Raw genomic sequence first — 89,116 nt, forward strand, 5'->3', positions numbered from 1 at the left:
GTTATTAAGTAAGTACTAGTTTAGCAATGCCCGTTTACATTGTCAACAGATTTTTTGCCACCAGCCCCAGCTTTTTGCGTTTTTGGGGCTGACCTTGGGCCGTAAGCCATGAGCCATGGGCCTTTGTGCATGTTTTGCTTATGGGTCTTAAGCCTATGGCTGGTTTTGTATAGCCGCTGGCTAAGCAGCAAAGGATATTGATAAAACGAGGAGGTGAATCGTATGTATGACATGGATGACTCACGCCCAGACATGTTGGAAACGGGTATCCGCGGCTGGGTATCACCTGATGAATCAGAGGAAGAAATAGGCCTTGATTTTTACCAAAACTGGTCTGCACACTGGTAAAATTTATAAAAATGCGACAGGGAGAAGCGACCCCCTGTCGCATTTTTATAAGCACACCTTTAACCTACACAAACTACGGCTGAAAATACCGTGTACCATAAGCAAGGGAACCCTAAGCACAGCATACACAAAAAGCCCCAGACCCATGGCTCATGGCACACAACAAATAATCCTCTCCACCCTAAGCGGATGACTTATTATGAAAACAACTTGCTGACTGAAAGATCCTCATGAATACGAATAATTGCTTCACCCATCAGCGGTGCCACAGATAATACCTTGATTTTATCAATCATTTTTTCCGGAGGTAATGGAATCGTATTGGTAATAACAACTTCTTTAATCACAGATTCTTTTAAACGCTGAATAGATGGGCCGGAAAGCACTGCATGGGTGCAGCAGACATAAATTTCTTTAGCACCCCGATCCATTAAAGCAGCCGCTCCCTTTGTAATGGTGCCGGCGGTATCAATGATATCATCAATCATAATGACGGTCTTGCCCTTAATATTACCAATCACATTGGTAACCTCAGCCACATTGGGTTCGGGGCGGCGTTTGTCGATAATCGCTAAGGGGGATCCAATACGCTCAGCTAGATCCCTGGCCCGGGTCACCCCACCAATATCCGGGGAAACCACAACCACATTTTCCCTGTCCTGGGTTTGCTGAAAATATTCTGCCAGGATAGGTACCGCAGGCAGGTGATCCACAGGAATGTCAAAGAATCCTTGAATTTGTCCCGCATGCAAATCCATGGTTATTACCCGACGGCAGCCACTGGCCGTTAAAATATTGGCCACCAGCTTAGCGGTAATGGGGTCCCTGGCCCGGGTTTTACGATCCTGCCGTGCATAACCATAGTAAGGAATTACAGCGGTGATGCGCCGGGCAGAGGCCCGGCGCAGGGCATCGACCATAATCAGTAATTCCATTAGATTTTCATTTACCGGTGTCGATGTGGGTTGAATGATAAAGGCATCGGAACCCCTGACACTCTCATCCACCTTTACGCGGATTTCTCCATCACTAAAGTGAGTCACTTCGGATGACCCCTTGGTAACGCCAAGATACTGACAAATCTCCTGGGCTAATTCTGGGTTAGCGGTTCCCGCAAAAATCTTTAATCGTTTACTATTGGAAGACATCATTTACCTCCGAGAATTCGTATAATTTAACTTTTTTTCCTTTGTTTCTTAGCCCAATCCGTGTGATTGGTTTGGCGTCCCCTGGCCACTCCCAGTGCTTCTGTTGGTACATCTTTGGTAATGGTAGAACCAGCAGCAATGACAGCATCCCGACCTACCGTAACGGGTGCCACTAAATTTGTATTACTGCCTATAAAAGCTCCATCCTCGATCACCGTTTGATACTTGTTTTTTCCGTCATAGTTGCAAGTGATGGTCCCTGCACCTACGTTTACACTTTCCCCGATGGTTGAATCACCTACGTAACTTAAATGGGGAATCTTACTGCCGCGTCCGATATGCGACTTCTTAATTTCTACAAAATCCCCCACTTTAACTTTGTCTGCTAGAACCGTACCCGGTCTTACGTAAGCATAGGGTCCTATAACCGCATCATTTCCAATTTGGCTATCCAAAAGTACCGAATATTGAATTTCATTATTGTTTCCGATCATACAATTTGTTATTTTACAGCCTGGTCCAATAACACAATGATTACCTATTTCTGTGTCCCCCCTTAAAAACGTAAAGGGAAGAATAACGGTGTCTGCCCCAACCTTTACACCAAGCTCCACGTAAGTATTCCCTGGGTCCATAATCGTAACCCCTTGAACCATTAAACCTTCCAGAATCCTTTGACGCATAACAGCTTCGGCCTGAGCCAATTGAATTCGGTCATTGATACCCTGAACCTCTTGGGCATCCTCTAAGGTTACTGCCTTGACTTTCAGTCCCTTTTTTATAAAAATTTGTACTATATCCGTAAGATAAAACTCCCCTTGGGCGTTAGCCGGGGATATTTCCTTTAATGCGCTAAACAAACCCGGTACCTTAAAACAATACACCCCGGTATTGATTTCCTTCACCGTTAACTCTTCCGGAGATGCATCTTTCTGTTCCACAATACGGGATACGTCCCCCGTTTCGGTGCGTAGGACCCTGCCATAGCCAGTGGGATTGGCCATTTCGGTTGTCAACAAGGTCGCTGCGGCCCCAGATTCACTGTGCTCCTGGGCCAGTTTAGCTAAGGTTTCCCCCCTTAATAGCGGTGTATCCCCACAAACCACCAGTAAATTACCAGGGTACTCCCTTAATTCTTGTTCAGCCTGCAGCAAAGCATGGGCTGTTCCTAATTGTTCATTTTGTATGACTACCTTGGCCTCATTACCAACAAAATCAGTAACCTGGTCAGAGCCAAACCCTACCACTACCACCGTTTTGGTTACTCCGGCTTCCGCTACAGAACTTAACACGTGGCCCAGCATAGGCCTGCCGCATAATGGATGTATTACTTTAGGCAGATTTGATTTCATTCTCGTTCCTTTGCCAGCTGCCAAGATTACCGCTGCAGGTTCCATCCCGCAACCCCCTTTTTCTTTCTTCTATAGGATATCCTATTCAGGCATGTTTTTTTCTGCCAACCGTATTCTTTCAACAAAAAAATACATTTTCCTCTCCATCAATCTAATTACACAATAAAAAGAAGATTATGAAAATAAAAAGGGGGCCTTTGCCCCCTTGAATAATCATTAAACTATATCGCCTCTTGGTACGCTTGCAACACGGCGTTTTGAATAATTTCTCTGGCAGATGAATTGATCGGATGAGCAATATCTCTAAATTCACCATCCGGGGTTTTTCTACTTGGCATAGCTACAAACAATCCGTTTTGTCCTTCAACCACTTTTACATCATGGATAACAAAAGCGTCGTCCAGTGTAACTGAAACAATGGCCTTCATTTTGCCCTCCATGAGTACTTTGCGTACTCGCACGTCAGTCACATGCAAAATTCTTCACCACCTTCCGCTGCATCAACTGCTGTTGGGCTACTAAATTCTGCAGCGAAAGTCAAAATCCTTCTTTATTCATAACTTTATTCAATAATTTAGGTCATTTTTTTGTGTTATCTTAAAATATCTAGCTCATACCCCATTTTACCCAAGGATTCGACAATTTGCGATATATGACTGGCATTCCTCGTCTCCAGAGAAATCTCCACCTCAGCTTGTTTTAACGGTACATTGGGCTTTATTCGATCATGAACGATAGAGATTACGTTCGCTCCGGAGTTTGCCAGGGCAGATAGGAGTTTTTGTAAAGAACCAGGCTTATCGGTTAGGATGGTCTTAAATCTTAGGTAGCGCCCGGCCTTTACCAGACCTCTTTCAATGATGATGGAAATAACATTTACATCGATATTGCCACCACTAATGATTACAGCAACCTTTTTACCGCTAAGATCACACTTTTTATGGAGCAATGCAGCAATTCCCACTGCCCCCGCGCCCTCCACCATTAATTTTGAACTTTCTAAAAGCATCAAAATGGCCCAGGCAATTTCCTCATCATCCACTGTAACAATCTGATCCACATATTTGCGCGCCATGTTAAAGGTAAGGTCACCGGGACGACGCACGGCAATACCATCAGCAATGGTATTCGCGGATTTTAACTCATGGACTGCACCGCTTTTAAAGGCCTCCAGCATACAAGGAGCACCAGCGGCCTCGACCCCGATGACCTGTACCTCGGGCCGCTTTTCTTTAATTGCACAGGCTACCCCTGCGATCAAGCCGCCTCCACCAATGGGTACCACAACGGCATCTAAGTCTGGCAATTCCTCTAATATCTCCAGTCCGATGGTTCCCTGACCGGCAATAACCAGCGGGTCATCAAAGGCATGTACAAAAACTGCGCCATTTTCGTGTTGAATTTCCTGGGCTTTGCGGAAGGCATCATCATAACCCTGCCCCGAAAGAACCACATCGGCCCCAAGGGCCTTGGTACTCTCTATCTTGGTTATGGGTGCTCCCTCGGGCATCACAATGGTAGCTGAAATACCTACCTGACTGGAAGCAAAGGCTACCCCCTGGGCATGATTACCGGCAGAGGCTGCCACCACTCCTTGGGCTGCTTCCTGAGCCAAGACAGAAATTTTATTATAGGCACCCCTTAATTTAAAGGAACCGGTTTTTTGTAAGTTTTCCAGTTTAATAAAGACATGGGCTCCGGTTTTCTTACTAAGGATTTCAGAAGGTTCCAACGGTGTATAGCGACTAACCCCCTGAAGCCTTTCCTTTGCTTCCAAAATATTTTGCAAAGTAACAAAATCATTATCCATATCAATTGCTCCTTATTTTGCTATAAGCTTTGCCTTAAATCATACCCCATTGCCTGACAGATTATTTCCAAATCAGCGGGTTTATCAATATCCATGCCAACCTCCGGATAGGGACAAATAATTGCCCTGCCCTTGATGTTAAGCATCTGCGAAACCTTTTCCTGGGCTTCCTGCAAGGTAAGAAGCCGTAACAATAGCTTTATCAGAAGTGGTAACCCTACCCGTCGGGCCAGGGCAATGACCCTCTTGCGCAAGTCCACTAACTCCTGCCCTATGACAAGGCATTGTTCAACAACCTGAGGATTAACCAGGAAAAGGTTCCCTCCTGTAAAAACTCCTTCTCGAAAAGTAACGTAGGTCCTTTGGGCCCGGGGAAAAGTTTTTTCCACCACTTCCCTCGGAATTAGAGGAAAATAGACATCATCCTTTAGCTCCTTACAAAGTGCTAGGAACCCAGATACAGAACCAGCTGTTAAAAGGGGGATGTCGGACGAAGCCACTAAATAGTGGCTATCCATTAGGGCATTACCCTTTTTTATATTTTCCATCATCGTCAGACCCGACTCCAGCCAAATTACATCGGCTGGCAATTCCCTTTTAATTCCGGGGGGCCCAACTACAACAATCCTACCCACCTCACGATTACTCCTTAGGGCACGGATAACGTACAGCACCATGGGAATTGAGCCAATTTTAATGAGGGCCTCATAGGGCTCTGGGCTGAGATTTTTTAATTGTCCATTATTCACACTGCCGGCCAAAACCAGCGCATCAATCATTTTTCCTTTGTGCCCCCTTAAGGGAATTAAGCATAATGTTTTCAGCACTGTAAATATGTTCCCTGGCCAAATTCTGTGCCAGTTCTACATTGCGGTCAGCAATGGCATCAACAATTTGGCGATGCTCCTCGATGGCATCTTTACTTCTGCCAGGCTGGGACAAAGACACCGTCCGTACCCTCTGAATGATTTCTCTCAAGTGAGTAATAATCGTTAGTAACCTTTCATTTCGGCCGGCCCTATACAATAATTCATGAAAATCAGTATCTGTTTCTACAATCTTGTTAATATCCTGTTTGTTCGTCTGCTCAGAGTAAGCCAATAAAGATCTTTCTAATTGCTCAATTTCTTCCTCACTGGCCCGCTCCGCAGCTAACCCTGCGGCCAGTGCTTCCAGCGATGCCCTCACCTCAAAGACATCGGTAATATCTTTGAGGGAAATCCCCGCCACATAAGCACCTTTACGGGGTATCATAACCACAAAGCCTTCCAATTCCAACTTGCGAATCGCTTCCCGCACAGGGGTCCGACTGACTCCCATCTCCTCAGCCAATTGAATCTCCATTAACCTTTCACCCGGCTCTAATTTGCCCGAGAGGATCGCTTCACGCAAGGTTTCAAATACAATTTCCCTTAATGGTTTATATGCATCAAGCTTTATTGGAGCTAATCTATTTTCACTCATTTCCCCTTCCCCCTTCTACAACCATACCCTAATCTAATATCGTGGTCATTCGTTTGAGCATAACCACTGTGTAGGCCTCGTTCGGATGGCTTTTAGCTATTAGCGATTGGCCTTTTTTCATCCCATACATGTAGCAATAACCGTACAGTCCGGCAAATGTACTTGGCCTGCAATCTCCTTCGCCTTGGCCAGGTTTTCTGTTAGACCAAAAACCGTAGGCCCGCTGCCAGACATTAATACCCCCTGGGAACCAGCTTCCCGCAGATAATTCTTAATCGTAATTAGTTCCGGGTGTAATTTTAACGTCATACTTTCTAAAACATTTGCTAACTCCCCAGCAACCTTTTCCAGGTTTCGCTCCTTGAGAGCCTCTAGCATCCTTGCCATATCCGGTCTTTTGCGCAGTTCATTCAAGCAAAGTCCTTGATATACTTCTGCTGTACTAACACCAAAGGCTGGCTTAACCAATACTACGCCAAAGGGCGGTGCCAAATCCAAGGGGGTAAGTTTTTCACCAATTCCCCGGGCAATAACCGTACCACCCATCAGGCAAAAGGGAACATCGGCACCCAACTGAGCAGCTAACTTCATTAGCTGCTCTTGACTTAGGCCTAAATCCCAAAGTGCATTAAGCCCCCTCAAGGCAGCCGCTGCATTGGTAGACCCACCAGCCAAACCAGCAGCCACTGGTATATTCTTATGCAGACGTATAATTGCCCCAGCCTCTGGGGGAGCCATTCGCTTTAGTAGATTTGCTGCCTTAAGCACCAGGTTATCTTCCTTGGTGGTTACGGAGATTCCCGACACAAAAAGGCTAATTTCTGAAGTTTGTTGCTCAATTTCTAAAACATCATGCAAAGCAATGCTTTGCATGATCATTTCAACCTCGTGATAACCATCGGGACGCCGGGCTAAAACATCCAATGTTAAATTTATTTTTCCATGTGCCTGTAGCCTTATGGCCATGTTATCTCCCCCCAAAGCAATTATACACTGCCATTCCCCAAATGAGGCGGAAATATTTTCTTCTGGCTTTGCTTTTTGGTCAGTAGACAGCCATTTTTTTATAGTATGATTTCTATTATTTGCTTTGATTAGATAAAAAATACTGAGGATATAACAGACCCTAAAACCAAAGGCCTCATATTATAGATTGATTAGAACATGAAAGGAGGTTATTAAGAAGATGTTTTATCGGGCCGGTATTGAATTGCAAATTGACCCTAAATCGCGGCGATTAAATGTCTACATTGGTGAACAGTTATCAAACACCTACCCTGTTGGTGTGGGCAAGGCCGCCACCCCTACCCCAGCCGGAGATTATCAAGTCGTTAACAAAGTCACCAATCCTGGCGGTATATTGGGCACTCGCTGGATGGGTTTAAATATCCCCGGCGGCAATTACGGAATTCATGGTACCAGTATACCCTCTTCCATCGGTGGTTTTGTTTCTTTAGGCTGCATCCGAATGTATAATAAAAATGTAGAAGAGCTTTTTCCCTTGGTTCCCATCGGTACACCGGTTCGGATTGACGTTGTTCCAGGCTACAACCAAAAAACCCAGGCAACTACCTCATCTCCCGCCAGTGGCCCACCCCTGGATCATGCTGTCTATACCGTTCAACCAGGTGATACGCTATGGAAAATTGCTCAGCAACACCATACAACCTTAGCAGAACTAATGTCCATTAACACTATTCCTAACCCCAATATGCTGGAGATAGGACAAATAATCTTTATTCCATAAAATAGATGCTTTTGCGTTTGGGTTTTCAAGGAAGGACGAACGTAAAGGATTACGGGCATCATAAACAAAGAAGTGTCGCAAAACCACTTTCGTGGGCTAGCGACACTTCTTTGTTTTAAATTTTACATTTAGGAAAGATTTTATTGACAATTGATCCGATTATTTTTTTAACAGCAAAAAGGCTCCTCCCGCCATTAAAAGGGTCCCCGCCAGGTGATACCAATTAAAGGGGATCCGCTCAAAACCAAAGATTCCTAGATGATCGATGGCTGCGGCAGTAAGAACCTGGCCAACAATAATCGCTGTGGTGGCAGAAGCAACCCCCACTACGGGCATGCTCCGGGCGACCATGTATATAATTAAGACACTCAATACTCCCCCCAGGTAGGTGTACCAGGGCGCACTTGCCCATTTACCTAAATCACAGTCCCCCAGGCGACAGACAAAAACCAAGATTCCTACAACTACCGTGCCAACGGCATGAACAATAAAGGTCGTTTCCCATAACCCCACAACCTTCCCTAAGGCCGAGTTCATCGTCCCTTGCAGGGCCATGGTAAGCCCTGATGTTGCAGCAATAATCAGTGCTATCAATTTTGCGTCCATTTGCACCTCCGGGTCGGATATTAATTAGAAAAGCTTGGCACGAGCCTTCGCTTCTCTTATACTATCATCCTTAAAATCGGATACTTTCGGATAGTATAACTGAAGCAGGCAAGTCGCCTGCTTCAGTTATTAATATACCCCCAGGGGGTTAAAATTACACTAAAATATCATGCCCTAAGGACCTTAGGGTTCCTCGCAAATAATCTGTATGAATTACCCCAGGATCAAAATCGACGGTTACGGAACCCTCCTCCAGGTTTACCTTAACTTGATCCACGCCATCAATCTGAGATAGATAGGTCTCAATCTCCTGTTTATCATGCTGGCCACCTTGTAAGCCTCCGATTTTAAAGGTTTTACTAGTATTCTGGTGATCACGAATATTTGGCCCGGTCAATGCTGTCACCTCCTGACTTATTCCTATTTTTTGCTGAAAATCGGGCCATTATTCAAAAAGTCAACCCCCGCCAGCATTTACACCGGACCGGGGGCGACAATTTAACCTTTTGCACTTTTTATGCCCCCGGGTAATAATTTATTGAAACATCAACCCTTACAACACCAGCACCGGTAGTTTTACTGCCCTTTCCTTTAAGCCCCTTGGCCCCAGCCAATAATCGTTGGGCAATCATTTGGATATTATCCTTAGGGTATTTCGCCTTTAGCAGAGCCATAGACCCGGTCACATGAGCTGCGGCCATGGAACTACCGCTTAGTCTTACATAGGTGCCCCAACGATACGTTGATAAAATGTTGCTGCCCGGGGCAAGCAAATCTACTTCCGGTCCACTGCTGCTAAAATCAGCTAATTTACCCTTCGTGTCCATGGCAGCAACACTAATGGTGTCCTTAAATGCCGCCGGATAATCAACCGTACCAGGACCCCCATCATTACCAGCCGCCGCCACAATTAAAAGACCCCGTCTACGGGCTTCCCGCGCCGCTTCCTCCAATGCCCGGCTGTACTTATCCGTACCAAAACTCATATTGGCAATATGAATATGATTCTTGATACACCAGTCAATGGCATTAATAGCATTCAGTATGGTACCGTCACCCAACTGATCCAGCACTTTCACTGCATATATTTCTGCCTCTGGTGCTACGCCGAGAATACCTTTCCCTATGTTTGATGCTGCTATGGTACCAGCCACATGCGTACCATGGCCATTATCATCATCGAAGGATGAACCGGGAGAAATAAGATTGATGCCCCCTCGGAGATTTTTTCTGAGGTTAGGATGGTTCGTATCAATCCCACTATCGATGACGGCAACCTTAACCCCTTGCCCTCTGGTCTCCTGCCAGCATACATCGGACCCAATATAATGAACGCCCCAGGGAATCACTTGCTCTGAAAATCCTTTAAAATTTATAGGTGCCCATGGTACTAAACTAATTTTAAAATTTTCTTCTACCGCCACCACTCCACCGGTGGAGAGAATTTCTTGATCCGTAACTTCTGATGGTAATGTACAAATCAGACCATTCACAGTCGGCAGAGTACGAACATTCTGTGCTCCCATCCAATTTATTAAACCCATATGGGGCTGGGTTAATTTCCCCCGGTGGAGGCGGTCTCTGAATAAGATGATTCTTACTCGGCTTGTTTTACCACCCATAACCTCATCCCCTCTTAACACCACACCCCTTACTCTTCTTTCTTCTCTTCTGGTTTGTTTTGTTTGTTGAGTCTGTTGTCTGCATTGCTCTCCGCCTGTTCAGTGCCTAGCAAGCCTTGCAGCAGACCCCCCAATGGTGCTAAAACACTGACCAAATCCACCTGATCCTTGGTAGATCTAGTAGCATTTTGACGTTCTGGTGTTTTTACGGTTGTTACGATGGAATCCAACATCACCCCAAGGCTGCCAGCAACAATATCCATTACTTTGCCTGTAACTTTAACACCTTTAATAATCTTTTTTACGGTATCCTCCACCGGCACTTCTCTTTTAGTAACCACTGGTTGGTCTGATAAACGTTCCAAAACCTGGCTCAATTTATCCAACTGATCATTTAGCTGTTGTTCAGCCTGTCGTTGCAATTCAACCCTAGAGAGAATACCGACCAGTTTATCCATGTTTCCCAGCACACCGGAAACCTGGTCCAGTTCACTGCTCCTCTGGAAATGAATATTTTCCATTCTAGAAACCAGTTCCTCTAGGTTATTAGTGAGCCGGTTGCTGGATCTTTCTCCCACTGTGATCAACTCCTTTATATACTCCCTTACGGTACCTTTATGCTGGGTGGAAAAGGGCTACACGAGGATGTAGCCCCTTCCCTCATAAAGGATACAAAACTTTTGATTTGGTAGTTTAGCACCAGCAAAAGCAGCAACAGAAGATAGCCAGAGCCAGAAACAGGTAGAGACCAAGCAAGTGGTAGGGCAAAATGCCGCAAAATACGAGTGCGATGCCAATAATGAACAGAGCCAGGAGCAGGCAGCAGCAAAGACCTAGATTTCCACCATAACCTCCACTTACCTTTTCCTTAATGCCTTCTAATACGTTGGACATCCAATATTCCTCCTTATGTTAAAATCTTTGAACGATATCCCGGGACCGTCCTTACATTAAATTATGAGAAAGGGAGACTTTGTGTTACAGAGTTTAGATACAAATTTTGCATTGCAAAGTAAAAAAGGGTAGCCCTAAGGCACCCTTTTTTGATAATATAATATTTTATTGCTTTTTTTGTCTGCTTAAAATAGTCCAGGTAAACTAGACAGATTTAATCCTGTGGCTTTGGTAACCTCTTCCTTGGCCTTTTCTTTACTTTCGTTTTGTGCTTGGTTATAGGCCTCCGTTAGCATTTGTCCGAGAACCTCCGGTTCTACAGATGAAATGCGATCTGGGTCAAACCGTACAGCAAGAATACTTTGTTGGCCATTAATTATTACCTTTACTAAACCATCCCCAGCCGTTCCTTCCACTGTCATATCTTTAAGCAGTTGTTGTAAATTTTGCAGTTGGCCAAAAACCTTGGTCATATTACCAAACACATACTCACCTCCGCTACCCTTTAAACATATTGATAAAGTTTCCTATATTAAGACCGGTCATTTTAGCCACTTCTTCCTGAACCTTATTTCTGCTGTCCTGTTGAGCTAATTTAATTCCTTCTACTACCAGGTCCTCTAACTTAGTGACATTTTCTTTCATGATTTCAGGCGAAATTTTAACACTAATTAACTGTTGACTGCCATTCATGACAACAGTAACATCGCCTTCCCCTACCATTGCTTCAACTTGTATTTGCTTTAAACCGTCCTGCATATTTTGAACTTGGGAAAGCATACCACCTAAGTTTCCAAACAACTAAAACCACCTCCCTAGAATGAAGACGATGGGGAACCAAAGCGGGAATCCCACTTTAACATGCCCCTTGGGTTCGGGCCAGTCTCTTTCCTCTGACCCTCCTTTGTTTGATTTGGTTTATCCTCAGCCTTTTCTGGTTTGACTTTGACTCCCTGCTCCGGTTTTTTTTCCAAGGGTTTTTTGGGTCCTAACATATTGGCCAACATTCCCATTAGGGCGGCTGGGTTATTGCCACCCCCGCCAAAGCCACCTAACATGCCCGCCAGGGTTGCCAACATAGCCGGGTCTAGCCCCGGTCTACCGTTAGCCTCGCCACCCTCATCTGTTCTGCCAGGGCCCCCTAACATACCCGCTAGGGCCGCAATCATACCTGGGTCAATTCCCCCCGGGGGTGCAGCTTCCCCCTGAGAATTTGCCGGCATACCGCCCAAGGCGCCGGCAATTTGATTTGCCAACTCCCCGGTACCCTTCACCCTTTGTCCTTCGGGCAAAATCTTATTCATGCAGTTAACAATACCCAGTAGGTTCATCAAGGCCAACATAATCATGGTACTGTTCTCATTTGCCCCTTGCTGGGCTTGAAAATTAAGCAGTTTAAACATCGAATCTTCTAACCCATGGCAAAGTGTTTCTGTGGCCGTCTTAAATGCAGTACTATTTGCCACATCACCCATTTCATTATTCAACTTTCCCCCCCCTTTGTAAAAAATCAATGGCATTCCTATCCATGCCGAGCCAAACAAAAACTACCATTATAATATATGAGCCAAAAATAAAGAAGTGACTTCCTAAGCGACAATCACACCCTGGTATAAACAGGTAAGCCGCCCAAGGGTTGGGCGGCTTCTGCAATGTAGTATCTAAGCACCACGAATGGTTAAAGTAGCATCGTCGATTCTGACAAAGGATCCGGTGTCTCCTGGTTCCCTGGTAAATACGATGGATACGTTACCGGACACAGCACCTTCCGGCGCAGCATTGGAGGTAACACATTTCCTGGTCCAGGTTCCATTAATTTCAGTCTCCTGGAAGGTAGTAACCTGGGAAGAATTGATTTCTTGACCTGCTTCATTGTAGAAGGCAATTTTAGCATCGACCCTATAGTTTTCGATGATGCCATTGGGTACAACATCTTGGATGTAGAAGCAGAATTCATACCGTAAGCCGGGACGAATCACTTCATTGGGAATACTCTGTACTAAGGAAGCTGTTTCAGCCGTTGGATTGATACAGTCAGATGTGGCAGGACCTCCTAAACCAACAGAGAATGAACCGTTACCATTTCTGCCTGGTTCACCTGGTGCTACGTTGGAAGTTTGCCATACATCTAGGATACAACCAGAGAAAGCTTCAAAGCCGGTGTTTGCCAGTACTTGCTGACCTACTAAATCCTGATCAGGCAGACAGGTTTGGATGAAGATTTGTTGATCTTCGGTAATTTTCAGAATAAAGCTAACCGTGGCTGTTTGATTAACCCTGGTCGGACGTGGCATATTAAAGGCAACGTCAACATTTACATCCTTAAAATCAATGTCAATATTGCTGGGATTCATAATCGGCAGCGGTGGGTTAAGTTTTACCGTCTTGGTAAAGGGTACATCCTCACCAACATGACGAACATCGTCCTCCCGATTGACATAGTAAACTTGCTTGTGAATCGTACCGTGAACCGTGATACTCCTTAATTCCCTCGGGCCGCACTCCTTTTCAAAGGCATGCACCGTGGCCTTGGGGCTGTGGCAGAAATTATTCATATAGCCAGGAAATTTGCTGGGGGGAATTACGTTTTGACGGAAGTTCTCCATGTCACGGGGCTGAATGATCCCACCGTAAACTGGATCTGCCTCTAAATCCCTTACCACCACATCAATATGGTCAATCTTTTTAGCCAATTCATCAAGGCAAAGAGTATTATCTACTGTTATAGAATCTGTGACATCCGCTATAACAATTGGCAGTTTAACTAAGACGCAACCGGTAAAACCGTTAGGCATTTTACTACCTCCTTATATTTAATAAAATTTTATATTTAACCCTTGGCTTCGCAAGGAATCCTAATAACCTCGCCCACAGTAAGGACATTGGGATTTGTCAGTTGTGGGTTCGCTGCTTGAATGGCCTGCACAGTAGTTCCATAACGCTGGGCCAATTTAGCTAAGGTATCTCCTCTGGCAATTGTATAGTTAAAGACTGTGCCGGGAACACAGGGTGTGGTTGGCGGTTCGGTTGTGGGTGCCACAGTCGGCCTGGGAGTAAAACCTATCACCACATCTTGTTCCACTGTTTCTGTAATTTTGACACACACTTTTAGTACTGCTTCAACAAGGATTTCACAGTCTTCATCCAGTTTTGCATTGGCCCATTCAACTTCGACATTTACGTCTGCTCTGTTACCAGGACGTGCCCCAGGTACATCAATAAAGGTCTTAAAGGTGACTTTTCGATGCAGCATATGCAAGGATTTATCCGCTTTCATTGCTGTATAAAGAACTTCAAACTCTACGGTGCCCTTAATTAATACCTTATCATGAATAATATCGATGTCCTTAATGGTGACATCCCCGACGGAAATTTCCCTTACTTTGTCAATATCAGGCTTACCATAGGGAGGTTCCTTGGAGTCCCGAACGATAACCTGCTTGCATTCCTCCGCAACCAAGCTTTCCATATCCAGTCTGGCGGTTTCTACATCTGCACCTTCAATCGCAGTAATTACATCTACTTCTCTGTCTTCCACCACACGTGCTCTTACTTTTATTACAATCATGGGAGAGAACTTACAGCCGTTTATATCGGCAAGGTCCATCTTACAAGATTCCACCATGGCATCCATGTAGACTTCCATACCCTGTTCAGCACCTTCAACCTCAATAAAGTTACTGAATTTAAAGGTCCTTTCAAAGGAGTGAACATGGTCCTTATAATACTTTTTATCTTGTTCAAAACCATGCCCGTGCTTATGTCCATGTTCATGTTTGCCGTGATCATGTTTGCCGTGATCTTTCTTTCTATCTGCTCGATATAGACATTCCATATCCACTTCGCCATCAAAGAGGATCTTGTTCCGAATAATTCTGGTATTGGTTATCTCCACATCACACATGCAGCGGATAACATCACTAATAATGAGATCCCTTTCATCGGGCAGTTCAAACTCATCATCAATTAGGATCTGCTTGGTATTGCTTCCCACCACTTGCTGCAGGTTCATTCTTTCTGTTTCACAGTTATAACCCTGGGGACATTCTGTTAAGGCGTTGACCTCCCGATCTTCAGTTACCCTAACGGTTATTTGAAGTACAGCAGCAACATCGTAGTCGCAATCCCGGGCCAGTTTTATGTTAATATCCTCGACCTCAAAGTCGATTTCAACATCCATGCCTGGCCGGGCACCCTCTACTTCAACAAAATCTGTAAAATCAAATTCTTCGGTAAAGCTATGCACAGACTGATCTTTTTTGAAAGCCGAATACATCACTTGCACCCGCAAGGTTCCCTCTACAATCACCTTATTAGGGATTACTTCAACTTTCCTTAACTTAACGATTGTGTCAATGGAAAGAATCTCTTCCATATCGGGTGTACCTGAGGGTAGCGTAAAGCTGTCTCGAATTATGGTTTGTTCTGTGTTTTCGCCAACAAGCTGTTTTACCCTAATTTGTTCTGTCCCGACGATCTGATTAGCCGGTTGGTTATTTATCTGCCGGAATTTTGGCTTGGGACTTTTCCTCATAACCATCAATCTTAGCCTCCTTTCAAGATATCTCCTTAATATATATATTGGATTGGCTGTAGAAATGTGCTGAAATTGTGGTCAATCCTTAAGAAAAAGCAAAAAAACGGGGGGAAATTTTTCCCCCCGTTTACATTTTATGGAATTGTCTGTTGTACAAGTTATTTAAGTTGTCCAATTAATTGGCTATTTTATGACCCTTAGCGCCGAGCAAATTGCTGAACCCAGATGTAGCCAGAGCCAGTATAACTTTGATATACGCCTACACCAATTTCATTGTAATTGGCATTTAAGATGTTCGCCCGGTGACCGGGGCTGTTCATCCAATCCTTCACGACCTGCTCAGGAGTTTTTTGACCCATGGCAATATTTTCCCCTGCTGCTTTGTAGCTGATACCAAATTTACGCATCATATCAAAGGGGGAGCCATAATTGGGAGATGTGTGAGAGAAATATCTGCTCTGATACATATCCTGCGCCTTTACCTGTGCAACTTTGGTTAAATCCTCTTTGGCAACCACAGGCTTTAGACCATTTTTTGCTCTTTCAGCATTAACCAAATCCACTACCTTCGTTTGAGCTTCATTCATAAAGGTAGTAGGCTCCTGGGGCACAGGTGTTGGCTCTGGTTGGGGAGCCGGCTTTGGTTCAGGTTGTGGTGCCGGTTGCGGCTCTGGTTTTGGCTCTGGTTTTGGCTCCGGTTTTGGTGCCGGTGCTGGCTGTTCCGGTTGCTGAATAGGCTCTGTAATGGGTTTATATGCTAATAGTTGAATACAAAGCTTACCAGAGCTGGTATCCGCAAAGGCCAAACCAATTCGATTGTATTTACTATTTAGGATCGAACTGCTGCCATAGTATTGAAGTTGCTTTTGGACCATCGATGCCACATCATTGCCGCGTACAGTGGTTTGTCCAAGGGTGCTATAACCACCGTTTTTGGCAATCGTTAACAGCATTGCGGAACTGGGAATTTGACCGGTTCTTTGATAATATGCCAAATTCTTGGCAGCTTGCCCGGACAGCTCTTGATCCGCCATCAGCGTTGCCAGACCACCTTTGGCGCGGGCTTCATTAACCAGTCTAACCATCTCTTGGCTATCATCGGTAGCCGCCATAGCTGACTGCGCCGTCATAACGGACATCATCATGGTTAATAGGAACAAGGTAGCCAGGAACATAGGAACTTTCTTCAAACGATACTGCATTTCTTTTCTCCTTTCCTTTTTGCCTCCGGAGTTAGCTGACGGGTTCGGGCAAGGAAATCCCTACCTTTAAAAGGATTCACCCCATAAACGGTTCCTCCGTACCCACTAAAGGGATTCGGCATCTGTAACTGGCGCTTTGCCTGTCCTAAATATACATAAATTAACCTAAATTGACAAAACCCGTAATAGCTGTTAATAATTTATTTAGTTGGTTAAAACAGGTGCACAAACAATTTTATGTAAAATAACACACTCTCCCGTGCGTATACCATATTTTTACACGGAACAAAAGCCCCGCTCTTATCGTCACGGGGCTTTCTTTCCTAGAACTCTACGTTTAGTTTATCCAAGACCACTTGAATATGATTGAAAACGGTCACCCTATCGGATCCGGCAAACAGTAAGCCAACTGCCCTATTGCCCTCTGTAAGGACTAAGGAACCACTATCTCCACCCTGGGATTTCATATCACAAATTACCTGATTGGAGAAATACGCATTACTATTGTCATCCATTTTTACTTGCATGGTGGTGCCTATGGCAGTAACTACTCCGGAGGTAATGCCCGTTGTTCTACCACTTTTAACGACCCTCATGCCGGGTTTTGCCTCTACAATCCCCTGCACTTTACCAATACCAAGTATCTCATCGGTAATCAGCTCGGGCTTGAGGGGCCGGGCAACAGCACAATCCACATGGTTTACTGCCCCTTCCCTTTTAAAGAATTTCAAATCATAATTGGGTCTAATCGTATGAACCAGCATGTTGGCAATCCTTGCTGCCCCGTTGGCTATGGGGCAGGTAGCAGGGGCCTCTCCCTTTTGGATAGGAATATACCTTAATAGTATTGCAATGCGGTCGTCCTTGGTGCCGCCATCATACTCACCTGGCTGCAATATAAGGTCTCCTGGGGCAGACCGACCGTCTTTCCCATCGGTGGCATTGGCTAAAATATGGTTATTTGAAAGAATAAGTGGCTCTCCCGTGGTACGATCGCGTACCATTGCCCCAAAGGTGCCAGCCGTTACCCGATAGTGTCCCAAACTAAATCCGGGTTGGGCGGGTCTGACATGTTTTTTTCTATCATCAGACAAAAAACGAATTTCACCAACTTCCACAACATCTGTTTCTAAACCATTAATCCTAAAGGGTACCTGTTCCTCCCTGCTTAAGCTTTCAGAACGTTCCTTTTTGGAGACAAAGATGATAATTGCCTTTTGCTCGGTTCTTTGCATGCCCACATGTTTATAGCCGACACCTACGCCTACAACATTTTTAATTCCAAGCAAACGCCATTTGGCTTTCTCCACAGTTTTCAAAAAATTTAACATAAAGGAAATCCCTCCTAAAATGTCCTAGATCATCATATGCTGGACTTTAGGAAGGGGTACTATGGTTTTAATATTCCGTTCTGGGTATGCCTAAGCGATGTTTTCCTCTGGTTTCCACCCCACCAATACCTTCAAAACCGGTAATGGTACTTTTAATAATTTCCCTTAAGGCAATGGGATCTTGAATGGAAGTATAGGCTATTTTTTCAACCACAAACACAGGATCATAGGCATGAATTAATACCCTTTTGGGGGAACTTGCAAAATTGGCACCGGCACTTAATACTACCTCATAGCAAGACTGGCAGGCACCGGCAAATATCACTAAATCATCCCGACTTTTTTCAAAGGTACGGGCAATTTTAACTGCTTCGACAAAGTATTTTGAGTTGTGGTAATTATTTACATTGCTTAAATCCTTGGCACCCTTTTTAATGCCGTCATGCCCGGTAAGTACTAAAATATCTGGGTAATGTTTTTCAAGAAGAGCCAGCACCCTTTTGGGTTGCTCCTCTTCATCAATAGCATACCCGAAGGCTGGTATAGAAAGGTTACGATAGGTGGTCATACATAAGTCTAAATAATCCTTATCTCCGTCCAGGTGGAGTACTGTACCGGGCACATCAAAACCCTCAATGTCACTGTCGTCTCCTTTTTCTGGTTGAGCAGTGCGGGTCATACATATTCCATCGGCACATCTTTTAAGTCGATCTTTTCGTTCATCCATGCGCCTTTTCATAACCCGTCCCATAACTTCTTCGTTTTTCCTTAAGGTCTGGGTCCAATATTTGGAAATGTCTTTTACATCTACTTTAATTAAGTCATCTACTAACGAACTAGCAAACAGTCGTATATCCAATCCCTTAAGGACTGCGTAATCTTTACCATCTTGCCCCTGGTAAACGCTGTTAACCTTAAAGAAAATATCATTGCCATAGGATTTACGGGCAACAATATCACCTTCTTTAATCTTTGGCACGGCCTTACCCCCTTTCTACATCATCTTATGTTGGGGGTAATAGGGTTGTTACACATCTACCAGCCGCTAACTGTGGGGTCTTTGTTAATGCATGTCACGGATTTACGACCCTTCGATGGGCCTGCACAAAAACCCATTTCCCAGGGCCAATACCAGTCCCTGGGAAATGGCCTAATAGTCCAAAAGACTGACGGCGGATGGCTATTTCGTATACCTATCCGCCACGCAGGAAGCGGCAAAGGAATCTGGTTTGATCTTGGCCGCAAAGCCGCTACCCGTTACCATTCCCACCACTTCCCGAATCAAATCCTTTGTTTCGCCCTGGGTTCCCACATCAATATGTATTTCGACAGCTAAATGTTCAAGCCCATCTTCAAGTAGGAAGTTTGTTATCTTTGCTCCCAATTCAAGGCTCCGGGTTGTTTCATAATAAATTTTTTGACGTAGGCTTTTTATTTTACTTTGTATGCTTTTATGGTAGTAATATCTGGCGCCCTTCCCTTTACGATGAACAATAACCGCAGTTACAAAACAAGTTTCATGACGAGTCTGCGAATCCGTTCCTACCACAATTTTATAAGAGGAGCAGGGAAGGTTCTTAATATAACTTAAGATATCCCCCATCATCTCACGGAAGCTCAATTTACCTTTGGAAGGGCTAGTAAAGTCCATATATTCCTCCACTGGCTACTACTTAATCGATGGCGCAAAAGGTATTTGCTAATAACGCAAAATCTTGAATCGTCAGTGTCTCTCCCCTTCTGGAGGGTTCTATTTCTATTTCACTTAGTATTTTGAGCCACGTTTCCTTATCTGCCAACCCTGATCCAGTCAGTGAATTTAGCAATGTTTTTCTTCTTTGGCCAAAGGCTGCACGAACAATCTTAAAAAACATTTCCTCACTTTGCAGACTCACGGGCGGGACTTTTCTTCTGGTTAACCGGATAACCGCAGATTCGACTTCCGGTGCTGGGTAAAATACGGTCTTAGGAACTTTAGCCACGATCTCGGGTACGGTATAATACTGCACAGCTACACTAAGGCTTCCATAATCCTTACCCCCTGGAGAAGCTTGCAAACGGTCCGCCACTTCCTTCTGCATCATAACAACCATTCGGTTCAAATTAAAACCACTGGTAAGCAAATGCATCAATAGGGGTGTCGTAATATAATAGGGGAGATTCGCCACCAAATTAAAACTTTTGGCATTGGGTCCAAAGGCACCAGCCGTGTATTCTGAGGCAATTTGGTCAAAATTTACCTTTAATGCATCCGCATGAACAACTTGGATGTTATCAAAGTCCGCCAAAGTCTCCTGCAGTATCGGCAATAGGGTTTGGTCAATCTCCACGGCAATGACCTTCCCCGCTGAGCGAGCCAAACGCCTGGTTAATACCCCAAGTCCAGGCCCAATTTCAAACACTAGATCCTCTGGGGCTAAATCCGCAGCATTGACTATTTTATCAATAATGTTAGCGTCCATGAGAAAATTTTGTCCTAAAGCCTTCCTTACCCTAAAGCCATGAGACTTAATAATTTCTTTAACCACGGATGGTGATGTTAATTCTCGCAAGGTACATTTCCTTCCTCTGTTTAGTCTATAGCTATTATACCCGTTATTTGGCAATCACAATAGGCTGTTAACTTAGCCATCAGCCAATTACGCCTGCTCTTTGCAGTCTCTCAAAGGCTGACGGCCCAAGGTTGACACATGAACTGCCCTAAAGTCCAAAAAGCTGAAGGCTAAAAAGGTCTCTCCAGCAAATGTGAGAGACCCCTTACTCCTTCTACAAAAGTTATCCTATAACAAAAACCATTTGCTACTCCAAAACATACACCCTCGTATTCCGCTTCCCCCAAGCAAGGGCTTCATTTTCTGATTCATAAAATAGGTCAATGCGATTTCCTTTGATCGCTCCTCCTGTGTCTCGGGCAATGGCTTTGCCATAGCCCTCCACGTATAATCTAGTTCCCAGGGGAATAACTGCCGGGTCAACTGCCGCTATCCCAGAACTGGGTGGTATACCTGAAGCCGTATTTTTACCAGTGTAGGTATACCCTGTTGCTAACATTTCCACTGCCCTGTTAAAACGAAGATCCTGACCACCACGGTTAACCATACTTAAAGTCCCGTATTGGGTCATACTATTTATAGGCCAGGCAATGACTTCTTTCGATTCGCAGTTTCTGGCCACCTCTATACCATTTTCATATCGAACAGCCCAAATCTCCCTTTGCAGACCTTCTTTTCCTTCCTTTACCTTTTTAACAATTCCCCGGTCCATTTGAGGGTTAGCAAGGCGTTCAGCCTGAAAGGGTATGGCCCGGTTATTATATTCTTTTTTAACATCTACACGGACTACCTCTATGTAAATGTTTTTTTCTAATTTCGTAGTTAATGCTGGTAGAACGATATCCTCCGGCTTTAATTGGATACCCTGTTCTTTCAATAACTCCTTAACATCCCTACTGCTTGTACGAACAACCTCGCTTTTACCAGCTACTTGAAGATGTACCGGTATCCCCCCGGTTACCAACTCATTTACAAAACCTTTTACCTCAACCATCATTTTAGGTATGGTTATTTTTTCTGACCATAGGGCAAAACCTAAAACCACCAAAGTCATGACAATTAAAACGGAAATACCGATCAACGCTGCTTTAGCAGCCTTTTTACTTGATTGTTTTGCTTCCAGCCCCGCTAATGTGGGACGTGGCGTTTGGGTAGGCCATTCCACTGGGCACCAATTCATAGAATCCCTCCCTTAGTGGTGCCAACCGGAACCAGAGCTCCTGGCTGACCCCTAAGTCTTATTAGGAATCTTTATTCTCCCAGTGAATGATACTTACCTCCTCAAAAATTTTTACATATTCCACGGTCTAACAACAGATAATCGCATTTTTTTAGAAAAGTGTACCCTCCGGTTTAGGCTATTATTCTACTAGATGCACTTTAATCGTACACCTACCCCAATGAATAGCTTGATCGTAGCTGTTAAAAAAAACGTCGATCCGATTGCCTTTAATGTCGCTACCTGTATCCGCAGCAACGGCATAACCGTAGTTTTCGACATATAATTTTGTTCCCAGGGGAATTACCCTGGGGTCAACTGCCACAATGCCCTCAGAGGGATAAATGCCCGTTGCCGTGCGGTTTCCCGTATGGGTGTATGCCGTGGAAACAACCGTTATTGTTTTGTTATCCTCTAGCGGCATGGAATTACTAAGGTTTCTGACGGCTCCCCCTGCCACGGATCTGGAGGTTCCACGTGAAACCATAACTTGTGGTCCATAAGCAACCAACTGTGGTTCTGGTTTTTTGACAACTTCTGTTCTTAATTGCTCCCTTTTTACTTCTTTACCATCCTGGTAGGTTATTTGAATATACTCCCGGCTCAGTCCACATCGGCCTTGTTTTATTACCCTTTGTTCCCCCGCCGGAAGGTTATAGTCCGGTTTTTTGACCACTTTATACTGGATAAGCTCCTGGTTTGTTATTTCCTCTGTATCAACCCTGGTTACATGTATAGATGCCCCATCCTTAACGGTTGAGTTTAAGGGTACCTCAACAATATCAGCTCTTCTTAAAGTTACCTGTGCTTTTTGCAATGCATCCGCTACAGTTCCCCGAAACTGTATGACGGGAATCTCTTGTTGATCCACAATAATTAGCAGGTGTTTGGCACAGCAGAAGCAATAAACCATAAAGGCTATCCCAATAATGAGTACCCCTAAGAGGAGCCGACAGGCTTCATCTTGCCATAGCTTCTTATTTATTATCCCGATAACGATACCCCCTTTAAACATTTTAGTGCCCTTAGAAATCAATATATTCCTCCGGGACCTAAAATATGTCAGTTAAAGGGAGTGTTTGGTAATTTATTCCATTTCGTTGGAAATATTCTAAACAAAAGACGGATGGCTTTTTTTCAAGGGGACACGCCCGTTTAGTCCATTTCACGAATATACTATATCAGCGGTCATGCTTGCCTATATATACCAAGCCCGGCCATAGAAATAGAAAGGAGGTTTTGATTATGCCAAACGGCACTATCTGTCAACTGGTTAAATTGCCAGTGGTAATCGGTGACATCGTGACATCTGTGACGGTAGATAATGTTACCTGTCTGGATGAACAGGCTAAAAAGATCGATCATATCGATGTGGTTGTTCGTGACTTAGAGGGAGAACCGATTTTTGGCGGTACCCCACCTGCCCATGCCAATAACCCAGAAAATTTCTACCCAGGTTATCACCCAGCCAATTGCAACAGCCCAAAGGCCACTTTCCATGTAGGTGAAGCCGTATGTGGGCCCAGAGAGCTAAAGGGTATTCGCATTCATGGCACTATTCACAAGCAAATCTATTATGTAGATAAACACGATGATGTGCGTCATTTGGGTGAGGATATATCTTTTACTAAAGTGATCGATGTTAGACCTGCCCTGATTGTTATGAACCCCAATAATATAGAAATTGATTTTCGCAATGTGGATCTCCAAGTAGACTTTGATCTGCATAAATCAAACCGCATTCAGCAAATTGCCACTATTTCTTTAGTCATTAAAGTGGTTGAGGAAACCCAACTGTTTATTTCTATTTTCCCCGATGGTTGCGACACCGCAACCCTGGGTATTCAAGATTCCTTTGAAGATTTTACCGGAAATATCCCCACTAATTGGCAGGGTGAAAATGTCGCACCAAACCCCAATGGCAGAACTGGTCAAGCGGTGGAATTAGGTTTTTGCCCAACCAGGCCCGCCAGTCTGGTCAGAAGTGTTCCTGATGTTGTTGGCGGCCAATCCTATGAGCTGGCTTTCTGGGCCAGGTCTTTGCAAAAAATGATGAACCCCTGTGCCTTTACTCTGATGGCCCAGATCATGTACTTAGATGCTTCAGGCAACCCTATTAATTCCGTTAACCAAACAATCCGATCCCAGGATCTGAGTGATACCTATCAACCATTCCGTATTTCTGGTGTGGCACCGGAGGGTACAACATCCGCTATGCTTAGCTTTGTATTTACACCGGAATCATCGAATACCTGCGCTGCTCTCATCGACGATTTAACCTTTAGCCCTGTTTAATAAATACTTAGTTGCTCATGGTAGGTTTACCAAACAACCATAACCGATAGGACTAAGCAGGCCATGGGCCATAGCCCATGGCTCATGGCCTTTTCGGCTAATGGCTATGACCGTTAGCTATTTCCCTTGGTTATTATAGGTAGATTAAACAATCGAATGGTATTTTCTGCCGCCTGTAGGGACAACTCGCTAGCACTCATGTTTCTTAGCTCTGCCACATGATCTACGGTGTGTTGAACATAGGCTGGTTCATTGCGCTTACCCCGGTGAGGTACCGGTGTTAGATAAGGGCAATCTGTTTCCACTAATAAGCGATCTAAGGGGGTCTTAACCGCTATATCCTTTAGTTTTCCGGCGTTGGCAAAGGTTACCGGGCCAGCCAGAGAAATAAATAAGCCAAGTTTCATGCATTCCTGGGCAATCTCCCAACTGGCACTGAAGCAATGCATGACTCCCCCCGCAGGGTATGGTGCTTCCTCTCGTAATATCTGCATAATATCCCCGTGAGCATCACGGTCATGAATAATAAAGGGTTTTTTTAATTCCTTTGCCAAGAGTAGTTGCCCTCGAAAAACCCTTTGTTGGATATCCCTGGGGGATAAGTCGTAATAATAATCCAGCCCCATTTCCCCAATGGCCACCACCCTGGGGTGCTCTGCCATTTCTCTAAGCTGTTCCAGATAGTTTTCCGGAGCTTCCTTGGCATCATGGGGATGAATACCCACCGCTGCAAAAATAAAAGGATAGGTCTCGGCCAATTTAATCGATCGTTTAGAAGATGCAAGATCATATCCCACATTAATTACCGCCGTTAACTTCTCTTCGCACCGGGCAATCACCTGGTCCAAATCCTCCTGAAAACGCGGGTTGTCAAGATGAGCGTGGGAATCTATGAGCATTTCGTTAACCTCCTTTTTCAGCCCTCAGCCACTTGTCGGGTCCATCATAATTCCTGTCAAATCGTGAATTGCCAATTACGCCTGCCTTTACTGGATAGGCTCCACAAAAGCCCCTGCCGACCCCTAAGAAATACCCCAAAGTCCGAAGGGCTGACGGCCAATGGCTAATAGTTAAAAATTACCATGGGGAGTGTTGTTGATAACCAACAACACCACCCATGGTAGTAACATAACCCAGTCCTATTCCAGTGTCTTCAAATCAATCCGGGGAAACAGCACTTCCCCGCGTTTGACGGTGGTTGCCGCAGGGAGTTTACCCCAACGTAGGCTCTCCCAGGTATGAAGTTCTGGTTTATCCTCAATGCCTAATTGGGGCCAAACACGGGCTGGTAGGTTTGGCATAAAGGGAGTAACCATAACCGTGGCAAAGCGCATAATTTCGGCCACATTATATAATACCGTATTTAATCTTTCGTTCTGACCATTCTTAGCCAAGGTCCAGGGAGCTGTTTCCTCAAGGTACTTGTTAGCCCTGCCGACCATCTGCCAGATGGCCGCTAAGGCGTTGGATAGCTCACTTTTCTCCATGTATTCTTCTACCATTTTGGGTGTAGCTGCGGCCAAATCAATCAGTTCAGCATCTGGCCCCTCAGGGGTGCCGGGCATCGAAAGTACACCCTGTTGGTATTTTTCCATCATCGTAGCAGATCGGGATAATAGGTTGCCATAATCATTGGCTAAATCTGTATTCATGCGTTTTACCATGGCTTCCTCCGAGTATAAACCATCGGAGCCAAAGGGAAGTTCCCTTAGGAGGAAATAGCGCACCGCATCAACCCCATATTTATCAATTAACAAGTGGGGATCCACTACATTTCCCTTGGATTTAGACATCTTTCCACTATCCAGCAGCAGCCAGCCATGCCCAATAACTTTCTTTGGCAGAGGTAAATCCAAGGCCATTAACATCATGGGCCAAATAATGGTGTGGAACCGCACAATGTCCTTCCCTACCAGGTGAATATCAGCGGGCCAAAATTTTTGGTAAAGGCTATCATTTTCCGTATGATAGCCAAGGGCAGAAATGTAATTTGTTAGGGCATCCACCCAAACATAGACCACGTGTTTGGGATCAAAGGGTACTTGAATGCCCCAGTCAAAGGTCGTTCTGGAGACACAAAGATCCTCCAAACCTTGCTTCACAAAACTAACCATTTCGTTACGACGGGATACTGGTTGAATAAAATCTGGGTTTTCCTCGATGAACTTTAACCAGCGTTCGGCATACTTTGATTGACGGAAGAAATAGCTTTCCTCCCTAACCTTTTCTACTTCCCTTTGGCAATCGGGACACTTACCCTCGGCCAACTGGTATTCAGTAAAGAATGTTTCGCAGGGGGTACAGTACCACCCTTCATATTCAGATTTATAGATGTCCCCTTGTTCATAAAGTTGTTGGAAAAACTTTTGCACCACCTTGCGGTGACGTTCGTCGGTGGTACGGATAAAGTCATCATAACTTACATCCAGCCTTTGCCACAGCCTTTTAAAACCGTCCACAATATGATCCACATATTCCTTTGGGGTTTGGTCTTTGGCTTTGGCAGCTCGTTCAATTTTTTGCCCGTGTTCATCCGAACCGGTTAAAAACCATACATCGTAGCCAGTTAGCCTCTTATAGCGAGCCATGGCATCTGCTGCAACCGTGGTATAGGCATGACCGATATGCAGATTATCGCTGGGGTAATATATGGGTGTGGTAATGTAGAAATTGCCCATTTTCATAAACATCCCTTCTTATATTATAATTAGAAAATAAAAAACCTCGCTCCCTTACAGGGGCGAGGTTATTACCCGCGGTACCACCCTAATTCACTGTCATCTAAGATGACAGCCTCCGTTGTGCACATGCACCATAAGCATTAACGTTGCTTCTCCGGCTGGCCCTAATAGGCTATCCATTCGAACCAGCAGCTCCAAGGCCATGTTCAATCGCTCTTACCCTGCGGGCTTTCACCTTACCCCGCTCTCTTTAAGGGCAGCCTCAATTTACTCATCCCTATCATTGCTTTTATATTATACAACGATTTTATAAAACAAATTTTCACATGTCAAGTTTTCCCCAAAACTTTAAATTTTATACCATAAAATTACAAAAATAAAAGTAAAATATTGACTATTTCGGTTAGTACTGGTATGATTAGTTGTAGTAAAATCTGGTATCGTGTCGATTGCATAATAGGGAGGGATAGCGGAATGAAATCCACAGGTATTGTTCGTAAAGTGGACGAGCTAGGCAGGGTGGTTATTCCCATCGAATTGCGCCGTACACTGGGCATAGACGAAAAAGACGCCCTGGAAATTTATGTGGATAACGAGAAAATTATTTTACGCAAATACGAACCCGCTTGTGTATTCTGCGGTAATGCTTCGGATGTTACCCATTACAAAGGAAAAATGGTATGTCACGAGTGTATTGTCGCCATGGGAGAAAGCGTTAATAAAGAAGTTGTATAACATCCAATAAAAACGAGAGGCCGATGCAGCCTCTCGTTTTTATTGGATGTTATTAATTCTTACATATCCTTTATTCTAAACAGTTCTTTTTCTAGGGCCTTTATCTTTTTATCATAATAACAACTGTCAACTATGTCTTTATGCTTAATATCTTTTATATCTTTATTAATTTCTTGGAGTGCAACCTCCAACTGGTTAAACCTTCTCTCATTCTCCTGTTCCATATTATCCAATCGGTTATCAATGCCGCCCAGCCTACTATCTATGGCATCTAATCGATTATCCATTTGCTCTAACTGATTATCTACAGCATCCAGTCGGTTATCTATCTGATCTAACCGATTATCTACAGCATCCAGTCGGTTGTCTATTTGATCTAACCGATTATCTACAGCATTTAGTCGATTATCTATTTGATCTAACTTGCAGTCCATATTGCCAATTTTATTTAGGATTAATTTTAAAACTTCTTCCATCAAACCCACCCCTTGGGCTTATTATAAATTAACCCCTGAATAATTGCCAGAATATTTTTTCTTATCCATCATTTGGTGTTAACAGGTAAAAAAGCTTACAGCTAGACCCCCAAGAAATACCCTTAAGCCTTATGCACCACTGCATATACTTCCCTCTTGGGTAGACCTCGCAGCTTTGCCACCTGTTTAATCGCCTCCTTCTTATCATAGCCCTGCTGCAGCAGTGATTCTATATGCTCGGCAAGGGAAATTTCAGCCCATTGATTTGTCACCTCTCCACCGAGCTCTTCCTTTGCCGCCCCACCCACAATTAAACAAACCTCCCCACGGGGGTGGTTGTTATCATAGTGTACCAGCAACTGGGAAAGCAGCCCCCTTTTAAATTCCTCATGAACCTTTGTCAGTTCCCTTGCCACCACACCGGGACGGTCTCCCAGTTCCTGCAGCATATCCTTAAGGGTATCTGTTAGACGATGGGGTGATTCATAAAAAATCATGGTTCTCTGTTCGGATTTTAGGGCCTGCAGCTGTTTACGCCTTGTTTTTCGCTGATTGGAAAGGAAGCCCTCGAAGACAAATTTATTTGTAGGAAGACCGGAGGCAACCAATGCTGCAATTCCCGCTGAGGCCCCCGGCAGTGGCACCACGATAATTTCCTGTTCCAAGACCAACCTCACCAAATCTGCCCCTGGGTCAGAAATGCCGGGCATGCCAGCATCTGAAACCAGGGCAATATTTTCACCCTGTTTTAATCGCATAATGAGTTGTTCTTCTTTTCCTTCGCTGCTATGGGAGTGATAGCTCAACAAGGGCGTGTGGATGTCAAAATGACTTAGGAGCTTCCGGGTATGGCGGGTATCCTCAGCCGCGATACAGTCCACCTCTTTGAGAATCCGCAATGCCCTCAGGGTGATATCCTCTAAATTACCAATGGGGGTTGCACAAAGATATAACGTTCCCGTTGTTTTATGTTCCATCCTGTGCATCTCCCCGGTTCATCAATGCATAACAAAAGATGCACTCTCCCTCACGGCCTTTACCAAAATACATATTGCAAATGTGAAAACCTTTATCATACAAATCCCAAAGATTCCTCGCCCCGGGTTTTTTCTGAGCATTAGCACCCTGTCCGTCTTCCAGATAGAGGCCTGCTACTTCCCGTCTTAACCGGGCGTTTTCATCTTCTAGTTCCTTCACCTCTTGTTTTAAGCGATCCACTTCGTCACATATTTGACGAAGGGACTGTTCCAGTCGATTAATCCTGCCGGGCAGGGCAGCCACAGTTGCATTCACCTCGGCCTTTTTTTATTTTCAAATCACTTAAAGGATATTCTCGAATGACCTTGCTTTCCTGTAATTCTACACTTACCGTCTTTCTAAAAATATTTACCGCAATAATCTTCCCTTCACCATCTGGGGCTAACACTTGGGTACCTATCTCAGGGTAATCTGCCTTGGCCTCTTCGTAAACATCATTTTCGTATTTTAAGCAGCACATCAGGCGACCACAGATGCCAGAAATCTTGGTGGGATTTAATGATAGGTTTTGTTCCTTGGCCATCCGAATGGATACCGGGGCAAAATCCGCCAGCCAGGAGGCACAACATAGTTCACGTCCACAACACCCCAAACCACCTACCATTTTAGCCTCATCACGGACGCCAATTTGGCGTAACTCGATGCGCGTACGGAAAACAGCGGCTAAGTCCTTTACCAACTCCCGAAAATCAATTCTACCGTCCGCGGTAAAGTAAAAAATTATTTTATTACCATCGAAGGTCTGTTCCACACTTATTAATTTCATGGGCAATTGATGCAGGGCTATCTTTTCTAAAGCAACTTCGTAAGCCTTCTGTTCTTTTTCCCTGTTTGCTGCTACCTGGTGGTCATCCTCCGGTGTAGCCTTGTGCAAAACTTGTTTTAAAGGTGCCACAACCTCTTCATCCGCCACATCCCTTGGGGCAACCACAACCTCTCCATACTCGATGCCCCTGGTGGTCTCCACCACGACATGTTCTCCCTTATTCAAGGAAATATCTACTGGATCAAAATAATATACTTTACCTGCTTTTTTAAAGCGTACTCCAACCACCCTAACTGACATAGTCATTTCCTCCATCGGAGTGTATTTTCAACAGCATTACCTCCAGGGTCATACGTGTATTGGCATTGGCCAGTATTTTTTCCTTGGCCAATTTTATTTCCTCAATTATTTGCACTAATTTCCCCGGCATATAACAATTGGCCTGGGACAAAAGATCATCCATTTTATCTTGATTATTAAGAACCTTTCTCTGACCTGTATAATGATAAACCAATAAATCCCGAAACCAAAAAAGCATAATCTCCAAGCATTCTACTGCTTCATTCCGATCCGCAGCTAATTCCTCGGCCGCCTGCAGGGCTTGATATTGACCCATTTGAGGCAGTCTCCTTAGCCACCCTAGGGCTTTGGCCCTTCGTGGCCATTGTTCCTCTCCCCCTGTAAGCTTCAGGGCACGGCCTAAACTTCCCCCTGCCAGAGGGGCCACTGCCTGGGCCTGTTCTACCGCTATCTTACCAAGGGTAACTAGCCCTTTACTAACTTCCTGATTACTCAAGGGACGAAATTGTAGTTGTTGACAGCGTGAAAGAATGGTCGGCAGTAAACCATAGGGTTGATCGCTCAGGAGAATAAAAACGGTTTGACTGCCCGGCTCTTCCAAGGTTTTTAAAAAACAGTTGGCTGCCTCCTGCGTCATGGCCTCCGCTTTCTCAATTATAAATACATGCCGGGGGGCTTGAAAGGGCTTATACTGCACCTGCCTTTGCAGTTCCCTTATTTGCTCAATTTTCAGGGTTGCCCCGGATGGCTCCAACAAATGTAAATCCGGGTGATTGCCGCTATCAATCTGGCGGCAGGCCCGGCAATTGCCACAGGCTTCCTCTTTATCTGGGACCTCACACAGCAATAAGCGGGCAAAGCCCTGGGCAACGGTGTATTTGCCAATCCCAGCCGGCCCCATAAACAAATAGGCATGGGCCACACGTTCCCTTTGCACTGAATTTTTTAACATCCTAACAATTTGTTGGTGGCCTATTATACTACTCAAACTAGACATTGAGCAACCCACCTATACGGGTACAAATAATATGATGAATTTGCTCCCTTTCCTGTCGTGCATCCACCACCAAATAAGCCTCTGGTTTGCGCTTGGCTAATTCCAGGTAACCCTCACGTACTTTATGATAAAAATTTAGGGATTGGCTCTCCAACCTATCGGCGGCCCGCTCCCTACGTGATCTGGCCAGTCCCTCCTCCGGGGCTAAATCAAGCAATACCGTTAAATTAGGCGCCAGGCCCCCACTGGCCAATTTATTAATACTCCTTAAAAAGTCTAAATCCATCCCCCTACCGTAGCCTTGATAGGCCAGGGTGGAATCGATATATCGATCACACAGAACCACGATGCCCTGCTTAAGTGTAGGTCGCATCACCTGAGCAACCAACTGGGCCCTCGCCGCAGCATACAACAAAGCTTCGGTGCGGTCCATTAGTTCTGGATAATTTGGATCTAGGAGCAGTTCACGTATTTTTTCCCCCACAGGAGTGCCCCCTGGTTCTCTGGTAACCAGGGTCTTTATTCCTTTTTGGTTAAGATATTTATTTAATAGGTTTAGCTGTGTGCTTTTACCTGAACCATCTACTCCCTCACATACAATAAATATTGAGCACACCTCCTGCTACCATTTTAACCGAAAGTAGATAACTAAGTTAATATCTTCAAAGTCATTAAAGTTGGATCCTCAGGCCCCTGAATTTTATAGCCTTGTGCCCTAATCTCTAGTAAGTACGCTAAAACTGAGGCAGTAATTTTTTCACCGGGGCCAACTACCGGTATACCCGGTGGATAAACAGCCACTGTTTCACCGCTGATCTGCCCCAAGCACTGCTCCAAAGAAGTTCTTTGACCCAGTCTCTGCCAGGCTTCCCTGGGACTTAATACCACCTCCGGTGCCGGCATAACCACCGTTTGGGGAATTGCCCGGGGCTTCCCTGACGGAAGTACGGCAATTTTACCAATCGCCTCCACTAAGCGGTGGCAATCTTCCAAGCGGGAACCCACTGAAAGGATTGCCACAATACTGGCATAATCGGCCATCTCCACAATAACGCCATATCTTTCAGCAAGAAGTTCCGCCGTCTGATAGCCAGTAAGACCAAGCTCCAGTAAGGAAATGGTTAAGCGGGTAGGATCCAAATACATAGCACCGGACAGCCCAAGCTCTTCAACACTTAACAAGCGAACCCCAGGTATACCTAGTAGTTTTTCTCTGCACCAATGGGACAGTTCCAGGGTATGACTAAGTAAGTCTTTGCCCTGCTGGGCCATTTGCCGTCTGGCCAAATCCAGGGAAGCCATTAATATATAAGAAGGACTGGTGCTTTGCAACATACGTAAAGCCTCCGCTACCAAGCCTGCTTCTATTTGCTCCCCCTTAAGATGAAGCAGCGATGACTGAGTTAGGGAGCCCCCTGTTTTATGAGTACTCTGTACGACAGCATCCGCCCCACTGCGGAGGGCATCCGGAGGGAACTCAGGATGAAATCTTAGGTGGGACCCGTGGGCCTCATCCACCAACAACGGAACACCGGCCATTTTACAAATCTTAGCAACCCCGGCAATATCACCAACTATACCATAATAAGTGGGGCTAACACCGATTACTGCTTTAACGTCCCTATGTTTTTGCAATAAATCCCGAATCTGAACTGGCTCTGGACCAACCAAACAGCCAAATCCCGGCAACACAGCCGGTTGATAGTAAATTGGCTCGGCCCCGGCTAAAACCAGACCTGATAATACGGAACGGTGGGCATTTCTGGGGATAATAATTTTACCCCCCTGTTTACAAAGAGACATAATCAGTGCAATTATGCCGCAACTTGTCCCATTAATTAAGAAATAGCTTTTATCTGCACCATATAGGTCCGCGGCCAATGCCTGAGCCTTGGCAATCACGTCCTCTGGATTGTGTAAATCATCTAGCCCCGGTATTTCTGTCAAATCCATTTGAAAAATGCCTCGGCCGGCTATGGTCTTAAATTCATTTGCTATCGCCTGCCCTCCATTATGGCCGGGTATATGCAGCTGCACAGACCTAGAGTTGACCTGTTTTTTTATTGCCTGCCAAAGAGGTGCATCCTTTTGATTCATAAACCACATACCTTTTAAAATTTCTTAACAATTCATTTTATCACATACAAATTTTATCTTCTATTTTAGTTTCTATTTAAATTACCATTTGTTTAATCTTATAGCTCGGCCAAGGCTGGGAAAAATAAAGATAATATCTTCTGGTGAAATTATATATCTTGGCACAAGCCATGGAAAGGAGACAATTATGCGGCAACAAATGTCCCCGCAGATTGACGAAAAGGCTCTGTCAAAGAAATACCGCACCAGTGTCAGTAAGTTGATCCGACTATGGAAAGTTGGTCAAAGTGATGTAGAAATTGCCACAGGTACCGGGATTGATCTTTTTACCCTGCGTGAAATAAAAAATGATATTGAATTAGCTTACAGAAAATATCGCTTAGAAAAAAAGAAAGAGGCCCTTGCCAAAAGTCAGGCCTCCTTAAAGCACCAAATTTTCTTAAGACCTCTTTTATAGGCATCGTAATTAGGATCATCCCAACTAAGGTTAGTAATCTCCTTTTCGCAATTGGTACAGATGCACCTTCCTAAAATTACAATGCCAAAATTGCTTGCTTCAATTTGAGTTTGGCACAATATACATTTTGGTGTATCTTTCATCACTAACCTCCTGCCCCTCTTTTAATCCTAGTTTAACCAAATTTTTCTATCCGAATAATAACTTTGTATTATCATTGTTCGGATAGTGCCGACCAGCAGCATAGAATTCTCTCTGATCGTGTACAAAGAAGTATTCTCTTAATCTATCGTATGCTCCTACAAAAAATTGGTGTGTTTGTAGAAAAAAATGGAGTTGCCATGAAGAGTGTCGCAAAACTGCTTTTGAGCAGTAAGCGACACTTCTCTTTTTAGTCAAACTGCAGCAAATTGCAGGGAACGACACGGGGGTCGTTCTCTGCATTGAATACATCCATCCCTTTGTGCGCCAACCCTTTTTGTGTTCTCTTTTTAGAGGTTTTTTCTTTTTTTACATGATTTTTGTTTTAATGGAAAATACTATTCCATATCTACCAAATGCTAGGGGAGACGCAAATGGGTTGGCTAAAAAAATTTAAGTATTTTATTTCCTCAAAGAATGGAAATTTTAACCTGCCAAGAGAAAATAAAATACTGGATTTGAGTAACGTTTATACCAACGACGAACTAAGTAATATACCCGTTTCATCCTCTTTAAAGCAAAATGTGGCTTTTATGAATACCCTTTTGGCCAAAAATGGTGACTTTGTAGAAAGGCCTTTTCCGCTAGGTCAAGAACCGGCTTTACAAGTGGTATTAATTTACATGGATGGTATGATTAACAAGGATGAATTGGATCGGGGTGTTATGCAACCCTTACTAGAATCCAGCCGGAAAGAAAAAACCGGCCCCGAACTGTTAAAATTACTCAATCATGGCGGACTTATTACCAGGGCAGAAATGAGACAGGTTAGCAATTTCGCTGGGGTTATCAACGGGGTTCTTACCGGAAACATCGTATTATTTGTGGCCAATTGCCCTAAAGCCTTTATTGTAGAATGCAAGGGCTATAAGATGCGTTCCATCCCTGAACCAGTGGTTGAAAATGCCGTGAGGGGCCCTCGGGAAGCTTTCATTGAAACCCTTTCCGTCAATATCAGTCTGCTGCGTAAGAGGCTGATTACACCCAATTTAGTTGTAGAAACTACAACGGTTGGCAAAATAAGCAGTACAAACATAGCCATTGTATATTTAAAAGGTATCGTATCAGAGGATTTAGTGCAAGAAGTACAAAAAAGAGTAAATAATATTGACATTGATATTGTTCTGGAAAGCAGCAACATCGAACAACTTATTCAAGATCAACCCTACTCACCTTTCCCTCAGGTAATCGTCACGGAAAGACCTGACAAAGTCATTGGCAGTCTGGCAGAGGGTCGGGTGGCCATTTTTACTGACAATACCCCCTTGGCACTAATCGTACCCGGGGAATTTATGAGTTTATTCCAATCAGCGGAGGACTATTATTACACATTTTACTTCCCTACCCTTCTCCGCTGGCTAAGGTACTTTACCTTTTTTATGGCACTGGTATTACCGGCCTTATATATTGCCATCACTAATTTTCATCAGGAGATGATTCCCACCACATTATTTATTGGTATTGCCGCAGCAAGGCAAGGGGTTCCCTTTCCTGCCTATTTTGAGGCCTTGCTGATGGAGATGGCCTTTGAAACCCTCCGGGAAGCGGGTATCCGTCTGCCAGCCCCGGTGGGGCAGGCGGTGAGTATTGTCGGTGCCCTGATTATTGGCCAGGCAGCGGTACAAGCCAATATTGTTTCACCCTTGATGGTCATCGTGGTTGCCTTTACCGGCATCGCCACCATGACCTTACCCCAGTTCAGCCTGGGTATTTCTGTACGCATGCTGCGTTTTCCTTTAATGATTAGCGCAGCCTTTCTTGGTCTTTTTGGAGTCATCATCGGACTATTGGCCATTCTGCTCCATCTATGCTCCCTCAGGAGTTTTGGTGTAGCCTATCTAAGTCCTTTGGCCCCCTTTAACCTTCAAGGGCTAATGGACACCCTGATCGTGGCCCCCCACTGGAGTAGAAGACTTCGTCCAGCCACACTGGTGCAAAATAACAGAATAGCCATGGGTACCAATCAAAAACCAAAACCACCAGATAACTCACAATAACGGGGTGGCATTTTGCGGAAAAGATTAATGTTGATTTTATCTCTCCTACTTATCGTTAGTTGCACAGGTTGCTGGGATTTACGGGAAGCGGAAGAAACCGGCATTGTTTTGGGGATGGGGTTGGATCGTAATAAGGAGGGCAACATTGTAGTAATTGCCCAAACAGTTGTCCCCCAGGCACCCGGTGTCGCCGGAAGCGGGGGAGCAGGGGAGCAGAAGACCTTTCATAACTGGTACAGCAACGGCAAAACCATCTTTGATGCTGTGCGTAATTTAACGCTGGCGTCCCCCAATACCCCCTTCTGGTCCCATAATAAGGTCTACATAATATCAGAGAACCTGGCCCGGCAAGGCCTTATGGATGTGATCGATTTTCTAGAACGGGACCCAGAATTTAAACAAAGTGCTTGGATCTTAATTGCCCAAGAAAACCTACAGGAGATCATGCAGTCTAGCGGCAACATGGGCCAAGCTCCGGCCCAGATACTAAATGATATTATCCAAAGAAGAGATCGCAATTCCAAATATGCCATTTCTAACCTTGGTGAATTTATTCAACAACTTATCAGCAACGAAACCCAGGCCTATACAGCGGGGGTTACCTTTTACCAGGGTCTGATGAAAGAACAAGACACCGTAAGCATAACAGGTCAAGAAGCTAAGCGGGCCAAGGAATTACGGGTAATGAATACGGCAATTTTCAAAGGAGACAAGCTGGTGGGTTGGTTTAACCTTGAAGAGAGCAGAGGCCTTTTATGGATTCAAAACAAAGTAGAACAAGGCTTAATTGTTCTGGAAATGCTACACCATAACATGAGTTTTGAGATTCTTAAAAGCAACAGCAAGCTAGAAGCCTTGATTAAAGAGGGACACTTAATCATGAAGGTACAAGTTAAGGTGGATGTCAATATTGGCGATATGACCCCTGGCAATAAATTGGATGAAAAACATATTAAAGAAGCAGAGGCTTTACTTGCCAATGAAATCAAAAAACAGGTCCTGTCAGCGGTATCCCGGGCACAAGGTCTAAATTCAGATGTGTTGGGTTTTGGCAAGGTCACCCACCGATCTTTCCCCAAATTATGGCAAGAAGAACTTTCCCAACAATGGTCCGAAATATTTAAGGATTTAGAGGTTGAGGTGGCCGTGGAAGCACACATCCGGGGCACAGGGTTAATCTCAAATCCATTGCAACCCAAATAATAAGCGAGGTGTTTTTATGTTTTTAACCTTAATTTTGGTGACCTTGGCCTATATAATCATTATTTTATTGGAAGTCCCTCGGCTGGTGGTACAAAAAAAATGGCGGGATTTAGCCGCCTTTTCTTTTTTGCTATTACCAGCCATGCTTTATAGTTATGGCATTACCTTGGACTTGAACCCGCCAAATCCCACGGATTTAATTATCAAGATATTTCATCCACTGTCCACGGGCCTGGGGCAGCTGCTTACCCCTGCTCAATAACTAAAGGGGGATTTCTTTGGATAAAGAGTATATTTCCGGCAAACAGTGTACATTCTTGCTAATTGGCTCTATCGTTGGCATTTCCCTAATGTTGGTTCCGTCCTTTGTCATTACTATCGCTAAACAGGATGCCTGGTTAGCCCCTTGGCTGGGTGCATTTCCCGGTCTGTTATTGATTGTCCTTTTAGTTTCCCTTAATAAGATGTACCCCGGCCAATCCCTGATACAATATAGCACCGCCATACTGGGATTGCCTGGATACTTCCTGGGTCTCATTATACTCTGGTTCCTTTTATTATTAGGCGCTCTCAATTTACGGGGTATTGTGGGGTTCGTTACGAACGTTATACTTTTTGAAACACCCCAACTGGTTATTTATTTTTTTACTACGCTTCTCTGTGCCTACGGTATCAAACTGGGTCTTGAGGTGATGGCCCGGGCATTTAATTTAATAATTTTTATCACCATCATCCTGACTCTTATTGTACAAGTATTTTCCATGTCCAATGCGGATTATAGCAATATATTACCGATTCTTAGTCATGGCCCATTACCGGTTATCCACAGCGGCTTAATTTTTACAGCCTTTCCAGTGGGAGAAGTGCTTATTATTTTTAGTATGATCATCTGCCAAGTCAAGCACAGCCAGGGGATGGTTGGAAAACTGTCCCTGGGGTTAATCTTTGCCCTATTCCTGTTGTTTTTAGTCATAACAAGGGCAATTATCCTTCTTGGACCGGACCGTGCTTCCGAAAATATCTATACCCTTGTGGCCGTCGCTAATACGATCCCTGGAACCAGTGTATTTTTACCCTTTTTTACTCTGAATTGGTTTGTCTTTTCCCTTTGCCAATTTATTTTTTGTTATTATGCCTTTGTTACCGGAGTTTCCCACTGGTTTAAGCTTTCTGACTACAGGCCACTGATTCTCCCTTCTGGTCCTCTTTTTATTGCACTTGGCATCTATATTTTTGATAACCCCGTACAGGCTGCCGCCTTTAGGTCCTCCATTTATCCGATCTATGCCCTACCGATTGTGTTTGGCATTCCTTTGCTGCTTTGGGTGGCGGCAGTAATTAAGCGTAAGCTGAGATGAAACAAGAATGATAAGGTCAAATAACTCTTAATACCAGGAGTTGACAATGGATAAGGAATATATATCCCCCCAACAATGCATGCTGTTGCTTGCTGGTTTTGGGGTTGGGACATCCGTACTATTAATACCGACCATCTTAATACAACACGCTCAACAGGCTGCTCTAATAAGCATAGCACTGGCATTTATTCCAGGTATCGTCTTAGTGTCGATGCTGTCATCCCTTAATAAATGGTATCCCGGTCAGTCCTTGGTGCAGTACAGTGTCTCCATTCTGGGTCTACCGGGGAAACTGATAGGACTCCTTTTTATCTGGTATGCCCTCCATTCAAGTACTCTGGTATTGCGTGATATGGGTATCTTTATCAATATAACCATGCTTGCACAAACCCCTACGACAGTCATTTATTTATTAGTTGTTGGGGTAAGCGCCTTTGGCATCGTAATGGGCCTGGAAACCATTAGTAGATCTTTGGCTTTGTTGGTATTTTTAGCTTGTTTAATCAGCGGCTTGTTATTATTTTTTACCCTGCCCTACGGAGATTTTCAAAACATGCTGCCTATATTAGGAAATAATGATTGGAGCGGCATTGTGACAGCCTGTTTTATCCTGTCCTCCTTTCCTGTGGGAGAGTTTATACTTTTTGGTATGCTAATTTTTAATATTAAAGGTGCCAAGCAAGTTATTATTTCACTTATCCAGGGCCAAATTATTGCAGCCATTATCGGCATTACCGTTTTTATACAAGTAATAACTGTTTTAGGAGTAGCTCGGGCCTCCCATTCAATTATGGCTATTGTGTCTGTGCTAAATGCTATTCCCAGCAGCAATTTATTGTTAATTCCCTTTTCTCTAACTTGGTTTATCTTTACCATCGTAAAGTTTTTCATTTGCTATTATGCTTTTATCGTTGGCTTTGCCCATTGGACTGGTATCGATGATTACAGGCCCCTTGTCCTCCCTGGAGGTGCTTTGATTATAGGAATTACCATCGTCCTATTCGAGGGAGTCGGGGAGCATCAAAATTACAATCAACTCTATGGCCCGATATATTCTACTCCCATTGAATACGGCATACCATTACTACTATGGCTGGCGGCTGGGTTAAAAATATTGATCCCGGGCAGTGGCCGAAGGCCATGATCCGCCATCTGTGATGCATTTACATCCGCTCTCCTTTAGTCATACCCCAGCCAAAAGAGCGGATAGCTAAAAAAAGAGACACTCCCACCAAAATGGGCGTGTCTCTTTTACTTTATCTTCTTGAAGCTAGCTTAACAGCTGGCATTTACGCTTGTTTTTTCCTCTTATCCACACGGATAGCTGTATCGGGGCAAACCATCTGGCAGATGCCACAGGCAATGCATTCGTCACTGGACTCCACGGAGGGGGTACCATATACACCCAGCACCTTTGACCAGGAAATGCACTTCTTGGGGCACTTCTGGATGCACAGACCACAGCCCTTACACAGACCGGGGTAAAGGGTCCAGTCACCTTTGGTGAGTTCCAGGGTACGACCTTTGAATTCCATGATTTTCCCCCCTATTTCATCAGTTCCATGCCGCGATCGATGGCTGTAAAGTTCAACTCACGCAGCTTAGGATTCTGTTCAAATTTGTAACCCAGTTTCTTCTCAATGGCAGATTTGGCGGCTTCCACAGGGATAACGCCGGTGGCACCAATAACTGCACCCATGATCAAAATGTTAAATACCCTAGGATGTAGCTCGTTTTTAGAAATTTCTAAGGCGGGAATGGCTAATACCTTCTTAGCTTCTCCCTCCTTGGGCAGATCTTCTTCTACTCCCTCAATGCTGGTGTCATATACATAAACCGTATTGGCATCAACATATTGGTGGCAACGGCGCACAGCGCGATCACTCAGGGCAACTAAAATATCTGCCTTATCAAACTTAGGGGCACCAATGGCATTATCAGCAATTTGCAGATAGGCGATTGATACACCACCGCGCTGCTCTACACCAAAGTTGGGGATATAAAGGGCTTCACGACCCTCTGCGTTGGCAGCAGCAGCAAGAATTTCTGCCACAGATTGAACACCCTGGCCACCTTCACCGGCCAAGCAGATTTTTACAGCTTTAGCCATTCTGCTGAGCCTCCTTTTTAGCCTCAAAGGGGTTTTTCTTTTCCCCTACTTTGTAGTATTGAGGCATTTCTTTTTCAATAAAGGCCCAGGTCTTCTCCGCATTGGTGCGCCAGTTGGTGGGGCAGCCAGCCAAAGCTTCCACAAAGGAGAAACCGTTGCCTTCCATTTGGTTTTGCAGTGCTTTCTTAATGTAACCCTTTAACTGCCTCAGGTTAGAGGTGGTGCCACGGGCCACATAGGCACCGTCGCCAGTGATAGCAGCCAGCATTTCCGGACCTTGGGTTGGCATACCCGTTGCCTCGGGGTCACGACCGTAAGGAGCAGTTTCTACCTTTTGTCCAGGCATCGTACAGGGAGACATCTGACCACCGGTCATCGCATAAACGGTGTTGTTAGCCAGCAGTACCGTTACCTTCTCATTACGGGCAGCAGCATTGACAATACCGCCGATCCCAATGGCATAACCGCCACCGTCACCCATATAAGCGATGGTGATTAGGTCGGGGTTGGCACGCTTAATCCCAGTCATTACCGGTGTGGTACGACCATGGTGGGTTTGTACACTGTCACAGTTAAAGAAATCCCAGGACAGTAAGGAGCATCCGATATCACAACCAAATACTACTCTATCTTGAATACCCAGTTCATCAATGGCTTCGCCTAAGCACTTCAGTACCAGGCCGTGGCCGCAACCGGGGCAAAATTTATGGGGTTTCGTTTCTACACGCCAGCTTTTAGGCATGGCAGGTTGTGGAGACACAGACATGTTGGAACCTCCCTCCTTAGTTTCGAAAATCTTAGAGTACCTCTTTCGCTCTTGCCACGATTTGTTCTGTGGTGATACCTACACCGGGACGGAACATCGGTACAATTTCAGCAGTTGCACCATAAATGGCATCCTTAACCAGTTTCGCCAACTGACCTTGGGCTGATTCGGCAATTAATAGTTTTGGCGTTTTATTGGCCAGGGCTTTGAGCTCTTCCGCCGGGAAGGGACGGAGGGTTATGGGACGGAAAAATCCTACCTTGTAACCGGCATCCCGTAATTCTTTTACGGCATCACGTACACCGCGGAAAACAACACCGTGAGCAACGATGACTAGATCGGCATCTTCTACATTCTCTTGAGCATATTCAACTACTTCTGGACTCATTTTTTCAAAATCGGCAAAGTGCTGTTGCAATACTTCATAGAGTTCTTCCTCGGTATTGTAGGTATTGCGGTAATGACCAGGATCACGGTCCACACCGGGAGTACCAGGTTTACCAACATATTTTTCAGAGGGTACCCTTTCGATGCCTCTTTCCGCAGGATCATACAGGGTTACGGATTCACGCAGTTTGGCTTGATAACCGTCGCCTAGTACGAAGGTGGGGAAGCGATATTTCCAGGCTGTATTAAAAGCTTTAATTGTATAGTCAAACAATTCTTGGTGGTTACTGGGGGAATATACAATACGCATTCCTTCGCCGTTACCACCCTGGGTTGTCAAAGTAACTTCTTGTTGGGAGTAAATAACGGTGGCAGTGGATGGGCCACCACGCTGCTGAACGATGGTTACGGTTGGGAGTCTCATCATTTCAGCCATGGAAAGTGGTTCCTGCATTAATGTGTTACCAGGTCCAGCGGTAGCTGTAAAGGCCTTGAGGCCAGCTAACACACCACCCACTGTGGTAAAACCGGCAGACAATTCGTCTTCGGTTTGCAGGAATTTGCGGCCATACTTGGGGATTTGACGGGTCCAGTAGTGCATAATTTCGTTCTGAGGGGTAATGGGATAGCCATACATAATATCGGCACCTGCGGCTAAACAAGCCCAGGCAACTACCTCGTTACCAGTCATAAACGCCCGCTTTTCTCCGGTAATGGGTTTTTCGGACATGAGAGATACCACACCTCCTGAATTAATTGAACTTATCTTACTAAAAAACATAGTATGATGGTCTGGTTGTCCTACCAGAAAGTTCGCGGCATATACCGCACCAGTGGACGCACAAAATTACCCATACCGTCCACAGGGCCGATTTTTTTCGCTACTTCCTGATCCGCGGTGGTAGCCACCACGGGGATTCCCAGAATTTTAGAAACTTCGCCAATGACCTGGGCTCCTTCTTGTACAACCTCTGCCGTTGTTTCATCGCCCAAGTGCGTGTTATTGATCAGACCATGCACAGGACCTAGCTCTTTTATGTAATCAATAATATCCTGTACCGTTGAGGTCATTGGTCTTTTGGTATTTAAGACCACATAAACTTGTAATTCCGGGGTTTGATCCACACCTTCCAACAGGTTGAGTGTCTTTGCTCCTTCAACACCATACCCGATATCCAGTATCACATCCCCTTCCCGATATAATGCCCATCTACTTTCAGGTTTAATAATATTTCCTGCTTCGCCTAGACCAATCGTATCTTTTGTTTCCCAGGCAACCACCGACAAGCCACTTTCTTCCAGCTCTTTTTTGATCGGCCTTAGCGTATAACATGGTTCCACAATATCGAGATCAATTAAATTAACCTTTCGACCGTCCCTGGCAATTTCCAATGCCCGGTTAACAGCCACTTCGCTTTTGCCACTGGCGTACTCGCCCACGTAAGCTTCAACAATTCTCGCTGAGATGGCAAATCCACCTCCATTCCTTGTTAATGGGCTTAGCTTACCCATTTCAGAAAATTCCTAATAGGTCCACAAATAACAAGAACCGGGATAATTCTTATCCCGATTACATATTTCAGTATAATCCCATGAAATTAATAAGTCAATGATTTGTTACACAATTTAACCTTAGCTATAACACAACATAATTAGCCAACACCAAGAGAACAATTCCCGGCACTTGCAAAATACCCGCCGTCAGAAGTGTAAAGGGGTTGATAGCAATATGAATCCCTAAACCACTGCAAACAAAGTTTACGAGAAAGAGTAATACCCCGCCAATGATCAATGATAAACTTAATCTGCCAACGATAACAAGTGGTCGGGCAAAGATTGTCCCAAACAAGTACAAGCCAAACAACCCGATCAGGCTAAGAAGTACAGTTTTCCATTCCATTACCAAACCCCTCCTTTATATTTAGCCATGGCCCATGGCTTGACTCAATAAAAATACCCATTCGCATAAGAAAACCCCCTAGCTATATATAGGGGGTTGAGACAAGTCTTATGACAATTTTTCTATATAAATAAGGAAACTTTTAGCCGAATTCAGCACGGCCTTCCAAGGCCTTATTTAATGTCATGGCATCGGCATATTCAAGGTCTGAGCCCACAGGTATGCCATGGGCAATTCTTGTTACCTTAACGCCCAGGGGTTTTAAAATTCTGGCCAGGTATAGGGCTGTGGTTTCCCCCTCTATATCCGAGTTGGCAGCTAAAATAACCTCCTGCACGTCACCACCCTGGATACGTTTTAATAGTTCCTTGATGGTTAAATCCTCTGGACGAATACCTTCCATCGGAGAAATTGCCCCATGTAGGACATGATACTGTCCCCGATAACCCCGGGCCTTTTCCATGGCGATAACATCCCTGGGTTCTTCCACTACGCATAGTAGTTTATTGTTCCTTGTGGCATCCTTGCAGATGGAACAGGGATCTTCATCCGTAAGGTTGCAACAAATTTGACAGCGCTTGATGGACTGCCTGACTTCGACCAGTGCTTTTGCCAGCCCCTGTGCAAGCTCCGGCGATGCATTTAATACATGAAAGGCCAGTCTCTGGGCTGTCTTTGGCCCGATACCCGGAAGCTTGGTAAATTCATCTACCAACCTGGCCACTGGCCCAGAGTAATACAGCATGGGAAGCCCTCCTCGCTAAAACCTAGAACAAGCCGGGGATATTTAAGCCACCCGTCAATTTGCCCATTTCCTTGGCTACCATTTCTTGGGACTGACGAAGGGCATCATTAACGGCTGTTATTAATAAATCCTGAAGCATTTCTACATCATCTGGGTCAACTACCTCTGGCTTTAAGGTAATGCTGACAATCTCTTGCTTGCCACTAACCACAACCTTAACAGCACCACCGCCGGCACTGGTTTCCACCGTACGGTTTCCCAATTCCTCCTGCATTTTGGCCATGTCCTGTTGCATTTTCTGTACTTGCTTCATCATTTTGTTCATATTTCCACCCATCATAATTATCAAGTTCCTCCTTTATGTTCTACCCCGAATGGTCTAACTGGGGTCATTTTCTAAGTATACAATATCCTTGCCAAAAATACGTACCGCCTCCGTATAGATCGGATCCTCCTCTGGTTTTAGATCCGTCTTAGCTGGAGACTTTTTTCCATGCACACAGCGTACCTCCCACTGTCCACCGAAATGCTTACCTAGCAACCACTCCAGATACTTTCTGTGTTCTGGCTTATCGGCAGTTCGCATGTCAAATTCGTCTAGGAAATACATAACTAAAGTATTCCCCTGAACATCCATGACCGGTTGGTTGCTGTTCAATAGAGACCAAAGGGGCATTTTTTTCCCTTCTTTAATTCCCTTGAGCAAAGCAGGCCAGGCCTTTTGAATTTTATCTGTATTTACATTAACCGCTTGCCCGGCATCCTTTGTCTTAGCTGGCAGGTCTGTAACTGTGCTATCTGCCGGTTCTACCCTCTGTACCGGTTCAGCCTTTATTGGCTTTACGGGTGTATCTACAGGGGCAGGAGGGATTGCGGCTACCACACCTTGTTCCAAGCGACGTTCCAATTCATTAATCCTGCGCGTTAGTCCCTCAACAGAGGCAACAATCTCTGGCCGGGAGGCTTTAACCAGGGCCAATTCCAAAACCAGACCTGGTTGCGAACTCCATTTCATCTCTTGCTCTGCCTGAACGAGAGTACTCAAAATACTAAAAATGGTTTCGTTACCGATGCTGTTGTTAATCTGACCCTCTATCAATAAACCCCTTAAGTAGGAAGTCATTTCACGGGCAAAAAGCCTCAGATCTTTACCCAGATCGGATATTTCCGCCACTAATTCCAGTGCCTCAGCTGTATTTCCTGCTGCCAGACAGCCTGTCATCTTGACTAAAATATCCTGCCGCACCGTGCCCAGGATGCTATGGATGTCTTCGATGGTAACGGTTTTTTCAGCAAAGGCCGCCCCTTGATCAAGGATACTAAGGGCATCCCGCAATCCCCCTTCTGCAGCCTTAGCAATGAGCTGAAGGGCTGCTTCCTCTACATCAATGTGGGATCCCTGGGCAACCTCTTGTAATCTTTCTACCATTTCCTCCGGTTTAATGCGCCGAAAATCAAAACGCTGACAGCGGGACAGAATCGTTACTGGTACCTTGTGCGCTTCGGTGGTTGCCAGTACAAATACAACATGGGCTGGCGGTTCTTCTAAGGTCTTTAATAGGGCATTAAAGGCTTGATCTGTAAGCATATGAACTTCATCAATAATATATACTTTTTTAACCCCGGTTGAAGGTGCAAATTTAACCTTTTCTCTTAAATCTCGAATTTCATCAATACCCCTATTCGAAGCGGCATCAATTTCTACCACATCGACAGAATTCCCCTCATTGACAGCCAGACAATTGTCACAGTCATTACAGGGTTCCCCGCTGCTGGGATTTAGGCAGTTTAAAGCTTTAGCCAACACCTTTGCTGTTGTGGTTTTACCAGTTCCTCTGGGACCGCAAAAAAGATAAGCATGGGCTACTTTATCTTGCCGTAGGGCATTTTGTAAAGTTCGAGTGATATGTCTCTGCCCTACAATATCTCTAAAATATTGTGGTCGCCAGGTTCGGTATAATGCTTTATATGCCAAACTAAACACACCTCATTATATTCTTCCATATTGTTTCGCCCTTTAATACCTATTTCCTTTTTAAGCTGTTATTTCCATATCATATTATACCTAAAAAAATGACACACCCTCAAGCAGCTTGAGGGTGTGTCTATTTATCTTACTGTTCCAACAAAACAACTACCGCCAATAAATTCTCTCACAATGGAATTTAACGGAATTTCATCTATCCCCAGGGGAGCCAAATAGCCAATTAAATCAAGCAATCTTTGGGCCTCTGCATACTCCTGGTCTTCCTTGGTGATTTCTCTTAGGTGCGATTCCACTACATTTTTTAAAACGGCCAATTCGTAGGGTAAGGCAGAATTAAACATGACATCGGCACTCTCTTGGAAGGGGAAAATATTTTTTTCTTCACCCCGGTTTACCGAGAGCCACATGCCTATTGTCTCTCTGGCAGAACGCCCCCGGCAACGTTGGTCCCGGGTAATACGACGTAACAGGCGAACATCCGTGGTGGCGGTACGGTTTTCATTATCCAGATTAATCTGGGTTAGGGCACTGACATAAATCTTAAATTTCCGGCTCTTTGGAACAGAGCTGGTTAACATATCGTTTAAGCCGTGAATACCTTCAACTATCAGTAAATCACTCGGACTTAACCTTAGATGTTTACCATGATACTCCCGTTTGCCTGTTTTAAAGTTAAAGTATGGTAATTCTATTTCTTCTCCTTGAATAAGTTTTATTAAGTGATCATTGAATAAGGCAATATCAATGGCATAGATACTTTCCAAATCAAGATTGCCATCTTTATCCAGGGGTGTCATTTCCCTATCAACAAAATAATCATCCAAGGAAATAGCTACTGGTTCAATCCCGTTGACTTGTAATTGGGTAGATAACCTTTGGGCAAAGGATGTTTTGCCCGACGAGGATGGACCAGCAATTAACACGATGCGGATTCGGTCAATGTTGTCACTAATATTATCAGCAATTTCGGCAATCTTTTTCTCATGCAGAGCCTCTGATATCCTTATTAAGTTATTAATGTCACCCTTGGTGACTACATCATTTAAAGAAACCACATTGTTGACTTTAATTATATTTGCCCACTTTTTAGCTTCATAGTGAATATTTGCTAACTTACCCTGTTCAACATAGGGCGGTACCTCTATCGGGCTATCCAGACTTGGTAGTTCTAAGATAAACCCAGGCAAATAAAAGCGCAGCCTAAAACATTTCAAAAACCCGGTGGATGGCACCATAGGACCATGGGAAATGTCATAATATTCTTCCCCACAGGAGTAAAGCTCTATTTCTTCATTTGGAGCATAACTTAGCAACTTAATCTTTTCAGTTTGGCCCATTTCTGTAAAAAGACGCTCTGCTTGGTCCTTATTAAGTTTAATTAAGTGCATCGGTTCGTTTGCATCAATAATATAACGCATTTGCCGTTCAATTCTTGATATATCCTTTTCCTTTAGCGGTCTATGAAGATTAATTTCTCCATAGCGTCCATTCGCCAGGGTATGCTGAATTACCGCGCTGCTTCCTGGCAGCACTTCAGAAATGGCCCTCATTAATAACAATGTCACACTGCGCCGATAAACTCGTATACCCTCTCTCATTGTTAAATCAACAAATCTTACACTACAATCTTTCACGATTGGTGTTCTTAAATCCACAAATTCATTGTCAATATAGGCAGCCACAACCGGAACAGCCTCTTCCTTTGACCGCATCTCGAGTAGTTCACCCACCGGTGTACCCTGGGAAATTTCATAGGGCTGTTCTCCTTCTAGCATAACCTTAATTACATTTTCCATCTGTACACCCCCAAATATTCGCTTGTTAGTTAAATTACAAACTATTATATATAGAATCCTTAAATAAATCTACCACTAATCTAAAATTCCTGCCACTTGGGACAGGGGACCGGTTTTTTGTCCCAATTCCCCAGACAAGTTCTAATGTAGTCATCAAAAGCTGGATTTCCTTGTCCTTTATAAAAATAAAAACTGCCCATATTTACAGGCAGTTACATGCTTAAATTTAGCGACCGTGCACCTACTGTCGAGTGATAACTTCCGAGCGTATCACCGCAGGTTGCTCAGACCAGGTTGCCTTGCGGCACCCGTAGGGGTTCCCTTAGTGCTGCTTCCGTCAGGACCTGACACGGTTCGAGAGCCTACGCTGCGCAAGACCCGGTCGTCAACGCCCCTTACGATGACCAGACCTCACAAATCATACCCTCGAGTAGGAATTCAACCCAGCTACAGCGGATTGCTGGTGCAGGGCACCGCTACCTCCCCATCTAGCACGGTCAAAGCGATACAATTTAATGGCGGAGAGGGCGGGATTCGAACCCGCGAATGAGTTACCCCATTACATGATTTCCAGTCATGCGCCTTCGACCGGACTCGGCCACCTCTCCATTCGGTTTATTCAATTGTTGCCACATGTTAGATTATATTAATTTCTACTGCCCAAGTCAAGAGTCAAATGCAGACATGCAAATATTTTTTGTTCGACCCCCTGATCACTGTCACTTGCTTAGTATACATAACGAAAGGAAATATTACAACCGGTAAAAAACTCAATCTATAGCAATATTTATTACGTGTTAATATTAGCATGTATAGGCAAAGGTAATTTGAAATAACAAAACCATTTGAAAATAAAAAACCCACCAATTGGTGGGAAAAGTTATTCAATAGCAATGGTTATTATAGAATAATTACTCTGTTGCTCTAAATTTTGAATTAGTTTGATTTGTTGGCTAATGGCCGTGTTTATCATTGCCAATTGTTGTTCTGCTTCGGCATCAGCCTGTTCTTCCACTTGCTGCTGCAGACTTGCTTGTTCAGTCTGGAGCTGCTCCAGTGCGCTAACCGCCTGTTGATGCTGATTGCTTAAATCTCTCTCCGATGGCATATCCGTTATAACCTGACCCAGTGACTTTAATTGTTTTTCCACTTGCGTGGACGCTTGGGCCGGCACCTTAATTGCCAACTTGCCATTACTTTCATTATAGGGTACTATAATGGAGCTATTGTTGCTTTGCGTAATGCTATGGATTGATTTAAGTACCGCACTGCTGTCTTCCGCTGTCAATTTTAAAGCTACGGATCTTGCAGTCATTCCTGCACTTTGTTGAGGCTGATAATTTTCCGAGGCAAACTTTCTGTCCTTTTCACTTTCTACTACTTTGACCGGGTTTACCGTTACAGCCTGCTTAGGCGGTTCCTTCACTCCCTGGGTACGATTGCTGGTATCCCCCTCAACCTTAACAGGAGGATCAGTTTCATTACTAACCTTATCCACTTTGTCATTGGCCGGTTTAGTCGGCTGACCACCCTGGGGTTGCTGTACATCCTGTTTGTTTTGAATTTGTCCAACAATTCCCTGATTATCACTTGGTACTGGCATAAATTGGTTGCCTTCATTTTCCCATAACGTCGTTAATCCCAGGGTCATAGCCATAACTGCTGCCACAGCCATTGTTCTATACCATGATTTACGGGTAACGGCATTTACATGATCCGTCCAGCGTTTTTGTTTTGCTGGTTCAGCCAAAGGCAATCTATCAATTTTTTCCATTAAACCGGCTCGGAAACCAGCCGGTGGAGTTAATTCAGGAAGTTCCTGTAACAAATTCATACATGCCTCTAATTCAGCCAACTCATGGCTACATGTGGAACAGCTAACTAGGTGCTTTTGAACCAAGGCATGTTCATCAGGATCAAGGGCTCCGTCCAGGTACGGTGATAATAATTCTGATACAACCTGGCAATTCACGGATTATCCCCCCCTTCTATTTTGGTAGACGAGCCAGATGCCAAAAATGTTCCAGTTGCTAGATATTTTTTCCTAGAATGGTATCTCCTTTATTTAAACCGAAAATCCTTCTTGCTTAGGACATTTGTCTGATTTTATTGTAAATCAACGGCGATTAAACGAAAAGGTGTAATATTGTGATGTTATGTAAAACAATGGTTCTGAGTAATAAAAAAGCTATAATAAAAAAACTGCCTTAGGGCAGTTTTTTTATTACATTATAGTTTAACAACATTTTCAGCTTGTGGACCCCGGTTTCCCTGAACCACTTCAAACTGAACCCGCTGTCCCTCTTCTAATGTTTTAAATCCATCTCCGGTGATGGCTGAAAAGTGGACAAATACATCCCCACCCTCTTGTGTTTCAATAAAACCATAACCTTTTTCTGCATTAAACCATTTTACTGTGCCAGTTTGCAACGATGTTACCTCCAAAATTATTAATCTTATTACATCTATAGTATACACCCTTATTGTCTTTTTTAACCGTTTCTTAGAAATATTTTAATTAATTCCTAGGCCAGTCCATGGAGCGGACCGTTCCCTTACACCTTACCCACTTTTCTTCCCCTGGAAGCGATCGTATGATTGCTCTGCTTGCCTAAATTGTTTTTGCTAGCTCGTGTTCCATTAGGAGAAACCCTTGTTTTTCCAGCTGTCTTACCCATGCTATTTCTCCCATTTTTTCCTTGACCGTCCCCCGTCAAAGAATTCTTTTTACCTTGGGGCCGCTTTCCCTTTTCATAAAGCCCCGGGGTCCTTTTTCCTCTGGTGGGTTCCTTTACCATCTTTTTCTCTTTACCTTCAGCATTATTACCAGAGAGCCGCTGTATCTTTTCCCCATTACTATCTCTTTTTTCAAGGGATTTCCCAATACCCTTTTCTATCAACTGCAAATACATACGTTCCCGGGGAGTAATTAATGTTACCGCCAGGCCGGTCCAACCCGCACGCCCAGTTCTACCTATGCGATGAATATAACTCTCCACATCGTGGGGGATATTGTAGTTAAAAACATGGCTAACTCCTTCAATATCCAATCCCCGTGCTGCCACATCCGTTGCCACTAGAAGCTGCAATGCCGCTTCCCTAAATCGTTTCATCACTTGCTGCCGTTTTGCTTGGGATAGGTCACCATGTAATTCATCTGAGCTAAAACCTTGCCCAATCAGGTATTCATTCAGGGCACTGGCAATTCGCTTGGTCCGGCAAAAAATGATGGCTAGATAGGGACGATAGACCTTTATTAAATTGCTAAGGGTCTCCTGTTTTGTCCGATCCGTTGTCTCCACAACAATTTGTTTAATCTCATCCAGAGTAATGTTCTTACCCTGTACACGAATATCCACCGGTTTTTTCATATAACGCAAAGATAATTCCCGTACCTGTTGAGGTATGGTGGCAGAAAAAAGCATGGTTTGCCTTTTCTCGTAGGTCTGTAAAATTATTCTTTCAACATCCTCCAAAAATCCCAGGTGCAGCATCTGATCTGCTTCATCCAATACCAACATAGACACCCCGGTAAGCCTAACCGTACCACGACGCAAGTGATCCAACAGGCGCCCAGGTGTAGCAACAACCAAATGAATATTTCCCTTGAGCTTCCTGACCTGTTGCTCCACATCTTGGCCACCATAGGCGGCCAGTACATTAATATCGCTACCTGTTATTATCTTTTTTATTTCGGTGGTTATTTGTAGTGCTAGTTCCCTGGTAGGAGTAATAATCAGAGCTTGAATATAAGGTTTTTTTACTTCTATTCGTTCTAAAATGGGTAATACAAAGGCCAGGGTCTTACCTGTACCAGTCTGGGCCTGAGCAATTACGTCCTTCCCAGTCAGCAGTACGGGTATCGTTTGTTCTTGAATTGCCGTGGGCCTGTGTATGCCATTGGCTTTTAATTTTGCATTTAGTTCATTACTAATACCAAGGGTTAAAAAATTGGCAGTCATCTTATCGCATCCTTTAAAAGTAATAATGCCTTATTGTATCAAACTAGATTCATTGTAGACAGTCTAAATATAGTCTTGCCAATTAAAAGGCACTTCATTGGTTTTCTTGTGCTTTTCGTAACGTGGGTAAAATACGATACCCTGGGGATATACTAGCCATACTTATAGAAAATTACCGTAAAGAGGGGTTTTTATGAAAGTTGCCATTATCGGAGCTGGACCAGCCGGACTTGCCTGTGCGGTTGAATGTGAAAGACTTGGTATCATCCCAGATGTTTTTGAAAGGGATAATACCGTTGGTTGGATATGGCCATCGGTTACCGTAAGTTTAAATATTTTTGATTTAGATATGGGAGATCAAAGCAATGTAACATACAAAAAATTTGGTATTGATCTTTTACCCCTTACAAAAACCAATAGTTTTACTTTAAAGTCACCAAACAGTGAAATTAAAGTTGAGGGTAATCTAGGCTATTACTACGTTCGAGGCAAGGATCCAAACTCAATTGAAAACCAGTTGCTAAGAAAATTAGAGAAAACACCCATACACTATAACAGTCCTGCAGATTATAAGGAGTTAGCCAAAAAATACGATTATGTAGTAGTTGCTACAGGTATTGAAACAACGGCCAAAGAACTTGGTATATGGGAACAAAAGGGATTGGTTCATATGCATGGGGGGATGGCTCTGGGTAAATTTAGCCCAGGCAATTCCTTTTTATACTTTAATACAGAATATGCTGGTACAGGCTATGCCCGGCTAACCCCTTATAATTCCACCCAAGCAATCGTGAAAATTTATAATTTTAATTGTGAGGAATCAAATATAGATAGCCTTTTTACTGATTTTTTAGAAAAGGAAAAACTAACCCATTTGCAGTTTTTTTATAAAATAACACCACCCATGTTCTCGATCGGAAAGGTTAAAAAATTTCAGGTGGACAACGTCTTACTGATCGGTCGTGCGGCTGGCTTTACAGATCGTTTAGTAGGAGTTGGTGCCTCCTTTGCCATTGCCAGTGGCGTGTATGCCGCCAGGGCCATCATCAAAGGTAAGGATTACAATTCCTTGGTTAAACCACTACAGCAACATGTGGAGAATATATCCGCCTTTCGAGATGCCATGGCAAATATAGACAATGACGGATTTGATAAGGTTATTTCTATATTGGGTACCCCGGGAATAAAGCAGGTTATTTATAATACAGGCATTGATTTTACGGATATGGCCGGAGCGGTTTTAAAAAATATCAACAAGCTTTTGGGAAAGTAATAATCTCCCAAGCACCCGGTTGCTATTTGTTGCCACCAACAGTTACTAATCTATCAGGCAGGAATATTTGATACAATGTAAAATGTAGTTAATTTTAGAAGCTTTTTGGGCCAAGGGGGTGAACGGATTTGGTGGACAATGTTATTATTCTTGGCGCTGGTGCCTCTGCGGCGGAAGGTGCACCCGTTCAGGCTAAACTTTTTAAGGAATATTTCTTGCTTAAAAGAAAAAATGGGGAACCCATCAATAAACACTTAATATCCTACTTTTATAACTTTTGGCATATCAACCTTAACACGGTTGATTTAGAGGAAGTCCTATTTCCTTCTTTTGAAGAAGCCCTGGGGATGTTAGAGCTAGCTAAACAACGTCAGGAATACTTTTTAAACCTATATAATACAACTAACTACCATCACATGGACCAGATTATTGAAGAACTAATATTTTTAATCGCTGAAGTGCTACAGAGAACCCTTGGGCAATTCAGTAAACTTCATACGTTACTGGTAGAAAAGATGGTGAATAATAATAAAATAAGAAACACTTCTTTTATTTCATTAAATTATGATATTCTCATTGATAACTCTTTAACAAAACTACATGACGTAATCGATCTTGATTATGGTATCGATTTTGTTAATTTTAATGAGCCAGGCAACTGGCACAGGCCTAATCCTGATAATTCCATTAAATTATTTAAAATACACGGCTCCTTAAACTGGCTGTATTGTCCTATTTGTAAAAAAATACGCATTACCCCTTTAGAAAAAAGCGTAACCCTACTAATTAGCAAAAATCTTAAAAACCGATTATTATGCCACAGTTGCAAAGCCCTTTTTGTACCTATTCTTGTCCCACCAACCTTTTTTAAAATTATGTCCAACCCTTATTTAGTTCAAATCTGGGATAAGGCTGAGAATGCCCTTAGGGAATGTAAAAATATTGTCTTCTGCGGCTACTCCATACCGGAAGCAGACATTCATATCAAATATCTATTAAAACGAGGCACCTTAAACCGCTCAACACCTCATCCAAATATCGTTGTAGTAAATAATTACCCTGGTAAACCCATGCAAACCAAAGAAGATGAGAAAATACGCTTCATCCGCCTCTTTGGCAAAGAACGGGTTCATTATTCCACCATAACAACCTTTAAGTCCTTTTGCACGCGCCCTGGCCTGTATTTGGTGTAACGAAAAGGGATCCTCACTTTCAACAGCGAGAATCCCTTGATACCTGGCATTTTTTAACGCGAAACCGGATCACGGAACCCGGGGGACTAAAGACTTTAATGGGGCGGGCTACCGATTTATCGGAAGTCGCTCGAATGACTTCCATTCTATATTCATTCCGGACCGGAAGGATACCTAAACGGTTGAAAGATCCGTGCGGTATATCCAGCCGTTATTCCAGGGAGATTTCAAGCTGCTCCCATCCATTGTCCGAATGCAGCAGCTTCAGAACACGCTGGAAGGCAGTGGGGACGGCATAGCGCTCCAGTTCCTCTTCCTCCACCCAATGCAGGACATCGCTGTGAGGCATGGGTTCTGCCAGTAAGAAGGTAAAAACGTCCATTTTCCAGATTTGATGGGAAAAGACATGGGAAGCTGAACCGAGCTTCCTTGCATTTTTCAGCCGCAGCCCATATTTTTCCTCCAGCAATTGTGCAGGGGAGCGAGAATCCTTCTTTTCAACGATGGGCAATCCCCATAGCTGTCCCAGCAGGCGATCATTTTTCCGGAATTCCAGAAATATTTTTCCGTTTTCCCGCAAGACGGCTACCCAGCAAGGAACGATCCGAGGAGCCTCCTTCTTTTTCTTGACCGGCAGCTCGTTTTGCCGTCCGGTCCTGTAGGCAGCACAGAAGGATTGCACGGGGCAATGCCCACAAAGGGGCGCTAACGGGATGCATACAAGGGCGCCCAACTCCATCATTGCTTGCGTGAATTCTCCCGCATGGTCTTTGGGGATGATCGGACAGACAATGGCGGCGACTCTTTTCTTCGTCCGGCTCTGGGAAATATCATCTTCACTTCCCTCCAACCGGCAAATAACCCGAAGCACATTGCCGTCCACGGCAGGATAAGGCTGGTTGAAGGCAATACTGGCAATGGCCCCGGCAGTATAATCCCCGATGCCGGGCAACTGCCGAAGGACTTCGTAGTCCCGGGGGAATACCCCGTCATATCGTTCCACCACCTGTTGAGCCGCCTTTTGAAGATTCAGCGCACGGGAATAGTAACCCAGCCCTTTCCACACAGCCAGCACGTCCTGTGCGGAGGCTCCGGCCAACTCCCGGAGGGTGCCGAACCGTTCCAGAAAGCGACGGTAATACTGAATGACCGTATCCACCCGCGTTTGCTGCAGCATGATCTCGGAGATCCATATTTTATAAGGATCGGTCGTATGCCGCCAGGGCAAATCCCGCTGGTTCTTCCTATACCATTCTAACAAAGGCCCGACTGAGGCTTTTGCGCCTTCCCCCGTCTGTAAGTTTTCCATCGTTTGCTCCATTTTTCGTTTTTTTTATTATAGTGCGTTCACCGGATAAATAAATACCCGCCAAATAAAAACCGCGCTTTGACGGGGCTTCAAATATGCCTAAATATAATCTAAATTCCTCCAAACCCGTAAAGTTTGGAAGAATTTCTTAAAAACTACTTCATAGGCAAGTATATAATAATAGGTTTGGAGGATTTTAAATTAAACTAATTTCTTCTTCCAAACAGTACTACAAAATTAAAATATTTGTAAATGCAATCAACATCTGAAAAACCAATTTCCCTTAACCATTTCAATTGGTCTTCTAATGTAGACATTTTATCCAAGTTAGTCCTTTCAAAAGCCGAGGACAACTCCTCTTTTGATAAGCCACTACGTTTAACCTTGTCTTTCCAATCTCCTTTATACAAGGTTTCAAGATATGGCGTGCTTCCAAGGACTTGGTCAGCGTTAACAAAGACGCCATTTTGATTTAGAGCTAAATAAATACTTTTATATAACTGCTTTTTCTCATCTTCCGTTAAATGATGAATGGATAACGCTGAGATAATCACATCATATTTCTTATCAAATTTATACTTGGAATAGTCACCAATTATATAATTTACCTTAGGTTTACCCTTAAACCTCTCTTTCGCTTGTTCTAGCATTTTTTCCGAAATATCAATTAAAGTTAAATTGGCATTGGGGTATTTTTCTAAGGCAAAGAAGGATAATAACCCTGTTCCTGCACCAATATCCAAGATATTCGGTTTTTCATTACTTGTTTTAGCAACAGAAACTGCTATCGAATAAAAATCGTCAAAGCACGGAATAATCTTTTTCCTTTGACTATCGTACTGGCTTGCATTATTATTAAATTTTCCCCTTACATCACTGAATTCAGAATCCATAAAGCACCCCTTTTTGGTTTTCCTAATCATACCAACATTCATTTTCATATTCAATATTTTCGGTTATTTGCTGATGGCTGTCCTGAAAAATTTCGCCCCAAGGTACGTCCCCTTGCTTAACTCAAGTAATGACAACAGACACGCCTTTTGCAGCCAAGCCCTTTATGATGCTAAGCAACGAAACCGTGATGTAATTGGGGAAAGCATGATCGGTAGAATCCTAGCTGCAGAACGCCAACGCAGTACAGTTGGTTAATGAATACGCCCCCATTGTCTACAAGAAGATAGCATGGGGGTTTTCCCTATTATCCACAGTATTAACAGTGGTTGGCTTTGACATTGACAGTGAGAAATTTTCCGTCAAATTAGGTGATTGCTACACTATTTTAAAGCGTTTGGTGAAACGCTCGAGCTCCTCAGCCATCCTAGCGAGATTCTGGCTTGTGGTTGATACTTCCTCTACCGTTGTCGTTTGTTCTTCGGTGTTTGCAGCAACGTTTTGTACCCCCGCAGACATCTGTTCTGCGGCAGATGCTACAGACTGTATCTCTTCTGAAAGGTTTTGCACCGCCGCAATAATTTTTTCAAAGGTTGTTCCAACCTCCAAGACCACAGTGGACCCTTTCTTTACCTGAATAACACTGTCTGCCATACTTTGCACCGCTTTATTTGTTTCCTGCTGTATGGATGTAATAAGCTGATGTATTTCCTTGGCAGCATTTGCTGACTGTTCTGCAAGTTTTCTTACTTCTTCAGCCACTACGGCAAAGCCACGCCCTAGGTCCCCGGCCCTAGCTGCCTCTATGGCAGCGTTTAAAGCTAACAAATTGGTTTGGTCAGCAATTTGTGTAATCAATTCGACAATTTGCGATATTTGAGCTGCAGATTTGTTAAGCATATTAATGTCTTCTCCGCTACTTGTAGTAGACTTTTCAATTAACTCCATCTGTTTACTAATCTGACTTAAACCCTCCGTCCCTTGATGGGCGTAGTTGGTAGCGTGGTCGGAATTCACTGCTATTTTCTGTGTATTTAAAGTAACCTGTTCCACTGTACTGGCCACCTCCGTAACGGTCGCTGCCGTTTCCTGTGCACCAGCAGCAACATTTTGGGAACTTGCTGAAAGTTGCATCGAGGATGAGGACACCAATTGAGATTTTTCTTGAACCTCTATTACCAACTCCCTTAAATTATGCAACATTTTATTAAAAGCCATTGCTAGCTGACTGACCTCATCCTTTGTTTTAATATCAATTTGTTCACCGGTTAAGTCGCCCTCTGCAATCCTAATTGATTCTGTTGCAACCCTTTGAATCGGTCGTGTAATGGACCGGGCCAGAAAAAAGGCTAGCGATAAACCCACTAACAAAGCCAAAACGGTGGAAATCAGGGACATTCTTTGCATAGAAGTTATTTCTAAATCCGTTTTTTGAACAATTTCTAAAAGGCTGTTGTTTCGTTCTTCAGCATAAGCAGTGCTAGCTTTATTAAAACTGCTGGCCAATGGCACCCCTTGATTTAAAATTATTTCGTTGGCTTCTTTTTCTTTACCCTCTTTAATGAGTGGAATAATCTCGTCCAGGACCAGCGTATTATAGTTATCCTGGTACTCCATCAGCTTTATAAATTTTTCTTTATTGGCCTTCTGCCTGGCTGTATCGATCATATTTTGTATGATCGATTTGTTTTCCTCACCCAGTTGTCTAAACTGTTCCGCATAGTTATCCTGCTTATAATAAAAGAAACCCCGTATGGCGGATGTTTGAGCAACAGCATGATGATTAATCGTATTTAACTGATTATTTCTTTCAACCTCATGGGGGATATAATTAACTTGTTCCTGCATTTTTCCAATATTATAAGAAACAATACCAGCGGCAACTGTAAAAATAACCATAACAAAAACAAAACCGCCGAGAATTTTTAACCGCAATGACATATTTTTGCCTCCTTAATGTTTAACCTTTATAAATATCAACTAATTAAAAAATACTAAGCGATATAAGGAACCGGTTTGCCAAGATGATAGCCCTGCCCATAACTTATGCCTAGATTAGCTAATATCTTTAGAATGCTTTCATTTTCTACAAACTCTGCAATGGTTTCTTTGCCCAGGCTATTGGCAACACTGCTGATGGCCTGTACCAATGACCGAAGGACATGATCTTTTTCTAAATTTCTGACAAAGGAGCCATCAATTTTTAGGTAATCCACAGGAAGAAATCGCAAATAAGAAAATGAGGAAAACCCGCTGCCAAAATCATCTAAGGCAAAGGAACACCCAACATCTTTGAGTTGATTTATCCAGCATTCGGCTTGTACTAAATCCTTTACCGCGGCTGTCTCTGTAATCTCAAAGCCAATCCTTGCGGGATTCATACCGCTTTCTAAAATACCCCTGGTTATATCTAACAATAGGTCTTTATCCCCTAAACTTTGCCCGGATATATTCATAAATAGTTTTATATGAGGGTTAGCCTGCAAAAATTGGAGAGCTGCTCCAAAAACCCAGCGATCAATTTGTGGCATCAAGCCAAACTGCTCAGCCACCGGAATGAATGTATGTGGCAACATCAATTCTCCGTTATGATCTTGTAAACGAATCAATGATTCGTAATGATTTACACTCCCGTTAGCAATTCTAATAATTGGCTGGAAAAAGAGTATAAATCGATTCTCCCTTAGGGCATTTTTAATTAAAGAAACGATTTGGTTTTTCTCAGTATAAGATGCAATGATCCCTTCATCCGATTCAACAAAAACAACTTTGTTGCGTCCCGTATTTTTGGCAGTATTTAGGCCAATCCCTGCAAGAGAAAGAACTTTTTGATAACTTAATTTACCATCTATTAACACCGCACCAATACTTACGGTAAGATTGATAGCAATTTCTTTGTCTAGGTAAAACTCTTGATCATAAATATCCCCACGTATTTTTTCGGCAATCTGTTTAGCTTCTTCAAGACTACTTCCCTCAAGCAGCAAAGCAAACTCGTCTCCACTTAGCCTAGCCAAAAGATCCTCTTCCCGCATATAATTTTTCAATAGACTAACCAAAAAAACTAGTACGCGATCGCCGAAAGCATGAGCAAATGTGTCATTAACAAGCTTAAAGTTATCCACATCGATCACCAATAATGCACTTTTGTTTCCCCTCTTTGCCTTGGCTACCGTTCTTTTTAATGCTTTTTCCATAAAGCTTCGATTATATATACCGGTTAAAGAATCATTGGTAGAAAGAAATTGTAATTGTTCTTCAATAAGTAGATGGTCGGTAATATCCCTGGCAATAATTATGCATTTGAACCCCCTCCCCGTTTCATTAATGATAGGCATGATTACGGAGTCTAACCATAGGTAATGCCCATTGGCGTGTTGATAGCGATAACTCTCCTTTGTGACAGAATTTAGTTTTACCCTCTCGGAGATCCTTAACTTGCTATCATCCCTGCTTATAAAACGATAAAGAGATTTACCAATCATTTCCCTGGGACTAAAACCAAGAATGTCTTGTACAACCGGGTTTACATATTGAATAATCCCTTCCGCACTAATTTTAAAAATTATATCCGGCATATTATCCGTTATTTGACGTAGGCTTGCTTCTTTTTCCCTTAATGCTTCTTCCGTCTGTTGATACTTATTTTGCAGGTTGCTTGTATGAATAGCTATTTCCAGGCATTTCGCCACGATGTGCAGAAATACTAAGTCATCATTTGACCAGGTTCTACGTTGGGATATCTGATAGAGTGTTAAAAGATAAAAACCACCCATATTCTTATATAATGGATACCAGAGAAAACTTTTAACCTTAAACCAGCCATGAAAAAGCTTGGCCCATTTATCACTGGGAATATCCAGGTGACTTTCGATCCAAAGATTTTTGTGCAATTTATTTCTTATAATGTTAGCCAGAGGACGTTTAAAGTCTATAAAAACAATTCGTACACTGTCTACCCCAAGTGTATCTTTGATAAGATTTGTTATATTTTCGAAAAGTTTTTTCTGGTTATCACCATGCATAATCGTATCAACCAAACGGTTTATGGCATACAGACAAGCAAGCTGTGATTCTATAATTTGATTATTAAAATGTTCTGAACTCACCTAAGTCACCTCAAAATCATTTTTTCAACATCAACAATCTAAATAATAGTTTTTCGTCTTATCCATTGCAATAAGCAAAAAACCTGCCAACATTGACAGGCTTCCCTTTTCTCATGATCTTTGCCCTAATTTTCCGCATTTACTGCACATGTTTTTCAAATTCCGTTTAACTTTTCAATTATTATTTACGTATACGTTAACATACGTGAACAAAATCGTTCAGCATTCACTTTCCTTCAACTCTATACTGTAAGGAACGCCTAGTCATACCTAAAAATTGGGCGGCTTTAGTTTTGTTGCCACCATGAATTTCGAGTGCCTGATCAATAATTCTATTAATAAGAAGATTAAGATTCAATCCCTCAGCAGGCAAAGAGAAGCCTTCCGGATTAATAATTGGCCTTAAACTATCGGTGGCCCTCTCATCTCTTTGCTCATATTGAAGGGTTTCCAGATGTCCAGGCGTTAACTTATAATCATCATGTAAAAAGGTAACTCTATCCATAACGTTTTTTAATTCCCTTACATTCCCCGGCCAGTTGTATGAAATTAATACCTTTGCCGCTTGATCAGTAATCCCCATAAATTTCCTTCCCCTCTTATGGGAAAAAGTCCTTAAAAATGTTTTGGCTAAGGGCAGTATTTCATTCTTACGTTCCCTTAAGGGAGGAAGAACAAACATACCTACACTTAAACGGTAATACAAATCTTGACGAAAGGTTCCTTCTTTTACCTTCTTGTCTATATCAACATTGGTGGCACAAATAATTCTGGCATCACATTTAATCTTTTTTAGGCCACCCATACGGTAAAAACACCTCTCCTGGATCACCCTCAATAATTTTGCCTGCAAATCCGCCGTTATCTCCCCAATTTCATCTAAAAATAGTGTACCGCCAGAGGCAAGATCAAATTTTCCTTTCTTTCCTGTTGGCAGTCCACCTGTAAAGGAACCGCCTTCATAACCAAATAATTCACTTTCAAAGGTACTGGAAGATAGCGTGGCGCAATTTATATCAATGAAAGGTTCTCCCATATCAAATTTACCGTAGTGTATAATCTTCGCAATTAATTCCTTGCCTGTTCCGGTTTCCCCCTGAATTAAAATTGGTATCGAACGATCCGCATGATATTTTAAAGCCAGCATGTAAATCTCTTTCATAGAATCTGAGTAAAAGTTGAATGTGTCCATACCAACTACCCTGGCAAAAGCCATTCTAAGGTGAGCTAGTTCCAACCTGGGTTCCTCAGTTGCAGTTCTAACATTTTCTTCAAATCTTTGGCAGAGAAATCTGTTTTCTTTTATTAAGGCCCGACGTGCAGCCACTCTTTCGATAACAATGGTTAATTCTTCGAAATTTATCGGCTTAACCAGATAATCGTATGCCCCCAATCGTAAAGCTTTAATCACTGAATTCATGTTACCTTTACCCGTAAAGAGAACAACATCCACATCCCTTGCTTCTGTCATTGATGAGATTTCTTGCAACAACTCCATACCAGTCATCTTAGGCATATTTATGTCTGAAAGCACCATGTGAAATTTAGCCGGCCTAAACAGTTCTAAAGCTTCCTGCCCATTTGCACAGTCTAATACATGATGACCTAGTCTTGATAAGAATTTTTTAAGATTGTTACGGCATATGTAGTCATCTTCAACCAGTAGAATATTCACATCCCCACTCCCCAAACAAAAAGTAGATGAATTAAATGACAAGCTATTATTACTTAAAATAAATAAAAAAACCGCCTTACTTTCGTTTAGTAAAACGGTCTTCGTGGCGGAAAGTTAGGGATTCGAACCCTAGAGACCGCTGGCGTGAAACGCCTAAAACCCCGCTTATGAGAAATCACCACTTGTGAAACTGTGACTTTACCCTAAAAGCAAAAGGGCTGTTGTCGCAAATGCTGTCCTTGCCGGAGGATTGGGCCTATACCCTAAAAGGCTTATCCCTTATCAACCGTGAGAAAATCGACGCAATCCGGAAAGCGGTGCAGGAGTTGAACCGCGCAGGGCATTCCTGTTTAGTTGTGCGTCCTCTGTTTCGATCTCCTTTACCTTTTTCGCCGTGGCGGTGACGATCCGCAATCCCTTTTCGCTTATATCATCAAGCAGACTTTCAAGCTGTCTGCGCTGCGTGGATTTGTCTGTTTCCATGTTCGGAAAAAAAAATTGGTCTACCGAAATGTCTAAAATAGTGACAAGCTCATAAAGGATTTGTAGGCTTGGGTGTTGTCCGCTGTTCTCAATAGAAGCAATATACCGAGGGGCAATGTGCATTTGGTCTGCTAATTGATTTCTCGATATTCCCTTTGCCTTTCTTGCAGTTTTTATGGCTTGACCGAAAGCCTTAAAATCGTACTTCTCAACTTCTCGCTTCATAAATATTTCACCCTATTACATTTTACTGTTCACCTTTCTTTTGGATATGATTACACATATCATAATACTGATAGCAATAGAGCATATTAGATAAATGCACCTATACAACTACTTTTCAGATAGTAGCATGACAATAATTGCCACGATTCTTTGCTTGGTTGCGCTCGGCAAGTTATCCAGCGTCCGCCAGGGTACTGTAATTGCCGCACTGATTGTCGACAATATGATAGGTCTTTTCACTTTAAAATTTTAAAAACTCACTTTCTTGTTTCTGCCCGAAACCAGTAAAAATGAAGAACCGAATATTTCTATTTCAAAGCAAAACCTTGTTATTACAATCTTGAGATAATTTGGAAATGATGGGGGAATTGGAAAAAGGATTGCTAATAAATTAGGAATTGCGTATTACAATTCAGAATTGATTACCATGACCGCTAAGGAAAGCGGTTATGCAGAAGAATATGGTTGCAGACAGCGAGGAAGAAATAACCAATGGCTTATTGCATGACTTCTATATCTTGGGTACACAACAACAGTTTCTGAAAGTGATATGCCGAAACTGGAACACCCTTTTTAGCCGAAGAAAAAGCAATTAAAAAAATTGCGACAAAAGAACCGTGTGTTATTGTTGATCGGTTAGCAAATTATATATTGGGCGACCATCAAAAAGCACTTCATGTGTTTGTGTATACGCCGGCTGCAAAACATTTTTGTCAAAAGCACCGGATATCTTCCGGAGCAGAGCGAACGGGCTACAAATGGATCCGCTGACCTATTCATAAAATAAAGTTTTATTTTAATCCTTGTATAGTTTATTTTTCAGCAACATCATACTAAAATTAAAATAACGGAGGTAGCGAAACCACGAAATACTATGAACAGCTACTGGAAAAAGGTTATTTTACATGGGATCATGTTTCTGAAATGGTCGGTTAATAAACCAGTGCAGCGACCTGATACAGAACTACCTGAAAAGAGGCTATATCCAAATTATGAAAATAAATCTGTATGTTGCCATAGATGGTCAAATAACCCACAAAGAAAAAATATGTAAACATTCTGAATAAGTCCTGTTGTTACAATGAATACATTTATAAATGATGTACACTAAACTGGCTGGATCGATCTTAAAAATTGAAAGTGAGAAATGCAGATGAATGTTTTTAATATAGATATGGGGACTCTCTTAATGGTTCTCGTATTAGGGCATATTCTAACCGGTATACTTATTATTTCATATACGATTCCACATAACAAAGAGAAGTCGGTTAATATATTTTTACTATCTAAACTATTTCAATCGATTGCCTGGATCATGCTTGGATTTAAAAGCACCAATACCTTATATAATTTGGATATCCATATCCAATTCTATACTATTTATTGGTGCAACATTGGAACTGATTGCTTTTTTAATTTTGGTTGATGGTTATAATAAAGTTATTAAAAGAAATTATAATTTATTAGTTTTCATCTGCTTACTTACTTTTAACACCATAACCATACACGGTACTACGGAAAGTATTCGGATTGTATTTGCCTCTTCAATTACAGCTATATTAATTGCCTTTCCCGTATATAAGCTTTTTAGACATAAAAATTCATCTATTTTACAAAAAGTAATCGCTTCTTTTTATAGCATTACCATGGTTTCCTTTCTTTTCATGGCATATACAGCATTAACCTTGGCGCACGATATGACGCTATGGTCAACCAGTATTTCCAATACCGGCTCTTTTCTTTTGTTGTATCTTGTAATGCTTGTGGGAAGTATCGGGTTTATTCTTTTGGCAAAAGAAAAATTGGATATTGAACTGGTTAAAGCCGCGTCATTCGATTACCTAACGAATATATTTAATCGCAGAACCTTTTTATTGCGCGCGAAAGAACTTATTTCCCTATTCGCAAGAAAAAAGGAACAAATCTCATACTTGCTTATAGATATTGATAAATTTAAAAGGATTAATGATATATATGGGCATTATACCGGAGATATTGTCTTGCAGGAGTTTGCCGCTGCTATCAAGACACAATTACGAGATTATGATTTATTTGGCAGGTACGGCGGTGAAGAATTCGCCATTTTGCTTCCAGGCACAAATGAAAAGGATTCACAAGAAGTTGCAGAGAGATTAAGAAGAACAATCGAAAATACATCAGTCAGCATTAACCCTGAAATAAAATATACCATAAGCATCGGAATAGTCACTCTCACTCCAGCTTCGGAAACTAACGTTGATACGCTCTATAAACTAAGTGACAATGCTCTTTATATGGCAAAAATGCAAGGAAGGAATTGTGTTGTACGGTTTCAAAATGCAGGATAAAAACGCATATATACAATGGTAACCTTTCCGTTTATTTCATCAACTTTAATTTTATAATCTGGAAACCAATCAAAGTATTCTTGCCATCCCGTTTTCATTTGCTCTCCGTTTGCTTTCCCAGCATAAGTGTCAATAAAACAAAAATCTTCTGCCATCCTTTCAATAATTAAAGGTAAGTTCGGATTATTAATAGCCTCAACAAACGGTCATACAATATCTTTAGCCACTTCCCTTTCCTAATTGCTGCTTGGCCATATGTTTATTGAAGTAATTTGCCCCTATCATCGATTGTTAGAGAGTAAAAATAAACAGACAAATTCCTCGACGAAATTTGTCTGTTTATTTGGAATAATAGTGGGGGGAAAATTTTATGGGTCGGCTGAGTATTCCCATCTCACCAATAAATTGCAATTTATTTTGAATATATACTTGAAGATGATACACCGCCATCAACAGGGAACGCGCCGCCTGTTATGTATCTGGCTTCCTCACCCACAAGAAATGCTACCATATTGGCAATATCCTCTGATTCTCCAATCCGCTTTAACGGTATGCGTTCCGCACAGCGGACAGCAGCTGCTTCATCCGTAAAGCTTTTCTGGAGAAGAGGGGTATTGATTGGCCCCGGCAATACGCAGTTGACCCGTATCCCGCAATCAGCATATTGCTGCGCAAGGCACTTTGTCAGCATAATAAGCCCCGCTTTCGTTGTGCAATACAAAGGAGACGTTAATTCTGGCACAAGCCCCAGACAGGAAGCAATCATAACGACCGTGCCTTTCGTTTCTTTGATTTTTAAAAAAGTATTTCGTGTCATAAGATAAGTGCCTTTAATGTTAATATCCACCATCTTGTCTATCTCTTCATTTGTCGTATTTTCTAAATATTTTTCAAAATAGATGCCCGCGTTATTAACTAAAATATCCACTTTTGGGATATTCGATAGTGCTGATTTGATTTGTTCATCATCACGGATGTCAACATGGTAAAACTGAAAATCCTCTGGTGGCGTTTGAATGTCAAAAATAATAACATTCATCCCTTCCTTTTTAAGTTTCTTTGAAATGGCAAGTCCCATTCCAGAACTGCCGCCTGTTACAATCGCCACTTTTTTATCTTCCACAATGATCACCTGTCATCAAGTAAATTTTTGTTTGTCCATTATGATGTAATCGCCGTTAAAACCATCATACTATGTTTCCCCGCATAGAAAAAGACATACTTTCCTCTTGTCGGGAAAGTATGTCTCTGGCGGAGAGGCAGAGAACGTCACTCATACCTTAAACCGAACCCCATTAAACATGTCATTATATCATGGATAATCACCAATTATTTCTCATTCACAAATCTTCCCGGAAATACTCTTGCTAAACAAGTAAAAAAATAACAAAAGGGCTTAACATATGATTTGACTTGCCATCTTTAAAAACAATTGCACCGAGTTTTTAACATCTTTTTCTTTTTTGGAAACGATCTGGGTAAACATATCGAATTGAGGGCCACTCCAATTGACAGGGATAAGTTTTCCACTATTCACTTCTTCTCTCACAGCAATCTCTGGCAGCAAAGTAATGCCTTGGCTGGTTCGGACAAATTCAACGATTGTAGCAATACTGTTCACTTCAACGATTCGCCTTAGTTTTATATTGTGTTCTCGAACGAAAGTAATAAATGCATCATGATAGCTGCAGCCCCTTTCGGTTAATATCACTTCCAAACCCTCAAAATTGCCTATATTTACGCTGCCTTTACATGCAAGAAAATGTTCTGGAGACGAAAAAAAGCGAATCGGTTCTGGACAGCTGAACTGTACCTTGACGTCAGAGTCCGTAATGTTAATGTTTTTATCAAAAAGTATTGCCAAATCCACTTTTCCTTTACGTAAGGCTATCAGATTCTGTGCACAACTTCCATACTGAAAGATTAAATTAATTTGCGGATACATCGTATGATATTGTTGAAAAAATGCTTTCAGGCGTGAATTGCTTAGCGATTCAACCGTTGCAACAATCAGTGTCTCTTGCTCAGGCATTAGGCTAGTTACTATTTTATCCGAGATGGCTACTAATTCTTTGGCCATAGGCAACAGCAACTCTCCTGCTGTCGTTAAAATAACACTCTTTCCTGCATCACGGCGAAACAGCTTTACACCCAGCTCTTTTTCAAGTGCATTAACTTGGGCAGAAACGCTCGATTGTACATACCCTAGTTGCTCAGCCGCCCGTGTAAAGCTGCCTGTTTTTGCTACAAGCAGAAATGACTTTATATTCCGTACATCCAAAGCTACTCCCTCCATCGGATATGTCGATAGCACAATCGAAATCTTTCGTTTTTGTTTCACATCAGAATATGCTAATCTAAATTTAGTTAATTGTATTCATACCGCAAATCCGACCATATTCTTTTTATATACGAAAACTAAGTAAAATGCTGCACTGCGATTGATGCATAAGCAGTATTAAGCACTTTCATTTAAAACAAAACGCAAAGGAGAATTTTGATGAAACTTCAAGGTGTTTGGCTGCCTATTATAACTCCATTTATTCATAATCAAATTGATTTTATTTCGTACCAAAGATTAATCGACCATTATATTTCCAAAGGTATACACGGAATCATCCCGTTAGGAACAACCGGCGAAAGCCCTACTATTACCGATAAAGAGTATGAAGGGCTCATTGCAGCAACAGTGGAATATGTAGATAACCGTATACCGGTTATCGTTGGCTTAGGTGGCAATGATACTCATAAGCTGATAAATAAAGTTAAAGCAATCGAAAAGTATGATCTAAATGGTATACTTTCGGTATGCCCCTATTACAGCCGTCCTTCACAGAATGGTATCTATGAACATTTTCGTACAATATCTGAATCTACTGACCTCGATATAGTCATTTACAATATTCCATACCGAACAGGTGTAAATATTGAGAACGAAACAATCCATCGACTGGCAGAATGTCATAATATCGTTGGTCTAAAGGATTCGTGCGGAGATATCACACAAACGATGAGTCTATTGCTAAATCCGCCAAAAAACTTTTCCATCCTCACCGGAGAAGATATCCTGTACTATTTGTCACTGACGCTTGGCGGCGCTGGCGGTATATTAGCTTCTGCCCACATCGAGACAAAAACCTTTATAAATTTATATAACAATATTAAAAACAATGATCACCAAAACGCCTTAGCCGATTGGAAACGGTTAGCAGCCATAATCCCACTATTATTTGCCGCCCCTAATCCTACTCCTATTAAACATCTCCTATTTAAATTAGGGCTCATTGATTCCCGTGAAGTTCGCCTGCCCTTAACACCCATACCTGCCGATCTGCAGGAGAGGCTGGACCGGTTAGTTCGTGTGCCAGCTTGCGCTACTCCTTAATTATGTTGTTGCCCCTTGAAACCGAGGGGCTTCTTTGTTTTTTCGAAGAATTTATGCCTCTTAACATACGCGATAAAATTCTTCTCAAGCGCTTTTTATGCCATGACTCCTTGGTTATATCCTGATTATCCAGAAATAGAACTCCCTTTAATATCTTTAGCATTTATTAAATAAATAATAAAAAAGGACAAAAGCGGATGGTGTTGCCGGTCCGAATATAGGCGCTTATAATGACCCTATCATGGTAAGAAAGGAAAAGACGCCTCCATTGTAGATAGCTACTGCTGTAACAATAGTAATAGAAGCGTCTGAAGAGCTTAATATGATTATTGTAGCAAATTATAAACTAATTGAAAACTTTAAATTAGGTATTTTTTGTAAGTTGCACATAGGTGTCTCGGAAACCTACGATGTGAACGGAGAGAAATTTCTGGACATAAATATTTCCTATAAATTTAGTCTGAAAGATTCAAACCGTGAGCCGCAAAAAATAAATAGAGCCGTTTGAAGTCATCCCGTCAAAGATAAACCTTCAAACAAGCTCTATGTGTAATACGTTACCAATACTCATAAAAAATATATTTAAAAAAAGACATTAGTGAATTGAGAAGTTAGGTAAATATAGATGCGCCCCAATTTCTCATTATGCTCATTATAGAAAATGGCTTGCTCACTAAACCGGAATTTGTAGCTTCACATTGTTGATATAAACTACGACAAAGACAATGCTTATCTTGTACGGCTATAAAGAAGATGAGGTATGTCTTTGTTTTTATAACGTCTAATAAACTGCTTCTTTATAGACATGCCAAGTCTTTCAGCCACTTTTCTTGAAGCTGTATTCTCCGGTCGAATTTGCGCCGTAATTTCATTTAGATGCAAAATATTAAAAGCATAATCAACACAAGCAGAAACGGCTTCAAAGGCATACCCGTTTCCCCAATATGATTTTTTATAAATATAGCCAACTCCGACATAGTTTTCATCATCTGCTTGTTCAGAAATTAACCCGGTGACTCCAATTAACTTATCAGACGCTTTTTCTATCACTGCCCAGTAACTATAACCGTCCCTATTATACCTCATAACATTTTCGTCAATCCACTGCACTACTTCCTCATCAGAAAAGGCATGTTCCCAAGCATACATGACATCAATGTCCTGCAAAATTGAGCAGACAGAACGATAATCATCTGTTTGTATTTTCCGCAGGAACAAACGTTGTGTTTGCAAAATAATCATGCCAAAATTTCTCCTATCAAATTCAAATATATTTGATGCACTTTTGCACGAATTATAAACATTGATAAATTCCAATTTGTCTATTTATAATGTAATCGCCTTTGAATTGATCGTGCCATATTTCCATAGAAAAAGACATACCTTCCCTTGGCGGAAAGTATGTCTTTTCTGGCGGAGAGTTAGGGATTCGAACCCTAGAGACAGCTCAGCACCGTCTACTCGATTTCGAGTCGAGCGCCTTCGACCAGCTCGGCCAACTCTCCAGGTTTATTTATTTCGTAATTCACGAAAAAATTTCTGCAAAATCTCCTTGCATTCGTCTTCCATAATACCGGAGATAACTTCTACTCTATGGTTAAACTTAGGTTGGTGAACAATATCTAAAATGGTATCAATGGAACCAGATTTAGCATTGGGGGCTCCATAAACCAATCGTCTAACTCTAAATTGGACAATGGCACCCGCACACATGGCGCAGGGCTCAATGGTCACGTAGAGAGTGGCGTGATTTAAACGCCAATCGCCCAATACCTTGGCTGCTTCCCGCATGGCTAGGATTTCGGCGTGGGCTGAGGCGTCGCAAAGGCTCTCTCTTAGGTCATGACCCCTGCCTACGATATCACCTTCGGCCACCACAACAGCACCAATGGGTACTTCCCCTTTTTCAGCGGCCAACTTAGCTTCTTGCAATGCTTCGCGCATGTAGCGGGCATGAGACAATGGAAAAACCCCTTAAAATAAAAAAAGAGTGGTGCGCCCGGGAGGACTCGAACCACCGGCACGCGGTTTAGGAAACCGCTGCTCTATCCACCTGAGCTACGGGCGCATATAAATATGTTGCTAGCCCCAAATATTTTTATTTAGAACTAACAACATAAGTGGCGTGCCTGAAGGGACTCGAACCCCTAACCTCCTGATCCGTAGTCAGGTGCTCTATCCAATTGAGCCACGGGCACATAATTAATTAACTTAACATATGATGCAACAACGAATACACTCTTGAAGTGTTGTTCCTATCGCAAAAATTATTATATAACAAGTAGCAAGCTAAAATCAACTGTAATTATATCAGATATTTAGATTTTTAATATTAGGAGAGTTTTTTATGAATCATGATGACATTCGTAACCTTGAATGCAAGTTAAAAACCCTTATTCTTATATGTATAATTATCTTTTTGGGTTTCTTTTTTGTGCAAATTGTTGATCTGCCTTTTTATAATATAACCAGTCAGCCTGAATATATAATCCCTTTTGCAGAAAAGGTTAACAATTCTATGGTTAAATTTTTTCTTTTAGCTGTCGTCTTTTCGATTATTATGATAGCAATCGTATTTAGATCTAACCTGAGTTTAAATGTATCCAAAGATAAACTAAAATTTAATCTTGATATAAAAATGAAGGATTATACCCAAAGTATGGATGGCATGAAACGTATTATTGATGACCAGGGTAATATCCCTTTATATAACTCCGAGGTTTACCAGCAATTAACACGTGATTTTATTATTTCTCAAGTAAATGATGAGGGGCAACCGGGAAAGTTTATCACCATGGAGTCTTACCTTAAGGGCTTTTTACATCTGTGCAACTCAAATATCTGCCCTAGCGATATTATTAACGCTCAGAGTATTAATGGGGATAAGGTTTTTGCCCCTAGGGATTATGTTGAAATAGGAGATAGTTTGTTAACAGTAATTACAAAAATGAGTGAAAAGAAGCTAACTGCTCTGCCAGTGGTAAATAAAAATGGTAAAATGATAGGTTCCATTAATTTTCATCAAGTATTGAAGATAGTATTAGAATCTATGGAACGATGAAAAAACCGTTAGTCCAAAACTAACGGTTTTTTTATATTTGAAAAGTTTGGTCACATTTTTATTCTTTTTATGAGGCCATCAATACCCGCTGATAGGCCCTCCGAACGGCTCGCTTACGGTGATGTTTTCGGTGATTTCAAATTCTGTGATTTCGATTTCCGGGCTTTCGTATGGCTTTTTCATAGTATTCACCTCGTTCCAGGCTCAATATTATCGCTGTATACCGTTACCATATTACCTTCCCTGTCCTTGTAAATTAGGTAGGCTCTCCCGTACCAGGTTTCGCCGGCTTCGACATTCGACTTCATGATATAGAACTGGTCGGTGGTGGTATCCAGTATATTTCCAAGGATTACGTTCGGAGTATCCACCGTCAGGTCGGATGTCGATGAATTCAGCAATACGCCGCTTTCCACCAGGGTGTAACCGGCCAGGTCTTTGATTGCCGTGAACAGGATGGTCCCGTTTGTCGAATCTTCCATTACATCATTAGACAATGTGATAAAGGGTGTATTTTCAATCACCGTACTGTTGTCAACAAACACAGCCACAAGCGAGGTATCCCTCATGGGAGCAAAGAATGTAAAGGTGGATTTTGTGCTTACCTTTTTGCCGTCCTGCTCCCAATGACTGAACTTTTGTCCGTCCGGTGCGGCGCCCGCCGCCACCGTTACCGGCATGTCGAATCGGTAGCTGCCTTTATTGCCGCCTGTGGACAGGGTTCCCCCCGCCACGGTTACCGTATAGGCACCCGTTTCTCTCACATAGATGGCGGTGATGATCCTATCGGAAGTAACATTACTTGACGAATGGCTCCAATGTGAGAAGCTATACCCAAACAACGGGGGTTCGGCAGGAGGGGGCACCGATCCGTTCTTCGCTACATTCGTCAATTGCAGGATTTTTCCACTCCTGTCTTTAAACGTAACGGTGTACCAGGGATCCTCCGCTGCGGGAACTTTAGTGAACACAGCCGTTACGTTAATTCCTGAACCCATCATAACTTCATAAACCGGATCGTCGGAAATAATGCTTGCGTTTTTTACGTTCAGCCAATAAGCAAAGGTATATCCCGAACTTGCCGCAGCTTCCAGGCGAATGGACGTACCCATATCATAGGGCGTGCTGTATACCGGTGAAAGGGGCGTTGAACTGCCGTTCAGCGTCACTTCCCCTCCCTCAAGGGTCTTGACTTCAAGGTAGCCTCTTTTCATATCTGGGCTTTCATCTTCCCAAATGGCGTACAAGATAAGGTCATTTACAGGCATGGTCACCGTCGCGCCCTGAGCGTAAGCGGTGCCTCCCGTGTCAAGGGGATTGGTATACCAGTGCTTGAACTTCTTGCCGCCCAGCGAGGTAAAGGTATTGTTTGCCGCCGCGAAGGTTGCGCTTGCAGCTTTGGCACTCTCTGTCGGTGCGGTGCCCTCGCCGCCGTTGGCGTTGTAGGTGACGCTGTAGGTCACCGCCGGCTCCGCTCCCGTCGCCGGGAAGGTTGCCGTTACTACGCCGGAATTGGCAGCGTTGGTTGCAGTTGCTCCGTCCACGGTGAAGAAGTTCTCGGTAATCCCGCTCAGGGTATAACCGGCTTTAGGCGTAAGAGTAATGGTCGCCGTATACACCGTGCTTGGGGCAAAGGGGTTATGCGTAGGGTTCCAGGTCACGGTTCCGCTGTATTGTGCCGTTTCAATAATAGCTGTTACAGGCGTCGCGCCACATACCGGAGCTGTCACCCCTAGGATGGCCGCGCTGATTTCCGGCGTGGTGTCGATGATGTTGATGGTCAGCGTGACTGGGTCGCCCGCCCAAAATCCAACGGTCAAAACCAGCTCCCCCACGGGCTGGGACGCAAGGTATTCCTTTTTGATAATCAGCGTACCCTCGCCGATTGTGCTACCGGCTTCCATGTCGATGTCGCTTCCCCACGCAAGGTCTGTATCACCCGCCTTGACGTACTTTACTCCTTTTGAATCGTTCTCTGTGATCGTTGCGGTCACATTTTCCTGTTCAGCCGGGTTTTTGTCGAAGATCCCGCTGTCCGGGTTGATTGAGGCGTTTCCCGGCAGGATGGTAACGGTCAGCGTCACGGGTTCGCCGATATCGAAATATACGCTAAACTCAAAATCCCCCACAGGCAGCAATGTCGCAAGAAATTCTTTTTTAATGGTCAGCGTGTTCCCGGCCACCTCATAACTCTCCGGATCGATTATCGTCCAGCCCGCCGTCATGTTTACCACATAACTCACCGATGCCGCGCCGTTCCATTGAATGGCCGCGGTCACATCCGCCTGACGGCCCGGAGTCCTGTCATATGTCCCGGTTGTCGGGCTGACGCTGGGATTGTCGGCGATCGTTATGGTAAGCGTATCCGAGGCACCTTTGTCGAACACAACCGTCAGAATAAGCTCACCTTCGTCCTGTTCCGCGAGATATTCCTTTTTAATGGTCAGCACATACCCGCTCACGCTGTAATTCCCCGCCCCGATGGACACTCCGCCCGCCGTGATGTCGGTTACTGAAACCGCGTCATTAAAGGTAACGTACGTGGTCACATCCGCGGCAGCGTCCTTTTTGAAATCTCTGGATGCGGGAAAGACGTAGGCGTTCATCGGCACAACGTCGATTCCCAGCGTTGCCGGATCACCTCTGTCAAACACGATGGTCGCAGTGAGGTCGCCAAAGGGTTGGTATATTAAGCGATCGCCTTTGATCGTCAGCATGTCCCCGCTCACGGCGTAGGTGTCTGTTCCAACTGAGACACCATTCAGCTTCACGTCGGCCACGGCGTTCGCGTCGTTCCATGTTATAGTCGCGGTCACATCTGTCCATTTCGCATCCGTCGGGTTTCTGTCAAACGTCACTCCGGCTGGGCTGATGACGGCGTTTCCCGGGATAGTGATGATGGTAAACGCCGTCGGATCGCCCTTGTCGAATACGACGGTCAAAGCAAGGTCGCCGAACGGTTGGGACGCAAGATACTCCTTTTTGATGGTCAGTTTGTTCCCGACCACGTCATAACTCTCCGACCCGATGGAAACTCCGCCCGCCTTCACGTCCGTAATCGTTTTTGCACTATTCCAGATAATAGATGCCACTGCATCCGCCTGTTTCGCCGGATTCCTGTCAAAAGTCCCGCTATCCAGGCTGATGCTGGCGCTCTCAATTATACTTGAGTAACACTGAATATAATCCAAATTCAAAACCGCATCGCCATGGTCATACTGAATTTTCAGGCTGTCACCGCTGTCAATTTCCAAAGGAAGCCATATGCTGCGAAAGCACCCCACACCGAACCATCCGCCGGTAGAGGTAAATGCAGCATCCATAATATGCACGCCATTTTTGTAGATGCTGATGGTTCCATTGTTTAGGCTTGCATAGCGGATTTCAACCATATGCGACTTTGGCAGGTTGTTCCACTGAACATAGCTTTTTCCCGCAATTTTGAGATCTCCAACCTGTTCTTCTCCCGAAGCACCCACAGCCTGAGCACCGCCGAAAATCCTCACATTGCTAATAACCGCGTCTTCCGCCTCAAACTTTCCCGGGGTTGCGGGAACATTCAGGTTAAAGGTCTTTGTCTTTGCCGTTGCGCCTGTATATGAAACCGTTGCGGTCAAAGCAACCGTTTTGTCATCGTCGAGTTGCCTTATTACTGCGCCCGTACCGGTGTTAATCATTCCTGTGGGGGAGGCGCTCCATGTTATGGTCGTACCGTTCGCCCCTGTTTTGGGGAGATTAAGGGCTGTTTTAACATCATTCTCCGCACTGTTACTGCCTTTTATGGCGTTCCAAAGGAGGGCATCAAAGTCGGCTTCAATACACTCAGCGGGTGTGAAGTCACGCCAGACTGCGTACAGCGTGAAATTCTGCGCAGGCATTGTAACTGTCGCATCGGGCGCATAAGCCGTGCCGGAACCGTTTGCCGCCGTGTTCCACTCCTTAAACTCCTTGCTTGCCGGCGGAGTCAGGGTATTGTTTGCCGCCTTGAATGTTGATCCTGCGACTTTATTATCCTCTGTGGGAGCTGTCCCGCTGCCGCCGTTTGCGTTGTAGGTGACGCTGTAGGGTGTTGTGTCACTGATGGCTATGCTAAATGTCGCTGACACGCCTTTGTCGAATTCAATGCTCAGCACGAGGTTACCCATGGTTTTTGTTGCGAGATACTCCTTCTTGACGGTCAGCGTATCCCCTACTACGCTGTAGCTCCCAGCCCCGATGGTAACTCCGTCCGCCTTTGCGTCCTTCACCGATACTGCGCTGTTCCAAGTGATGGTCGTCGTAACGTCGGCCTGATCGGACGGGTTCCTGTCAAATGTCCCGCCGGCCGGGCTTATACCGGCGCTCTTGATGATGTTAAAATTAGCCGTGGCCGTAGCGGCATTATAGTTGGCCGTGGCTGCCGAGGTTCCCCGCACGGTGTAGCTTCCCGCCCCGGTGGGGACGGTGGCGGTGTAGGTGCTGTCGTCTGTCCCCTGTACCTTGTATACGTAAGTAACCGCCCCGCCGCTGATGTTGGTTTCGACGGATGGCGCGGGGGTTGCCCCATAAGTGATATCGGCACAGGAAATGCTCAGGGTGTTGTTCGCCTTGCCGATGGTGAAATTGGCCGTGGCCGTGGCTGCGTTATAGTTGGCCGTAGCTGCCGAGGTCCCCCGCACAGTGTAGCTTCCCACCCCGGTGGGGACGGTGGCAGTGTAGGTGCTGTCGGCTGCCCCCTGTACCTTGTATGCGTAGGTAACCGCCCCGCCGCTGACGTTGGTTCCGACGGACGGCGCAGGGGTTGTCCCATAGGTGATGTTGGCACAGGAAATACTCAGGGTGTTGTTCGCCTTGCCGATGGTCAGGGTAAAGGCTTGGGTGGCGTCAGGCAGGGCACCGTTTGACACCTTCACTGTAAAAGGATAGCTCCCCGCAGAGATCGTTTTGCTGATGGATATGAGCCCCGCACTGTCCACGGTAACGCCGGCGGGCGCGCCTGTCAGGGAAAACGTAAGGGGTGCGGTGCCCGTCGTCTGCACCTGAAAGCTGCCGCCCGCTCCGTAGGTCAGGCTGCAACTGTTGCCCGATGTGATGGCAGGCGGATTGAGGGGCATCGTCTCTAGGGTGGCCGAAGTGCCGTTGCCGCTTCCGTTGACGGCCCGAACGAAGAACCGATAGGACACCCCGTTGGTCAAGCCGGTGACGGTATAGGACGTAGCCAGGCCCGCGGATACCCAGGTTTTGCTTACGGGATGGAACACCTGATAGGCGGTGATGTTGCCGGAGCCTTTATACTCGGGGGCGCTCCAGTTCAGGGTCACCTTCCCATTCCCACTGGCGGCCGTCACCGTCCTCGGCGGCGTGGGATAGAGGTTCCGGCTGCCGGAAATCTCCGTCACAGGGCCGTTGCCATGGATATTCAACGGGCGGATTTGTAGGGTAAAGTCCACTGAGCTACTCCCATTGGTATAACTGTAGGAATAAGCGCCGACAGCGGCGAAAGTCCACGACGCGTGGTCGTTCATGGAGGTAGCAGCAGTATACCGTGTTTCATAACTTACGGTGCCCTCCTGCGTGCCGGCGGGCTTTTCCCAGAAAAGGGTGAGGGTGTTCCCCTCATACACAACGATGGGGTTTTGGACAGCGCCCGGCGGTATACCCGGGGTCTTTTTAATGGTCGCTTCCCGTCCGTCGCCGTTGCTATTTACCGCCCGCACCTTAAAGGTATATTCGGTGTCGTTGATCAACCCGGTAAAGGTATAGCTGGTGTTCATGCCTGCGGATATCCAGGCTTCGCTGTCTTTGCAGACCTCATAGCGGATAATAGCCGACGAGCCTTCATGGGCGGGGACCGCCCAATTCACCGTCACCTTTTGATCACCTTGCACCGCCGTAATATTCACGGGCATAGAAGGTGCGCCGGAGATCATACGCCAGGGAATATCGGCGCTTTGCAGCCCCTCGGGAAAGTCCGCCAGCACCGCAAGCTTGCCCACCCCGCCGGTCCAGGTGGGGGTGGGAAAACCATTGGAAATGAACTTCTCCTGGGTCTGCAGCTCGTCCGGCGTGATGTTCGTGCCGTTGGCCCCGCCTCTGCCCACCAGGTTCATGGTGGAAAGGGCAAAGGTGTTGGATGAGTTGGTTCTGACGTTATATCCTGCCACGCGGCCAGTCCACGGGACGTCAAAGGTAAAAGAAGCCGAAACCAGGCCGTTGAGGGCAAGGCAATTTTCCATGCGGCTCCACCTGTCCATGCTGGCATCCGCAGACCCGACGATGCCGCCAATGTACCAGTAGCCCACAACGTCGCCCGTTGCGTAGCAGCCAACGATGCTTGAGCTATAAGCCCGGCCGACCACGCCCCCGGCAGGGCCAAATTTATCGACCAGCACATGGGGGTAGATCTCGGCGTCACTGACGGAGCCGGTGGCATAGCAGTTCAGAATGTTGCCGAATTCAGCACAGCCCGCCACGCCGCCTACTCGAAAGGGAGATTCTCCCGTGCCAAATACATTACAGGTTGCAAAGCAGCGTTCAATGCGGCTTTCGACAGATGGCACGGTGGAGAAGTATGGAATAGTTGCCGGGTCGTATGCGGCCAGGCCTGCCACACCGCCCACATTTTCGTATCCGGCAACCCGTCCGCCCACCACCGCGCAGTGATTGAGGACTCCCCAAACCTCCCCCGCGATGCCGCCGACATTTTTCTTCCCAGTGATGTCCACATCCGTCAGGATCACGTCCTTCACCGTGCCCCTCACCATACCAAACAGCCCGATGTACTCCGCTTCGGGCGCATCAATGGTGAGATTGCTGATGGTATGCTTGCCCCCCTCGAAGGTCCCGTAAAAGGGCGTTTCCTTGCTGTTTCCGATGGGCGTCCAGTTCTCGTAGTCCGAAAGGTCAAGATCGGCTGTCAGTGTGATTTTCTTGTTCCAAAAGTTAATTGCATAACCGTGGTTGCCGTTTACAATGTCCGCAAGGCCTTGAAGCTGCGCTGCGCTTCCGATCTCAAATGCCGCCGCGCCGGGGTTGCTGTCATACCAAGAATAGTCCGCGCCCGTTTCCTCCGCAGCCAAAACCGGCGCCGTGCTCACAATCATGATAAGGAACAATATCAAAGCGGTGAGTTTTTGCGCTGTGTTGCTTTTGCCCATACCATTTCCTCCATTCCATCGATTTATAGAGCGGTATATCTTGTCTTTTTTGAAGATAAGAAGAACATGTTCAAACGCCTTCCTAATAAAATTGGGTTTACGTATTTTTAAAACAGACGTTCGGACATATTTCCAATTAAATACATTTTGTTGTTTTTTGAATATTCTATAATATGGAATTTGGGCATACAAGTGACTTTCAAAGAAAAAGTCATATGACTTTTTGTGAGACAAAAAAGGGCTGGCTATCAGGTAAAACCTTTTAGCTCAGCCTCTTTAAATAAAGCAAAGATACAGGAAACATACCTCGGCTATGGGGGAGAGATCATTTCTTGTATATTTTTTAAAAGCATTGGGACAGGATAAATATCCGCAAAAATCGGGCATAACCTTTTAGTTCCCCTTATGGGTTTTCCAATCCCTTGATGAGACAAATGGCTTCCTGCCGTCTCTTGACCTCAAATTTAGAGTAGATCATACAGATGTAGTTCTTGGTTGTTCCTAAAGAAATTCCCAATTCCTGTGAGATTTTTCCATTGTTATAGCCGCTTGCGATCAGATTGGCGATTTCAATTTCACGCTGTGTCAGGCCATAATCCGCCAGATTGCTTTTTCTGATTTCTTTCGGAATATGCGCTATAATTCTGGATGCAATGGACACAGGAATGGTAACATTGCCGTTGAAGGCGTTGCGGATTGCTTCAATCAGCCTATCGCCCGTAGTATCCTTCAACAGATAGCCGTCCGCGCCACTTTTGAAAGCACTTATAATATATTCGTCCGGATCGAAGGTCGTTAGCATTAAAACCACCGTTTTCGGATGTTTTGCCTTAATTTCCTTCAATGCTTCGATACCGCTCATCACAGGCATTCGGATGTCCAGCAGGACCACATCCGGCAGACAGGTATTTACGAATTCCACCGCCTTTTGCCCGTTGTCAGCTATACCGATTACCTCCATGTCCGGTTGGGAATCAAGTATGATGCGTATCCCGTCACAAATCAGATTTTGGTCGTCGGCTATCACTATTCTTATTTTTGACACTTTGCCACCCTCCCCATTGTTTCATCTTCATCAGAAATTACCATTTCTATCGTACAGCCGGCTTGCCCCGTAATTTTCAGCTCTGCTCCGAAACGCGCCGCATCTTTTTGAATCTTTGTCAGCCCATACCCATGTTTCATATTATGAAGACCCCTACCGTTATCCTGCAGCCTAAAAAAAATCCGCCCGCCTGTTTTTCTTAATTCCAACTCGAATCTGGTAGCCTGCCCATGCCGCAGGCCGTTTGTCAGTCCTTCCATAAGTGTATTGTATAGAAAAGACTGTATCGGGACGGCAAGCTCATCCAGCTCCTTTGCCGATGCTTCGGATAAATTGTGAACAATCGTTATTCCGGTAAGCTTTTTAGTTTCCGAAATCAGGCTGAGGATTCTGTCGGTATAGTCCCAGCCAATGTCTGAAGGATAGCTTGCCTCGCCTATGATCACCCTGCGCAGGGATTGCATGGCGGTACGGATTTGCTGTGCTACGCTTTCCAGCTTTATCTTTGCGTGGGAAATATCCTTGTCCATCAAAACGGCAGTGGCCTGGGCTCCTATGGAAGCGGTCGCCAGGATGTGTCCAAGCTTGTTATGGAGCTCATGCATAAGCTGTTCTCTTGCCCGAAGGTCCGCTGTTTTCTTCAACTCGTCCATATATACCGTCATTTGATCCATTGCCGCTTCAAGCTCACGGTTTTTTTCCGCCAGCGATGCGGAGAGCATCTTATTTTTTTGATTCGCATTCACTACGCTGCGTGTATTGATAATCACTAAAATAATAATGAACCGGGGAATTAGAATTATCCTGTTTTCAAGCCAGAAATCATACAAAGCAGGCGCATCCGCCTTATAATACAGCATCCCTATGTAAGCCAGAAAAGCGATTAAGGTATAGAGCATGCTGAAACGGGCCTCATAGACCAATATGGCATAAGAGATGATAAGAACAAGAGCAATGCCCGGGAATATGGAATGTTCAAAATACAGAAGACACAACGCACAAACCAGCTCTGCCACCATGAGCTTTTTGCCCCCGGGCAGCAGTTCTTCCGGTTTATCATAGTGAAAGTGATGGTATGCCATCATCGTCACCAGTATGATGTAGAGTGCCCCGGTAATCAGACGATCTGAAGTTTTATCAAAATACAATGTAATGGCCACACAGAATATCCCAAAATAGTATAGGGATAAAAAAAGCCGTCTGATGTTTAAATCCATTTTTTATCTACCTTTCACTTTGGCATTATCTAATCATTTTCGGTTTATTTTCTCCAGAGTCCACAACCGTTCCTTCATTGGCATCTCCATAAATTGCATAGCTGTTTCTCTTCTTCAAATATTTTTAGCTGAGACTTATCGCCTTGCTTTTTTTGCTTTAAGTCAATAAAAGCCACGCTCAGTTCATCAAGCGTCCAAAATAGATAACGTGAGTGCCTAAAAAAGAGCATAAAAAACAGGCGTATTTTCTAAACGAAAATACGCCTGTTGATTCTTCCCAATGATTCCTATTTAGTTGCAGGGTGAGCGTTCAACCCCTCCAGATTGCCAAAAAAGTTCAAATTCATCTTTCATTTTGAAACCCAAATAATCGCCGCTTTTATTGCTGAAAATGCCGATGCCATGCGGCTTTAACCGCATGGCATCTTTTTTAATCAAATATTATGGCGGAGAGCGAGGGATTCGAACCCTCGATACAGGTCTACCCCGTATACTCGCTTAGCAGGCGAGCGCCTTCAGCCAACTCGGCCAGCTCTCCGTATATCTATCTCACATGGCGGAGGGAGTGGGATTCGAACCCACGGAACCCGTAAGAGTTCAACGGTTTTCAAGACCGCCTCCTTCAACCGCTCGGACATCCCTCCGAACTCGGAGGTGGATCCTCCAAAACAGCTCGTTACCCCAAGCAAGATAGAGTATATCATAGTCAAAAACCGTTGTCAAACTTAAAATAATTAGAAAAACTTGGCGAAAGCCTTGTTTGCCCTTATGCATGTCGGAAAGTTTATACTTTCCGATATGTAAACAATTTATTGTTATTAAATTGTTATTTTCTCAACTCCACCCATGTATGGTACAAGTACTGGTGGTACTGTAATACTACCATCAGCCTCTTGATAATTTTCCAAAATAGCAGATAATGCTCGCCCGATGGCCACCCCTGAGCCGTTTAATGTATGCACAAATTCCGGCTTAGCTTTGGGAGTTGGTCGATATTTAATATTTGCCCTTCTCGCCTGAAAATCCAAAAAGTTACTGCAGGATGAAATTTCTTTGTAGTTATTGTAACTGGGCAGCCATACCTCTAAATCATAGGTTTTGGCCGATGAAAAGCCCATATCTCCCGTCGATAAAAGAAGCACCCGATAAGGTAGGCCCAGGGCTTGAAGTACCTTTTCGGCGTTGCTGGTTAAACGTTCTAATTCATCAAAGGAATCTTCTGGCCTGGAAAATTTAACTAATTCAACCTTGTTAAACTGATGCTGTCTGATTAGTCCCCTGGTATCCCTGCCAGCAGCCCCTGCCTCTGCTCGGAAGCATGCACTATAGGCACAGTGGCAGATGGGAAGTTGTTCTTCAGAAAGAATCTCCTCCCGATATAGGTTTGTCACCGGAACCTCCGCAGTAGGAATTAGATAATAATTTAATCCTTCCAATTTAAACATATCATCCGCAAATTTAGGCAGTTGACCGGTACCTACCATGCTATCACCATTTACGATAAAGGGTGGGAAAATTTCCGTATAGCCATGTTCTCTGGTATGTAGATCCAGCATAAAATTTACCAAAGCACGTTCTAAACGGGCTCCCATGCCTTTATAGAAGGAGAATCTGGCACCTGTAACCTTACCACCCCGTTCAAAATCAAGTATATTTAAATTCTCCCCAAGATCCCAATGGGGCTTTGGTTCAAATTCAAAATCCCGGGGTTTACCCCAACGCCTTATTTCAATGTTGTCATTTTCATCTTTACCCACGGGAACTGATTCATGGGGTATATTAGGAATGGCTAATAAAATCTCCTGCAGTTTATCTTCAATGGCCTTAATTGCATCATCCATATCTTTAATTTGCTGAGATACTTTACGCATCTCCAGGGTTCTTGCCTCGGCATCTTGTCCGGCTTTCTTTAATTTGCCTATTTCCTGGGATACGACATTGCGTGTGTTTTTTAACTGTTCCACCACTACTAATTTTTCACGGCGTAGGGCATCCAGTTTTAAAAAGTTATCCAGTGATATGTCAGAACCACGTTTACCAAGACCTTCTAATACAAGTTCTGGGCTGCTGCGTACAAATTTAATATCCAACATAAATAATACCCCCAAAATTTGGTAGGAATTTAGTCCTAATGTTAATATTGCCACATTCAAACAGAAATTTCCTTATGTATTATACTATAAGCCTACTTCTTTGTAAAACATTGGGGAAATACAGATTTATTATTAAAATGCAAGGTTAGGGTTAGCAAAATAATGCCAACCCTAACCTTCTTACAATGCTATAAACTTACCATTTTTACTTCTAATATTCCATCAATGGTTGCAAATTCCTTTAAGGCACTGGGTGGGATAATATTATCAACCATCATAATCATAATGGCCTTACCGCCAAGTTCAACCCTACCAACTTGCATACTAGCAATATTAATGGCTACATTACCCAAAATGGTACCAACTTTACCGATAATACCTGGTTTATCAATATGGGGAGCTACCAGCATATGACCAGTGGTAGGAGCATTAATACGGTAGCCGTCTATATTAACAATGCCAGGTTCGTTGCCTTGGAATAACGTTCCGGATAACATCCTTTTCCCTTTATCGGTATATATATTCACAGTAATTAGGTTATGATAGTCCTCACCATTTTCCTTGGTGGTCTGAATGACCGAAATACCACGGTTGCGGGCCACCAGGGTAGCATTAACAAAATTGACATTTTCCTGGAGGATGGGGTCCAAAAGTCCCTTTAGTAAGGTTGTTGTAATGGGGTTGACATCATATTTGGCCAGATCACCACTGTAAACAACCTCAACCTTTTCTATTCTTCCATCCAGCATTTGGGACTGGAAGGTACCTAATTTTTCCGCCAAATCCAGGAAGGGACGAATTTTGGCTAATAACTTTGGACTCATGGAAGGCATGTTTACGGCATTCTTTACTAGGTCTCCCCTTAGTGCAGCAACAATTTCCTCTGCCACATCCACGGCTACGTTTATTTGGGCCTCTTCTGTGGAAGCCCCTAGGTGTGGGGTGGCAATAAAGTTATCCAGTTTGATCAAGGGGCTATCGGTGCAGGGTTCGCTTTCAAAAACATCCAGGGCTGCTCCAGCCACCTTACCGGATACCATATATTCGTATAAAGCTTCTTCATCCACAATACCGCCCCGGGCACAGTTTATAATACGAACCCCATCCTTCATCAGTTCGATGGCTTCTTTATTGATCATATGATAGGTTTCTTTGGTTTTAGGCATGTGAATGGTAATAATATCCGCTTTTTTAAAGAGTTCCTGCAAGGTTACAATTTCCACAGCCATTTTCTTAGCATGATCCTCAGAAATGTAAGGATCATAAGCCACTATGTTCATTTCCATCGCCTGGGCTCTCTTGGCTACGGCAGTACCAATACGACCCAGACCGATAACACCAAGGGTTTTGCCTCTTAATTCAACGCCTAAGAAAGCTTTTTTATCCCAGATGCCATTCTTTAACTTACCACAGGCCGCAGGCACCTTACGAGCCAGCGCTAACATCATCGCCATGGTAAGTTCAGCAGCAGCAATGGTGTTACCATCCGGAGCATTTACAACTACAATCCCTTTGTTAGTAGCTGCATTACGGTCAATATTGTCAACACCCACACCAGCACGGCCAATTACTTTTAACTTTTTGGCAGCTTCTATTACATTGGCGGTAACTTTGGTGGCACTACGAACGATCATGGCATCATACTCACCAATAACTTCAATCAGTTGATCTTCGGTCATTTTTTCACCGATTATCACTTCAATATCTGTATGTTTACGTAATGGGGCTAAACCCTGTTCCGATACTCCATCCATCACTAATACTTTCATTATGCGTGATCGCCTCCTACAAATATCATTTGAGCTTCTCTTACACCAGCACCTAATTCAGCTTTATAACCCACCTTGCCCAGGGCCATTTCTAGTGCGGAAATGGCAATAATAACATCCATTTTATCTGCAAAGCCCATATGTGCTATGCGAAATATTTTACCTTTCATTGCATCCTGACCACCTGCAAAGGTAACGCCATAATCCCTTAACAGTACCTTACGCAGGGTATCAGCATCTACAACCATGGGGGACTGAACTGCTGTCACAGCCATTGAGGCACAATCGTCCGGTGCCAATAACTCCAAGCCAAGTCCCTGAATAGCTGCCCTTGTGGCCCTTGCCAACATTTTATGTCTAGCAAAAACATTGTCCAGACCTTCTTCTAAAATCATATCAAGGGCTACATCCAAACCATATACCATGCTAACTGGGGTGGTATAGGTAGTATTCCATTTAGCAATGGATTTTTTTGCTTTTAATAAGTCAAAGTAGTATTTCGGAGAAGTGTTTTGTTGAATTTTTTGCCATGCTTTTTCGCTTACACTTATGAAAGCTAATCCAGGCGGTAACATCAAAGCCTTTTGAGACCCACTGACCACAATATCAACATGCCAAGCATCCGTTTGTAGATCGATGGCAGCAAGGCCACTTACGGCATCCACCACAAGTATTGCCTCATACTTGGCCACAAGTTTACCAAGTCCCTCGATATCATTTTGTACACCAGTGGAAGTTTCGTTTTGTGTAGCCAACACCACTTTAATGTCTGGGTTTTCTTCTAACTTCTTTTGTACTACCTTGAGATCTATATCATAACCCCAACCAAAATCAACAAAATCTACTTCACCGCCGTAAATTTTGGCTAAGTCCCTAAACCTTTCGCCAAATTTACCGCTTGATAATGCCAAAACCTTATCGCCGGGGCTTACTACATTGGCAACTGCTGCTTCAAGGGCACCAGTACCGGAGCTACCAATAATAAAAACATTGTTCTCAGTCTGGAAGACTTTTTTCAGCTTATCGGTTACTCTTTCTACAATCGTTTGAAACTCAGCACTTCTGTGGCCAATAATCGGCCTAGACATGGCTTCCACTACACGGGGGGGAACTTGAGTAGGTCCCGGAATTAAGAGATACTTTTTGTCAGGTATCATAAAATCCCTCCAGATAATTTTTTACCCGTCGGGGGGGAAAATACAAAAACCTCCCGCCCCTAACGGATGATCAGTCCATTAGGGACGAGAGGTACTTCTCCCGCGTTGCCACCCTTGTTGACTAGGAAATATAAATACCCCAGCCCACTCAATTGTTATAACGGGTATCTTCCCGTATCTACCTACTACAAACAGTATATAAGGTATCACTGTGCTTCGGCAGATCCCCTCAGGGGAGGAATTCACCTAAACCCTCTACCGATTCACACCAACCATCGGCTCTCTGTATAGAAAAGGTTTAAATTACTTTTCCCCTTCGCAGGGTTTAAATTCTCTTCCAATAAGAGTATTTTACACAGGAGACCTTTGTTTGTCAAGAGTGGATATTGTTTTTTGGGGCCCATTTTTCTATCCTCCCCTTCATGGCCCACGATTGTTTGTTTTAGGTAACGAGCTTAGAATGATAGCCATACTAATGGCCGTACCGATTTTTAAGGCATCATACGTTTTTTCAGCTTCTTTGTAGTATGCATCAAACCTTTCCCTAATTTTATTTCCGGTCGATAATACAACTGCATTTACGTTTTCAATCATATTTTTTGAGTCATTTACAACCTGTAGTCTATTTTCTATCAAGGTGCCAAACATAAATGAGAAGATTACCGCCAATGTGACTACCCACTTACTCATTTTGTTCAGGTTGACAAACTTCATTGCAGTTCACCTCCTGAACGCTGCCAAGTTAGCGTCACTTTTATATTACCATATAATACCAAATACCATTATATTCCATTTTGCTTTATTTAATGCCATTATCGTCTGTGTCGTTAATTTTATTAGTATTTTTTTGGCTTTAGTTACATTTGCTTCTATTTACTAATTGCCCCATCATATAAACTAGATAAATTGATTTGATTCGCTAACATGATGGGCATCGTCATAATTGGCAAGTAAGAGTGATGTTAACTCTGAATCAATAGCACCTGATTTTACTTTGTTTGTTAAGATTTTTATTACCTTTTCTTTTTCCATTGCGTCCCGATAGGGTCTTGTTTCTGTCAGAGCTGTAAAAATATCCGCCACTGCTATGATCCTTGCCCCATTTTTTAAATCGACAGCGTCCAACTTAAAGGGATAACCCATACCATTTAATGTCTCATGATGGCAAGAGGCATAATGATTGATCTCCTCAAATCCTTCAATCATATTTAATATATGGTAGGTGTAATAGGTATGTTTTTTCATGATATTATATTCTTCGTCGGTCAGTTTTCCGGGTTTGTCAAGTATCTTTTCCGGCACCCCTAATTTACCCAAATCATGTAATAAACCGGCCACCCTGATGATCCTTTTATCGTGCTCTGAACAATCCGCCTTAGCAGCCAAGAAACTAGCCACATTGGCCACACCAGTAGAGTGTCTTCTGGTAAAAGGACTCTTAAAATCGATAACCTTGGACATGGTATCTGCCACTGATAGTACCTCTTTATAGCCTAATTCTTTGGCATTTATGGGGCAGTGGTGAGATAATATATCAGTTAAAAAGGGTGAATGCAAATCTAACCAAAAGCATTCCCGATTGGATATATCGTTAAATGCTTCCACTAGGTGTGGATCGAAAAGCCCCCAACTTTCCCCATTGATCCTTCTGCAGATTGATTTTTTTTGTTCCAGTATGTAGATACTTTCATTTAACAAAACATCCACCCTGTCTGCCAGGTGTATGATCCTACTTTCTATGGGTATTTGGTTTCCCATTCGTTTAGATGCGTTATTAACGCCGTCCCAGCGATCATGATGATATAAAATAATTTCGGCAATAGGGCTAAATAATGGATGATCCTTAAATAGTTTATAACCATTTTTACAGTGTTCGGAGGCTTCCCCTATTAAGAATTCAAATAATAAATCCTTCTCTACCCAAGTGCTTGAACCAGCATCGTGCAAAATTGCTGCTGTAAATAGGTTGCCTAATCTCTGGGAATCAAGACCGTAAAGTTTACCAATTTGTAAAGACATCAGTGCTACCCTTTGATGATGTCTCATTAAACCATGGGCGCAAAAATCCATAGACAGGCTTAGGGATGTTAGTAATTTATAATAATTAGTTAATAACTGTTTCATTATGGTTACCTACCTTAAAATAATTTTGTAAATTGTTATCACCCATAGTCCTTATCTTAATTATCTTTTGTTCCTCCTGAAGCAATCGGCAATAAGCTTTCAATCTAATTTATTGCCACAGATACTACCAGGAAACCCATGTTATTATACCTAATATTATGAGGTATTTTTAACATTGGGATAAAAAAACCACTTATAAATAGACCCGAGGGCGGTTCGAAACCAATGAAAAAGTGCTTCTAAAAATTCACCCTATACAATATGTTGTGATTCAACATGGGTTTTAGTCACAATATATTGAGTGGATTCTTGAAAAATGATACTTTTTCAGTGATCTCGGACGGTTCTCTTGTTTATGCCGGGAAGACATGCTTGGGGGTTCTTAGACAAAAAACCGTCCCCATATCTACACATAACAAAACCCTACAGTCATTATAACTGTAGGGTTTTAAAAATACTCTGGCAACGACCTACTCTCCCAGGAGCGTGAGCTCCAAGTACCATCGGCCCTGAAGGGCTTAACTGCTGTGTTCGGGATGGGAACAGGTGTACCCCCTC

General features: G+C 43.6%; 83 protein-coding genes, 6 tRNA genes, 1 rRNA gene, 1 other RNA gene, 2 pseudogenes, 1 riboswitch and 2 other annotated features. Of the genes and pseudogenes, 19 read left to right on the forward strand and 74 right to left on the reverse strand.

The window, feature by feature from the left end; genetic code table 11:
* Nucleotides 1-222 precede the first annotated feature (222 nt).
* Nucleotides 223-348: a hypothetical protein gene (locus tag AC1U9Z_RS10570; protein ID WP_333529970.1), complete on the forward strand. Its 126-nt coding sequence runs from the start codon at nucleotides 223-225 to the stop codon at nucleotides 346-348.
* Nucleotides 349-545: 197 nt separating this feature from the next.
* Here the strand turns inward: AC1U9Z_RS10570 and AC1U9Z_RS10575 are convergent, their stop codons facing one another.
* From AC1U9Z_RS10575 to ispE, 7 genes are all read right to left on the reverse strand, one after another.
* On the reverse strand, nucleotides 546-1,496 hold the full coding sequence (locus tag AC1U9Z_RS10575) for a ribose-phosphate diphosphokinase (RefSeq protein ID WP_333529971.1): 951 nt from the start codon (nucleotides 1,494-1,496) through the stop codon (nucleotides 546-548).
* Between the two features lie 26 nt (nucleotides 1,497-1,522).
* Nucleotides 1,523-2,893 carry a bifunctional UDP-N-acetylglucosamine diphosphorylase/glucosamine-1-phosphate N-acetyltransferase GlmU gene (glmU, locus tag AC1U9Z_RS10580; protein WP_479957398.1) on the reverse strand — a complete coding sequence of 457 codons (1,371 nt, stop codon included), beginning with the start codon at nucleotides 2,891-2,893 and terminating at the stop codon, nucleotides 1,523-1,525.
* 176 nt (nucleotides 2,894-3,069) lie between these two features.
* Nucleotides 3,070-3,324 (reverse strand): septation regulator SpoVG, encoded by a 255-nt coding sequence (gene spoVG / locus AC1U9Z_RS10585; protein WP_333529973.1) that lies wholly within the window; start codon nucleotides 3,322-3,324, stop codon nucleotides 3,070-3,072.
* Nucleotides 3,325-3,440: 116 nt separating this feature from the next.
* Nucleotides 3,441-4,658, reverse strand: coding sequence for a threonine ammonia-lyase (ilvA, locus tag AC1U9Z_RS10590; protein ID WP_479957399.1), 1,218 nt, complete (start codon nucleotides 4,656-4,658; stop codon nucleotides 3,441-3,443).
* A 20-nt stretch (nucleotides 4,659-4,678) separates the two neighbouring features.
* Nucleotides 4,679-5,437, reverse strand: coding sequence for a hypothetical protein (locus AC1U9Z_RS10595; RefSeq protein WP_333529975.1), 759 nt, complete (start codon nucleotides 5,435-5,437; stop codon nucleotides 4,679-4,681).
* A complete protein-coding gene (locus AC1U9Z_RS10600) occupies nucleotides 5,430-6,122 on the reverse strand; it encodes a GntR family transcriptional regulator (protein WP_333529976.1) in 693 nt (230 codons plus the stop codon). The genes AC1U9Z_RS10595 and AC1U9Z_RS10600 overlap by 8 nt, the downstream gene beginning before the upstream one ends.
* 117 nt (nucleotides 6,123-6,239) lie before the next feature.
* The gene (gene ispE / locus AC1U9Z_RS10605) at nucleotides 6,240-7,088 is read right to left on the reverse strand and encodes a 4-(cytidine 5'-diphospho)-2-C-methyl-D-erythritol kinase (protein ID WP_479957400.1); all 849 of its coding nucleotides are present in this window, start codon (nucleotides 7,086-7,088) and stop codon (nucleotides 6,240-6,242) included.
* 220 nt (nucleotides 7,089-7,308) lie between these two features.
* On the opposite strand from ispE, the gene AC1U9Z_RS10610 reads away from it, so the two are divergent.
* Nucleotides 7,309-7,869, forward strand: coding sequence for a L,D-transpeptidase family protein (locus AC1U9Z_RS10610; protein ID WP_479957401.1), 561 nt, complete (start codon nucleotides 7,309-7,311; stop codon nucleotides 7,867-7,869).
* 159 nt (nucleotides 7,870-8,028) lie between these two features.
* Here the strand turns inward: AC1U9Z_RS10610 and AC1U9Z_RS10615 are convergent, their stop codons facing one another.
* From AC1U9Z_RS10615 to AC1U9Z_RS10695, 17 genes are all read right to left on the reverse strand, one after another.
* Nucleotides 8,029-8,475, reverse strand: coding sequence for a DMT family transporter (locus tag AC1U9Z_RS10615; protein WP_333529979.1), 447 nt, complete (start codon nucleotides 8,473-8,475; stop codon nucleotides 8,029-8,031).
* Nucleotides 8,476-8,629: 154 nt separating this feature from the next.
* Nucleotides 8,630-8,881, reverse strand: a complete 252-nt coding sequence (locus AC1U9Z_RS10620; protein ID WP_333529980.1) for a heavy-metal-associated domain-containing protein — start codon at nucleotides 8,879-8,881, stop codon at nucleotides 8,630-8,632.
* 109 nt (nucleotides 8,882-8,990) lie between these two features.
* The gene (locus AC1U9Z_RS10625) at nucleotides 8,991-10,097 is read right to left on the reverse strand and encodes a S8 family peptidase (RefSeq protein WP_333529981.1); all 1,107 of its coding nucleotides are present in this window, start codon (nucleotides 10,095-10,097) and stop codon (nucleotides 8,991-8,993) included.
* 29 nt (nucleotides 10,098-10,126) lie between these two features.
* Complete coding sequence (locus AC1U9Z_RS10630) at nucleotides 10,127-10,675, reverse strand: hypothetical protein (RefSeq protein ID WP_333529982.1); 549 nt, start codon at nucleotides 10,673-10,675, stop codon at nucleotides 10,127-10,129.
* 115 nt (nucleotides 10,676-10,790) lie between these two features.
* Nucleotides 10,791-10,991 carry a hypothetical protein gene (locus AC1U9Z_RS10635; protein ID WP_333529983.1) on the reverse strand — a complete coding sequence of 67 codons (201 nt, stop codon included), beginning with the start codon at nucleotides 10,989-10,991 and terminating at the stop codon, nucleotides 10,791-10,793.
* 185 nt (nucleotides 10,992-11,176) lie between these two features.
* A complete protein-coding gene (locus AC1U9Z_RS10640) occupies nucleotides 11,177-11,476 on the reverse strand; it encodes a YbaB/EbfC family nucleoid-associated protein (protein WP_333529984.1) in 300 nt (99 codons plus the stop codon).
* Nucleotides 11,477-11,489: 13 nt separating this feature from the next.
* Complete coding sequence (locus AC1U9Z_RS10645; RefSeq protein ID WP_333529985.1) at nucleotides 11,490-11,792, reverse strand: YbaB/EbfC family nucleoid-associated protein; 303 nt, start codon at nucleotides 11,790-11,792, stop codon at nucleotides 11,490-11,492.
* Between the two features lie 14 nt (nucleotides 11,793-11,806).
* Nucleotides 11,807-12,478 (reverse strand): hypothetical protein, encoded by a 672-nt coding sequence (locus tag AC1U9Z_RS10650; protein WP_479957402.1) that lies wholly within the window; start codon nucleotides 12,476-12,478, stop codon nucleotides 11,807-11,809.
* Between the two features lie 174 nt (nucleotides 12,479-12,652).
* Complete coding sequence (locus AC1U9Z_RS10655) at nucleotides 12,653-13,786, reverse strand: DUF3794 domain-containing protein (protein WP_333529987.1); 1,134 nt, start codon at nucleotides 13,784-13,786, stop codon at nucleotides 12,653-12,655.
* 35 nt (nucleotides 13,787-13,821) lie between these two features.
* Nucleotides 13,822-15,531, reverse strand: coding sequence for a DUF3794 and LysM peptidoglycan-binding domain-containing protein (locus tag AC1U9Z_RS10660; RefSeq protein ID WP_333529988.1), 1,710 nt, complete (start codon nucleotides 15,529-15,531; stop codon nucleotides 13,822-13,824).
* A 194-nt stretch (nucleotides 15,532-15,725) separates the two neighbouring features.
* The gene (locus AC1U9Z_RS10665) at nucleotides 15,726-16,730 is read right to left on the reverse strand and encodes a CAP domain-containing protein (RefSeq protein ID WP_479957403.1); all 1,005 of its coding nucleotides are present in this window, start codon (nucleotides 16,728-16,730) and stop codon (nucleotides 15,726-15,728) included.
* Nucleotides 16,731-16,735: 5 nt separating this feature from the next.
* Nucleotides 16,736-16,861: riboswitch (cyclic di-AMP (ydaO/yuaA leader) on the reverse strand.
* Between the two features lie 192 nt (nucleotides 16,862-17,053).
* A complete protein-coding gene (locus AC1U9Z_RS10670) occupies nucleotides 17,054-18,061 on the reverse strand; it encodes a chymotrypsin family serine protease (protein ID WP_333529991.1) in 1,008 nt (335 codons plus the stop codon).
* A 67-nt stretch (nucleotides 18,062-18,128) separates the two neighbouring features.
* Nucleotides 18,129-19,040 carry a sporulation peptidase YabG gene (gene yabG, locus AC1U9Z_RS10675; RefSeq protein WP_333529992.1) on the reverse strand — a complete coding sequence of 304 codons (912 nt, stop codon included), beginning with the start codon at nucleotides 19,038-19,040 and terminating at the stop codon, nucleotides 18,129-18,131.
* 201 nt (nucleotides 19,041-19,241) lie between these two features.
* Nucleotides 19,242-19,712 carry a ribonuclease H-like YkuK family protein gene (locus tag AC1U9Z_RS10680; RefSeq protein ID WP_333529993.1) on the reverse strand — a complete coding sequence of 157 codons (471 nt, stop codon included), beginning with the start codon at nucleotides 19,710-19,712 and terminating at the stop codon, nucleotides 19,242-19,244.
* A 22-nt stretch (nucleotides 19,713-19,734) separates the two neighbouring features.
* Nucleotides 19,735-20,613 (reverse strand): 16S rRNA (adenine(1518)-N(6)/adenine(1519)-N(6))-dimethyltransferase RsmA, encoded by an 879-nt coding sequence (gene rsmA / locus AC1U9Z_RS10685; RefSeq protein WP_333529994.1) that lies wholly within the window; start codon nucleotides 20,611-20,613, stop codon nucleotides 19,735-19,737.
* A gap of 247 nt (nucleotides 20,614-20,860) precedes the next feature.
* Nucleotides 20,861-21,793 carry a 3D domain-containing protein gene (locus AC1U9Z_RS10690; RefSeq protein ID WP_479957404.1) on the reverse strand — a complete coding sequence of 311 codons (933 nt, stop codon included), beginning with the start codon at nucleotides 21,791-21,793 and terminating at the stop codon, nucleotides 20,861-20,863.
* A 181-nt stretch (nucleotides 21,794-21,974) separates the two neighbouring features.
* Nucleotides 21,975-22,868 carry a 3D domain-containing protein gene (locus AC1U9Z_RS10695; RefSeq protein WP_479957405.1) on the reverse strand — a complete coding sequence of 298 codons (894 nt, stop codon included), beginning with the start codon at nucleotides 22,866-22,868 and terminating at the stop codon, nucleotides 21,975-21,977.
* 209 nt (nucleotides 22,869-23,077) lie between these two features.
* Between AC1U9Z_RS10695 and AC1U9Z_RS10700 the strand changes: the two genes are divergently transcribed.
* Nucleotides 23,078-24,127 (forward strand): hypothetical protein, encoded by a 1,050-nt coding sequence (locus AC1U9Z_RS10700; RefSeq protein ID WP_333529998.1) that lies wholly within the window; start codon nucleotides 23,078-23,080, stop codon nucleotides 24,125-24,127.
* 113 nt (nucleotides 24,128-24,240) lie between these two features.
* On the opposite strand, the gene AC1U9Z_RS10705 is transcribed toward AC1U9Z_RS10700, so the two are convergent.
* Together AC1U9Z_RS10705 and metG are read right to left on the reverse strand one after the other, a co-directional pair.
* A complete protein-coding gene (locus AC1U9Z_RS10705; RefSeq protein ID WP_479957406.1) occupies nucleotides 24,241-25,026 on the reverse strand; it encodes a TatD family hydrolase in 786 nt (261 codons plus the stop codon).
* Nucleotides 25,027-25,266: 240 nt separating this feature from the next.
* Nucleotides 25,267-26,811: a methionine--tRNA ligase gene (gene metG, locus AC1U9Z_RS10710; RefSeq protein ID WP_442886031.1), complete on the reverse strand. Its 1,545-nt coding sequence runs from the start codon at nucleotides 26,809-26,811 to the stop codon at nucleotides 25,267-25,269.
* A 49-nt stretch (nucleotides 26,812-26,860) separates the two neighbouring features.
* Nucleotides 26,861-27,101: a binding site (T-box leader), on the reverse strand.
* Between the two features lie 181 nt (nucleotides 27,102-27,282).
* Here metG and AC1U9Z_RS10715 point away from each other — a divergent pair.
* On the forward strand, nucleotides 27,283-27,543 hold the full coding sequence (locus tag AC1U9Z_RS10715; protein WP_333530001.1) for an AbrB/MazE/SpoVT family DNA-binding domain-containing protein: 261 nt from the start codon (nucleotides 27,283-27,285) through the stop codon (nucleotides 27,541-27,543).
* 59 nt (nucleotides 27,544-27,602) lie between these two features.
* On the opposite strand, the gene AC1U9Z_RS10720 is transcribed toward AC1U9Z_RS10715, so the two are convergent.
* The 7 genes from AC1U9Z_RS10720 to AC1U9Z_RS10750 form a co-directional block, all read right to left on the reverse strand.
* Complete coding sequence (locus AC1U9Z_RS10720; RefSeq protein ID WP_479957407.1) at nucleotides 27,603-28,019, reverse strand: hypothetical protein; 417 nt, start codon at nucleotides 28,017-28,019, stop codon at nucleotides 27,603-27,605.
* Between the two features lie 122 nt (nucleotides 28,020-28,141).
* Nucleotides 28,142-28,996, reverse strand: coding sequence for a 16S rRNA (cytidine(1402)-2'-O)-methyltransferase (gene rsmI, locus AC1U9Z_RS10725; RefSeq protein WP_479957408.1), 855 nt, complete (start codon nucleotides 28,994-28,996; stop codon nucleotides 28,142-28,144).
* The gene (locus tag AC1U9Z_RS10730) at nucleotides 28,986-29,300 is read right to left on the reverse strand and encodes an initiation-control protein YabA (RefSeq protein WP_479957409.1); all 315 of its coding nucleotides are present in this window, start codon (nucleotides 29,298-29,300) and stop codon (nucleotides 28,986-28,988) included. The genes rsmI and AC1U9Z_RS10730 overlap by 11 nt, the downstream gene beginning before the upstream one ends.
* Complete coding sequence (locus AC1U9Z_RS10735; RefSeq protein ID WP_333530006.1) at nucleotides 29,275-30,123, reverse strand: PSP1 domain-containing protein; 849 nt, start codon at nucleotides 30,121-30,123, stop codon at nucleotides 29,275-29,277. The genes AC1U9Z_RS10730 and AC1U9Z_RS10735 overlap by 26 nt, the downstream gene beginning before the upstream one ends.
* Nucleotides 30,113-31,120, reverse strand: a complete 1,008-nt coding sequence (gene holB / locus AC1U9Z_RS10740; protein ID WP_479957410.1) for a DNA polymerase III subunit delta' — start codon at nucleotides 31,118-31,120, stop codon at nucleotides 30,113-30,115. The genes AC1U9Z_RS10735 and holB overlap by 11 nt, the downstream gene beginning before the upstream one ends.
* The gene (gene tmk / locus AC1U9Z_RS10745; RefSeq protein ID WP_479957411.1) at nucleotides 31,113-31,736 is read right to left on the reverse strand and encodes a dTMP kinase; all 624 of its coding nucleotides are present in this window, start codon (nucleotides 31,734-31,736) and stop codon (nucleotides 31,113-31,115) included. Before tmk ends, holB begins: the two co-directional genes overlap by 8 nt.
* A gap of 32 nt (nucleotides 31,737-31,768) precedes the next feature.
* Complete coding sequence (locus AC1U9Z_RS10750) at nucleotides 31,769-33,217, reverse strand: aminotransferase class I/II-fold pyridoxal phosphate-dependent enzyme (RefSeq protein ID WP_479957412.1); 1,449 nt, start codon at nucleotides 33,215-33,217, stop codon at nucleotides 31,769-31,771.
* 187 nt (nucleotides 33,218-33,404) lie between these two features.
* Between AC1U9Z_RS10750 and AC1U9Z_RS10755 the strand changes: the two genes are divergently transcribed.
* Nucleotides 33,405-33,674, forward strand: a complete 270-nt coding sequence (locus AC1U9Z_RS10755; protein WP_333530010.1) for a hypothetical protein — start codon at nucleotides 33,405-33,407, stop codon at nucleotides 33,672-33,674.
* Here AC1U9Z_RS10755 and AC1U9Z_RS10760 read toward each other — a convergent pair.
* Entirely contained in the window at nucleotides 33,629-33,817 is a 189-nt protein-coding gene (locus tag AC1U9Z_RS10760; RefSeq protein ID WP_333530011.1) for a sigma factor G inhibitor Gin, read from the reverse strand. The two genes, AC1U9Z_RS10755 and AC1U9Z_RS10760, sit on opposite strands and share 46 nt — an antisense overlap.
* A gap of 432 nt (nucleotides 33,818-34,249) precedes the next feature.
* Here AC1U9Z_RS10760 and AC1U9Z_RS10765 point away from each other — a divergent pair, with 432 nt between their 5' ends.
* From AC1U9Z_RS10765 to AC1U9Z_RS10785, 5 genes are read left to right on the forward strand one after another with little or no spacing between them, the layout of a single operon-like run.
* A complete protein-coding gene (locus tag AC1U9Z_RS10765) occupies nucleotides 34,250-35,872 on the forward strand; it encodes a spore germination protein (RefSeq protein WP_479957413.1) in 1,623 nt (540 codons plus the stop codon).
* A 12-nt stretch (nucleotides 35,873-35,884) separates the two neighbouring features.
* A complete protein-coding gene (locus tag AC1U9Z_RS10770; RefSeq protein WP_333530013.1) occupies nucleotides 35,885-37,075 on the forward strand; it encodes a Ger(x)C family spore germination protein in 1,191 nt (396 codons plus the stop codon).
* A gap of 16 nt (nucleotides 37,076-37,091) precedes the next feature.
* Nucleotides 37,092-37,337 carry a hypothetical protein gene (locus tag AC1U9Z_RS10775; protein ID WP_333530015.1) on the forward strand — a complete coding sequence of 82 codons (246 nt, stop codon included), beginning with the start codon at nucleotides 37,092-37,094 and terminating at the stop codon, nucleotides 37,335-37,337.
* Between the two features lie 16 nt (nucleotides 37,338-37,353).
* A complete protein-coding gene (locus AC1U9Z_RS10780) occupies nucleotides 37,354-38,433 on the forward strand; it encodes a GerAB/ArcD/ProY family transporter (protein WP_333530016.1) in 1,080 nt (359 codons plus the stop codon).
* Nucleotides 38,434-38,479: 46 nt separating this feature from the next.
* Nucleotides 38,480-39,577, forward strand: a complete 1,098-nt coding sequence (locus AC1U9Z_RS10785) for a GerAB/ArcD/ProY family transporter (protein ID WP_333530017.1) — start codon at nucleotides 38,480-38,482, stop codon at nucleotides 39,575-39,577.
* Between the two features lie 145 nt (nucleotides 39,578-39,722).
* On the opposite strand, the gene AC1U9Z_RS10790 is transcribed toward AC1U9Z_RS10785, so the two are convergent.
* The 15 genes from AC1U9Z_RS10790 to AC1U9Z_RS10860 all read right to left on the reverse strand — a co-directional run bounded on the left by AC1U9Z_RS10790 (nucleotide 39,723) and on the right by AC1U9Z_RS10860 (nucleotide 52,086).
* The gene (locus AC1U9Z_RS10790) at nucleotides 39,723-39,968 is read right to left on the reverse strand and encodes a 4Fe-4S dicluster domain-containing protein (RefSeq protein WP_333530018.1); all 246 of its coding nucleotides are present in this window, start codon (nucleotides 39,966-39,968) and stop codon (nucleotides 39,723-39,725) included.
* Nucleotides 39,969-39,979: 11 nt separating this feature from the next.
* Nucleotides 39,980-40,543 carry a 2-oxoacid:acceptor oxidoreductase family protein gene (locus AC1U9Z_RS10795; protein ID WP_333530019.1) on the reverse strand — a complete coding sequence of 188 codons (564 nt, stop codon included), beginning with the start codon at nucleotides 40,541-40,543 and terminating at the stop codon, nucleotides 39,980-39,982.
* Nucleotides 40,536-41,309 carry a thiamine pyrophosphate-dependent enzyme gene (locus tag AC1U9Z_RS10800; protein WP_333530020.1) on the reverse strand — a complete coding sequence of 258 codons (774 nt, stop codon included), beginning with the start codon at nucleotides 41,307-41,309 and terminating at the stop codon, nucleotides 40,536-40,538. The genes AC1U9Z_RS10795 and AC1U9Z_RS10800 overlap by 8 nt, the downstream gene beginning before the upstream one ends.
* Before the next feature lie 31 nt (nucleotides 41,310-41,340).
* On the reverse strand, nucleotides 41,341-42,426 hold the full coding sequence (locus AC1U9Z_RS10805; RefSeq protein WP_333530022.1) for a transketolase C-terminal domain-containing protein: 1,086 nt from the start codon (nucleotides 42,424-42,426) through the stop codon (nucleotides 41,341-41,343).
* Nucleotides 42,427-42,497: 71 nt separating this feature from the next.
* Nucleotides 42,498-43,208 (reverse strand): P-loop NTPase family protein, encoded by a 711-nt coding sequence (locus AC1U9Z_RS10810; RefSeq protein ID WP_333530023.1) that lies wholly within the window; start codon nucleotides 43,206-43,208, stop codon nucleotides 42,498-42,500.
* A gap of 124 nt (nucleotides 43,209-43,332) precedes the next feature.
* Nucleotides 43,333-43,596 carry a pro-sigmaK processing inhibitor BofA family protein gene (locus AC1U9Z_RS10815; protein ID WP_333530024.1) on the reverse strand — a complete coding sequence of 88 codons (264 nt, stop codon included), beginning with the start codon at nucleotides 43,594-43,596 and terminating at the stop codon, nucleotides 43,333-43,335.
* Nucleotides 43,597-43,738: 142 nt separating this feature from the next.
* Nucleotides 43,739-44,341, reverse strand: a complete 603-nt coding sequence (gene recR / locus AC1U9Z_RS10820; RefSeq protein ID WP_333530025.1) for a recombination mediator RecR — start codon at nucleotides 44,339-44,341, stop codon at nucleotides 43,739-43,741.
* Nucleotides 44,342-44,363: 22 nt separating this feature from the next.
* Complete coding sequence (locus tag AC1U9Z_RS10825; RefSeq protein WP_333530026.1) at nucleotides 44,364-44,681, reverse strand: YbaB/EbfC family nucleoid-associated protein; 318 nt, start codon at nucleotides 44,679-44,681, stop codon at nucleotides 44,364-44,366.
* Nucleotides 44,682-44,720: 39 nt separating this feature from the next.
* Complete coding sequence (gene dnaX / locus AC1U9Z_RS10830) at nucleotides 44,721-46,316, reverse strand: DNA polymerase III subunit gamma/tau (RefSeq protein ID WP_479957414.1); 1,596 nt, start codon at nucleotides 46,314-46,316, stop codon at nucleotides 44,721-44,723.
* Between the two features lie 134 nt (nucleotides 46,317-46,450).
* Complete coding sequence (locus tag AC1U9Z_RS10835) at nucleotides 46,451-48,124, reverse strand: nucleoside kinase (protein WP_333530028.1); 1,674 nt, start codon at nucleotides 48,122-48,124, stop codon at nucleotides 46,451-46,453.
* Nucleotides 48,125-48,357: 233 nt separating this feature from the next.
* Nucleotides 48,358-48,621, reverse strand: an RNA gene (ffs, locus tag AC1U9Z_RS10840) — signal recognition particle sRNA large type.
* A gap of 19 nt (nucleotides 48,622-48,640) precedes the next feature.
* A tRNA-Ser gene (locus tag AC1U9Z_RS10845) sits at nucleotides 48,641-48,732 on the reverse strand.
* Nucleotides 48,733-49,004: 272 nt separating this feature from the next.
* Complete coding sequence (locus AC1U9Z_RS10850) at nucleotides 49,005-50,096, reverse strand: zf-HC2 domain-containing protein (protein WP_333530029.1); 1,092 nt, start codon at nucleotides 50,094-50,096, stop codon at nucleotides 49,005-49,007.
* Nucleotides 50,097-50,353: 257 nt separating this feature from the next.
* Nucleotides 50,354-50,554, reverse strand: coding sequence for a cold-shock protein (locus AC1U9Z_RS10855; RefSeq protein ID WP_333530030.1), 201 nt, complete (start codon nucleotides 50,552-50,554; stop codon nucleotides 50,354-50,356).
* 125 nt (nucleotides 50,555-50,679) lie between these two features.
* Nucleotides 50,680-52,086: a DEAD/DEAH box helicase gene (locus AC1U9Z_RS10860; RefSeq protein ID WP_479957415.1), complete on the reverse strand. Its 1,407-nt coding sequence runs from the start codon at nucleotides 52,084-52,086 to the stop codon at nucleotides 50,680-50,682.
* A gap of 193 nt (nucleotides 52,087-52,279) precedes the next feature.
* Here AC1U9Z_RS10860 and AC1U9Z_RS10865 point away from each other — a divergent pair, with 193 nt between their 5' ends.
* Entirely contained in the window at nucleotides 52,280-53,359 is a 1,080-nt protein-coding gene (locus AC1U9Z_RS10865; protein WP_479957416.1) for an NAD(P)/FAD-dependent oxidoreductase, read from the forward strand.
* Between the two features lie 131 nt (nucleotides 53,360-53,490).
* Nucleotides 53,491-54,552 (forward strand): SIR2 family protein, encoded by a 1,062-nt coding sequence (locus tag AC1U9Z_RS10870; protein ID WP_333530127.1) that lies wholly within the window; start codon nucleotides 53,491-53,493, stop codon nucleotides 54,550-54,552.
* 211 nt (nucleotides 54,553-54,763) lie between these two features.
* Here the strand turns inward: AC1U9Z_RS10870 and mutY are convergent, their stop codons facing one another.
* Together mutY and AC1U9Z_RS10880 are read right to left on the reverse strand one after the other, a co-directional pair.
* Entirely contained in the window at nucleotides 54,764-55,861 is a 1,098-nt protein-coding gene (mutY, locus tag AC1U9Z_RS10875) for an A/G-specific adenine glycosylase (RefSeq protein ID WP_479957417.1), read from the reverse strand.
* A gap of 206 nt (nucleotides 55,862-56,067) precedes the next feature.
* Nucleotides 56,068-56,754 carry a class I SAM-dependent methyltransferase gene (locus AC1U9Z_RS10880; protein ID WP_479957418.1) on the reverse strand — a complete coding sequence of 229 codons (687 nt, stop codon included), beginning with the start codon at nucleotides 56,752-56,754 and terminating at the stop codon, nucleotides 56,068-56,070.
* A gap of 112 nt (nucleotides 56,755-56,866) precedes the next feature.
* Here AC1U9Z_RS10880 and AC1U9Z_RS10885 point away from each other — a divergent pair, with 112 nt between their 5' ends.
* Complete coding sequence (locus AC1U9Z_RS10885) at nucleotides 56,867-57,010, forward strand: hypothetical protein (protein WP_479957419.1); 144 nt, start codon at nucleotides 56,867-56,869, stop codon at nucleotides 57,008-57,010.
* A gap of 120 nt (nucleotides 57,011-57,130) precedes the next feature.
* Here AC1U9Z_RS10885 and AC1U9Z_RS10890 read toward each other — a convergent pair whose 3' ends face one another.
* From AC1U9Z_RS10890 to AC1U9Z_RS10900, 3 genes are all read right to left on the reverse strand, one after another.
* Nucleotides 57,131-58,693, reverse strand: a complete 1,563-nt coding sequence (locus AC1U9Z_RS10890; protein ID WP_479957420.1) for a methyl-accepting chemotaxis protein — start codon at nucleotides 58,691-58,693, stop codon at nucleotides 57,131-57,133.
* Between the two features lie 53 nt (nucleotides 58,694-58,746).
* Entirely contained in the window at nucleotides 58,747-60,861 is a 2,115-nt protein-coding gene (locus tag AC1U9Z_RS10895) for a putative bifunctional diguanylate cyclase/phosphodiesterase (RefSeq protein ID WP_333530037.1), read from the reverse strand.
* A 226-nt stretch (nucleotides 60,862-61,087) separates the two neighbouring features.
* On the reverse strand, nucleotides 61,088-62,536 hold the full coding sequence (locus AC1U9Z_RS10900; RefSeq protein ID WP_333530038.1) for a sigma-54-dependent transcriptional regulator: 1,449 nt from the start codon (nucleotides 62,534-62,536) through the stop codon (nucleotides 61,088-61,090).
* Nucleotides 62,537-62,703: 167 nt separating this feature from the next.
* Between AC1U9Z_RS10900 and AC1U9Z_RS10905 the strand changes: the two are divergent.
* A pseudogene (locus AC1U9Z_RS10905) lies at nucleotides 62,704-62,880 on the forward strand (helix-turn-helix domain-containing protein); the annotation flags it as partial.
* Here AC1U9Z_RS10905 and AC1U9Z_RS10910 read toward each other — a convergent pair.
* Nucleotides 62,819-63,244, reverse strand: coding sequence for a helix-turn-helix transcriptional regulator (locus tag AC1U9Z_RS10910; RefSeq protein ID WP_333530040.1), 426 nt, complete (start codon nucleotides 63,242-63,244; stop codon nucleotides 62,819-62,821). The pseudogene AC1U9Z_RS10905 and the gene AC1U9Z_RS10910 overlap by 62 nt on opposite strands.
* 94 nt (nucleotides 63,245-63,338) lie before the next feature.
* Here AC1U9Z_RS10910 and AC1U9Z_RS10915 point away from each other — a divergent pair, with 94 nt between their 5' ends.
* The 3 genes and pseudogenes from AC1U9Z_RS10915 (at nucleotide 63,339) to AC1U9Z_RS10925 (ending at nucleotide 65,571) form a co-directional block, all read left to right on the forward strand.
* The gene (locus AC1U9Z_RS10915) at nucleotides 63,339-63,497 is read left to right on the forward strand and encodes a DUF6198 family protein (protein WP_479957421.1); all 159 of its coding nucleotides are present in this window, start codon (nucleotides 63,339-63,341) and stop codon (nucleotides 63,495-63,497) included.
* A gap of 329 nt (nucleotides 63,498-63,826) precedes the next feature.
* A pseudogene (locus AC1U9Z_RS10920) lies at nucleotides 63,827-64,015 on the forward strand (cytidylate kinase family protein); the annotation flags it as partial.
* 623 nt (nucleotides 64,016-64,638) lie between these two features.
* Nucleotides 64,639-65,571 carry a GGDEF domain-containing protein gene (locus AC1U9Z_RS10925; protein ID WP_479957422.1) on the forward strand — a complete coding sequence of 311 codons (933 nt, stop codon included), beginning with the start codon at nucleotides 64,639-64,641 and terminating at the stop codon, nucleotides 65,569-65,571.
* On the opposite strand, the gene AC1U9Z_RS10930 is transcribed toward AC1U9Z_RS10925, so the two are convergent.
* The 3 genes from AC1U9Z_RS10930 to AC1U9Z_RS10940 all read right to left on the reverse strand — a co-directional run bounded on the left by AC1U9Z_RS10930 (nucleotide 65,556) and on the right by AC1U9Z_RS10940 (nucleotide 67,852).
* Nucleotides 65,556-65,726, reverse strand: coding sequence for a hypothetical protein (locus AC1U9Z_RS10930; protein WP_479957423.1), 171 nt, complete (start codon nucleotides 65,724-65,726; stop codon nucleotides 65,556-65,558). The two genes, AC1U9Z_RS10925 and AC1U9Z_RS10930, sit on opposite strands and share 16 nt — an antisense overlap.
* A 257-nt stretch (nucleotides 65,727-65,983) precedes the next feature.
* Complete coding sequence (locus AC1U9Z_RS10935) at nucleotides 65,984-66,694, reverse strand: SDR family NAD(P)-dependent oxidoreductase (RefSeq protein WP_333530042.1); 711 nt, start codon at nucleotides 66,692-66,694, stop codon at nucleotides 65,984-65,986.
* Nucleotides 66,695-66,967: 273 nt separating this feature from the next.
* Nucleotides 66,968-67,852 carry a LysR family transcriptional regulator gene (locus AC1U9Z_RS10940; protein WP_479957424.1) on the reverse strand — a complete coding sequence of 295 codons (885 nt, stop codon included), beginning with the start codon at nucleotides 67,850-67,852 and terminating at the stop codon, nucleotides 66,968-66,970.
* A 219-nt stretch (nucleotides 67,853-68,071) separates the two neighbouring features.
* On the opposite strand from AC1U9Z_RS10940, the gene dapA reads away from it, so the two are divergent.
* Nucleotides 68,072-68,956 (forward strand): 4-hydroxy-tetrahydrodipicolinate synthase, encoded by an 885-nt coding sequence (gene dapA / locus AC1U9Z_RS10945; RefSeq protein WP_479957425.1) that lies wholly within the window; start codon nucleotides 68,072-68,074, stop codon nucleotides 68,954-68,956.
* 729 nt (nucleotides 68,957-69,685) lie between these two features.
* Here the strand turns inward: dapA and AC1U9Z_RS10950 are convergent.
* From AC1U9Z_RS10950 to AC1U9Z_RS10970, 5 genes are all read right to left on the reverse strand, one after another.
* The gene (locus tag AC1U9Z_RS10950) at nucleotides 69,686-70,198 is read right to left on the reverse strand and encodes a GNAT family N-acetyltransferase (protein WP_333530044.1); all 513 of its coding nucleotides are present in this window, start codon (nucleotides 70,196-70,198) and stop codon (nucleotides 69,686-69,688) included.
* Between the two features lie 169 nt (nucleotides 70,199-70,367).
* Nucleotides 70,368-70,461: transfer RNA gene (locus tag AC1U9Z_RS10955), tRNA-Ser, on the reverse strand.
* 4 nt (nucleotides 70,462-70,465) lie between these two features.
* On the reverse strand, nucleotides 70,466-70,918 hold the full coding sequence (gene tadA, locus AC1U9Z_RS10960; protein WP_333530117.1) for a tRNA adenosine(34) deaminase TadA: 453 nt from the start codon (nucleotides 70,916-70,918) through the stop codon (nucleotides 70,466-70,468).
* 29 nt (nucleotides 70,919-70,947) lie between these two features.
* Nucleotides 70,948-71,024: transfer RNA gene (locus AC1U9Z_RS10965), tRNA-Arg, on the reverse strand.
* Between the two features lie 53 nt (nucleotides 71,025-71,077).
* A tRNA-Arg gene (locus AC1U9Z_RS10970) sits at nucleotides 71,078-71,154 on the reverse strand.
* Between the two features lie 149 nt (nucleotides 71,155-71,303).
* Here AC1U9Z_RS10970 and AC1U9Z_RS10975 point away from each other — a divergent pair.
* Nucleotides 71,304-72,017, forward strand: a complete 714-nt coding sequence (locus AC1U9Z_RS10975) for a CBS domain-containing protein (RefSeq protein ID WP_479957426.1) — start codon at nucleotides 71,304-71,306, stop codon at nucleotides 72,015-72,017.
* Between the two features lie 188 nt (nucleotides 72,018-72,205).
* Here AC1U9Z_RS10975 and AC1U9Z_RS10980 read toward each other — a convergent pair whose 3' ends face one another.
* The 11 genes from AC1U9Z_RS10980 to rrf all read right to left on the reverse strand — a co-directional run.
* Complete coding sequence (locus AC1U9Z_RS10980; RefSeq protein WP_479957427.1) at nucleotides 72,206-79,153, reverse strand: X2-like carbohydrate binding domain-containing protein; 6,948 nt, start codon at nucleotides 79,151-79,153, stop codon at nucleotides 72,206-72,208.
* A 403-nt stretch (nucleotides 79,154-79,556) separates the two neighbouring features.
* Nucleotides 79,557-80,198 carry a response regulator transcription factor gene (locus tag AC1U9Z_RS10985; RefSeq protein ID WP_479957428.1) on the reverse strand — a complete coding sequence of 214 codons (642 nt, stop codon included), beginning with the start codon at nucleotides 80,196-80,198 and terminating at the stop codon, nucleotides 79,557-79,559.
* Nucleotides 80,186-81,358, reverse strand: a complete 1,173-nt coding sequence (locus AC1U9Z_RS10990; protein ID WP_479957429.1) for a sensor histidine kinase — start codon at nucleotides 81,356-81,358, stop codon at nucleotides 80,186-80,188. The genes AC1U9Z_RS10985 and AC1U9Z_RS10990 overlap by 13 nt, the downstream gene beginning before the upstream one ends.
* A gap of 501 nt (nucleotides 81,359-81,859) precedes the next feature.
* A tRNA-Ser gene (locus AC1U9Z_RS10995) sits at nucleotides 81,860-81,953 on the reverse strand.
* Nucleotides 81,954-81,969: 16 nt separating this feature from the next.
* Nucleotides 81,970-82,059: transfer RNA gene (locus tag AC1U9Z_RS11000), tRNA-Ser, on the reverse strand.
* Between the two features lie 174 nt (nucleotides 82,060-82,233).
* A complete protein-coding gene (serS, locus tag AC1U9Z_RS11005) occupies nucleotides 82,234-83,508 on the reverse strand; it encodes a serine--tRNA ligase (protein WP_333530121.1) in 1,275 nt (424 codons plus the stop codon).
* A 188-nt stretch (nucleotides 83,509-83,696) separates the two neighbouring features.
* Nucleotides 83,697-85,277, reverse strand: a complete 1,581-nt coding sequence (gene serA / locus AC1U9Z_RS11010) for a phosphoglycerate dehydrogenase (protein ID WP_479957430.1) — start codon at nucleotides 85,275-85,277, stop codon at nucleotides 83,697-83,699.
* Nucleotides 85,277-86,434 carry a pyridoxal-phosphate-dependent aminotransferase family protein gene (locus AC1U9Z_RS11015; protein ID WP_479957431.1) on the reverse strand — a complete coding sequence of 386 codons (1,158 nt, stop codon included), beginning with the start codon at nucleotides 86,432-86,434 and terminating at the stop codon, nucleotides 85,277-85,279. The genes serA and AC1U9Z_RS11015 overlap by 1 nt, the downstream gene beginning before the upstream one ends.
* A gap of 77 nt (nucleotides 86,435-86,511) precedes the next feature.
* Nucleotides 86,512-86,763: a binding site (T-box leader), on the reverse strand.
* 91 nt (nucleotides 86,764-86,854) lie between these two features.
* Nucleotides 86,855-87,148: a hypothetical protein gene (locus AC1U9Z_RS11020; protein WP_333530125.1), complete on the reverse strand. Its 294-nt coding sequence runs from the start codon at nucleotides 87,146-87,148 to the stop codon at nucleotides 86,855-86,857.
* A 183-nt stretch (nucleotides 87,149-87,331) separates the two neighbouring features.
* Nucleotides 87,332-88,558 carry an HD-GYP domain-containing protein gene (locus AC1U9Z_RS11025; RefSeq protein WP_333530126.1) on the reverse strand — a complete coding sequence of 409 codons (1,227 nt, stop codon included), beginning with the start codon at nucleotides 88,556-88,558 and terminating at the stop codon, nucleotides 87,332-87,334.
* Nucleotides 88,559-89,015: 457 nt separating this feature from the next.
* Nucleotides 89,016-89,116: ribosomal RNA gene (gene rrf, locus AC1U9Z_RS11030) — 5S ribosomal RNA — on the reverse strand; the annotation flags it as partial.

The organism is Desulfotomaculum sp. (assembly GCF_982386235.1).

Bases quoted from the DNA above. Each gene is read 5' to 3' on its own strand.
- AC1U9Z_RS10805 (WP_333530022.1), bottom strand. From the start codon at position 42,426: ATGTCCGAAAAACCCATTACCGGAGAAAAGCGGGCGTTTATGACTGGT.
- AC1U9Z_RS10790 (WP_333530018.1), bottom strand. From the start codon at position 39,968: ATGGAATTCAAAGGTCGTACCCTGGAACTCACCAAAGGTGACTGGACC.
- AC1U9Z_RS10615 (WP_333529979.1), bottom strand. From the start codon at position 8,475: ATGGACGCAAAATTGATAGCACTGATTATTGCTGCAACATCAGGGCTT.
- AC1U9Z_RS10700 (WP_333529998.1), top strand. From the start codon at position 23,078: ATGCCAAACGGCACTATCTGTCAACTGGTTAAATTGCCAGTGGTAATC.
- AC1U9Z_RS10595 (WP_333529975.1), bottom strand. From the start codon at position 5,437: ATGATTGATGCGCTGGTTTTGGCCGGCAGTGTGAATAATGGACAATTA.
- rsmI (WP_479957408.1), bottom strand. From the start codon at position 28,996: ATGGAACATAAAACAACGGGAACGTTATATCTTTGTGCAACCCCCATT.
- AC1U9Z_RS10655 (WP_333529987.1), bottom strand. From the start codon at position 13,786: ATGCCTAACGGTTTTACCGGTTGCGTCTTAGTTAAACTGCCAATTGTT.
- AC1U9Z_RS10720 (WP_479957407.1), bottom strand. From the start codon at position 28,019: ATGGAAGAAGTTTTAAAATTAATCCTAAATAAAATTGGCAATATGGAC.
- ispE (WP_479957400.1), bottom strand. From the start codon at position 7,088: ATGGCCATAAGGCTACAGGCACATGGAAAAATAAATTTAACATTGGAT.
- AC1U9Z_RS10915 (WP_479957421.1), top strand. From the start codon at position 63,339: ATGCACCTATACAACTACTTTTCAGATAGTAGCATGACAATAATTGCC.
- AC1U9Z_RS10610 (WP_479957401.1), top strand. From the start codon at position 7,309: ATGTTTTATCGGGCCGGTATTGAATTGCAAATTGACCCTAAATCGCGG.
- AC1U9Z_RS10760 (WP_333530011.1), bottom strand. From the start codon at position 33,817: ATGAAAGATACACCAAAATGTATATTGTGCCAAACTCAAATTGAAGCA.
- AC1U9Z_RS10660 (WP_333529988.1), bottom strand. From the start codon at position 15,531: ATGGTTATGAGGAAAAGTCCCAAGCCAAAATTCCGGCAGATAAATAAC.
- AC1U9Z_RS10575 (WP_333529971.1), bottom strand. From the start codon at position 1,496: ATGTCTTCCAATAGTAAACGATTAAAGATTTTTGCGGGAACCGCTAAC.
- AC1U9Z_RS10670 (WP_333529991.1), bottom strand. From the start codon at position 18,061: ATGTTAAATTTTTTGAAAACTGTGGAGAAAGCCAAATGGCGTTTGCTT.
- AC1U9Z_RS10860 (WP_479957415.1), bottom strand. From the start codon at position 52,086: ATGACTGCCAATTTTTTAACCCTTGGTATTAGTAATGAACTAAATGCA.
- AC1U9Z_RS11015 (WP_479957431.1), bottom strand. From the start codon at position 86,434: ATGATACCTGACAAAAAGTATCTCTTAATTCCGGGACCTACTCAAGTT.
- AC1U9Z_RS10735 (WP_333530006.1), bottom strand. From the start codon at position 30,123: ATGTCAGTTAGGGTGGTTGGAGTACGCTTTAAAAAAGCAGGTAAAGTA.
- AC1U9Z_RS10715 (WP_333530001.1), top strand. From the start codon at position 27,283: ATGAAATCCACAGGTATTGTTCGTAAAGTGGACGAGCTAGGCAGGGTG.
- AC1U9Z_RS10815 (WP_333530024.1), bottom strand. From the start codon at position 43,596: ATGGAATGGAAAACTGTACTTCTTAGCCTGATCGGGTTGTTTGGCTTG.
- AC1U9Z_RS11020 (WP_333530125.1), bottom strand. From the start codon at position 87,148: ATGAAGTTTGTCAACCTGAACAAAATGAGTAAGTGGGTAGTCACATTG.
- AC1U9Z_RS10800 (WP_333530020.1), bottom strand. From the start codon at position 41,309: ATGTCTGTGTCTCCACAACCTGCCATGCCTAAAAGCTGGCGTGTAGAA.
- dapA (WP_479957425.1), top strand. From the start codon at position 68,072: ATGAAACTTCAAGGTGTTTGGCTGCCTATTATAACTCCATTTATTCAT.
- AC1U9Z_RS10765 (WP_479957413.1), top strand. From the start codon at position 34,250: ATGGGTTGGCTAAAAAAATTTAAGTATTTTATTTCCTCAAAGAATGGA.
- AC1U9Z_RS10690 (WP_479957404.1), bottom strand. From the start codon at position 21,793: ATGAATTGGTGCCCAGTGGAATGGCCTACCCAAACGCCACGTCCCACA.
- AC1U9Z_RS10975 (WP_479957426.1), top strand. From the start codon at position 71,304: ATGAATCATGATGACATTCGTAACCTTGAATGCAAGTTAAAAACCCTT.
- AC1U9Z_RS10665 (WP_479957403.1), bottom strand. From the start codon at position 16,730: ATGCAGTATCGTTTGAAGAAAGTTCCTATGTTCCTGGCTACCTTGTTC.
- AC1U9Z_RS10810 (WP_333530023.1), bottom strand. From the start codon at position 43,208: ATGGGTAAGCTAAGCCCATTAACAAGGAATGGAGGTGGATTTGCCATC.
- glmU (WP_479957398.1), bottom strand. From the start codon at position 2,893: ATGGAACCTGCAGCGGTAATCTTGGCAGCTGGCAAAGGAACGAGAATG.
- AC1U9Z_RS10835 (WP_333530028.1), bottom strand. From the start codon at position 48,124: ATGGAAAATGTAATTAAGGTTATGCTAGAAGGAGAACAGCCCTATGAA.
- serA (WP_479957430.1), bottom strand. From the start codon at position 85,277: ATGAAAGTATTAGTGATGGATGGAGTATCGGAACAGGGTTTAGCCCCA.
- AC1U9Z_RS10980 (WP_479957427.1), bottom strand. From the start codon at position 79,153: ATGGGCAAAAGCAACACAGCGCAAAAACTCACCGCTTTGATATTGTTC.
- AC1U9Z_RS10795 (WP_333530019.1), bottom strand. From the start codon at position 40,543: ATGGCTAAAGCTGTAAAAATCTGCTTGGCCGGTGAAGGTGGCCAGGGT.
- AC1U9Z_RS10635 (WP_333529983.1), bottom strand. From the start codon at position 10,991: ATGTCCAACGTATTAGAAGGCATTAAGGAAAAGGTAAGTGGAGGTTAT.
- AC1U9Z_RS10930 (WP_479957423.1), bottom strand. From the start codon at position 65,726: ATGGCAGAAGATTTTTGTTTTATTGACACTTATGCTGGGAAAGCAAAC.
- AC1U9Z_RS10950 (WP_333530044.1), bottom strand. From the start codon at position 70,198: ATGATTATTTTGCAAACACAACGTTTGTTCCTGCGGAAAATACAAACA.
- AC1U9Z_RS10600 (WP_333529976.1), bottom strand. From the start codon at position 6,122: ATGAGTGAAAATAGATTAGCTCCAATAAAGCTTGATGCATATAAACCA.
- AC1U9Z_RS10865 (WP_479957416.1), top strand. From the start codon at position 52,280: ATGAAAGTTGCCATTATCGGAGCTGGACCAGCCGGACTTGCCTGTGCG.
- metG (WP_442886031.1), bottom strand. From the start codon at position 26,811: ATGAAAATGGGCAATTTCTACATTACCACACCCATATATTACCCCAGC.
- recR (WP_333530025.1), bottom strand. From the start codon at position 44,341: ATGCTGTATTACTCTGGGCCAGTGGCCAGGTTGGTAGATGAATTTACC.
- AC1U9Z_RS10750 (WP_479957412.1), bottom strand. From the start codon at position 33,217: ATGAATCAAAAGGATGCACCTCTTTGGCAGGCAATAAAAAAACAGGTC.
- AC1U9Z_RS10880 (WP_479957418.1), bottom strand. From the start codon at position 56,754: ATGGATTCTGAATTCAGTGATGTAAGGGGAAAATTTAATAATAATGCA.
- ilvA (WP_479957399.1), bottom strand. From the start codon at position 4,658: ATGGATAATGATTTTGTTACTTTGCAAAATATTTTGGAAGCAAAGGAA.
- AC1U9Z_RS10680 (WP_333529993.1), bottom strand. From the start codon at position 19,712: ATGGACTTTACTAGCCCTTCCAAAGGTAAATTGAGCTTCCGTGAGATG.
- AC1U9Z_RS10890 (WP_479957420.1), bottom strand. From the start codon at position 58,693: ATGTCATTGCGGTTAAAAATTCTCGGCGGTTTTGTTTTTGTTATGGTT.
- AC1U9Z_RS10705 (WP_479957406.1), bottom strand. From the start codon at position 25,026: ATGCTCATAGATTCCCACGCTCATCTTGACAACCCGCGTTTTCAGGAG.
- AC1U9Z_RS10910 (WP_333530040.1), bottom strand. From the start codon at position 63,244: ATGAAGCGAGAAGTTGAGAAGTACGATTTTAAGGCTTTCGGTCAAGCC.
- AC1U9Z_RS10570 (WP_333529970.1), top strand. From the start codon at position 223: ATGTATGACATGGATGACTCACGCCCAGACATGTTGGAAACGGGTATC.
- AC1U9Z_RS10625 (WP_333529981.1), bottom strand. From the start codon at position 10,097: ATGGGTGGTAAAACAAGCCGAGTAAGAATCATCTTATTCAGAGACCGC.
- holB (WP_479957410.1), bottom strand. From the start codon at position 31,120: ATGTCTAGTTTGAGTAGTATAATAGGCCACCAACAAATTGTTAGGATG.
- mutY (WP_479957417.1), bottom strand. From the start codon at position 55,861: ATGGAAAACTTACAGACGGGGGAAGGCGCAAAAGCCTCAGTCGGGCCT.
- AC1U9Z_RS10785 (WP_333530017.1), top strand. From the start codon at position 38,480: ATGGATAAGGAATATATATCCCCCCAACAATGCATGCTGTTGCTTGCT.
- AC1U9Z_RS10775 (WP_333530015.1), top strand. From the start codon at position 37,092: ATGTTTTTAACCTTAATTTTGGTGACCTTGGCCTATATAATCATTATT.
- AC1U9Z_RS11025 (WP_333530126.1), bottom strand. From the start codon at position 88,558: ATGAAACAGTTATTAACTAATTATTATAAATTACTAACATCCCTAAGC.
- AC1U9Z_RS10825 (WP_333530026.1), bottom strand. From the start codon at position 44,681: ATGATGGGTGGAAATATGAACAAAATGATGAAGCAAGTACAGAAAATG.
- serS (WP_333530121.1), bottom strand. From the start codon at position 83,508: ATGTTGGATATTAAATTTGTACGCAGCAGCCCAGAACTTGTATTAGAA.
- AC1U9Z_RS10755 (WP_333530010.1), top strand. From the start codon at position 33,405: ATGCGGCAACAAATGTCCCCGCAGATTGACGAAAAGGCTCTGTCAAAG.